105 protein-coding genes, 1 other RNA gene and 5 pseudogenes (1 of these 111 running past the window's edge) are annotated in these 112709 nt (G+C 64.5%); 87 read left to right on the forward strand and 24 right to left on the reverse strand.

The features are described from left to right. Positions 1 to 498: 498 nt before the first annotated feature. Both phhA and hppD read right to left on the reverse strand, forming a co-directional pair. Positions 499 to 1338 (reverse strand): phenylalanine 4-monooxygenase, encoded by an 840-nt coding sequence (gene phhA / locus AC1Q5S_RS07195; RefSeq protein WP_422204448.1) that lies wholly within the window; start codon positions 1336 to 1338, stop codon positions 499 to 501. Positions 1339 to 1351: 13 nt separating this feature from the next. Continuing rightward, positions 1352 to 2494 carry a 4-hydroxyphenylpyruvate dioxygenase gene (gene hppD, locus AC1Q5S_RS07200; RefSeq protein WP_422204450.1) on the reverse strand — a complete coding sequence of 381 codons (1143 nt, stop codon included), beginning with the start codon at positions 2492 to 2494 and terminating at the stop codon, positions 1352 to 1354. A 283-nt stretch (positions 2495 to 2777) separates the two neighbouring features. Here hppD and AC1Q5S_RS07205 point away from each other — a divergent pair, with 283 nt between their 5' ends. The 6 genes from AC1Q5S_RS07205 to fabB all read left to right on the forward strand — a co-directional run bounded on the left by AC1Q5S_RS07205 (position 2778) and on the right by fabB (position 8692). Then, positions 2778 to 3260, forward strand: coding sequence for an Lrp/AsnC family transcriptional regulator (locus tag AC1Q5S_RS07205; protein ID WP_026436747.1), 483 nt, complete (start codon positions 2778 to 2780; stop codon positions 3258 to 3260). Positions 3261 to 3437: 177 nt separating this feature from the next. After that, the gene (locus AC1Q5S_RS07210; RefSeq protein WP_422204453.1) at positions 3438 to 4166 is read left to right on the forward strand and encodes a GNAT family N-acetyltransferase; all 729 of its coding nucleotides are present in this window, start codon (positions 3438 to 3440) and stop codon (positions 4164 to 4166) included. A gap of 91 nt (positions 4167 to 4257) precedes the next feature. Beyond that, a complete protein-coding gene (locus AC1Q5S_RS07215) occupies positions 4258 to 5133 on the forward strand; it encodes a CorC family transporter (protein WP_303835671.1) in 876 nt (291 codons plus the stop codon). Continuing rightward, positions 5133 to 6731, forward strand: coding sequence for an apolipoprotein N-acyltransferase (gene lnt, locus AC1Q5S_RS07220; protein ID WP_422204455.1), 1599 nt, complete (start codon positions 5133 to 5135; stop codon positions 6729 to 6731). The genes AC1Q5S_RS07215 and lnt overlap by 1 nt, the downstream gene beginning before the upstream one ends. A gap of 213 nt (positions 6732 to 6944) precedes the next feature. Next, positions 6945 to 7475 carry a 3-hydroxyacyl-[acyl-carrier-protein] dehydratase FabA gene (gene fabA / locus AC1Q5S_RS07225; RefSeq protein WP_303835667.1) on the forward strand — a complete coding sequence of 177 codons (531 nt, stop codon included), beginning with the start codon at positions 6945 to 6947 and terminating at the stop codon, positions 7473 to 7475. After that, on the forward strand, positions 7472 to 8692 hold the full coding sequence (fabB, locus tag AC1Q5S_RS07230; protein ID WP_422204458.1) for a beta-ketoacyl-ACP synthase I: 1221 nt from the start codon (positions 7472 to 7474) through the stop codon (positions 8690 to 8692). The genes fabA and fabB overlap by 4 nt, the downstream gene beginning before the upstream one ends. A 101-nt stretch (positions 8693 to 8793) precedes the next feature. Here the strand turns inward: fabB and AC1Q5S_RS07235 are convergent, their stop codons facing one another. Further along, positions 8794 to 10038, reverse strand: a complete 1245-nt coding sequence (locus AC1Q5S_RS07235) for a diaminopropionate ammonia-lyase (protein WP_422204460.1) — start codon at positions 10036 to 10038, stop codon at positions 8794 to 8796. A gap of 326 nt (positions 10039 to 10364) precedes the next feature. Here AC1Q5S_RS07235 and glyQ point away from each other — a divergent pair, with 326 nt between their 5' ends. The 7 genes and pseudogenes from glyQ (at position 10365) to AC1Q5S_RS07270 (ending at position 17286) form a co-directional block, all read left to right on the forward strand. Beyond that, positions 10365 to 11321 (forward strand): glycine--tRNA ligase subunit alpha, encoded by a 957-nt coding sequence (gene glyQ, locus AC1Q5S_RS07240; protein ID WP_303835662.1) that lies wholly within the window; start codon positions 10365 to 10367, stop codon positions 11319 to 11321. A 28-nt stretch (positions 11322 to 11349) separates the two neighbouring features. Continuing rightward, positions 11350 to 13467, forward strand: a complete 2118-nt coding sequence (gene glyS / locus AC1Q5S_RS07245) for a glycine--tRNA ligase subunit beta (protein ID WP_303835660.1) — start codon at positions 11350 to 11352, stop codon at positions 13465 to 13467. A 46-nt stretch (positions 13468 to 13513) separates the two neighbouring features. Further along, positions 13514 to 14104 carry a D-glycero-beta-D-manno-heptose 1,7-bisphosphate 7-phosphatase gene (gmhB, locus tag AC1Q5S_RS07250; protein ID WP_422204463.1) on the forward strand — a complete coding sequence of 197 codons (591 nt, stop codon included), beginning with the start codon at positions 13514 to 13516 and terminating at the stop codon, positions 14102 to 14104. Positions 14105 to 14173: 69 nt separating this feature from the next. Then, positions 14174 to 14932 carry a lysophospholipid acyltransferase family protein gene (locus AC1Q5S_RS07255; protein WP_303835655.1) on the forward strand — a complete coding sequence of 253 codons (759 nt, stop codon included), beginning with the start codon at positions 14174 to 14176 and terminating at the stop codon, positions 14930 to 14932. Positions 14933 to 14942: 10 nt separating this feature from the next. Further along, the gene (locus tag AC1Q5S_RS07260) at positions 14943 to 15926 is read left to right on the forward strand and encodes a M48 family metallopeptidase (RefSeq protein ID WP_422204469.1); all 984 of its coding nucleotides are present in this window, start codon (positions 14943 to 14945) and stop codon (positions 15924 to 15926) included. A 247-nt stretch (positions 15927 to 16173) separates the two neighbouring features. Then, a pseudogene (locus AC1Q5S_RS07265) lies at positions 16174 to 16674 on the forward strand (MBL fold metallo-hydrolase); the annotation flags it as partial. A gap of 174 nt (positions 16675 to 16848) precedes the next feature. After that, the gene (locus AC1Q5S_RS07270; protein WP_422204471.1) at positions 16849 to 17286 is read left to right on the forward strand and encodes a rhodanese-like domain-containing protein; all 438 of its coding nucleotides are present in this window, start codon (positions 16849 to 16851) and stop codon (positions 17284 to 17286) included. A 198-nt stretch (positions 17287 to 17484) separates the two neighbouring features. Here AC1Q5S_RS07270 and lysM read toward each other — a convergent pair whose 3' ends face one another. After that, positions 17485 to 17970, reverse strand: a complete 486-nt coding sequence (gene lysM / locus AC1Q5S_RS07275) for a peptidoglycan-binding protein LysM (protein WP_026436734.1) — start codon at positions 17968 to 17970, stop codon at positions 17485 to 17487. Between the two features lie 166 nt (positions 17971 to 18136). On the opposite strand from lysM, the gene AC1Q5S_RS07280 reads away from it, so the two are divergent. Further along, positions 18137 to 18901, forward strand: a complete 765-nt coding sequence (locus AC1Q5S_RS07280; RefSeq protein WP_026436733.1) for a type III pantothenate kinase — start codon at positions 18137 to 18139, stop codon at positions 18899 to 18901. A gap of 28 nt (positions 18902 to 18929) precedes the next feature. On the opposite strand, the gene AC1Q5S_RS07285 is transcribed toward AC1Q5S_RS07280, so the two are convergent. From AC1Q5S_RS07285 to AC1Q5S_RS07295, 3 genes are all read right to left on the reverse strand, one after another. Further along, positions 18930 to 19706 carry a tetratricopeptide repeat protein gene (locus AC1Q5S_RS07285; protein ID WP_026436732.1) on the reverse strand — a complete coding sequence of 259 codons (777 nt, stop codon included), beginning with the start codon at positions 19704 to 19706 and terminating at the stop codon, positions 18930 to 18932. A gap of 36 nt (positions 19707 to 19742) precedes the next feature. After that, positions 19743 to 20405 carry a TetR/AcrR family transcriptional regulator gene (locus tag AC1Q5S_RS07290; protein ID WP_026436731.1) on the reverse strand — a complete coding sequence of 221 codons (663 nt, stop codon included), beginning with the start codon at positions 20403 to 20405 and terminating at the stop codon, positions 19743 to 19745. A 226-nt stretch (positions 20406 to 20631) separates the two neighbouring features. Next, positions 20632 to 21231 carry a phasin family protein gene (locus AC1Q5S_RS07295; RefSeq protein ID WP_492238572.1) on the reverse strand — a complete coding sequence of 200 codons (600 nt, stop codon included), beginning with the start codon at positions 21229 to 21231 and terminating at the stop codon, positions 20632 to 20634. A gap of 147 nt (positions 21232 to 21378) precedes the next feature. Between AC1Q5S_RS07295 and rfbB the strand changes: the two genes are divergently transcribed. From rfbB to AC1Q5S_RS07460, 33 genes and pseudogenes are all read left to right on the forward strand, one after another. Next, positions 21379 to 22449 (forward strand): dTDP-glucose 4,6-dehydratase, encoded by a 1071-nt coding sequence (rfbB, locus tag AC1Q5S_RS07300; protein ID WP_492238573.1) that lies wholly within the window; start codon positions 21379 to 21381, stop codon positions 22447 to 22449. Further along, positions 22446 to 23348 carry a dTDP-4-dehydrorhamnose reductase gene (rfbD, locus tag AC1Q5S_RS07305; protein ID WP_492238574.1) on the forward strand — a complete coding sequence of 301 codons (903 nt, stop codon included), beginning with the start codon at positions 22446 to 22448 and terminating at the stop codon, positions 23346 to 23348. Before rfbB ends, rfbD begins: the two co-directional genes overlap by 4 nt. 43 nt (positions 23349 to 23391) lie before the next feature. After that, the gene (locus AC1Q5S_RS07310; protein WP_492238575.1) at positions 23392 to 23598 is read left to right on the forward strand and encodes a type II toxin-antitoxin system VapB family antitoxin; all 207 of its coding nucleotides are present in this window, start codon (positions 23392 to 23394) and stop codon (positions 23596 to 23598) included. Continuing rightward, on the forward strand, positions 23595 to 23996 hold the full coding sequence (locus AC1Q5S_RS07315) for a type II toxin-antitoxin system VapC family toxin (protein ID WP_492238576.1): 402 nt from the start codon (positions 23595 to 23597) through the stop codon (positions 23994 to 23996). The genes AC1Q5S_RS07310 and AC1Q5S_RS07315 overlap by 4 nt, the downstream gene beginning before the upstream one ends. Beyond that, entirely contained in the window at positions 23993 to 24880 is an 888-nt protein-coding gene (gene rfbA / locus AC1Q5S_RS07320; protein ID WP_492238577.1) for a glucose-1-phosphate thymidylyltransferase RfbA, read from the forward strand. The genes AC1Q5S_RS07315 and rfbA overlap by 4 nt, the downstream gene beginning before the upstream one ends. Then, positions 24877 to 25422, forward strand: coding sequence for a dTDP-4-dehydrorhamnose 3,5-epimerase (gene rfbC, locus AC1Q5S_RS07325; RefSeq protein WP_492238578.1), 546 nt, complete (start codon positions 24877 to 24879; stop codon positions 25420 to 25422). The genes rfbA and rfbC overlap by 4 nt, the downstream gene beginning before the upstream one ends. Before the next feature lie 9 nt (positions 25423 to 25431). Further along, the gene (locus AC1Q5S_RS07330) at positions 25432 to 26700 is read left to right on the forward strand and encodes a flippase (protein WP_492238579.1); all 1269 of its coding nucleotides are present in this window, start codon (positions 25432 to 25434) and stop codon (positions 26698 to 26700) included. A gap of 263 nt (positions 26701 to 26963) precedes the next feature. Beyond that, complete coding sequence (locus tag AC1Q5S_RS07335) at positions 26964 to 28184, forward strand: hypothetical protein (protein WP_492238580.1); 1221 nt, start codon at positions 26964 to 26966, stop codon at positions 28182 to 28184. Between the two features lie 123 nt (positions 28185 to 28307). Continuing rightward, positions 28308 to 29249 (forward strand): glycosyltransferase family protein, encoded by a 942-nt coding sequence (locus AC1Q5S_RS07340; protein WP_492238581.1) that lies wholly within the window; start codon positions 28308 to 28310, stop codon positions 29247 to 29249. Beyond that, positions 29246 to 30025, forward strand: a complete 780-nt coding sequence (locus AC1Q5S_RS07345; RefSeq protein WP_492238582.1) for a glycosyltransferase family 2 protein — start codon at positions 29246 to 29248, stop codon at positions 30023 to 30025. The genes AC1Q5S_RS07340 and AC1Q5S_RS07345 overlap by 4 nt, the downstream gene beginning before the upstream one ends. A 342-nt stretch (positions 30026 to 30367) precedes the next feature. Then, on the forward strand, positions 30368 to 31297 hold the full coding sequence (locus AC1Q5S_RS07350) for a glycosyltransferase (protein WP_492238583.1): 930 nt from the start codon (positions 30368 to 30370) through the stop codon (positions 31295 to 31297). Further along, complete coding sequence (locus AC1Q5S_RS07355; protein WP_492238596.1) at positions 31297 to 32262, forward strand: UDP-glucose 4-epimerase family protein; 966 nt, start codon at positions 31297 to 31299, stop codon at positions 32260 to 32262. Before AC1Q5S_RS07350 ends, AC1Q5S_RS07355 begins: the two co-directional genes overlap by 1 nt. Next, positions 32246 to 32806, forward strand: a complete 561-nt coding sequence (locus tag AC1Q5S_RS07360; RefSeq protein ID WP_492238584.1) for a sugar transferase — start codon at positions 32246 to 32248, stop codon at positions 32804 to 32806. The genes AC1Q5S_RS07355 and AC1Q5S_RS07360 overlap by 17 nt, the downstream gene beginning before the upstream one ends. A gap of 69 nt (positions 32807 to 32875) precedes the next feature. Continuing rightward, positions 32876 to 33103, forward strand: a complete 228-nt coding sequence (locus tag AC1Q5S_RS07365) for a DUF2281 domain-containing protein (RefSeq protein ID WP_492238585.1) — start codon at positions 32876 to 32878, stop codon at positions 33101 to 33103. After that, positions 33090 to 33461 (forward strand): type II toxin-antitoxin system VapC family toxin, encoded by a 372-nt coding sequence (locus AC1Q5S_RS07370; protein ID WP_492238586.1) that lies wholly within the window; start codon positions 33090 to 33092, stop codon positions 33459 to 33461. Before AC1Q5S_RS07365 ends, AC1Q5S_RS07370 begins: the two co-directional genes overlap by 14 nt. Before the next feature lie 20 nt (positions 33462 to 33481). After that, positions 33482 to 34057: an acetyltransferase gene (locus AC1Q5S_RS07375; RefSeq protein WP_492238587.1), complete on the forward strand. Its 576-nt coding sequence runs from the start codon at positions 33482 to 33484 to the stop codon at positions 34055 to 34057. Between the two features lie 29 nt (positions 34058 to 34086). Beyond that, positions 34087 to 36030: a polysaccharide biosynthesis protein gene (locus AC1Q5S_RS07380; protein WP_492238597.1), complete on the forward strand. Its 1944-nt coding sequence runs from the start codon at positions 34087 to 34089 to the stop codon at positions 36028 to 36030. Between the two features lie 57 nt (positions 36031 to 36087). Next, complete coding sequence (locus AC1Q5S_RS07385) at positions 36088 to 37233, forward strand: hypothetical protein (RefSeq protein WP_492238588.1); 1146 nt, start codon at positions 36088 to 36090, stop codon at positions 37231 to 37233. Positions 37234 to 37293: 60 nt separating this feature from the next. Next, on the forward strand, positions 37294 to 38202 hold the full coding sequence (gene argB, locus AC1Q5S_RS07390; RefSeq protein WP_303834592.1) for an acetylglutamate kinase: 909 nt from the start codon (positions 37294 to 37296) through the stop codon (positions 38200 to 38202). 155 nt (positions 38203 to 38357) lie between these two features. Then, the gene (locus AC1Q5S_RS07395) at positions 38358 to 39050 is read left to right on the forward strand and encodes a response regulator transcription factor (protein ID WP_492238589.1); all 693 of its coding nucleotides are present in this window, start codon (positions 38358 to 38360) and stop codon (positions 39048 to 39050) included. A gap of 38 nt (positions 39051 to 39088) precedes the next feature. Then, positions 39089 to 40555 carry a sensor histidine kinase gene (locus tag AC1Q5S_RS07400; RefSeq protein ID WP_492238590.1) on the forward strand — a complete coding sequence of 489 codons (1467 nt, stop codon included), beginning with the start codon at positions 39089 to 39091 and terminating at the stop codon, positions 40553 to 40555. Between the two features lie 161 nt (positions 40556 to 40716). Then, positions 40717 to 41385 (forward strand): nucleoid occlusion factor SlmA, encoded by a 669-nt coding sequence (gene slmA, locus AC1Q5S_RS07405; protein ID WP_303834588.1) that lies wholly within the window; start codon positions 40717 to 40719, stop codon positions 41383 to 41385. Positions 41386 to 41556: 171 nt separating this feature from the next. Then, entirely contained in the window at positions 41557 to 42261 is a 705-nt protein-coding gene (locus tag AC1Q5S_RS07410) for a TetR/AcrR family transcriptional regulator (RefSeq protein WP_303834586.1), read from the forward strand. 4 nt (positions 42262 to 42265) lie between these two features. Further along, positions 42266 to 44062 carry an acyl-CoA dehydrogenase C-terminal domain-containing protein gene (locus AC1Q5S_RS07415; protein ID WP_492238591.1) on the forward strand — a complete coding sequence of 599 codons (1797 nt, stop codon included), beginning with the start codon at positions 42266 to 42268 and terminating at the stop codon, positions 44060 to 44062. Between the two features lie 45 nt (positions 44063 to 44107). Beyond that, entirely contained in the window at positions 44108 to 44542 is a 435-nt protein-coding gene (locus AC1Q5S_RS07420; protein ID WP_303834582.1) for a DUF2147 domain-containing protein, read from the forward strand. Positions 44543 to 44632: 90 nt separating this feature from the next. Then, positions 44633 to 47053 (forward strand): 3-hydroxyacyl-CoA dehydrogenase/enoyl-CoA hydratase family protein, encoded by a 2421-nt coding sequence (locus AC1Q5S_RS07425; protein WP_492238592.1) that lies wholly within the window; start codon positions 44633 to 44635, stop codon positions 47051 to 47053. A gap of 15 nt (positions 47054 to 47068) precedes the next feature. Beyond that, positions 47069 to 47578, forward strand: coding sequence for a DUF4442 domain-containing protein (locus AC1Q5S_RS07430; RefSeq protein ID WP_026436707.1), 510 nt, complete (start codon positions 47069 to 47071; stop codon positions 47576 to 47578). A gap of 12 nt (positions 47579 to 47590) precedes the next feature. Then, positions 47591 to 48790, forward strand: coding sequence for an acetyl-CoA C-acyltransferase (locus tag AC1Q5S_RS07435; protein ID WP_492238593.1), 1200 nt, complete (start codon positions 47591 to 47593; stop codon positions 48788 to 48790). Between the two features lie 259 nt (positions 48791 to 49049). Continuing rightward, positions 49050 to 49962 (forward strand): annotated as a pseudogene (locus AC1Q5S_RS07440) (alpha/beta hydrolase family protein). A 27-nt stretch (positions 49963 to 49989) separates the two neighbouring features. Further along, positions 49990 to 50823 carry an acyl-CoA thioesterase gene (locus tag AC1Q5S_RS07445; protein ID WP_422205298.1) on the forward strand — a complete coding sequence of 278 codons (834 nt, stop codon included), beginning with the start codon at positions 49990 to 49992 and terminating at the stop codon, positions 50821 to 50823. A gap of 51 nt (positions 50824 to 50874) precedes the next feature. Then, the gene (locus AC1Q5S_RS07450; RefSeq protein WP_303834573.1) at positions 50875 to 51651 is read left to right on the forward strand and encodes an enoyl-CoA hydratase; all 777 of its coding nucleotides are present in this window, start codon (positions 50875 to 50877) and stop codon (positions 51649 to 51651) included. Between the two features lie 120 nt (positions 51652 to 51771). Further along, entirely contained in the window at positions 51772 to 52254 is a 483-nt protein-coding gene (locus tag AC1Q5S_RS07455; protein ID WP_303834571.1) for a thioesterase family protein, read from the forward strand. Positions 52255 to 52391: 137 nt separating this feature from the next. Next, the gene (locus AC1Q5S_RS07460) at positions 52392 to 52934 is read left to right on the forward strand and encodes a bactofilin family protein (protein WP_303834569.1); all 543 of its coding nucleotides are present in this window, start codon (positions 52392 to 52394) and stop codon (positions 52932 to 52934) included. A 91-nt stretch (positions 52935 to 53025) separates the two neighbouring features. Here AC1Q5S_RS07460 and AC1Q5S_RS07465 read toward each other — a convergent pair whose 3' ends face one another. Further along, positions 53026 to 53439 carry an acyl-CoA thioesterase gene (locus tag AC1Q5S_RS07465; RefSeq protein ID WP_303834568.1) on the reverse strand — a complete coding sequence of 138 codons (414 nt, stop codon included), beginning with the start codon at positions 53437 to 53439 and terminating at the stop codon, positions 53026 to 53028. A 45-nt stretch (positions 53440 to 53484) separates the two neighbouring features. On the opposite strand from AC1Q5S_RS07465, the gene AC1Q5S_RS07470 reads away from it, so the two are divergent. The 6 genes from AC1Q5S_RS07470 (at position 53485) to AC1Q5S_RS07495 (ending at position 60620) form a co-directional block, all read left to right on the forward strand. Then, positions 53485 to 55299: an ABCB family ABC transporter ATP-binding protein/permease gene (locus AC1Q5S_RS07470; protein ID WP_303834566.1), complete on the forward strand. Its 1815-nt coding sequence runs from the start codon at positions 53485 to 53487 to the stop codon at positions 55297 to 55299. 190 nt (positions 55300 to 55489) lie between these two features. Beyond that, entirely contained in the window at positions 55490 to 57121 is a 1632-nt protein-coding gene (locus tag AC1Q5S_RS07475) for an AMP-binding protein (RefSeq protein WP_422205302.1), read from the forward strand. Next, entirely contained in the window at positions 57118 to 57579 is a 462-nt protein-coding gene (locus tag AC1Q5S_RS07480; protein WP_422205304.1) for a MaoC/PaaZ C-terminal domain-containing protein, read from the forward strand. Before AC1Q5S_RS07475 ends, AC1Q5S_RS07480 begins: the two co-directional genes overlap by 4 nt. A 55-nt stretch (positions 57580 to 57634) precedes the next feature. Next, complete coding sequence (locus AC1Q5S_RS07485) at positions 57635 to 58627, forward strand: Bug family tripartite tricarboxylate transporter substrate binding protein (protein WP_303834561.1); 993 nt, start codon at positions 57635 to 57637, stop codon at positions 58625 to 58627. Positions 58628 to 58674: 47 nt separating this feature from the next. After that, entirely contained in the window at positions 58675 to 59652 is a 978-nt protein-coding gene (locus tag AC1Q5S_RS07490) for an NAD(P)H-dependent flavin oxidoreductase (protein WP_303834559.1), read from the forward strand. A gap of 74 nt (positions 59653 to 59726) precedes the next feature. After that, entirely contained in the window at positions 59727 to 60620 is an 894-nt protein-coding gene (locus AC1Q5S_RS07495; RefSeq protein ID WP_422205306.1) for a LysR family transcriptional regulator, read from the forward strand. Between the two features lie 74 nt (positions 60621 to 60694). On the opposite strand, the gene AC1Q5S_RS07500 is transcribed toward AC1Q5S_RS07495, so the two are convergent. The 3 genes from AC1Q5S_RS07500 to AC1Q5S_RS07510 are packed head-to-tail and all read right to left on the reverse strand — an operon-like array spanning position 60695 to position 63626. Continuing rightward, positions 60695 to 61732 carry a DctP family TRAP transporter solute-binding subunit gene (locus AC1Q5S_RS07500; protein WP_422205308.1) on the reverse strand — a complete coding sequence of 346 codons (1038 nt, stop codon included), beginning with the start codon at positions 61730 to 61732 and terminating at the stop codon, positions 60695 to 60697. Positions 61733 to 61773: 41 nt separating this feature from the next. Then, a complete protein-coding gene (locus AC1Q5S_RS07505; protein WP_422205310.1) occupies positions 61774 to 63072 on the reverse strand; it encodes a TRAP transporter large permease in 1299 nt (432 codons plus the stop codon). Beyond that, complete coding sequence (locus tag AC1Q5S_RS07510; RefSeq protein ID WP_303834552.1) at positions 63069 to 63626, reverse strand: TRAP transporter small permease; 558 nt, start codon at positions 63624 to 63626, stop codon at positions 63069 to 63071. Before AC1Q5S_RS07510 ends, AC1Q5S_RS07505 begins: the two co-directional genes overlap by 4 nt. A gap of 183 nt (positions 63627 to 63809) precedes the next feature. Between AC1Q5S_RS07510 and AC1Q5S_RS07515 the strand changes: the two genes are divergently transcribed. The 9 genes from AC1Q5S_RS07515 (at position 63810) to htpX (ending at position 71733) form a co-directional block, all read left to right on the forward strand. After that, positions 63810 to 64745: a LysR family transcriptional regulator gene (locus AC1Q5S_RS07515; RefSeq protein ID WP_303834549.1), complete on the forward strand. Its 936-nt coding sequence runs from the start codon at positions 63810 to 63812 to the stop codon at positions 64743 to 64745. Positions 64746 to 65113: 368 nt separating this feature from the next. Then, positions 65114 to 66013: a transporter substrate-binding domain-containing protein gene (locus tag AC1Q5S_RS07520; RefSeq protein ID WP_422205313.1), complete on the forward strand. Its 900-nt coding sequence runs from the start codon at positions 65114 to 65116 to the stop codon at positions 66011 to 66013. Positions 66014 to 66121: 108 nt separating this feature from the next. After that, positions 66122 to 66877 carry an amino acid ABC transporter permease gene (locus AC1Q5S_RS07525; RefSeq protein ID WP_303834545.1) on the forward strand — a complete coding sequence of 252 codons (756 nt, stop codon included), beginning with the start codon at positions 66122 to 66124 and terminating at the stop codon, positions 66875 to 66877. Position 66878: 1 nt separating this feature from the next. Beyond that, complete coding sequence (locus AC1Q5S_RS07530; protein WP_303834543.1) at positions 66879 to 67544, forward strand: amino acid ABC transporter permease; 666 nt, start codon at positions 66879 to 66881, stop codon at positions 67542 to 67544. A 26-nt stretch (positions 67545 to 67570) separates the two neighbouring features. Next, positions 67571 to 68308: an amino acid ABC transporter ATP-binding protein gene (locus tag AC1Q5S_RS07535; protein WP_303834542.1), complete on the forward strand. Its 738-nt coding sequence runs from the start codon at positions 67571 to 67573 to the stop codon at positions 68306 to 68308. Positions 68309 to 68467: 159 nt separating this feature from the next. Continuing rightward, on the forward strand, positions 68468 to 68659 hold the full coding sequence (locus AC1Q5S_RS07540; protein WP_026436664.1) for a DUF7706 family protein: 192 nt from the start codon (positions 68468 to 68470) through the stop codon (positions 68657 to 68659). A 72-nt stretch (positions 68660 to 68731) separates the two neighbouring features. Further along, on the forward strand, positions 68732 to 69772 hold the full coding sequence (gene pyrC / locus AC1Q5S_RS07545; protein ID WP_303834539.1) for a dihydroorotase: 1041 nt from the start codon (positions 68732 to 68734) through the stop codon (positions 69770 to 69772). A 5-nt stretch (positions 69773 to 69777) separates the two neighbouring features. Beyond that, complete coding sequence (locus AC1Q5S_RS07550) at positions 69778 to 70518, forward strand: DUF3025 domain-containing protein (protein WP_422205316.1); 741 nt, start codon at positions 69778 to 69780, stop codon at positions 70516 to 70518. 333 nt (positions 70519 to 70851) lie between these two features. Next, positions 70852 to 71733, forward strand: coding sequence for a protease HtpX (gene htpX / locus AC1Q5S_RS07555; RefSeq protein WP_303834535.1), 882 nt, complete (start codon positions 70852 to 70854; stop codon positions 71731 to 71733). A 69-nt stretch (positions 71734 to 71802) separates the two neighbouring features. Here htpX and AC1Q5S_RS07560 read toward each other — a convergent pair whose 3' ends face one another. From AC1Q5S_RS07560 to cysK, 3 genes and pseudogenes are all read right to left on the reverse strand, one after another. After that, positions 71803 to 73518 carry an NAD(P)/FAD-dependent oxidoreductase gene (locus tag AC1Q5S_RS07560; RefSeq protein WP_422205318.1) on the reverse strand — a complete coding sequence of 572 codons (1716 nt, stop codon included), beginning with the start codon at positions 73516 to 73518 and terminating at the stop codon, positions 71803 to 71805. Between the two features lie 88 nt (positions 73519 to 73606). Continuing rightward, a pseudogene (locus AC1Q5S_RS07565) lies at positions 73607 to 73774 on the reverse strand (universal stress protein); the annotation flags it as partial. Positions 73775 to 73929: 155 nt separating this feature from the next. Further along, positions 73930 to 74847 (reverse strand): cysteine synthase A, encoded by a 918-nt coding sequence (gene cysK, locus AC1Q5S_RS07570; protein WP_303834531.1) that lies wholly within the window; start codon positions 74845 to 74847, stop codon positions 73930 to 73932. A 103-nt stretch (positions 74848 to 74950) separates the two neighbouring features. Here cysK and rnpB point away from each other — a divergent pair. Then, positions 74951 to 75403: RNase P RNA component class A (gene rnpB / locus AC1Q5S_RS07575), an RNA gene on the forward strand. A 93-nt stretch (positions 75404 to 75496) separates the two neighbouring features. Here rnpB and AC1Q5S_RS07580 read toward each other — a convergent pair. Both AC1Q5S_RS07580 and AC1Q5S_RS07585 read right to left on the reverse strand, forming a co-directional pair. Next, complete coding sequence (locus AC1Q5S_RS07580) at positions 75497 to 76282, reverse strand: rRNA pseudouridine synthase (RefSeq protein ID WP_303834529.1); 786 nt, start codon at positions 76280 to 76282, stop codon at positions 75497 to 75499. A 30-nt stretch (positions 76283 to 76312) separates the two neighbouring features. Next, complete coding sequence (locus tag AC1Q5S_RS07585; protein WP_422205321.1) at positions 76313 to 77998, reverse strand: MBL fold metallo-hydrolase; 1686 nt, start codon at positions 77996 to 77998, stop codon at positions 76313 to 76315. A gap of 149 nt (positions 77999 to 78147) precedes the next feature. Between AC1Q5S_RS07585 and dapF the strand changes: the two genes are divergently transcribed. The 3 genes from dapF (at position 78148) to AC1Q5S_RS07600 (ending at position 80866) form a co-directional block, all read left to right on the forward strand. Next, positions 78148 to 79026: a diaminopimelate epimerase gene (gene dapF / locus AC1Q5S_RS07590; protein ID WP_422205323.1), complete on the forward strand. Its 879-nt coding sequence runs from the start codon at positions 78148 to 78150 to the stop codon at positions 79024 to 79026. After that, entirely contained in the window at positions 79023 to 79718 is a 696-nt protein-coding gene (locus AC1Q5S_RS07595; RefSeq protein ID WP_422205325.1) for a DUF484 family protein, read from the forward strand. Before dapF ends, AC1Q5S_RS07595 begins: the two co-directional genes overlap by 4 nt. A gap of 164 nt (positions 79719 to 79882) precedes the next feature. Continuing rightward, positions 79883 to 80866: a tyrosine recombinase XerC gene (locus tag AC1Q5S_RS07600; protein WP_422205327.1), complete on the forward strand. Its 984-nt coding sequence runs from the start codon at positions 79883 to 79885 to the stop codon at positions 80864 to 80866. A 43-nt stretch (positions 80867 to 80909) separates the two neighbouring features. Here the strand turns inward: AC1Q5S_RS07600 and AC1Q5S_RS07605 are convergent, their stop codons facing one another. Genes AC1Q5S_RS07605 through AC1Q5S_RS07625 form a run of 5 tightly spaced genes read right to left on the reverse strand, consistent with a single transcriptional unit; the run spans position 80910 to position 86180 of the window. Continuing rightward, positions 80910 to 83189, reverse strand: coding sequence for a two-component system response regulator (locus tag AC1Q5S_RS07605; RefSeq protein ID WP_422205329.1), 2280 nt, complete (start codon positions 83187 to 83189; stop codon positions 80910 to 80912). Beyond that, positions 83186 to 83941: a GGDEF domain-containing protein gene (locus tag AC1Q5S_RS07610; RefSeq protein ID WP_422205331.1), complete on the reverse strand. Its 756-nt coding sequence runs from the start codon at positions 83939 to 83941 to the stop codon at positions 83186 to 83188. Before AC1Q5S_RS07610 ends, AC1Q5S_RS07605 begins: the two co-directional genes overlap by 4 nt. Continuing rightward, entirely contained in the window at positions 83942 to 84331 is a 390-nt protein-coding gene (locus tag AC1Q5S_RS07615; protein ID WP_422205333.1) for a DUF1987 domain-containing protein, read from the reverse strand. Positions 84332 to 84363: 32 nt separating this feature from the next. Next, positions 84364 to 84936: a SiaB family protein kinase gene (locus AC1Q5S_RS07620; RefSeq protein ID WP_422205335.1), complete on the reverse strand. Its 573-nt coding sequence runs from the start codon at positions 84934 to 84936 to the stop codon at positions 84364 to 84366. An 11-nt stretch (positions 84937 to 84947) separates the two neighbouring features. Beyond that, positions 84948 to 86180, reverse strand: a complete 1233-nt coding sequence (locus AC1Q5S_RS07625) for a SpoIIE family protein phosphatase (protein WP_422205337.1) — start codon at positions 86178 to 86180, stop codon at positions 84948 to 84950. 284 nt (positions 86181 to 86464) lie between these two features. Between AC1Q5S_RS07625 and AC1Q5S_RS07630 the strand changes: the two genes are divergently transcribed. Both AC1Q5S_RS07630 and AC1Q5S_RS07635 read left to right on the forward strand, forming a co-directional pair. Then, on the forward strand, positions 86465 to 86761 hold the full coding sequence (locus AC1Q5S_RS07630) for a hypothetical protein (protein WP_422205339.1): 297 nt from the start codon (positions 86465 to 86467) through the stop codon (positions 86759 to 86761). A gap of 10 nt (positions 86762 to 86771) precedes the next feature. Then, a pseudogene (locus AC1Q5S_RS07635) lies at positions 86772 to 87154 on the forward strand (transposase); the annotation flags it as partial. Here AC1Q5S_RS07635 and AC1Q5S_RS07640 read toward each other — a convergent pair. After that, a pseudogene (locus tag AC1Q5S_RS07640) lies at positions 87152 to 87394 on the reverse strand (HD-GYP domain-containing protein); the annotation flags it as partial. The pseudogenes AC1Q5S_RS07635 and AC1Q5S_RS07640 sit on opposite strands and share 3 nt — an antisense overlap. After that, on the reverse strand, positions 87391 to 87777 hold the full coding sequence (locus AC1Q5S_RS07645) for a response regulator transcription factor (protein ID WP_422205341.1): 387 nt from the start codon (positions 87775 to 87777) through the stop codon (positions 87391 to 87393). The gene AC1Q5S_RS07645 and the pseudogene AC1Q5S_RS07640, both read right to left, overlap by 4 nt. Positions 87778 to 87854: 77 nt before the next feature. Between AC1Q5S_RS07645 and AC1Q5S_RS07650 the strand changes: the two genes are divergently transcribed. Beyond that, positions 87855 to 88541, forward strand: a complete 687-nt coding sequence (locus AC1Q5S_RS07650) for a helix-turn-helix domain-containing protein (RefSeq protein WP_422205343.1) — start codon at positions 87855 to 87857, stop codon at positions 88539 to 88541. Positions 88542 to 88565: 24 nt separating this feature from the next. Beyond that, complete coding sequence (locus AC1Q5S_RS07655; RefSeq protein ID WP_303835264.1) at positions 88566 to 89351, forward strand: response regulator; 786 nt, start codon at positions 88566 to 88568, stop codon at positions 89349 to 89351. A gap of 778 nt (positions 89352 to 90129) precedes the next feature. On the opposite strand, the gene cadR is transcribed toward AC1Q5S_RS07655, so the two are convergent. Next, on the reverse strand, positions 90130 to 90609 hold the full coding sequence (cadR, locus tag AC1Q5S_RS07660) for a Cd(II)/Pb(II)-responsive transcriptional regulator (RefSeq protein ID WP_422205377.1): 480 nt from the start codon (positions 90607 to 90609) through the stop codon (positions 90130 to 90132). Between the two features lie 105 nt (positions 90610 to 90714). Here cadR and AC1Q5S_RS07665 point away from each other — a divergent pair, with 105 nt between their 5' ends. The 17 genes from AC1Q5S_RS07665 to murC all read left to right on the forward strand — a co-directional run. Beyond that, complete coding sequence (locus AC1Q5S_RS07665; protein ID WP_422205345.1) at positions 90715 to 92961, forward strand: heavy metal translocating P-type ATPase; 2247 nt, start codon at positions 90715 to 90717, stop codon at positions 92959 to 92961. Positions 92962 to 93384: 423 nt separating this feature from the next. After that, positions 93385 to 94461, forward strand: coding sequence for a CobW family GTP-binding protein (locus tag AC1Q5S_RS07670; RefSeq protein ID WP_422205347.1), 1077 nt, complete (start codon positions 93385 to 93387; stop codon positions 94459 to 94461). A gap of 469 nt (positions 94462 to 94930) precedes the next feature. Continuing rightward, on the forward strand, positions 94931 to 95428 hold the full coding sequence (gene dksA, locus AC1Q5S_RS07675; protein ID WP_422205349.1) for an RNA polymerase-binding protein DksA: 498 nt from the start codon (positions 94931 to 94933) through the stop codon (positions 95426 to 95428). A 46-nt stretch (positions 95429 to 95474) separates the two neighbouring features. Then, entirely contained in the window at positions 95475 to 97181 is a 1707-nt protein-coding gene (locus AC1Q5S_RS07680; protein ID WP_422205351.1) for an STAS domain-containing protein, read from the forward strand. A gap of 70 nt (positions 97182 to 97251) precedes the next feature. Continuing rightward, positions 97252 to 97815 carry an ATP-dependent protease subunit HslV gene (gene hslV, locus AC1Q5S_RS07685; protein WP_026436644.1) on the forward strand — a complete coding sequence of 188 codons (564 nt, stop codon included), beginning with the start codon at positions 97252 to 97254 and terminating at the stop codon, positions 97813 to 97815. Positions 97816 to 97902: 87 nt separating this feature from the next. Then, positions 97903 to 99228, forward strand: coding sequence for an ATP-dependent protease ATPase subunit HslU (hslU, locus tag AC1Q5S_RS07690; protein ID WP_422205353.1), 1326 nt, complete (start codon positions 97903 to 97905; stop codon positions 99226 to 99228). A 328-nt stretch (positions 99229 to 99556) separates the two neighbouring features. Next, entirely contained in the window at positions 99557 to 99985 is a 429-nt protein-coding gene (gene mraZ, locus AC1Q5S_RS07695; RefSeq protein ID WP_026436642.1) for a division/cell wall cluster transcriptional repressor MraZ, read from the forward strand. Between the two features lie 8 nt (positions 99986 to 99993). Then, positions 99994 to 100923 (forward strand): 16S rRNA (cytosine(1402)-N(4))-methyltransferase RsmH, encoded by a 930-nt coding sequence (rsmH, locus tag AC1Q5S_RS07700; protein WP_422205356.1) that lies wholly within the window; start codon positions 99994 to 99996, stop codon positions 100921 to 100923. Continuing rightward, positions 100920 to 101225 (forward strand): cell division protein FtsL, encoded by a 306-nt coding sequence (gene ftsL / locus AC1Q5S_RS07705; protein WP_303835248.1) that lies wholly within the window; start codon positions 100920 to 100922, stop codon positions 101223 to 101225. Before rsmH ends, ftsL begins: the two co-directional genes overlap by 4 nt. Continuing rightward, on the forward strand, positions 101222 to 102967 hold the full coding sequence (locus AC1Q5S_RS07710) for a peptidoglycan D,D-transpeptidase FtsI family protein (RefSeq protein WP_422205358.1): 1746 nt from the start codon (positions 101222 to 101224) through the stop codon (positions 102965 to 102967). The genes ftsL and AC1Q5S_RS07710 overlap by 4 nt, the downstream gene beginning before the upstream one ends. Next, positions 102964 to 104469, forward strand: a complete 1506-nt coding sequence (locus tag AC1Q5S_RS07715; RefSeq protein WP_422205360.1) for a UDP-N-acetylmuramoyl-L-alanyl-D-glutamate--2,6-diaminopimelate ligase — start codon at positions 102964 to 102966, stop codon at positions 104467 to 104469. The genes AC1Q5S_RS07710 and AC1Q5S_RS07715 overlap by 4 nt, the downstream gene beginning before the upstream one ends. Then, entirely contained in the window at positions 104460 to 105887 is a 1428-nt protein-coding gene (locus tag AC1Q5S_RS07720) for a UDP-N-acetylmuramoyl-tripeptide--D-alanyl-D-alanine ligase (RefSeq protein WP_422205362.1), read from the forward strand. Before AC1Q5S_RS07715 ends, AC1Q5S_RS07720 begins: the two co-directional genes overlap by 10 nt. A gap of 30 nt (positions 105888 to 105917) precedes the next feature. Continuing rightward, entirely contained in the window at positions 105918 to 107096 is a 1179-nt protein-coding gene (mraY, locus tag AC1Q5S_RS07725) for a phospho-N-acetylmuramoyl-pentapeptide-transferase (protein ID WP_303835240.1), read from the forward strand. Continuing rightward, positions 107093 to 108907 (forward strand): UDP-N-acetylmuramoyl-L-alanine--D-glutamate ligase, encoded by a 1815-nt coding sequence (gene murD / locus AC1Q5S_RS07730; RefSeq protein ID WP_303835238.1) that lies wholly within the window; start codon positions 107093 to 107095, stop codon positions 108905 to 108907. The genes mraY and murD overlap by 4 nt, the downstream gene beginning before the upstream one ends. Beyond that, positions 108904 to 110169, forward strand: a complete 1266-nt coding sequence (ftsW, locus tag AC1Q5S_RS07735; protein WP_303835236.1) for a putative lipid II flippase FtsW — start codon at positions 108904 to 108906, stop codon at positions 110167 to 110169. Before murD ends, ftsW begins: the two co-directional genes overlap by 4 nt. Before the next feature lie 79 nt (positions 110170 to 110248). Further along, positions 110249 to 111316 (forward strand): undecaprenyldiphospho-muramoylpentapeptide beta-N-acetylglucosaminyltransferase, encoded by a 1068-nt coding sequence (murG, locus tag AC1Q5S_RS07740; protein ID WP_303835232.1) that lies wholly within the window; start codon positions 110249 to 110251, stop codon positions 111314 to 111316. Next, positions 111313 to 112709, forward strand: the 5' portion of a protein-coding gene (gene murC, locus AC1Q5S_RS07745) for a UDP-N-acetylmuramate--L-alanine ligase (RefSeq protein WP_303835231.1). It continues 37 nt past the right edge of the window; only the first 1397 of its 1434 coding nucleotides appear in the window; the start codon lies at positions 111313 to 111315; its stop codon lies off the right edge, out of view. Before murG ends, murC begins: the two co-directional genes overlap by 4 nt.

Here is a 112709-nt window from a genome sequence, read left to right on the forward strand (position 1 = left end):
CCATCGCTGCGCTCGGCCCCATCTCGCGGGCGCAAGCGCCACGCGCTGCGCAGACTGGGCCGAGCGCAGCGATGGCCCGAAGGGATGTTTGTTTGGGTTCCCTTCAGGATGCGCCGAGGAGCGCAGCGGCCAGCGGATCAGGGCTCGCGATTGTCTGAGCGCAACGCAGTGGAGCGAGTTCGAGCGAGACCCCGCTGGACGCGAGCACCGCAGGTTGCCCGCAGCGAAGCGCAGGGACGCAGCCTGTAGGGTCGCCTTTCTTTTGGGTACGTTTCTTTGGCGAAGCAAAGAAAAGTACCTCGCCCGCCGGGGCGAGACCCGGCCTCCGTCCCTAGCAAAAGCACGCAAACAAACCGATGCTCAAGCCCAGGCTTCGACCTTTCGACAAGCTCAGGACAGGCAAGCTCAGCCTGAACGGTCACGGAAAGGCTTGCTATCAAAAGTAATAGCTACCGCCATTTGCTGAATAAGCGCCAGAGCCCAATGAGACTCAAAAAATCAAACCACCACCCCTTCCCTCTCATCCGCCGCAAACTCCCGCAACCCCCGCAGTTGCTCATAAATCGGCGCAAAGTCCCCCGCTGTCATGTCAAACAACTGCTCGAAGCTGTCGATCACAAAGTACGTCTGCTGGTACGTGTCAATCTTGTAGCGCGTGCGCATCGTGCGCTCCAGTTGCAGGGGCAGGCGCTGGGGCTCGGGGCTTTGTACCGCATACGCCAGTTCGCCCGATGAACTGAGAATGCCTGCCCCATACGCCCGCAGCCCACCTGCCTCGCGGATCAGGCCGAACTCTATCGTGTACCAGTACAGGCGGCTGAGCATTTCGCAGGCGCCCAGTTGCTGCGCTTTCAGGCCACCCTGGCCGTAGCGCTGCACGTAGTCGGCAAACACCGGGTTGAACAGGAGCGGCACATGGCCGAACAGGTCGTGAAAGATGTCGGGCTCGACGATGTAGTCGAACTCGGCGGGCGTGCGGATCCAGTCCGTCACCGGGAATTGGCGGTTCGCCAGCAGGGTGAAGAACGGCACTTCGGGAATCAGCCCTGGCACGGCCACGATCTCCCAGCGCGTGGCGCGGTACAGGCGCTCGTTGATTTCCTCGAAGCGCGGGATATGGTCCTTGATGCCCAGCGAGGGCAGGGCCGCCACGAAGGCCTCGCTGGCCAGGCCGGGCAGCAGGGCCGACTGGCGCTCGTACAGGCGCCGGTAGGTGTCGTGGTCGGCGGCGGTATAGGCCGCGAAGTTCTGCGGGCAGGTGTAGTCGGCAGCGGCGCGCGTGTAGTCGCCGCGCGGAGGGCGCGCGCTGGCGCCATAGACGACGGGTTCGGTGGCCATGGCCGGCTCCCGTTCAGTCTTTCCTGCCTTCGAGCACGCCGCGCCGGATCTGGTCGAGCTCGATGCTTTCGAACAGCGCCTTGAAGTTGCCGTTGCCAAAGCCATCGTCGCCCTTGCGCTGGATGAACTCGAAGAAGATCGGGCCCAGCTGGTTCTCGCTGAAGATCTGCAGCAGCAGCTTGCCGGCCACGCCATCGATGAGGATCTTGCGCTGGTGCAGCGCTTCCACCGGCTCGCCGTGGCCGGGGATGCGTTTTTCGACCAGCTCGTAGTAGGTGTCGGGCGTATCGAGCAGGCGCACGCCGCTGGCGCGCAACGCATCGACCGTGTCGTAGAGGTTGTCCGAGCCCATGGCGATGTGCTGGATGCCCTCGCCTTTGTACATGTCCAGGTATTCCTGGATCTGGCCGGCCTTTTCCTTGCCCTCTTCGTTGATCGGGATGCGGATCTTGCCGCAGGGACTGGTCATGGCCCGGCTCTTGACGCCCGTGACCTGGCCCTCGATGTCGAAGTATTTGATTTCTCGGAAGTTGAACACGCGCTCGTAGAAGTCGGCCCATTCGTTCATGCGGCCACGGTGCACGTTGTGCGTGAGGTGGTCGATGTAGGTGAGGCCGTGGCCAACGGGGTTCAGGGCCTCGTTGGCCGACACGCCGGGCAGGGGCTCGAAGTCCACGTCAAAGAAACCGATGTTGCCGATGTCGCCGGGCTGGGCGCCGTTCTTGCCGCGCCAGCGGTCCACCAGGTAGATCAGGCTGTCGCCCACGCCCTTGATGGCGGGGATGTTCAGCTCGCCCGGGCCGGCCACGCCCGCGTAGCCCCAGGCGCCCAGGCCCAGCGCGCGCTCGTAGGCGGCCTTGGTGTCGTGCACGCGAAAGGCAATGGCGCAGACGCTGGGGCCGTGCAGGCGGGCAAAGCGCTGGGCAAAGCTGTCGGGCTCGGCGTTGATGATGAAGTTGATCTCACCCTGGCGGTACAGCAGCACGTTCTTGTGGCGGTGGCGCGCCACCGGCTTGAAGCCCATGCCCTCGAACACCTTGCCCATGGCTTGCGGATCGGGCGCCGCGAATTCGATGAATTCGAACCCGTCCGTGCCCATGGGGTTCTCCCAGGCGGCGGTGTCCTGCGTGGCTTGTTGCGGCAATGCTGCGTTCATGTTGTCTCCGGCCAGAAATGTGGAATGCTGTGCACTGTAGGCGCGCAAGCCCTCATGTTTCTGGCGAATTGAAGACGCAGTGGCGTACTGTTTGCAGGAATCATGCGCAAAATCAATATTTGACGAATGAAGGATGTTGATAATTCCGCGCCGTTTTTTGGAGCTATTCGCCGGCTTTGGCGGCGTGCCGCAGCGGTGGGTTGCAGTCCGCGCAGGGCCGGGGCGTGCGCCGCCTCTTCGCCGCAATGGGCATTGCGGGTGTTCGTTCGTAGAATCCTGCGCAATGAACGATGCCAACGCACTCGACAAGCTGGACAGGGCCATCCTGCGCCGCCTGCAGGACAACGGGCGCGAAACCTACGATGTGATTGGCGAGCAGGTGGGCTTGTCGCCGAGTGCCGTGCTGCGGCGCGTGAAGCGCCTGGAAGACAGCGGCGTGATCGCCCGTTATGTGGCCCTGGTCCGGCCCGAGGCCGTGGGGCTGGGGCTCACGGCCTACCTCAATGTGCGCCTCGAAAAACACACCGAAAGCCACAAGCGCAACCCCATGGACCTGTTCCGCGCCAGCGTGCAGACCTGGCCCGAAGTGGTGGAGTGCGCGGCGCTCACCGGCGAGATGGATTACCTGCTGCGGGTGGTGGTGGCCGATATGGCGCACTACAGCCGTTTCATCATGGACACGCTGCTCAAACACCCCAGCGTGCAGGACTGCAAGACCAGCTTTGTGCTCGACCGGGTCAAGGCCACCACCGCCGTGCCGGTGTGAGTCCCGGGGCGCTCGGGGCGGGTTTTTTTGTAACAGTGGCTATCAATTCAATAGCTTATGGCGCATTGTCTGTGTTGGATATCACGGTTTTTGTCCTGATTGGATGTTCGTCTCTATTTTGTTGCAGCGCAGCAAAAGTGCTGGAATAAATGAGGGAAAACCCTTAAATTCCATACCATGATCGCAACCAAAGATTGGCTCAGGGCTTCGTGGGACGCCAGCAAAGAAATGCTGGCGCCCTTTGCCGGCCCTTCGCTGGATGATGCCCCCGCATCCACTCCGCTGATGGTGCCCATCCGTTCGCTGGGCCCTTCCTACCGCGAGCGCATCACGCAGCATCTGCTGCGGCTGGAGCCGCCCGACCGCTACCTGCGCTTTGGCTATGCCGCCACGGACGAGCAGATCCGCCGCTACACCGAGCGGCTCGATTTCGACCGTGACGAAATCTTTGGCATCTACAACCGCCACCTGGAACTCATCGCCATGGCCCATCTGGCGTTTGCCGAGCACCCCGAGCACAAGCAATGCGCCGAGTTTGGCGTGTCGGTGCTCAAGCAGGCACGGGGCCGGGGGTTTGGTGCACGCCTGTTTGACCGCGCCATCATGCATGCCCGCAACGCAGGGGTGAGCATGGTGTTCATCCATGCGCTGACGGAAAACACCGCCATGCTCAAGATCGCTCGCAATGCGGGCGCCACGGTGCAGCGCGACGGCTCCGAGTCCGAGGCCTACCTGCAGATTCCGCCCGCCAGCCTGGACACGCGCATGACCGAAATCGTCGAGCAGCAATTCGCCGAGATGGACTACCGGCTCAAGCGCCAGGCCAAGCAGTTCTGGAACTTCCTGGCCGGGGTGCAGGAAGTGCGCAAGGGCGTGCAGCACGGACGCCACCAGTCGGCCGAATAGGGCCGTTGCCCGCCTGAGGCGCGGGCGGTGTCATGACAATCCGCTATCCTAGGGGTCTGTTCAACTACCGCACGTCCTGCACTCCAAGACAGTGTCTGACCCGCACCCCCAGCGCCTGCCCGAAAAGGAAGACAAGCGCACTTTCCTGCAAAAGGTGGCCGAGTTCATTCATCCCGGACCGGACTCCACCGAAGAACTCATCGAGACGTTGGCCGAGGCCGAGGACAACGAAGTCATTGGCGCCGACTCCCGCGTGATGCTGGAGCGCGTCATCCGCATGGCCGACATGACGGCCGGCGACGTGATGGTGGCCGCACCACGCATGGACCTCGTCAACATCGAGGCGCCCTTTGACGAGTTGCTGCGCCTGGTCATCAACACCGCGCACTCGCGTTTTCCGGTGTACCAGGGCGAGCGGGAAAACATCATCGGCATCCTCATGGCCAAGGACCTGCTCAAGCTGCAGCGGGCGCCCGAGCTGAACATCCGCGCCCTGCTGCGCCCGGCCGCCTTCGTGCCGGAAAGCAAGGGCCTGAACGACCTGCTGCGCGAGTTCCGCGGCAACCGCAACCATCTGGCCATCGTGATCGACGAGTTCGGCCGGGTGGCGGGCCTGATCACCATCGAGGACGTGCTGGAACAGATCGTGGGCGAGATCGAAGACGAGTTCGATATTCCCGAGGACGAGGGCGACATCTTCGGCCTGGCCGACCATACCTACCGCGTGAGCGGCGACACCCCCATCGAACGCGTGGCCGAGGCCTTTGGCATCACCCTGCAAGGCAGTGATCCCGAGGAAAGCTTTGACACCGTGGGCGGCCTGATCGCCCACGAAATGGGGCATGTGCCCAAGCGGGGCGAACACCTGCAGCTGTGCGGCCTGCACTTTGTGGTGCTGCACACCAAGGGCGGCGCCGTGCGCTGGTTCAAGGTGTCGCGCATCGGCGAAGACAGCACCTCCGGCTGATGGCCCGGCTGCAACGCCTGCCGGTTGCTGCGCTTGCGGGGCAGGCCTGTCTGGCCGCTGCGGCGGGCGTGGCGCAGGCCCTGTCCCTGGCCCTGCCGTGGAGCGGCGAGCCGCAATGGTGGCTGCAGATCCTGTCGCTGGCGGTGCTGGCCTGGCTGGTGCGCGTACCAACGCCCTGGCGCCGGGCGGCGGGCCTGGGCTGGGTGTTTGCCACGGCCTGGATGGCGGCCACCTTCTGGTGGCTGTTCATTTCCATGCACCACTACGGCGGCCTGGCGGCGCCATTGGCGGTGGTGGCCGTGCTGGGGCTGGCGGGCTTTCTGGGGGGCTACTATGCAGCGGTTTTGGCGCTTTTTTCGCGTCTGGCACCCACTCATCGCGCGCTGGCAGCTATTGTTTTCGGAGCGATCTGGATGCTGGCGGAGTTGGCACGCGGCACGCTGTGGACGGGTTTTCCATGGGGCGCCGGCGGCTATGCCCATGTGCAGGGGCCCCTGAGTGCGCTGGCGCGCACCGTGGGCGTGTACGGCGTCGGTTGCGTGGCAGCGGTGCTGGCCATGCTGCTGGCGCAGGCGCGCCCCGGCGATTTCCTGCGCCTGCGTGCCTGGGTGCTGGTAGCGTTGGGTGCGCTGGTGCTGGTGGGTGCGGGCCTGCAGCGCCAATGCGCCATTGAGTTGTGCCACACACCGGCGCTGCCGCCGCCGCCACCGATCAGCCTGGCGCTGCTCCAGGGCAACATCCCGCAGGACGAAAAATTCCAGCCCGGCAGCGGCGTGCCGCTGGCCCTGCGGTGGTATGCCGATGCACTGCGGTCTGCCAAGGCAAGCCTTGTCGTGGCGCCGGAAACCGCCATTCCGCTGCTGCCGCAGCAACTCACGCCGGGTTACCTGGAGGGGCTGGCGGCGCGTTTCGGCCAGGGCCCGCAGGCGGCGCTGGTGGGCATTCCGATGGGCGATGAAGTGCAGGGCTACACCAATTCGGTGCTCGGCCTGAAACCCGCGCAGCCGGCCCCCTACCAGTACGACAAGCACCACCTGGTGCCGTTTGGCGAGTTCATTCCGCCGTTTTTCCGCTGGTTCACGGCCATGATGAACATTCCCCTGGGCGATTTCAACCGGGGCGCCATCGGGCAGCCGTCCTTTGCCTGGGCGGGCCAGCGCATTGCGCCCAACATCTGCTATGAGGACTTGTTTGGCGAAGAGCTGGGCGCGCGTTTTGCCGATCCGGCCAGCGCCCCCACGCTGTTTGTCAATTTCAGCAACATCGGCTGGTTCGGCAACACGGTTGCCATCGACCAGCACCTGCAGATCAGCCGCATGCGCGCGCTGGAGTTCGAGCGCCCCATGGTGCGCGCCACCAACACCGGTGCCACCGCCATCATCGACCACCGGGGCGTGGTCACCCATGCGCTGGAACGCCACACCCGGGGGGTGCTGACCGGCCAGGTGCAGGGGCGCGGGCTCAGCGCGCAAGACGGCTGGGGCATCACGCCCTATGCCTGGTGGGTGGCACGCTGGGGCCTGGCACCCCTGTGGGCGGTAGGCTTTTGCGTGGTCGCAGGGGCTGCGCTTGCGCGGCGCAGGCGCTTGCGGCGCTGAGACGGCAGGCTGGCGTGGGTTGCGGGCCTGCCGCACCTTGATTCAGATCAGGCAACAAAGGGGGCTGTCGCGGTTGGCCAGCGGTTCAATCGGCGGGTATGCGGGCCATGGACCGTGTTGTGCCTTGATAATGGAGCCCTGCAACTGTGAGCAGGGGTTGCGAACGGTGAATTATTGAAGCGGCACGGCCGCTGTTCTGGAGCACGACTGAAAATGGCAGATTCCTTTTCCTACGAACAATTGATTGCCTCGGGCGAGGGCCGACTGTTCGGCGCTGACAGCGGGCGTCTGCCGCTGCCACCCATGCTGATGTTTGACCGCATCACCCACATCGACAGCGATGGCGGAGCGCACGGGCTGGGGAAAATCCGCGCCGAACTCGACGTCAAGCCCGATCTGTGGTTCTTTGCCTGCCATTTCCAGGGCGACCCCGTCATGCCCGGCTGCCTGGGGCTCGACGCCATGTGGCAGCTCATCGGTTTTTACCTGACCTGGCTGCAACTGCCTGGCCGCGGGCGTGCGCTGGGTGCGGGCGAGGTCAAGTTCACCGGCGAGGTGGGCCCTGGTGTGAAGCTCGTCACCTACGAAATCGACATCAAGCGCGTCATCAAGCGCAAGCTGGTCATGGCCATTGGCGACGCCCGCCTGCTGGCCGATGGCAAGGAAATCTACGTGGCCAACGACCTGCGTGTGGGCCTGTTCAAACGCGAGGTAGACGGCGCAGCACAAGGAGCCGCAGCATGACAAAACGGGTGGTCATCACGGGCACGGGCATCGTCTCGTGCATCGGCAACGACATGGAAACGGTCACGCAGTCCCTGCGTGAAAGCCGCTCGGGCATCCGCGCCATGCCGCAGTTCGCTGAGCTGGGCATGCGCAGCCGCGTGGCCGGCGTGCCCCAGATCGATCTGGAAGCGCTGATCGACCGCAAGCAGCTGCGCTTCATGGGCGATGCGGCGGCCTATGCCCACATTGCGCTGGCCAACGCCATTGCCGAATCGGGCCTCACGCCCGAACAGGTGTCGCACCCGCGCACCGGGCTCATCATGGGCTCGGGCGGCGGCTCGCCCGCCAACCAGATCGAGGCGGCCGACATCCTGCGCAGCAAGGGCATACGCCGCGTGGGTCCCTACCAGGTCACGCGCTGCATGAGCTCCACCGTGTCGGCCTGCCTGTCCACCAACTTCGGCATCAAGGGCATCAACTATTCCATCACCTCGGCCTGCAGCACTTCGGCACACTGCATCGGCGCGGCGGCCCAGCAGATCGCCTGGGGCATGCAGGACGTGATGTTCGCCGGCGGCGGCGAAGAAGTCACCTGGGGCATGGGCCTGCTGTTCGACGCCATGGGCGCCATGTCCAGCGCCTACAACGACACACCCGAAAAAGCCTCGCGCGCCTACGACGCCAACCGCGACGGCTTCGTGCTGTCGGGCGGTGGCGGTGCCGTGGTGCTGGAAAGCCTGGACCATGCCCTGGCGCGCGGCGCCACCATCCTGGGCGAAGTCATTGGTTTTGGCGCCACGTCCGATGGCGCCGACATGGTGGCCCCCTCGGGCGACGGTGCCATCGCCTGCATGCGCCAGGCCATTGCCGGCGTGAGCGAGCCCATCGACTACATCAACACCCACGGCACCTCCACGCCCGTGGGCGATGTGCCCGAGCTGCGCGCCATCCGCGAGGTGTTTGGAGACGCCATTCCACGCTTTTCGTCCACCAAGTCGCTCACCGGCCACTCGCTGGGCGCCACGGGTGTGCAGGAGGCGATCTACTGCCTGTTGATGCTGCAGCAGGGCTTCATCGCCGGCTCGGCCAACATCGAGACACTGGAGCCCGCCGCCGAGGGCATGCCCCTGGTGCGCGAGACGGTGGATGCGCCGATTCGCACCGCGCTGTCCAACAGCTTCGGTTTCGGTGGCACCAACGCCAGCCTGGTGCTGCGCCGCTGGGACGGCCAGTAAGACGCCCTGCGGGGGCAGGAATGCGGGCGCCAGGCCCATGAAAAAGAGAGCCTCGGGCTCTCTTTTTCATGCCCGTTGCCTCCACCGTTTCTCTGGGGCCTTCAGGGCACAGCCTGTGCTTGGGCTGCGGCACGGGCCGCCACGGCCTCGGCGCGCTCGCCCACCAGCTGCGCATAGCGCTGGGGGTCGGTTGCGGCTTCGCTGCCAAAGAACAGAAGGCGGCTGCGGGCCGTGAGGCCCAGCGCCTGGCGCGCCGCATCGCTCTGGCAGGCCGCCACGGCCGCCGCCACGCCGGCCACGGCGGATTCGCCCGCCACGATCACCGGGTCGTTGCCGAGCGGGCGGGCCAGCAGGCGCATGGCCTCAATGGCGGCCTGGTCGTTGATCACGCAAAAACCGTCGGTGCCGTGCTCCAGAATCTCCCAGGCCAGGTGCGACACCTCGCCGCAGGCCAGGCCCGCCATCAGCGTGTCGAGGTCGCCGGTGACGGCGGTCAGCCGGCCCGCCTTGGCGCTTTGCGCCAGGCAGTCGGCGCGGTCGGGTTCCACCACCACGAAGACCGGGCGCTCGCTGCCGTCCCGCTCCCAGAAATAGCCGCACACCGCTGCGGCCAGGCCGCCCACGCCGGCCTGCACAAAGAGGTGGGTGGGGCGCTGCGCGAGTTGCTGCGCCGCTTCCTGCACCATCAGCTGGTAGCCCTGCATCACGTCGCGCGGCACGTCCATGTAGCCGGGGTACGAGGTGTCGGAGATGACGAAGCGGCCGTGGAGCTTGGCGTCGGCATCGGCCTGGCGCACGGCATCGTCGTAGTTCCCGGGTGTGCGCACCACCTCGGCGCCGTAGCAGGCAATGGCGGCCTTGCGGCCTTCGCTTACCGTGGCGTGGATGTAGATCACGCAGCGGCAGCCAAACAACTGCGCGCCCCAGGCCACGGACCGGCCGTGGTTGCCGTCGGTGGCGCAGGTGACGGTGATGCCGGCACACAGCGCGCGCAGTTCGGGCGTCCGCAGGTCCTGCGTGGAAAGCGGGCGGCCCAGGCGGGCGCCCAACTCACGGCACAGCAGGCGCGCCACGGCGTAGGCGCCGCCCAGGGCCTTGAAGCTGCCCAGGCCAAAGCGGCTGCCCTCGTCCTTGTAGTGCACGGCGGCCACGCCCAGCGCCTGCGCCAGCGCCGGCAGGCGGTGCAGCGGCGTGACCGCATAGCCCTGCCAGCCGGTCAGTTCACGCTCGGCCTGCACCAGTGCCGGTGCGCCCAGGATGGCGCTGCGGCGTTCGCCATACGGGGCCTGGCGGTTGGCGGCAGGGTTGCGCAGGCATTCAGCGGTGAGGGCGGGAAGTGGGGGCATGGGGGATCTTTCTGTCAAACCGAAGCTAAGGCTCATGGCATTTGGCATCGCCACGCGGCGCGGCCTTGAAGCGGCAGAGCCATTGCAACCCTCCCCATCAAACAGTCCAGCGCGCACGCCGGCGCCGCAATGCCCAGGAGGGCGCTGGAGACGTGTGCCGCATGCGCCATGGTGGTGCCATTCCAGAATTTACAGGGGTTGCAGGGCCGGCGGCGACGGTGGCGGCATATCGCTGTGCTGCACCTTAAAATCACCGTTTGCGCAGCGCGGACTGCCACTCCTTTTCATAGCCGCAGGCCCGGCCTGCGGCAAGCCAGAATCGATCCATGCTGACCTTCCAACAAATCATCCTGAAGCTGCAGACCTACTGGGACGCCCAGGGCTGCGCGCTGTTGCAACCTTATGACATGGAAGTGGGCGCCGGTACATCGCACACCGCTACGTTTTTGCGCGCCATCGGCCCCGAGCCCTGGAAGGCCGCCTACGTGCAGCCCAGCCGCCGCCCCAAGGACGGCCGCTACGGCGAGAACCCCAACCGCCTGCAGCACTACTACCAGTTCCAGGTGGTCCTGAAGCCCGCACCGGCCAACATCCTGGAGCTATACCTCGGGTCACTCGAAGCGCTGGGCTTCGATCTCAAGAAAAACGACATCCGCTTTGTCGAGGACGACTGGGAAAACCCCACGCTCGGCGCCTGGGGCCTGGGCTGGGAGGTCTGGCTCAACGGCATGGAGGTGACCCAGTTCACCTACTTCCAGCAGGTCGGTGGCATTGACTGCAAACCCGCCACCGGCGAGATCACCTACGGCCTGGAGCGCCTGGCCATGTACCTGCAGGGCGTGGACAACGTCTACAACCTGACCTGGACCGAAGGCGCCGACGGCAGCAGGCTGAGCTACGGCGACGTGTACAAGCAAAACGAGATCGAGCAGTCCACCTACAACTTCGAGCACAGCGACGCCGACTTTTTGTTCACCGCCTTCAACGCGCACGAAAAGCAGGCCCAGCACCTCATGGAGCAGCAGCTGGCGCTGCCCGCCTACGAGCAGGTGCTCAAGGGCGCGCACAGCTTCAACCTGCTCGATGCGCGCGGCGCCATCAGCGTGACCGAGCGCGCCGCCTACATCGGCCGCATCCGCAACCTGGCCCGCGCCGTGGCCAAGAGCTATCTGGACAGCCGTGCGCGCCTGGGCTTCCCCATGGCGCCCAAGGAGTGGGCCGCCGAGGTGCTGGCCGACCTGGCCCGGGCCGAGCAGCAACAACAGCACAAGAAGGCCGCCTGAAGGCGCAGCGCGGAGCACTGAAACCACCATGACCCACCCGAATCTTCTCGTCGAACTGTTTGTCGAAGAACTGCCCCCCAAGGCCCTGCAGAAACTGGGCGACGCCTTTGCCGGCGTGCTGCTGGAGCAGCTCCAGGCCCAGGGCCTGGCGGCTGCCGGCTCGCGCCTGACCGCCTATGCCTCGCCGCGCCGCCTGGCCGTGCACATCACCGAAGTGGCCACCAGCGCGGCCGACAAGGCCGTGTCGCAAAAGCTCATGCCCGTGGCCGTGGGGCTGGGCGCCGATGGCCAGGCCACGCCGGCGCTGCTCAAGAAACTGGCGGCGCTGGGCGCCGATGCGTCGGCCGTGGCAAGCCTGGAGCGCGTGCACGACGGCAAGGCCGACGTGCTGTTCTACAACAGCACCGCCAAGGGCGCGACGCTGGCCGAAGGCCTGCAAAAGGCGCTGGACGAGGCCATTGCCAGGCTGCCCATCCCCAAGGTGATGCGCTACCAGCTGCAGGACGGCTGGAGCAGCGTGCACTTCGTGCGCCCCGCGCATGGCCTGGTGGCGCTGCACGGCACCGAGGTGCTGCTGTCGGTGCAGGCGCTGGGCCTGGCCGCGGGCAACACCACGCACGGCCATCGCTTCGAGGCTGCGGTGGACCCGGTGGTCATCACCAGCGCCGATAGCTATGCCCAGCAGCTGGCCAGCCAGGGCGCCGTGATCGCATCGTTTGCCGAGCGCAGGGCCGAGATCGCCCGCCAGCTTGCCGCCGCCGCCGCGAAGGTCGGCAACGGCGCCCGCCCGATTGACGACGACGCGCTGCTCGACGAAGTCACTGCGCTGGTCGAGCGGCCCAACGTGCTCACCTGCTCGTTTGAGAAAGAGTTTCTCGACGTGCCGCAGGAATGCCTCATCCTCACGATGAAGGCCAACCAGAAGTACTTTCCGCTGCTCGACGCCGCTGGCAAGCTCACCCACCAGTTTCTGGTGGTCAGCAACATCACGCCCGCCGATGCCAGCCTGGTCATCGGCGGCAACGAGCGCGTGGTGCGCCCGCGCCTGGCCGATGCCAAGTTCTTCTTCGACCAGGACCGCAAGAAAACCCTGGCTTCGCGCGTGGAGAGCCTGGGCAAGGTCGTGTACCACAACAAGCTCGGCACGCAGGGCGAGCGCGTGGAGCGGGTGCGCTCCATCGCCAAGGCCATCGCAACGCAGCTGGGCGACGCCGCTCTGGTGGCGGATGCCGACCAGGCCGCGCTGCTGGCCAAGACCGACCTCGTGACCGACATGGTCGGCGAGTTCCCCGAGCTGCAGGGCACCATGGGCCGCTATTACGCCCTCAACGACGGTCTGGGCGAAACCATTGCCGACGCCATCGAAGACCACTACAAGCCCCGCTTTGCCGGCGATGCGCTGCCGCGCAACACCGCGGGCGTGGTGGTGGCCCTGGCCGACAAGCTCGAAACCCTGGTCGGCATGTTCGGCATCGGCAACCTGCCCACGGGCGACCGTGACCCGTTCGCGCTGCGCCGCCATGCGCTGGGCGTGATCCGCATGCTGGTTGAAAAAGACCTGCCGCTCGATCTGCATGCCCTGCTGAGCGGCGCCGTGCCTGCCTTTGGCGACAAGATCACCGATGCCTCGGCCGCGCTGGCCGACTTCATCTACGACCGCCTCGCCGGCAGCCTGCGCGAGCAGGGCTACAGCGCACAGGAGGTGGATGCCGTGCTGGCCCTGCGGCCGCAGCGCCTGGCACAGGTGCCCCAGTTCCTGGCGGCCGTGCGCGCCTTTGCCGCGCTGCCCGAAAGCCCGGCCCTGGCCGCGGCCAACAAACGCGTGGGCAACATCCTCAAGAAGGCCGAACTCGAAGGCCCGGTGGACGCCCACGTCAACTCCGCCCTGCTGCAAGAGCAGGCCGAGCAGGACTTGTTCGCCGCTCTGCAGCGCTTTGTGCCCGAAGCCAATGCGCAGTTCGCAGCCGGCGACTACACCGCCAGCCTGCAGACCCTGGCCGTGCTGCGTGCACCGGTGGATGCATTCTTTGACGATGTGATGGTCAATGCCGAGCAGCTCGACCTGCGCCTCAATCGCCAGGGCCTGCTCAAGACGCTGCACGAAGCCATGAACCGCGTGGCCGACCTGTCGCGCCTGGCCGTGTGAGCTTGGTGCTGATAGGCTGGCGGCTCTCACAAGGGAAACCCACCCCATGAAACTCGTCATCCTGGACCGCGACGGCACGCTCAACCCGCAGGGCGATGATTTCATCACCTCGCCCGAAGAGTGGAGCGCTCAGCCGGACGCGCTGGAGGCCGTGGCCCGGCTCAACCATGGCGGCTGGCGGGTGGTGGTGGCCACCAACCAGCCCGGGCTGGGCCGGGGTTTGTTCGACGTGGTGTCGCTCAACGCCATCCACGCCAAGATGCTGCGGCAGGTGGCTGCGGTGGGCGGGCGCATCGACGCGGTGTTTTACTGCCCGCACGCGCCCGATGAGGCCTGCCATTGCCGCGCGCCAGCGCCCGGTTTGCTCGAACAGATCTGCGACCGCTATGGCGTGGAACCGTTCGATGTGCAGGTGGTGGGCAGTTGCGTGGAGCATCTGCAGGCGGGGGCCGCGCTGGGTGCGCAGGTGCATCTGGTGTGCACGGGCCGGTCGGCCCATTGGCAGCCCGGACAGGCCTTGCCCATCGAATTTCCCGCCGCGACGCAGGTGCATGCCAGCCTGGGGGCGTTTGCCGAGCAAATGCTGCCCACGGCGCCTGCGCCGTCCCCAACACCTGCGCCGCCCCTGGTGGTTTGATGCTGCTCATTTGATAGCTTGCAGCGTTTGCCTGGCAAGCGCCATCTTCCGAAAACACTTGAAAAATATATGGCCCTGATCCGTTCCATCCTCCACATGCTCTGGATGGGCATCACCGTGGTGCCCTACACGCTGGCCATCCTGCTGGTGCGCATGCTGGGCGCCAGCAGCCGCACGCGTTACCGCATCGCGCGGGCCTGGCTCAAGCTCAGTGTGGATTCGGCGCGCGTGATCATGGGCATCCGCACCCGCATCACCGGCATGGAGCACCTGCCCACCGCGGAAAACCAGGGCGTGGTGCTGCTGGTCAAGCACCAGTCCACCTATGAGACCTTCCTCATGCCGGCCATCATGCCGCGCCCGCTGGCCTACGTGTTCAAGAAGGAGCTGCTGCGCGTGCCCTTCTTCGGCTGGTCCATCGGCAGCCTGGACATGATCCACATCGACCGCGGCCAGAGTGCGCGTGCCTTCGTCAAGGTGGTGCAGCAGGGCCGGGCGCTGCTGGCCCAGGGCACCTGGGTCATCATGTTTCCCGAGGGCACCCGGATAGAGCGGGGGCAGGCGGGGCAGTACAAGAGCGGCGGCACGCGGCTGGCCATTGATACCGGGGTGCCCGTGGTGCCCGTGGCCGTCACCTCGGCCCGGGTCTGGCCGCGCAAGGCCTTCATCAAGCGCCCCGGGGTGGTGGATGTGTCGATCGGCCAGCCCATCTCCAGCGTGGGCCGCAAGCCCGACGAGCTGATGCAGGAGGTCGAGGCCTGGATCGAAGCCGAAATGCGGCGCCTCGACCCGGAGGCTTACCCCGAGGCCGCTTCCACCAACCCGTGAGGGGGCCATGATGCAGCGGTTGGTGCAGCTGGCGCTCGATCTGTTCGACCCGCCCGGTGCGGATCGCCACGCGGGTGAGGCGCCTGTGGTGCCAGAGCCTTCCGCGCAAGAAAGCAAGCCAAGACGGCCCGTAGCGCCGGTGGGCACAGCGCCAACTGCGCCTGGTAGCGTAGCGATTGACCCGCGTCCGGTACCTCCTGTCGCCGCGGCCCTGCCGTCGCTGCTGTCCCCCGCCGAGTTCCGCCATCCACGGGCCAACCGCGAGGTGCTGCTGGGCGATGCCGTGGTGGCCTATGCGCTGCAGCGCGTACGCCGGCGCAGCATCGGCTTCACGGTGGGGGCCGATGGCCTGGCCGTGCGGGCACCCACCTGGGTCACCTTGCCGGCCGTGGATGCGGCGCTGCGCGAAAAATCGGGCTGGATCCTGCGCAAGCTCGATGAAGCGCGCGCGCGCCAGCAGCGCAGCGAGGGGGGGCGCATCGTCTGGGCCCATGGAGCACAGCTGCCCTACCTGGGCGAACCCCTCACCGTGGTGCTGGACCCCACCCACGGCTTCACCGGCAAGGGCGGTGCCCTGCATGCCGGCAGTGAAGGCGGCGGGGGGGCGAGCCTGCGCATCGGCCTGTCCCACAGCGCCAGCCCGGCACAGATCCGCGATGCGGTGCAGGCCTGGCTGATGCGCGATGCGCGCCGCCATTTCACCACCCGGCTCGACCACTTTGCGCAGCTGCTCGGTGTGCGCTGGACCAGCCTGCGCCTGTCGAGCGCCCAGACCCGCTGGGGCAGCGCCAAGGCCGATGGCTCCATCCGCCTGAACTGGCGCCTGCTGCACTACCGCCCGGCCATCATCGACTATGTGGTGGCGCACGAGTTGGCCCACCTGCGCGTGATGGACCACAGCCCGCGCTTCTGGGGCACCGTGGCCACGGTGGTGCCCGACTACCCGGTGCTGCGCCACGCCCTGCGCGAACAGCCGGCCCCGCTGTGGGAATAAGGGCAACGCTGAACAAGTCCCTCGCGCGCCGCGCATCCCTGTTTTGGGCGGTCTGCGGCGTTGTAAATGCTCGCAATAGCGACGGCTATTGCTGTGCTTTGCGCCTTGCAGCCCATCCCAAATCAGGGCGCGCGCCATCGCTGGGACTTATTCAGCGTCGCCCAATCGCGCAGATACGCAAGGCCCGGGCTGGAAGGCGATGGCCTTGCGCGGCACAATGGCAGTCCATTCTGCCTGGATGCCCACCATGATTCCCCTGCAGCTGTTCGACCCCGCTTCCAGTACCTACACCTACATCCTGCACGACCCCGCCACGCGCGATGCCCTCATCATCGACCCGGTGGACGAGCAGCTCGACCGCGACCTGGCAGTGCTGCAGGCGCACCACCTCACGCTGCGCTGGGCCGTGGAAACCCATGCGCACGCCGACCACATCACCAGTGCCGGCCGCCTGGCCGAGCACACCGGGGCGCACACGGCGGTGCCCGTGGGCTGTGGCATCGGCACGGCAGCGGTGCAGCTGCTCGATGGCGAGACGCTGGCCTTCGGTGGCGAAACCCTGCACGCGCTGCACACGCCCGGCCACACGGCGGGCGGCATGTCGTACCGGTGGCGCAACCATGTCTTTACTGGCGACACCTTGCTCATCAATGGCTGCGGCCGCACGGATTTCCAGTCGGGCAGCGCGGCCGACCTGTATCGCAGCATCACCGGCGTGCTGTTTGCCCTGCCGCCGGAAACCACTGTCTGGCCCGGCCACGATTACCACGGGCGCAGCCACTCCACCATCGGCGCCGAAAAGGCCGGCAATGCCCGCGTGGCCGGCCGCAGCCAGGCCGAGTTTGTGGCGCTGATGGAGTCGCTGCACCTGCCGCGCCCGCGCCGCATCGACGAAGCCGTGCCCGCCAACCTGCATTCGGGCCTGCGGCACGACGCCGATGGCGCCACCCTGCAGGCACCGCGCACGGCCGAGGGCTATGCGGGCGATGTATCGGCCCAGCTGGCCTGGCAATGGGTGCAGAGCGGGCAGGCCGTGCTGATCGATGTGCGCAGCGATGCCGAGCGCGAATGGGTGGGGCAGGTGCCCGGCGCCATCGCCGTGGCCTGGAAGCAATGGCCCGGCATGGCGATGAATGCCGATTTCGACGCCCAGCTGCGCGCCGCCGTGCCCGAGGGCGGCCGCGCCGTGCTGCTGTGTCGCAGTGGGGTGCGCTCCATCGCTGCCGCCCGCCGCGCTACGGAACTGGGCATCACCGCCTACAACATCCTCGAAGGCTTCGAGGGCGACCCCGATGGCCATGCGCAGCGCGGCAAGAAGGGCGGCTGGCGCTTTCAGGGTCTGCCGTGGAAGCAGGGTTGATGCTCCCAAAAAAATAGCCACCAGCGCTGGCATGTGAAGCGCTGCCAGCTGATTTCTCAAATTCGGCTTGCTCCCGTGCCGCATCCATCGGCAGCGCTTGAACCACCACTGCCCACACCAGTGCACCCGTGGAACCGGCTTTGCCGGGCCACCGGGTGCGTCCCCCTCGGGGGAAGGCGCCGCAGGCGACTCAGGGGGCTACTTGACTGCCGGAATGCGCAGCTTCTGCCCGGGGTAGATCTTGTCGGGGTGCGTCAGCATGGGCTTGTTGGCCTCGAAGATCTGGGGGTACTTGCCGGCATCGCCGTAAAACTTCTTGGCGATGGCCGAAAGCGTATCGCCGCGCACCACGTCGTGGTACTGGCCTTCGGGCTCGGGGTTGGTGACGTCCATCTGGTTGTCCACGCTGGTCACGTTGGCCACGTTGCCGCAGCACAGGGTGATCTTTTCCTTGACCGATTGCGTGGGTGCCGTGCCTTTCACGGTGACCTTGCCCTGCGTTCCATCAAAGGCCACCTGCACGTTGCTGGCGCCCAGGTTCTGGGATGCGATGTAGGTTTCGATGGCCTTGGCGGCATTGGCGTTGAGTTCGTCCGTGGCGGCCGGGCTGCCCGGTGCCGCCTGCGCGTCCTTGCCGCCAAAAAGTTTCTCGCCGGCTTCCTTGATGAAACTGAATAAACCCATGTCGATTCTCCTGTGGTTGCAGAGTGGGGGGAGGGGTCACTGTATCCCCGCGACTGCCGTGCGGCATGTCGGACAAATGCCCGATCTCGCGCGCAGTGCCTGCGCAGTGCGGCACCTGCCGTGGCGCCCAAAGGGGCGGGTGAAAAAACTCTGGATAATCCGCCGCATGACATTCTTGGCCATCGACGTCGGCAACACGCGTCTCAAATGGGCGCTGTACGACGCCCACCGTCCGGGTGCTGCCTTGCTGGCGCATGGCGCCGAATTCCTCGACCATATCGACCGCCTGGCAGAAGGCTCGTGGGCGCAGCTGCCCGCACCGGCCAAAATGCTGGGCTGCGTGGTGGCGGGCGACGCCGTCAAGCGCCGCGTGCAGGACCAGATGGAGCTGTGGGATGTGGCGGCGCAATGGGTGGTGTCGTCGGCGCAAGAGGCGGGCGTCACCAATGGCTACGACTACCCCTCGCGCCTGGGCTCGGACCGCTGGGTGGCCATGATCGGGGCGCGACACCATGTGCTCGCGCAAGGCCCGGCGCGCCCCCTCGTGGTGGTGATGGTGGGCACGGCGGTCACCGTGGAATGCATCGACACCGAAGGGCGTTTTCTGGGCGGCCTGATCCTGCCGGGCCACGGCATCATGCTGCGCGCCCTGGAGGCCGGCACCGCCGGGCTGCATGTGCCCACGGGCGACGTGCGCCTTTTCCCTACCAACACCAGCGATGCACTGACCAGCGGCGGCACCTATGCCATTGCCGGGGCGGTCGAGCGCATGGTGCAGCATGTCATGGCCCACTGCGGCGCCGAACCCGCCTGTGTGATGACCGGCGGTGCGGGCTGGAAGATGGCGCCCAGCATGACGCGGCCGTTCGAACTGGTGGACAACCTGATCTTTGACGGCCTGCTGGAGATCGCCGCGCGGCGTTTCGGCTGACCTTGGGCGCAGCCGTGAGGCTGCAAGGTCAGTTTTCCTGCAGCTCAATGCGCGCCATTTCCACGTCCAGGCGCTCTCTGGCATCCAGGGGCTCGGTGGCTGCCGCCTTTTCATAGAGCTGCGTGGCTTCCTGCATTCTGGGGTCGCCTTCCAGCATCACCAGCGCATTGGCATATTCGATCATGCCGATGGCGGAGCCGGGGTGGATCCGCAAGGCTTGCTGAAACAGCTGCAGGCCCACGTCCTTCCTGGCGCCATAGGTCATGCCGCCAATCAGCGGGCCCACCTTGTCGATCACCTCTGCATGGAATGTGCCCAGCGCAATGTGGGCATCGGCATGCCGGGGTGCCAGTGCAATCGCCTTCTCCAGCGCATGCTTGACCCTGCCGCCCAGCCCTTGCGCCAGCGCCTTGGCCACGCTGATGCCCTGGCTGTAGCGGCCCAGGGCGTAGGCCTGCCAGTACCAGGCATTGGCGTTTTCGGGCTCCTGTGCCGCCTGGGCCTCGGCGCGCCCGGCGACCTGCATGAACAGATCGAGGCGGGCTTTTTCCCCGGGCTCCAGGTAGTTGGCATACACCGCGGTGGCCTTGTTGGCGACCGTGATGCCAGCCCCGCCGGCACGCAGGCCCGCCGCCGCGGCCTGCTCGAATTCGCCGTTGTGATAAAGCGCCCAGGCCTGCAGCACGGCGGCATCCTGGGGGCAGGGCTCGGCATCGTCGCAGTGCAGGCGGCTCCACTGCGCTTTGACGCTGGCCGCATCCAGGCGGTAGCCACCAGCATGGGGGAAAGGGGTCCATGGGGCCATGGTGTGTCTCCTCGGGTTGGGGATGGTGTGCGGTGGTCAGCCGGTGGCCGGTGCGTAGGCGCCCACGATCTGCTGCAGATGCGCCCGCTGCGCACTCTCCAGATAGGGCAGGAGCAGGTTCAGCACATGGTGCGCACCCCGCAGCAACGCTGCCTGTGCGCTCTCGGGCTCCAGCGCGCGGCGCGGATCCTGCACGTATTCGAAGCTCAGCCAGTAGGTCAGCACCACCACCATGCTGGTGGCGGTGGCCTGCCGATCGCTGGCATCGATGCGCAAGGCGTCTGCGCGGCCCATGCCATCGAGCATGGCCCGCACCGCGCGGGTCTTTTCTTTCAGGATGGCCTGGAAATGCGTTTCCAGCCGGCGGTTCTTGGACAGCAGGTCGTTGAGGTCGCGGTACAGAAAGCGGTATTGCCAGATGATTTCAAACAACGTGTGCATGAAGAACCAGGCGTCTTCCACATTGCGCACGTTGTCGCTGGCACCCAGCAGGTCGTTCAGCGACTGTTCATACCGGTCAAACAGCGCGTTGATGAGCGCGTCCTTGGCCGGGTAGTGGTAATAAAGGTTGCCGGGGCTGATGCGCAGCTCGGCCGAGATGAGGGTGGTGGACACGTTGGGCTCGCCAAACCGGTTGAACAGCTCCAGGGCCACCTCCAGGATGCGTTCGGCGGTGCGGCGCGGCGCTTTCTTCACCATGGATGCGTGCCCCTTCGTGTCGTTGTTTGTGCCGTGGTTGCTTGCTTTCGCAGGCCTACTCTACCCCAGTCGTTTTGCTGCAATGCAGCACGAAGACGCAGTACCGGTGCGGCTTGCAAAGGCATCCGCATCGTTGGCCTGGCCTGGCGTGCCGTGGCACGGGCAGCGCAAAAAAGAAGCGACCGCATGCGGGGCATGCCGGTCGCTTTCATGGCCGGGGCAAGGCTCAGGAGGCGGCGGGGGTGTCGTCGGCACCCGTCCCGGCCTTGGGCGCCGCCGCTGCGGGGGATTTTGCCGGGGCCTTCCTGGCCGGCGCGGCTTTCAGGGCGGGCCTGGCCGCTGCCTTGCGCGCAGCGGTCTTGGTGGGCGCGGGCTTGGCGGCCCTGGCTGGCGCCTTGGCCGCGGTCGTCGCGGCGGCGGCCTTACCTACAGCCTGCGTCAGCGCCTCGATGCGTGCATTCAGGGCCTCGATGTCGCGGGCCGAGGGCACGCCCAGTCTGGCAAGGGCCTTGGCCACACGCTCTTCAAACAGGTTCTCCAGCTTGTCCCACTGGCCCTGGGCCTTGGAGCCGATGTCGCTGGCCATGGTGGTCATGCGGCTGGTGGCTTCGGTGATCTTTTCCTCGGCCACGGCCTGCGTCTTGCGCTGGATGGTCAGGCCCTCCTTGACCAGGGCTTCAAACACCTTGCCGCCTTCTTCCTGCGCCTTCGAAAAAGCGCCCAGGCCCGCCAGCCAGATCTGCTGCGCCGAATCCTTGACGGTGCTGGACAGCTGGGCATCGCTCTGCTTCTTGTTGCCGCTGGTCTTGGGCGTCTTCTTGGCCATGGAACCTCCAATAAGGGGAAAGAATAAAGTGTAGAGGATGGCGGCACGGACAGCGTCCCGCCCTGTGCAGCACCTGGTTACGTCACAATCCGAAGCGGGTGCGATAATTTTCGGCTTTGCCAGCAGGCAGTATCTTTGGGGCACATCATGATTCTCGTTACCGGCGCCGCCGGCTTCATCGGCGCCAATTTCGTTCTCGACTGGCTGGCGCAATCACAGGAACCCGTCGTCAACCTCGACAAACTGACCTACGCCGGCAACCTCGAAACCCTGGCCTCGGTGCAAGACGATGAACGGCACACTTTTGTGCAGGGCGACATCGGCGACACCGCCCTGGTGGCCCGCCTGCTGGCCCAGCACCAGCCGCGCGCCGTCATCAACTTTGCCGCCGAAAGCCATGTGGACCGCTCCATCCACAGCCCCGAAGACTTCATCCAGACCAATGTGGTCGGTACCTTTCGCCTGCTCGAAGCCGTGCGCGCCTACTGGGGCAACCTCCCGGCTGGTGATAAAGCGGCCTTTCGCCTGCTGCATGTCTCCACCGACGAGGTCTATGGCTCGCTGGGCGCAGGCGATGCGGCCTTTACCGAGCAGCACCGCTACGAGCCCAACAGCCCCTACAGCGCCAGCAAGGCCGCCAGCGACCACCTGGTGCGCGCCTACCACCACACCTATGGCCTGCCGGTGCTCACCACCAACTGCAGCAACAACTACGGCCCCTACCACTTCCCCGAAAAGCTCATCCCGCTGATGATCGTCAACGCCCTGGCCGGCAAGCCGCTGCCGGTGTATGGCGACGGCATGCAGGTGCGCGACTGGCTCTACGTCAAAGACCATTGCAGCGCCATCCGCCGCGTGCTCGAAGCAGGCCAGCTGGGCGAGGTCTACAACATCGGCGGCTGGAACGAAAAGCCCAACATCGAGATCGTTAACACGGTGTGCGCCCTGCTCGACGAACTGCGCCCCAAGGCCGACGGCAGCAGCTACCGCACGCAAATCAGCTACGTCAAAGACCGGCCCGGCCACGACCGGCGCTACGCCATCGACGCCAGCAAGATCGAACGCGAGCTCGGCTGGAAGCCCGCCGAGACCTTTGACACCGGCATCCGCAAGACCGTGCAGTGGTACCTGGCCCACCCCGAGTGGGTGGCCAACGTGCAAAGCGGCGCCTACCGCGACTGGCTGCAAACCCAATACGCGGGCACGGTTGCGGCATGAAAATTCTTCTGCTCGGCAAAAACGGCCAGGTCGGCTGGGAGCTGCAGCGCAGCTTGGCCCCGCTGGGCGAGGTGACCGCACTGGACCGGCACAGCACCGACTTCTGCGGCGATCTGGGCAACCTGGCCGGGCTGCGTGAGACCGTGCAGCGCCTGCGGCCCCAGGTCATCGTCAACGCCGCCGCCCACACCGCCGTGGACAAGGCCGAGAGCGAGCCCGAGCTGGCACGCCTCATCAATGCCACCGCCCCCGGCGTGCTGGCGCAAGAGGCGCACCAACTGGGCGCCTGGCTGGTGCATTACTCCACCGACTATGTATTTGACGGCAGCGGCAGCCAGCCCTGGGTGGAGATCGACACGCCCGCACCGCTCAACGTGTATGGCCAGACCAAGCTGGAAGGCGAGCAACTGATCGCCCAGCACTGCCAAAAACACCTGATCTTTCGAACCAGCTGGGTCTACGCCGCACGCGGCGGCAACTTTGCCAAAACCATGCTGCGCCTGGCGCGCGAACGCGAGCGCCTGACCGTCATCGACGACCAATGGGGCGCGCCCACCGGCGCCGAGCTGATTGCCGATGTCACGGCCCACGCCATCCGCCAGGTGCTGCAGCGCCCAGCCGGGCAGCAGGGCACAGCGGGCATCTACCATCTGGCCGCCAGCGGCCACGCCACCTGGAATGGTTATGCCAAACATGTTCTGGCCCTGGCAGTGCAGGCACAACCAGCTATTGAGTTGGTAGCAAAAGAAGTGGCCCCCGTGCCCACCAGCGCCTTCCCCACGCCCGCCAGGCGCCCGCACAACTCGCGCCTGAACACCGAAAAGCTGCAAACGGCGTTTGGCCTCACGCTGCCCGATTGGCGCACCGGCGTAGCCCGCATGCTGCGCGAAATTCTGTGATGTGATAATTGATGTAATATTTCATCAATTGAGGTGCTTATTTATGCGAACCACTGTCACCATCGACGATGCGCTCTACCAGCAGGCGCTGGACATGATCGACCCGGGTATGGACAAGGCGGAGCTGTTCCGTGCGGCCATTCAGACCTTTATCCGTGTGCAGGCGGCCAAGCGCCTGGCGGCTCTGGGTGGCACGGCGCCCGACATGCAAGATGTGCCACGCCGCCGCGAAGCGCTGCCCACGCAATGAATGTACTGGTCGATACCTCGGTATGGGTGGCCCATTTCAGGTGCCGCAACGACGCCTTGGTCGATTTGGTGGCATTAGATTTGTCGCTCACCCACCCGATGGTGATTGGCGAACTTGCCTGCGGCACACCACCGGCGCCCCGAAGCCGAACCTTGCACGACATCGGGCTGTTGCGCTCGGCCGCCCTTCCTACCCAGGCAGAGGTCTTGGCGTTCATCGAAGACAAACAGCTCTATGGCCTTGGCTGCGGCCTCATCGACATCCATCTTCTGGCATCAACACTCATCACCCCCGGTGCCACGCTGTGGACCCTGGACCGACGGCTGGCTGGGCTGGCCGCAAGGTTCGGCGTGGCCCATTCACCCACCTCCCACGCCCAAGAGGGCAAACCTTCATGACCCAACGCAAAGGCATCATCCTCGCCGGCGGCTCCGGCACCCGCCTGCACCCGGCCACCCTGGCCATCAGCAAGCAGCTGCTGCCGGTGTACGACAAGCCCATGATCTATTACCCGCTCAGCACCCTGATGCTGGCCGGCATCCGCGACGTGCTCATCATCAGCACCCCGCAAGACACCCCCCGCTTTGAGCAACTGCTGGGCGACGGCAGCCAGTGGGGCATGAACCTGCAATACGCCGTGCAGCCCAGCCCCGATGGCCTGGCCCAGGCCTTCATCATTGGCGACAAGTTTGTGGGCAACCACCCCAGCGCTTTAGTGCTGGGCGACAACATCTTTCATGGCCACGACTTCGCCCCCTTGCTGGCCCAGGCCGACGCCCAAACCAGCGGCGCCACCGTGTTTGCCTACCATGTGCAAGACCCCGAGCGCTACGGCGTGGTGGCCTTCGATGCCAATGGCAAGGCCAGCAGCATCGAAGAAAAGCCTGCTAAACCCAAGAGCAACTACGCCGTTACTGGCCTGTATTTTTACGACAACCAGGTGGTGGACATCGCCAAGGCCGTCCAACCCAGTGCCCGCGGCGAGCTGGAGATCACCGCCGTCAACCAGGCTTATCTTGACCGGGGTCAGCTCAACGTGCAGATGATGCAGCGCGGCTACGCCTGGCTCGACACCGGCACGCACGACAGCCTGCTCGAAGCCGGCCAGTTCATTGCCACGCTGGAGCACCGCCAGGGCCTGAAGATTGCCTGCCCCGAAGAGATTGCCTGGCGCAATGGCTTCATCACTTCGGAGCAACTCGAAAAACTGGCCAAACCCCTGGCCAAGAATGGCTACGGCCAGTACCTGCAGCGCATGCTGGCAGAAGGAGGCCAGTCATGAAAGTCACGCCCACAGCCATCCCCGACGTGTTGATCATCGAACCCAAGGTGTTTGGCGACGCGCGCGGTTTCTTTTATGAAAGCTTTAACCAGAAAGCTTTCAACGAAGCCACTGGCACCGCCTACCAGTTTGTGCAGGACAACCACAGCCGTAGCGGGAAAGGCGTGTTGCGCGGCCTGCATTATCAAATCCAGAAGCCCCAGGGCAAGCTGGTGCGCGTGGTACGTGGGGCGGTGTTTGATGTGGCGGTGGATATTCGCAAGAATTCGCCAACCTTCGGTCAGTGGGTGGGTATAGAACTGAATGAAGAAAATCATAGGCAGTTCTGGGTGCCGCCCGGCTTTGCGCATGGCTTTGTGGTGCTCAGCGAGTCGGTGGACTTCCTTTACAAGACGACGGATTACTATGCTCCGGAGCATGAGCGTTGCCTAGCTTGGAATGATCCGGTCATTGGTATTGACTGGCCGCTGGCGCAGCACCGTATCGCAACTCCGCTGCTGTCTTCCAAGGATATTCAGGGCAAATGCCTGAGCGAAGTCTGAGTCGGTTTCATGTCGCTCAGACGCAATACGCTTTGGAACCTAGCAGGGACCGGATTACCTTTTTTGTTGGGTGCTGTCACCATTCCGTACCTGCTGAAAAAAATCGGCGTGGAAGCGTTTGGTGTTCTCACGCTTGTTTGGGCATTGATTGGCTATTTCAGCTTGTTCGACTTTGGTCTGGGTCGCGCCCTGACCCAGCAGGTTGCCAAGGCGCGAGCGGAAGGCCGGCATGATCAACTTCCGAGTCTAGTTAAGACTGGTTTGTGGTTCACTGCGGCTACAGGCGCTGTGGGCGGTATCATTCTCGCTGCTCTGGCTAATGACTTAGCTTTGCGCTGGCTTAACGTCGGCGTTCCGCTGCAATCCAGCACCGTTCAGGCGCTATTTATTGCAGCCATCGGTATCCCGCTGACAACGGTGACAACCGGGCTACGCGGAATTTTGGAGGCTTACGAAGACTTCAAGGTGGTTAATCTACTGCGCATGGGCCTTGGTGCGGCCAATTTTGGCCTGCCGGCGATCTCCGTCATGTTTGTCGGTGATTCTTTGGCCTGGATTGTCGGAAGTCTGATACTGGCGCGTGTTGCAGTGCTGATGGTGCATGCCTGGCTGGTCCACCGCAAATTGCCTGTTGACTGGGCATCGGCACGATTGAACAATGAAAACATTCGCGACCTGCTTTCCTTCGGTGTCTGGATGACAGTGACGAATGTTGTAAGTCCGCTCATGGTTACCGCGGATCGCTTCGTCATTTCGGGCGTGTTGGGCGCAGCTGTCGTGGCTTATTACACCGTGCCGTTTGAGGTGTTGATCCGGGTGCTTGTCGTGCCTGGGGCGCTAACGGCTGTTCTGTTTCCAAGGCTGGCCACCGTCATGACAACGGATCGAATCGAGGCCAGGCGACTATACAGAAAGTGCATCAAGATCGTCACGGCTGTGCTCTTGCCGGTTTGTCTAATCATTGCTTTGGGCTCTAAATGGGGGCTCACCCTATGGCTGGGCGAAGCATTTGCTGAGCAGTCGTGGGCCATTGTTTGTGTGATGGCTCTCGGCTTGCTGCTGAATGGCGTCGCTCACGTGCCATTCGCTGCTATTCAGGCGACAGGTGATGCACGTAAAACCGCATACTTGCATATGTTTGAGCTCGCCATTTATGTCCCGGTTCTTTACGCCAGTATGGAATTCTTTGGACTGATCGGTGCAGCAATTGCTTGGATGATTAGAGTGGCAATAGACTTAGTTTTCTTGCTTGTTTATGCAAAAAGCAAAGGATTCTGAGTGAGTTGTTTTATTGGTTGTGAATTTGAATTTATTGTTAAGGTAATGGTGATTTGGCTGCTTTTTTGAAGTGCATATCGTGGGCTCATGTTAGTCTCTATTGAATAGTTTCTGGGTAGGTAAAAGTAATGAGTGATGTGTGAATTTAATTGTTGAAGTCGCTTGTATTTAATCGATTTCCTCAAGCTTTAGGGGCGCAACCAGTATTGCAGCAGTCTGGTAATCTTTTTTAGAAAATTTGAATTTTTCGAAGCCAACTATCTGTGATTAAATTTCTCTATACACTCATCGCGCTGGAGCTCTTTGCTGGTGGGGGCGGTCGCATGCTTGAGCTGGGTCCGATCACCGTGCGGATGGTGTTATTTGCAGCCGGTTTGATCGCTACTGTGTTTTTGCTCCTGAGAAAAGCCACTGTTCGTGGAGCAGTTTCATTGGCAATGATGTTGGTAGCAGGGTTCATTGTTACTCACTTTCCCTCATTGTTTATTGGTTTGTTCAAGGGCTCTGCGCCCGAGGATATTTTTACTGATCTATCGCCGCTCCTGTACTGGTTGGTTGCACCTTTCTTTGCCATCGTCTTGGAGCGCGAGCAGATGGTGCTTCGAACAGCGCAGTTGATACAAATGGCTGCAATCGTGATGGCACTGAGTTATTTGGTGGTTATTGCAGGGCTTGCGACTGAGCAAATCAACTTCGGTGATTTCTATGAATGGGCCGATATGAGTGGTGAAATTTTATTTCGTAACGAGAGTCTGTTTTTCTACAAGGGCTTCCTTTATCTCGGGATCGGTGCGATCTTCCTTGCTGCGCTTGGCGGGCGCTGGCGTGGTTTATGGCTCATCGTCGTACTCACTGCTTTGATTTTGACTCTTACTCGCGGGTTCATCTTGGCCACAGGTGTGGCTGGTATTCTGTTGCTGTGTACGATGGGTAGGTGGCGTGCAGTCTTCGTAGCCGTTTGTTTGGCAGCTATCGCTCTGTTTGCCGTCTGGGTATATTTGCCCTCGTTGGATGAGGGGTATCTGCTTGAGCAGCGTGGAATATCGAACTCGATTCGTCTTGATGATCTCGCCTTTATGGCTGAAAACGTCAGCGTGGGTGTGTTGTCGTTCGGTGAAGGTTTTGGTACCTATATTAATGGACGTCTGGCGATTGAAAACAGCTATCTTATGATTTTTTGGAAGATGGGGCCGGCCGCGCTAGTTTTCTGGCTGGTGCCGTTTGGCATTGCGCTGTACTACTTCCGTTGCATAGAATCCCATGCTCAATATTACCGGCTGGCCTGTGCGTTTTTCTTTGGTGTACTACTGGTCTATGTGCAAACCGGCACTAATCCGTACCTGAATAACCCAATCGGGCTATCGTTTGTGATGATGGCTATATTTTCGTTGCGAACGATATCGAGGATGGAGTCTGCGTCCGAGATGGGCTCTGCTGCTGCGGTGTCGCCGTTGCCAGGGTCAGTAGCGTTTTCTGAGATTTGAATGATGTCGTTGGCTTTTTAATAATAAAAAATAAATATTTTTCATTGCCAGCAAAGTAGTACACCTATTTTTTTGCGTGGTTTTTCGTGTGTAGTATGAATCCGGGGGGGCTGATCGAATCATATGTCTTGTTCTTCTCGTGAAATTATTAAATCTGAGGCGTATGGTTCTATAGCGCGCGCGGATCCTGTTCGTGTGGATGGCGTGTTGGCGGTGATCGTCCTATACAACAGAGCCTTTAAGGATGTGCCGTGTGCGCCGCGCCTCATGCAATGGCTGACCGCGCCAATAAAGGCATCTGCTCGTCTGAATCTGGCTCACTGCCTTATCTATGACAACAGTCCTGTTCCGCAGTTGCTCGATTGTGGTGGGCACGAACGGATAGACTTGTTTCATGATGCTTCCAATGGCGGCACCCGGGCGGCTTATTTGTATGCGCTGAAAATTGCAAGGGCAAAAGGGTATCCGTGGATACTCTTCCTCGATCACGATACCGATCTTCCTCATGATTTTTTCCTGGATGCGGAGCGTGCATTGGATACTACTGCGCATGAAACGCCTGTCTGTGCTGTCGTACCTCGTGTGTTTGACGGTTCCGCCTTAATTTCGCCATCCTGGATCACCTCCTATGGGCGCGTTTATGCTCATGAAGATACGCAAACCGTAGCCGACGACCGCGTTGGGTTAACTGCAATCGCATCGGCTTCAATCGTCCGGACAGAATCTCTGGCTGCGGTATTGCCGATCCCTGCAGCGTTCTCTCTTGACTACCTTGATCACTGGTTGTTTCGTGAGTTGCAGCGGCGTGGGGAATTTATTGCAGTATCGTCCGCTCGAGTTGAACATTCACTTTCAGTTCAATCAATGAAGTCAATGGGCGTTGATCGGTATTGTTCAATTCTTGCCGCCGAACTTGAGTTCTTGAAAAGCGGGCCGCAATATTCGTCGATTCTGCATTTGCTTTGGCATATGGGTCGGACGATCAAATTATTGCTTTCCACGCGGCGACCCGCGCTAGTTTGTGTATGCGTTCGTGCCGCCATAAAAATTCTTCGTACCAAATGAAATCGATCAGTAACCCATCCGTGTCAGTCATCATGGCGACTTATAACGGTCGAACATACTTGGCTGAGCAACTGAAGTCAGTGCTTGATGAGTTGCTGCCGGATGATGAGTTGATAATCATTGACGATGGCTCTCAAGACGGAACTCTTGAGTTGCTTGACTCCTTGAAATCTCCGGTGGTAAGCGTTGTACGAAATTTGACTAACGTTGGCGTCTTTGCAACGTTTGAGCGTGGACTCTTGATGTCTAGTAAAGAAATCATTTTCCTGTGTGACCAGGATGACATTTGGTTACCGGGTAAAAGAGCTGCCTTTGTTGCCGCATTCGAGCGCGATCCACGAACATTGGTGGTCGTCTCCGACGCCCAACTCATCGACGCAAATGGTAGTGTGATCGCGCCCTCGTTCATGGCGACTCGTGGTGGCTTTCGCGGCAACATATTGAGCACCTTGGTGCGCAATCGATACCTCGGCTGCGCTATGGCGCTGCGCCGCGAACTGATGGTTGCTGCGCTACCTATTCCGCGCTCTGTGCCGATGCATGACATGTGGCTAGGGGTGCTCGGTAGCATTCTTGGTCGAGTTCATTACATCTCAGCGCCGTTGATGCAATATAGACGCCATGGCGGCAACGTAAGTCCATCCCGGCGACAAGGCTGGTTACGCATGTTGCGGTGGCGTTTGTCGCTGCTTTTAATCATTGCTGGCCGCCTAGGTAAATTAATCCTTGGTCGCCACACACCGACTACAAACCCAGCCGGAGCCCGCAGACCATGAGCATGAAAATCAGTGTTATTGCCGTTTCCAACAACAGTGCACTTACCATTAGAGATACACTGGAATCAGTGGCGTTGCAATGCTACAAGGATTTGAACATCTGATTATTGATGGCGATTCTAAGTTTGGAATATTATAAATTGCCCGTGCATGGAGGGGTGATTCGTTATCTTGAGATTTTTGCGACTTCGAAGAAGCGGAATAAATATTGAAGCATTGATAGATTGAGATTTATTTTCATGTAAATGATTAAATTCAGTTGCACAGATATCTGTTTATTTGCAAAAAATTATATTTTTCTGTAACTACCATATTAATATAAAAAGAGCGTTGAGGTAGCCTTTGTCTGATGATGATTCACCAATTCCACGTGTAGCTGTGTTGCTTGCTGCTTATAACGGAATTAAATGGATTGAACAACAGTTGAATTCAATTTTTGAGCAACATGGAGTTTCTTTAATGATTTTCATCAGTGTTGATCGATCAACGGATGACACATTGGATTTCTGTGAAAGATTGGCACTGAAACATCCGTCTGTTGTGGTGCTAAGATATGGCGAGCATTTCGGAGGTGCTGCAAGAAATTTTTTCAGAATTCTGAACGAAATTGATATTTCGGAATTCGACTATGTTTGTTTTTCGGATCAGGATGACATTTGGCTCCCTGATAAGCTCTCTCGTGCGCATGAGGTGATTTCTCGCACTGAAGCAGATGCTTACTCAAGTAACGTTTTGGCATTTTGGCCGGATGGTCGTCAGCACTTGATTGAAAAATCTCAAAAACAGGTTCGTTGGGATTTTTTGTTTGAAGCAGCTGGACCTGGATGCACCTATGTCATGCGAAGAAACCTGGCATTCGCAATTCAAGGTCTATTGAAACGGCGTTGGATTGATATTCAACAGGTAGGTCTGCATGACTGGTTTATATATGCGTATGCACGCGCCAACGGCTATCGATGGGTGATTGATTCCTATGCAGGAATGCTGTACAGGCAGCATGAAAAAAATCAGGTCGGAGTGAACAAGGGCTGGCAGGCTTCTCTTCATCGCGCACGAAAAATTTTAAGTGGGTGGGGCTTGGGTCAGTCCACATTGATCGCTGACTTGATTGGATTGGGAAACGATCGTTTCGTTAGACGGTGGTCTGGTAGTGGCAGGGCTGGCATGTTGTTTCTTGCCTTCCATGCATGGGAGTGCCGCAGGCGATTTCGCGAAAAAATATTATTCGCCCTGTCGTGTGTGGTTTTATTTTTTGCAGGAAACCATTCTTGATGAATTTGCAAAAAGTGCTGGTCACCGGTGCGAATGGTTTTGTGGGTCAAGCCGTTTGTGGTGAGGCAGCTGCTCGTGGTTTTTTCGTTTACGGCATGACCCGCTCTTCCTGCGATTTCCGCGATGGAATAGAAAACGTCGTGGTTGGAAGTATTGACGACAGTACCTCTTGGCAAGGTTTGCTTCCGGTTTGTCAAATTGTCGTCCATGTTGCTGCCCGCGTGCATGTGATGGCCGATAAGGTTGAAAATCCACTGGATGAATTTCGCCGGGTCAATGTTCATGGCACCTTGAATTTAGCCCGACAGGCCGCAGCAGTCGGTGTCCGGCGATTTGTCTTTATCAGTTCCATCAAGGTTAATGGGGAAACCACGAGGTTGGGGTTTCCTTTTTTTGCGGACGAAATTCCCGCGCCCCTTGATCCCTACGGCATTTCCAAAATGGAGGCCGAGCAAGGACTGCGTGACATTGCCGCGCAAACGGGCATGGAGGTGGTCATCATTCGTCCCCCTTTGGTGTACGGACCTGGTGTGAAGGCCAATTTCCAGATCATGATGCGCTGGTTGGCTCGTGGCGTGCCCTTGCCGCTGGGTGCTATTCACAACCGCCGTAGCATGGTGGCGCTGGGCAACCTGGTTGATTTGATCGTGACCTGCATCGATCATCCGGCGGCCGCAAACCAGACGTTTCTGGTTTCGGACGGGGAGGACTTGTCCACGACGCAATTGCTGCAGCGCTTGGGGCGGGCCTTGGGCAAGCCGGCGCGGTTGGTTCCTGTACCCGCCATGTTGCTAAAAGCAGGGGCTGCATTGGTGGGCAAGCCTGCGATTGCGCAGCGCTTGTGTGGGTCTTTGCAGGTTGACATATCGAAGACGCAGCAGTTGCTGGGGTGGGTGCCGCCCTTGTCTATCGATGAGGGGTTAAAAAGAGCGGCGGAAGGATATTTGCGTGAAGCGTCTGTTTGATTTGCTACTCGCCTTGTGCGCGGCGCTGGTTTTGGCTCTCCCTGTTGCGGTGGTCGCGGTGGCGGTGCGCCTTACCTCTGCAGGGCCTGCCCTGTACTGGTCTGACCGGATGGGGCGCAACAACAAGATTTTCAAAATGCCCAAGTTCCGCAGCATGCGGGTGGGCACGCCCGCCGTGGCCACGCACCTGCTGGCGGATGCCAAGTCGCACCTCACGCCGATTGGCAGCTTTTTGCGCAAGAGTAGCCTGGACGAACTGCCGCAACTGTGGAGCATCCTGGTCGGAGACATGAGCTTTGTCGGCCCCCGGCCTGCGCTGTTCAATCAGCAGGACCTGATTGCACTGCGCACCCAGCAGGGCGTACATGAACTGGTGCCTGGTCTGACGGGCTGGGCGCAGGTCAATGGGCGTGATGAGTTGCCGATTCCTGACAAGGTGAAGCTGGATGTGGAATACCTGCAGCGGCAATCACTCTGGTTTGATATTCGAATTCTCTGGTTGACCTTTGTGAAGGTGCTGCGCCGCGATGGAGTGTCGCATTAATGTTTGCCATGCATTGTCAATAGGCAAAAAATTAAACTAATCAGGTTAATGTCAAAAAGGGTGAACATGATGTCAACAACTTCAGAGCGGCTACTTGAAACGGTCCAGAACTTGCCGGAACCTTTGCTGGCTGAGGTTCTTGACTTTGCTGATTTTTTGCGAGCCAGACAATTGAACATGCTCAGCCAACCAGCCAATAGGAGTCTTGCAAGCTTGTGCGGTGGGTTGGAGAACACAAAGACTTTTACCGGTTCACCCTTGGCTATACAACAGCAGTTGCGCAATGAGTGGCGTTAAGTATTTGCTCGACACCAATGTCATTCTGGGGATGCTGAAATCAACGCCAGAAATATTGGCAATGCTGGGCAGCATGAGCTTGATGGTGCAGCAATGCGCTTTCAGTGCGGTAACGCGCATGGAGTTGTTGGGCTACCCTGGTATCACGGCAGAAGAAGATGCATTGATCCGACAGCGGCTGGCGCAGTTAACCTACCTTGCAATTTCCTCTGCCGTCGAAGACAAGGCGATTGAGTTGCGACAATCTCGCCGGGTAAGGCTGCCGGATGCGCTGATTGCAGCCACGGCCTTGTGCCATGGGTTGGAGCTTTTGACGCTGGATGTCGGTCTGGAGTCGGTTATGCACAGTGCTACATGAGTAGTTGGGGTTTTCCACTGATGAAACGCTTGCTGATTGTGGGCGCGGGTGGCCACGGGCGCTCGGTCGCAGAGGCTGTGCTGGCCGCTGGCAAATACGAATTGGCGGGCTTTGTGGACGATGCGGCGCCAGGCCTGCAGCAGGTCTGGGACTTGCCGGTATTTGGCGCTACGGCTGATCTGGACAGATACCGTGACTGTGCCGATGCGGCCATCGTGGCCATTGGAAACAACCGGCTGCGCGAGGCGCTGCAGCACAGGCTCTATGCTGCAGGTTTTGAGCTGGCCACGGTTGTTCACCCCCAGGCCATGGTTTCACCCCGGGCCGTTATCGGCGTGGGGTGCGCCGTCATGGCTGGTGCTGTCGTTGGCACAGAGGCTCAGTTAGGGGTAGGCGTTATCGTTAATTGCGGTGCGGTGGTAGATCACGATTGCCGGGTGGACGATTTTGGCCATCTGGGCGTGAATGCGGCCATGGCGGGGGGCTCGGTGCTGGGGCGCGGCGCCTGGATGCAGGCGGGGTCTGTTCTGGGTTACGGGGTAACGGTGGTGGCCGGAATGGTGCTGCAACCCGGTCAGGCTGTGGCCGCGAAATAAGAAGTCGAGAAATGCCAATTCATAAATTCATGGTGATTCCATTGCTGGCGCTGCCGCGCCCTATTAAACGCCTGGTGGTGGTAGCGCTCGATCTGGTGCTGTCGTTGCTTTCGGTTTGGGTCGCTTTTTATTTGCGCGTCGACCAGACGGGTCTGCCGCAATTGCAGCAAAAGTATGTCTACCTGCTGGCGCCCTTGCTGGCGTTTCCCCTGTTTGTGCGTTTTGGGCTGTACCGCGCCATTTTTCGTTACACCGGCATGGCGGCGCTGTTCACCACAGCCAGGGCCGTGGGGGTCTATGCGGTACTGTTTTTTATCGCCCTGCTGGTGTTGAAGTGGGACGGGGTACCGCGCAGCGTGGGCCTGATTCAGCCGCTGCTCTTTTTGCTGCTGGTAGGGGGCAGTCGGGCGATTGCACGCTATTGGCTGGCGGGTGGCACCCGCAAGGCGCGCCATGCCCAGGGCCGCTTGCTGATTTACGGGGCCGGCGATGCGGGGGTCCAGACAGCGTACGCGTTGGGCCTGGCGCACCAGTTTGTGCTGCTGGGTTTTATCGACGATGACAAGGCCAAGGCGGGGCGCAGTATCAACGGCGTTGACGTCATCGCGCCCGGCGAGGTGGCAGATGCCGTGGAGCGCATGGGTGTTACCGATATTTTGCTGGCCATGCCGTCGCTCGACCGCACGCGCCGCAATGAAATTGTTGCGATGTTGCGTGGGCTGCACGTGCACGTGCGCAGCCTGCCCGGCATGGGCGACTTGGCATCGGGCCGGGTGACGATGCAGGATTTTCAGGAGCTCGATGTCGAGGACCTTCTGGGGCGCCCACCCGTGCCGCCCGATTCGTCGTTGCTGGCCAAGAACCTGGCTGGCAAGGTCGTGCTGGTGACCGGCGCCGGCGGCAGCATAGGCAGCGAGCTGTGCCGCCAGATCATTCAAGAGAAACCGCGCCAGCTGGTGCTGGTGGAGCACAACGAGTTTGGCCTTTACTCCATCCACCGCGAGCTGGAAGGTTTGTGCACCGAGCATGCGTTGCCGGTGGACCTGGTTCCGCTGCTCGCCAGCGTCGGCAATTTTGGGCGCCTGAAGGAAATTTGCCACCTGTACCGGCCCGCCACCGTTTACCACGCGGCCGCATACAAGCATGTGCCGCTGGTGGAGAGCAATCCATCCGAGGGGGTATTGAACAATGTGTTCGGCACCTTGAACATGGCCCGTGCGGCCATGGAAAGCGAAGTGGCCCACTTTGTGCTGGTGTCCACCGACAAGGCCGTGCGCCCCACCAACGTGATGGGGGCCACCAAGCGCATGGCCGAACTGGTGCTGCAGGCGTTGTCGGACAGCGCCTCGGTGGTTTTTCATCTGCCCGACGGATCGCAAAGCCCCGAGGTTCGCAACCGCACTCTGTTTTCCATGGTGCGCTTTGGCAATGTGCTGGGCAGCAGCGGCAGCGTGGTGCCCCTGTTTCGCAAACAATTGCGCGATGGTGGCCCGTTGACGGTGACGCACGCGGAAGTCACCCGTTACTTCATGACCATTCCCGAGGCCGCCCAGCTGGTGCTGCAGGCCGGCGCCATGGCGCGCGGCGGTGATGTGTTTTTGCTGGACATGGGGCAGCCGGTCAAGATCATGGACTTGGCGCGGCGCATGGTGGAGCTGTCGGGCATGACGGTGTGCGACGAAGACCATCCTGGTGGCGATATCGAAATCCGCATCACTGGCCTGCGGCCCGGAGAGAAGCTCTATGAGGAACTGCTCATTAGCGATAATCCCGAAGGCACCGCCCACGCGCGCATCATGAAGGCGCACGAAGACTTCCTGCCCTGGCCGCAACTGGCACCGATACTGGTGGAAATGCGGCACGCCGCCATACAGAGCGATCAGGAAACCATGAGAAGCATCCTGCTGCAACTGGTGCATGGATACAGTCCCGAATCTTTGCGTGCATCCACCACTGAGAAAGAGAACGGGTAGGCCCCGCAACGGTGCATGCCCTGTACATCGGGTCAACTGAAAATTTTGGAGTGAAGAATGCGTAAAAAAGTCGCGACCGTGTTGGTTGCCATGGTGGTTGGTGCGGGTGTTGGGGCGGCTCTGGGCTATGGCCCGCTGCTGCGCTACAAATCCGAGGGCGTGCTCAGCATGGAAATCGGTACGGCGGAATACAAGCGATTTGCGGAATTGGCCGTGGACGGGCACACGGTGCAGCAGTATGTTGGCGTGGTGCCGCCGCCGGGGCTGGAGCCGTCCCAGGTCGAAAAACTGGTGCGTGACATGCCGCGCGGCGAATGGCTTATGCCCGTGCCCAAGGTCAGCAAGGTGGATGCCAAGCAATTGCCGGATATTTTGCTGCAGATCGAACAAGAGCGTGAAAAGCTGCTTCTCAGCAAGGAAGGCAAGGAGGGCAAGGCCTCGGTCTACCTGGGTGTGCAGCTGAGCTATTCGGCACCCGACCCCCACCAGGCCGCCGGTGTGGCGGGCTGGCTGGGGGCGTATTTCAAGGACGTGGCCACGCGCGAGACGGTACGCGACCAGGTATCCCGCTGGGCGGCGGACAACCGCCAGTTCTCCGACCGCGCGCTGGAGCGCAAGCTCAAGTACCAGTTTGACATCGAGCAGGCGCAGAACCGCGTGGCGGCGTTGAAGAAGGTCATGTCCAGTTATCCCGACGTTGCGCGGCGTGAAAGCCAGCAGGTGGTGGATGTGCGCAAGGACAACGAGAAGTTCATGTCGCCCGTGGCGCAGCTGGTGGGCGCAGAGTCTGAAATGATCGATATTCGCGAAAAACTCCAGCGACTCGACCGCGAAATGGAGCAGCAGGCGTTTGCCAAGGCGCTCATCGCAGACGCACAGGCAGCGCTGGTCCAGGCGCGCAGTGGCAGCGAGAGCGTACTCAAGCTGGCCGATGTGATCGTGCGGTTTTCCAAGGAGACCAACACCGAGGCACAGCGGGAAAAACTGTCCTCGCTGGCGGCAGACATGTCGTCCATCAGCGCGCGTTTTCTGTCGCAAGCGCAGTTCATCGCCCAGCCGTCCGTGCCCAACCGGCCGGAGCGTCCGCGCCCGCTGATGGTGATTGGGCTGGTGGCCGTGCTGGCAGGTGTGCTGGCTGCCTTGTTGGCGTGGCGCGATGCGCTGGTGCAGATGCTGCGGGAGCCCCATGGCCCCAAGGCCTGACTGGCCCCATGGATGCGGCACAATTTGCGCCTCATTGTTTTCACCGAATGGCCCGCTTCCATGACCGACCCTTCCCCCGACCCCGACCTGTCCCACATCGGCCCGCGCGACAAGGCTGAAATCCTGGCGCAGGCGCTGCCCTATATCCGCAAGTTCCATGGCAAGACCATGGTCATTAAGTATGGCGGCAACGCCATGACCGACCCCGACCTGCAGGCCGACTTTGCCGAAGACGTGGTGCTGCTCAAGCTGGTGGGCATGAACCCGGTGGTGGTGCACGGGGGTGGCCCGCAGATCGAGACGGCGCTCAACCGCCTGGGCAAGAAGGGCCATTTCATCCAGGGCATGCGCGTGACGGACGCCGAAACCATGGAAGTGGTGGAGTGGGTGCTGGCCGGCGAGGTGCAGCAGGATATCGTGGGCCTGATCAACCAGGCCGGCGGCAAGGCCGTGGGCCTGACCGGGCGCGATGGCGGCATGATCCGCGCGCAAAAGCTCAAGATGGTGGACAGCAAGGACCCGAGCGTCGAGCACGACGTGGGCCAGGTGGGCGACATCGTGTCCATCGACCCCAGCGTGGTCAAGGCCTTGCAGGACGACGCCTTCATCCCCGTCATCAGCCCGATCGGCTTTGGCGAAAACAACGAGAGCTACAACATCAACGCCGACGTGGTGGCCAGCAAGCTGGCCACGGTGCTGCAGGCGGAAAAGCTGATGCTGCTGACCAACACCCCCGGTGTGCTGGACAAGGCGGGCCAGCTGCTGACCGACCTCACCGCGCGCGAGATCGATGCCCTGTTTGCCGACGGCACCATTTCGGGTGGCATGCTGCCCAAGATTGCGGGGGCGCTCGATGCTGCCCGGGCTGGTGTGAATGCCGTGCACATCATCGACGGCCGTGTGCCGCACGCCATGCTGCTGGAAATCCTGACCGATCAGGCCTACGGCACCATGATCCGCAGCCATTGAAATGCTCCCCCTGAGTCGCCTTTGGCGCCTTCCCCCTCTCCTTCGGGAGGGGGACGCACCCGGTGGCCTGGCAAAGCCAGTTCCACGGGTGCACTGGCCTTGGCCGCGCCAGTTGCTTGGACCGGGAGCCGTGCGCGGCGCGGTGGGGCATTGACATGCGGCTTTTGCTTGTCGAAGACGATGTCATGGTGGCCAGCGGCATCAAGCTGGGGCTCACCGACGCGGGCTATGCGGTCGACTGGGTGGGCAGTGGCGAGCGCGCCGAAGAGGTGCTGCGCACCGAGTCGTTCGACGCCGCCATCATCGACATCGGCCTGCCCGCCATGGATGGGCTGGAGCTGACCCGCCGCCTGCGCCGCCCCGGCATGGCCAGCCCGGCCATGCCGGTGCTGATTCTCACGGCCCGCGATGCCTTGCACGACCGGGTGCAGGGGCTGGATTGGGGGGCCGACGACTACATGGTCAAACCGTTTGAGTTGCCCGAGCTGCTGGCGCGTTTGCGGGCGCTGTTGCGCCGCTCGCAGGCCGCCACCACGGCGGTGCTGAGCTTTGGCCCGCTGGAGCTGGACACGGCCGGGCGCCGCGCCAGCATCCGGACAGACGATGCCGAACAGGTGATCGATCTCGGCCCGCGGGAATGGACGGTGCTGGAATACCTGCTCATCCACGCCCCCAAGCCGGCCAGCAAGGACAAGCTGCTGCAGGCGCTGACCGGCTGGGACAAGGAAATCACACCCAACGCCGTCGAGGTCTATGTGTCGCGGCTGCGCGGCAAGCTGGAGCCGCATGGCGTGGCCCTGCGCTCGATTCGTGGCTTTGGCTACCGGCTGGAATTGCACGCGCAGTAATCCCGGGCTCCACCATGCAGCGGCCCCGACTTCGCGCGATGACTTCCGATCTGCGCAACCGGCTGCTGCTGCTGCTGGTGCTGCCCCTGCTGGCGCTGGCGCTGGTGGGTGTCTGGCTCGACTACCGCTCGGCGGACGAGGCCGCAGAACGGCACGACCAGCGCCTGCTGCGCCTGCTGCCGGCGCTGGCCGATTCCGTGCTGGCCCCGCCCATCCGCGACAGCGAACCGCCCTTGCTGCTGCTGGCGCCGCCGGTGGAGGACTTTTTGCGCCAGCACCCAGGCTACGCGGCCTACAGCGTGCGCGACACCTCCGGCCGCCTGTTGCTGGGCGATGCCTGGGTGCAGGCGGCCGTGCCCTCCACGCAGGCGCCCGAGTTCCACAGCGTGGAATATGGCGGCGTCACCTACCGCGTGGCGGTGCAGCGCGGGCGCACGGGGGCGGGCGAGCTGGTGGTGGCGCTGGCCGATGGGTCCGACCCGCGCCAGCAATGGGCGCAGCAGCTGCTGCTGCGGGTGTTGCTGCCCAATCTGGTGCTGGTGGCGGCGGCGGGGCTGGCCATTCACTGGGCGGTGCGGCGGGCCTTCAAGCCGCTGGTGGACCTGGCCGACGCAGTGGAGCGCCGTTCGCCGCGCGACCTGAGCCCGATCGACGAAGCCGCATCGCCCGCCGAGGTGCGGCCCCTGGTGCACTCGCTGAATCGCCTGTTTGCCTTGGTGAACGCGCAGGCCGAAGGACAGCGCCGCTTTGTGGCCGATGCGGCCCACCAGCTGCGCACTCCGCTGGCCGGTTTGCAGGCCCAGGTGGAGGCATGGGCCATGATGGCCCGCGCCTCCGTGCCGGCACCCCTGCCGTTGAATTTTGATAAAAAGCACCCGCCAGCGCAGGATGGGCAGGCGCCAGGCGCTATTGTTCTAGGCGTTGAGCAGATCGAAAAGCTGCGCCACGCAACGCGCCGCACCTCGCAGCTGGCGCACCAGTTGCTGGCCCTGTCGCGGGCCGATGCGCGCAGCCTGGATGCCCAGCCGTCCCAGCGCGTGGACCTGAAGGACCTGTGCGAAGCCCTGCTCGAATCCTTTCTTGATGCCGCCACCGGCAAGGGGCTGGATTTGGGGCTCGATGTGCAGTCTGCGCATGTCGCCGGCCATGACTGGTTGCTGCGCGAGCTGCTCTCCAATCTGGTGGACAACGCCATCAAGTACACGCCGGCTGGCGGTGTGGTCACCATTCGCTGCGGCGTGCGCCATGCCATGGGGCTGCACCGGGTGTTCCTGCAGGTGGAAGACGATGGCCCCGGTGTCCCCGAGGCCGAGCGCGGGCGCGTGATGCAGCGCTTTTACCGCGTGCCCGGCACGGTGGGCGAGGGCACCGGCCTGGGGCTCGCCATTGCCGATGAGATTGCCCGCGTGCACCACGCGGCGCTGGCCCTGGGAACTGGCGCGCAAGGGCGTGGGCTGGTGGTCACGGTGGTGTTTCCGCCCCAGCCGCCGGTCGTTGGCGCCTGAATGGCCACGTTGCCGGGCTTGCCGGCACCGTGGAATGCCTGTGCGAGAATCATTTCCATACATGATTTACGCACTTGCCCACCCCATGGATTGCCTGCCTTGCGCGCCCCGGTGCGTGGGCTGCGTGCCCGGGACTGGTGCCCCCACTTCTCATTTACTGCATGTCTGAACTTTCGCCCACCCCCGAGCCAGTCAGCACTGCCGATGCCGGCGACGGCCCTGCTGCGCGCAAGCGGCCCAAGCCCGGCGAGCGCCGGGCGCAGATCCTGCAGGCACTGGCCGGGATGCTGGAGCAGCCCGGGGCCGAGCGCATCACCACGGCGGCGCTGGCGGCGCGCCTGTCGGTCAGCGAGGCGGCCCTTTACCGCCACTTCGCCAGCAAGGCGCAGATGTTCGAGGGCCTGATCGATTTCATCGAGCAGACCGTGTTCACGCGGGTGACGCAGATCGTCGGGCGCGACCTGGCCGATGGTGGGCAACCCGTTGAAGGCGGTGCCCACCAGGCGGCGCGCGTGGTGGCGCTGCTGCTGCAGTTTGGCGAGCGCAATCCGGGCCTGGTGCGGGTGATGGTGGGCGATGCGCTGGTGCTGGAGCACGAGCGCCTGCAGCAGCGCATGAACCAGTTCTTCGAGCGCATCGAATCCTCGCTGCGCCAGTGCCTGCGCGCGGCAGCGGGCACGGCGGGCTCCACCACGCCCACGGTGGATGCCCAGGTGGCGGCCAGTGTGCTGACTGCCTTCACGCTGGGCCGCTTGCAGCGCTATGCCCGTTCGGGTTTCCGGCGATTGCCAACCGAACATCTGGACGCTAGTCTTGCGCTGATGCTGTGACGGCATAGGCCGGCAGCTGCACCTTGGCCACCTCTGGCGGCCACATCGGGCAGTGGCGGCCGGTGGCGTGCGAACAACGGCCGCAGAAATAAGCCCCAATTCTTTTGGGGGGCTTTGGGTTCGCCCTCAAAAATGCTGCAAAATAGCACGAACGTTCGTTTTATTTTGCATATGCCTTCACCTACCAATTCCCGTCAGGTCACCCGTATCCCGCGCGCTGCCAGCGGCACGGGCCGCGCCTTGCAAAAAGGCCAGCAAACCAAGGCCATCATCGTGGAGGCCGCCCTGGGCCTGGCCACCCACATTGGCCTGGAAGGGCTGTCGATCGGTGCGCTGGCGGATATCACCGGCATGAGCAAGTCGGGTGTCTTTGCCCATTTCGGCTCGCGCGAAGAGTTGCAGATCTCGGTCATCCGCGAATACCACACCCGCTTCGAGCAAGAGGTTTTCTATCCGGCCATGACCGCACCGCGCGGCGTGCCACGCCTGCGGGCCCTGTTCGACAACTGGATGAAGCGCACCTCGATCGAGATCGATTCGGGCTGCATCTACATCAGCGGCGCCATCGAGTTTGGCGACCGTACCGGGCTGGTGCGCGATGCGCTGGTCAATTCGGTGCTCACCTGGCTGGCCGCCATGCAGCGCGCCATCGAATACTGCAAGGAGCTGGGCCAGTTGCGCGACGAGGTGAGCCCCGAGCAGATGCTGTTTGAAATCCACGGCCTCATCCTGGCGCTGCACTACGAGGCGCGTTTTCTGCAAACCCCGGGGGCCATCGATCGCGCCATCACGGGGTTCAACAACATTCTGGCCCGCTGCAGCCAACCGGCTGTTGCCACGGGTCGCTCCGTTTCCACCCAAACCACCAAGGAGTAAACCCATGCCTACCTACACGCCGCCCCTGCGCGACATGCAATTCGTCATGCACGAAGTGCTCAAGGTCAGTGATGAATTGAAGGCGCTGCCGCCGCATGCCGACGTGGATGTGGACACCATCAACGCCGTGCTCGAAGAAGGCGGCAAGTTTGCCGCCGAGGTGGCTTTCCCGATCAACATCAGCGGCGACACCGAAGGCTGCACGCTCGACAAGACCACCCATGAAGTGACCACGCCCCAGGGCTTCAAGGAAGCCTACGCCAAGTACGTCGAAGGCGGCTGGGCGGCACTCTCCTGCGACCCCGCGTACGGCGGACAGGGCCTGCCGTTCGTGGTGAACCAGTGCTTCTATGAAATGCTGAACTCGGCCAACCAGGCCTGGACCATGTACCCCGGCCTCTCGCACGGCGCGTATGAGTGCCTGCACGCCCACGGCACCGAAGCGCAAAAGAAGATCTACCTGCCCAAGCTCACCAGCGGCGAGTGGACCGGCACCATGTGCCTGACCGAACCCCACTGCGGCACCGACCTGGGCCTGCTGCGCACCAAGGCCGAACCCCAGCCCGACGGCACCTACAAGATCACCGGCGCCAAGATCTTCATCTCGGCCGGCGAGCACGACATGGCCCGCAACATCGTGCACCTGGTGCTGGCCCGCCTGCCCGATGCGCCCGCGGGCAGCAAGGGCATCAGCCTGTTCGTGGTGCCCAAGTTCCAGGTGAATGCCGATGGCAGCCTGGGCGAGCGCAACGCGATTTACTGCGGCGGCCTGGAGCACAAGATGGGCATCCACGGCAACGCCACGGCGCAGATCGTGATCGACGGCGCCACCGGCACCCTGGTGGGCCAGCCGCACAAGGGCCTGGCCGCCATGTTCGTGATGATGAACGCCGCCCGCCTGGGCGTGGGCAACCAGTCGCTGGGCCTGACCGAAGTAGCCTTTCAGAACGCGCTGGCCTACGCCAAGGACCGCATCCAGATGCGCAGCCTGTCGGGCACCAAGGCCAAGGACAAGCCGGCCGACCCCATCATCGTGCACCCCGACGTGCGCAAGATGCTGCTCACCGCCAAGGCCTACGCCGAAGGCGCCCGTGCGCTGCAGTGCTTTTGCGCCGTGCTGCTGGACAAGGAACTGAGCCACCCCGATGAGAAGGTGCGCAAGGACTCCGGCGAAATGCTGGCCCTGCTGACCCCCATCGTCAAGGCCTTCATCACCGACAACGGCTTTGAAGCCACCGTGATGTGCCAGCAGGTTTTTGGCGGCCACGGCTACATCAAGGAATGGGGCATGGAGCAGCATGTGCGCGACGCGCGCATCAACATGATCTACGAAGGCACCAACACCATCCAGTCACTGGACCTGCTGGGCCGCAAGATCCTGGGCAACAACGGCGCCTCGCTCAAGAAGTTTGGCAAGCTGGTGGGCCAGCTGGTGGAAGAAGAGGGCGTCAACGAAAAGATGGCCGAGTTCATCAACCCCATCGCCTACCTCGGCGACCAGATGACCAAGTTCACCACCGAGATCGGTTTCAAGGGCCTGCAGAACCCCGACGAAGTGGGCGCCGCCGCCGTGGACTACCTGCGCGTGGCCGGCCACCTGGTGTTTGGCTACTTCTTCGCCCGCATGGCCCAGGTGGCACTGCGCGAGATAGCCGCCGGCAGCAACGACCCGTTCTACCCGGCCAAGCTGCAGACGGCACGCTTTTACTTCGCCAAGCTGTTCCCCGAGACCGCCACGCTCATGCGCACGGCGCGTGCGGGCAGCCAGGTGCTGATGGACACCGATCTGGCCCTGGCCTGACCGGCAGGCAGGGCGGATTTCAAGTCTTTTGGCACTGGAGCCTCTATGTATAAAGCGGTAGCAGCTATTGTGTTGGTAGCGTCTGCGGTGCCCGCATGGGCGCAGATGACGCCCGAGGGCCTGTGGCGCAACATCGACGACAAGACCGGTGAGGCCAAGGCGGAAATCCGCATCCGTGACAACGGTGGCGCACTGTCTGGCGTGCTCGAAAAGCGCCTGGCCAAGGACGCCAGGCCCGACGACCTGTGCAAGGAATGCAGCGACGACCGCAAGGACAAGCCGCTGCTGGGCCTGGAGATCATCCGCAACGCCAAAAAGGCCGAGGGCAAGGATGTGTGGGAGGGCGGCAAGATTCTCGACCCCGAGAACGGCCGCAACTACACGCTGCGCCTGACGCCCATCGAGGGCGGCAAAAAGCTCGAAGTGCGCGGCTCCATCGGCCCCTTTGGTCGCACGCAGACCTGGATCCGGGTGCCGTAAAGACGACAACACCGTGTGCACCGTGCCCTGGTGCGGTGCACACAAAAACGAGGGCAGGGCGCCAGCCGCCGCCCTTCTGGAGAAATACCGATGTCAAGATTCCAAGTCAAGAAAGTCGCCGTCCTCGGCGCGGGCGTGATGGGTGCGCAGATCGCGGCCCACCTCGTCAATGTGAAGGTGCCGGTGGTGCTGTTTGACCTTCCCGCCAAGGAAGGCGCCAAGAACGGCATCGTCACCCGCGCCATCGACAACCTCCAGAAGCTCAAGCCCGCGCCGCTGGGCGTGGCCGACGACGCCGCCCTGATCGGCCAGGCCAACTACGAAGAGCACCTGGAGCAATTGCGTGGCTGCGACCTCATCATCGAGGCCATCGCCGAGCGCATGGACTGGAAGCTCGACCTGTACAAGAAGATCGCGCCGTTCGTGGCACCGCACGCCATCGTGGCGTCCAACACTTCGGGCCTGTCGATCACCAGGCTGTCCGAGGCACTGCCCGAGAACATCCAGCCGCGTTTTTGCGGCATCCACTTCTTCAACCCACCGCGCTACATGACGCTGGTGGAGCTGATCGACACCCCCACCACCGCCCCCGAAGTGCTCGACCAGCTCGAAGCCTTTGTGACCAGCGGCCTGGGCAAGGGTGTGGTGCGCGCGCACGACACGCCCAATTTCATCGCCAACCGCGTGGGCATCGCCGGCATGCTGGCCACCATGAAGGAAGTCGAGAATTTCGGCCTGACCTTTGACGTGGTGGACGACCTCACGGGCAAGAAGCTGGGCCGCGCCAGCAGCGGGACCTTCCGCACCGCCGACGTGGTGGGCCTGGACACCATGGCCCACGTCATCAAGACGCTGCAGGACAACCTGGACGAGCAGAGCGACCCGTTCTACGCCAGCTTTGAAACGCCCGCCGTGCTGAAAAAGCTGCTGGAGCTGGGTCACCTGGGCCAGAAAACCCAGGCCGGTTTCTACAAGAAGGTGGGCCGTGACGTGCTGCGCTTCGATCTGGAGGCGGAAGACTACGTGCCCGGCGGTCAGAAGGCCGACGAGGTGTATGGACGCATGCTCAAGAAGCCTGCCGCACAGCGCCTGAAGCTGTTGCGCAATGCCGAAGGCGCGCAGGGCCAGTTCCTCTGGGCCATTCTGCGCAACAGCTTTCACTACGCTGCGGTGCACCTGGGCACCATTGCCGACAACGCCCGCGATGTGGACTTGTGCCTGCGCTGGGGCTTTGGCATGCAGCAGGGCCCGTTCGAGCTGTGGCAGGAAGCCGGTTGGCTCGATGTGGCGAAGATGATCCAGGAAGATATCGATGCAGGCAAAGCGCTCAGCAAGGTGCCGCTGCCCGAGTGGGTGTTCAAGGGCCCCGTGGCCGAGGCCGGCGGCGTGCATACCGCGCAGGGTTCGTGGAGTGCATCTGCTTCCAAATTCGTAGCGCGTCGCGCTTTGCCCATGTACACCAGGCAGCATTTTCCTGAAAAACTGCTGGGCGAAGCCTTGCCCGACTACAAGACCGCTGGCAAGACGCTGCACGAAGACGACGCCATCCGCCTGTGGACGCTGGACGGCGATGACCGCCCCTCCGGTAGCGGGGTGCTCATCGCCAGCATCAAGACCAAGATGCACGCCATCAGCCCCGACGTGTGCGAGGGCCTGAACCTGGCGGTCGAGATGGCCGAGAAGGACTTCCAGGGCGTGGTGATCTGGTCGGGCGACGAGCCCTTCAGCGTGGGCGCCGACCTGCAGGCCATGCTGCCCGCCTTCATGATCGCCGGCGTGAGCGCGGTCGAAGGGGCCGAGCACGAAATGCAGCAGACCATGCTGCGCCTGCGTTACGCCAACGTGCCCGTGGTCTCTGCCGTGCGCGGCATGGCGCTGGGCGGTGGCTGCGAGCTGGCCGTGCACTCGGCCCGCCGCGTGGTGCACATGGAAAGCTACATCGGCCTGGTCGAAGTGGGTGTGGGCCTGGTGCCCGGCGCTGGCGGCCTGACCTACATCGCCCGCCGTGCGGCCGAGAATGCCGAGGCCTCGACCGGCAAGGACTTGCTGCCCTTCCTGACCGAAGGCTTCACCGCCGCCGCCATGGCCAAGGTGGGCACCAGCGCGCTCGAATCGCGCAAGCTGGGCTATGTGTTGCACAGCGACGTGATCGTGCCGCACAAGGACGAGCTGCTGTTCGTGGCCATCAACGAGGCCAAGGCCCTGGCCAACGGCGGCTGGCGCGCCCCGCACAAGCGCCTGTTCCCCGTGGCGGGCCGCAGCGGCATCGCCACCATCAAGGGCTCGCTGGTCAACATGCGTGACGGCGGCTTCATCAGCCAGCACGACTTCCACATCGCCAGCCTGATCGCCGAAGTGGTCTGCGGCGGCGACGTGGATGCGGGCACGCTGGTGAGCGAGGAGTACCTGATGGCGCTGGAGCGCAAGGCCTTCTGCGCGCTCATCGAGCACCCCAAGACGCAGGAGCGCATCCTGGGCATGCTCTCGACGGGCAAACCGGTGAGAAATTGATTGGCCACCATCACCATGAGCGAACACGCCCCCAACCAACTGCAGCGCTCGCTGATGCGCCTGGACGAGGCACCCGCCTTCCTGCGCGGCTTCGTGCAGAACATCATCCTGCGCCGCGCCGTGCCCTTCACCGGAACGGCCGGGGTGCAGTTCGTGTCGCTGACGCCCGAGCGGGTGGAGGTGCGCCTGGCCAACACGCACCGCGTGCAAAACCACATTGGAGGGGTGCATGCCTCGGCCATGAACCTGCTGGCCGAAACGGCCACTGGCATGGTGGTGGGCATGAATGTGCGCGATGACTGCACGCCGCTGGCCAAGGAGTTCAGCATGGCGTTCAGGAAGCGCGCCACGGGTGGCCTCAAGGCCGTGGCCACGCTCACGCCCGCGCAGCGTGCTGCCCTGCAGGCCAGCGACAAGGGTGAGGTGGAGGTTGCGGTCACCGTGACCGACGAAGCCGGCGTGGAGCCGGTCGAATGTGTTTTTACGTGGGCCTGGGTTCCAGCCAGCCGCCCCGCCAAGAATTGAAGGAGTTATCCCATGGCCCAACCCATCCAGGAAGCCTACATCGTCGCGGCCACGCGCACGCCCATCGGGCGCTCGCACCGCGGCTTCTTTCGCAACATGCGCCCCGATGATCTGCTGGCCACCACCCTCAAGGCCGCGCTGGCGGCTGCGCCGGGCCTGGACCCTGCAGCGATTGAAGACATCATCTGTGGCTGCGCCATTCCGGAAGCGCAGCAGGGCCTGAACGTGGCGCGCATTGGCGCCGTGCTGGCCGGCCTGCCCACCAGCGTGGGCGGCATCACCGTCAACCGTTTCTGCGCATCGGGCCTGTCGGCCGTGCAGATGGCCGCCGACCGCATCCGCGTGGGCGAGGCCGAGGTGATGATCGCCGCCGGGGTAGAAAGCATGAGCATGGTGCCCATGATGGGCAACAGCCCCAGCCTGTCGCCCAGCATTTTCGAGCGCGAAGGCGATGTGGGCATTGCCTACGGCATGGGCCTCACGGCCGAGAAGGTGGCGCAGCAGTGGAAGGTGAGCCGCGAAGCGCAGGACGCGTTTGCGCTGCAGTCGCACCTGAAGGCCCTGGCTGCGCAAAAGGCCGGCTACTTTGCCGACGAGATCACGCCCATCGAGGTGACCGACCGCACGGCCAACCTCGAAACCGGCGAGTCGATGGCCACCACACGCACCGTGGGCCTGGACGAAGGCGCGCGCGCTGACACGTCGCTCGAAGGCCTGGCCAAGCTGCGCACGGTGTTTGCCGCGCGCGGCTCGGTCACGGCGGGCAACAGCTCGCAGACCAGCGATGGCGCCGGTGCGCTGATCCTGGCCAGCGAGTCGGCAGTGAAGCGGTTTGGCCTCACGCCCCTGGCGCGTTTCGTGAGCTACGCCGCCAAGGGCGTGCCTCCGCACATCATGGGGATCGGCCCTATCGAAGCCATTCCCGCCGCGCTGCGCTACGCGGGGCTGAACCAGCAGGACATTGACTGGTTCGAGTTGAACGAAGCGTTTGCGGCGCAGTCGCTGGCGGTGATGAACACGCTGGGGCTGGACCCTTCCAAGGTGAACCCGATGGGGGGCGCGATTGCGCTGGGGCATCCGCTGGGGGCGACGGGAGCGATCCGGTCGGCGACGGTGGTGCATGCGCTGAAGCGCAACAAGCTCAAGTACGGCATGGTGACCATGTGTGTAGGCATGGGCCAAGGCGCCGCCGGCATTTTTGAATCGGTGTGAGTTGGCTGGCTACCGAGCGGGCCATCTGCGTCGTTGGGCGGTGCGCGGAATCCTCACGTACAGCAAGTACGTTCCGGTTCCTGTGCTCCGTCCGCCTAGCAGCTGATCCCGCTCGCTACGCCCTTGAGGGTGGGGTATGAAGACAGATGCCTCTGAGCACAGTTTTTCATCGCCGTTCGGGCTGAGCCTGTCGAAGCCGGGTACGGGGAGCGTTTTCTTTTCCAACCGGTGCAGACCGGTTCGATGCCAGGAGACACAGATGAACCAGCAGACCTTGCAGGTCACGGACGCAGTGCCCCTGGCGCTGCGTGTGTACGAGCCCGAGGGCGCGGCCCGTGCCAGCGTCGTCATCGGCGGCGCCATGGGGGTGCGGCAGTCGTTCTACGAGGCCTTTGCCCTGTGGATGGCCCAGCAGGGGTATCGGGTCACCACCTTTGATTACCGGGGCCATGGCGATTCTCTGCAGGGGGCCCTGCGCGATGTGAAGGCCGATCTGTTTGACTGGGCGCAGGATTACGAGGCCGTGATCTCAGATCGTGAACACGTTCTCAAAGGCCAAGGCGGCGCTGCCCTCGCAGCCGCTGTTTCTGCTGGGGCACAGCCTGGGGGCCCAGCTGCCAGGCCTGCTCCAGAAACCCGAGCAGGTCGATGGCCTGCTGAGCGTGGCCGCTGGCAGTGGCTACTGGCGCGACAACGCACCCAGGCTCAGGCGCGTCGTTCCGTATTTCTGGTGGGTGCTGGTGCCGCTGGCCACGCGGCTGTGCGGCTACTTTCCGGGGCGTGCGCTCAGGAAGGTGGGCGACTTGCCGGCAGGGGTGATCCTGCAGTGGCGCCGCTGGTGCCTGAACCCTCGCTACAGCGTGGGCGCGGAAGGCCCGGCCGTGGCGCAAAGCTATGGGGCGGTGCGGTTTCCGGTGCTGGCGCTGTCCATGGCCGATGACGAGCTCATGACCTTGCGCGGCACGCACAACCTGCTCAATCTGTACGCCAACACCGAGCGCCGGGTGGAGCGCATCACCCCGGCCGAGCTGCAGGTGCGGCGCATCGGGCATTTCGGGTTTTTTCGCGCGCAGTTTCAGTCCAGCCTCTGGCCGCGTGCGGCAGCATTGCTGGCGAGTCTCCCGCGCGCCACAGCGCCATCGGCTGCGGCAGTCACCGGTACGACCGCATAGCCATCCATTTGGCGGCACACTCGCAGCATGACTTCTTCCCAAATCCATCCCCTGGACGAAGCGCTGACGCTGGCGCCGTCTTCTACCCCGGGTCTGTACCAGGGCCAGACCCATGCGGGCTACTGGAACATGGTGGGCCCCTTTGGCGGCATCACCGCAGCCACGTTGCTGCAGGCCGTCATGCAGCACCCGGCGCGGCTGGGCGACCCGTTGTCGCTCACCGTCAACTACGCCGGTGCCCTGGTGGCGGGGCCTTTCACCGTGCAGGCCACGCCGGTGCGCACCAACCGCTCTACCCAGCACTGGACGCTGTCGATCCTGCAGGCCGATGCCGAGGGTGCCCAGGTGGTCACCACCACCGCCACCGCCGTGACGGCCGTGCGCCGCGAGACCTGGAGCGCGGGCGATGTGCCCATGCCCGACGTGCCGCAGCCGGCGGACCTGCCCGCCATTCCACCGGGCTTTGGTTCGGAGTGGCTCAGCCGCTATGAGATGCGACCCGTGACCGGAACGCTGCCGCGCGCCTGGGATGGCAGCGGCGACCACAGCCTGACCCAGCTGTGGATGCGCGATGCACCCCCGCGTCCGCTCGACTTTTGCGCGCTGGCGGCGCTGGCCGATGTGTTCTTTCCCCGTGTCTGGTTGCGCCGTGCGCGCCGCGTGCCTGCGGGCACCGTGTCCATCACGGTGTACTTTCACGCCAGCGCCGAGCAGTTGCTGCAAACCGGCATGGGCTACCTGCTGGGCCAGGCGCGCGGGCAGGAGTTTCGCAACGGCTTTTTTGACCAGACCGTGCAGCTGTGGAACGAGGCGGGCACCATGCTGGCCACCAGCCACCAGATCGTTTACTACAAGGAATAAGCAGCGGGCACTGTGTCGCCCCCATTTCCCTTCACAACCCCCAGACCCACCATGACCGAAGCCACCCAAGACATCCTCGTGCACACCGAAGCGGGCGTGACCACCATCACCTTCAACCGCGTGGACAAGAAAAACTCCATCACCACCACCATGTATGCCGCCATGGCCGATGCGCTGGTTGCTGCCGAGGCGGACGCCAGCGTGCGCGCGGTGGTGTTCCAGGGCGACGTGGCGGTATTCAGCGCCGGCAATGACATTGGTGATTTTCTGCAGCAGCCGCCCGCCACCCAGGATTCGCCCGTGTTCCGCTTCCTGCGCGGCCTGGCCGCTTTTCCCAAGCCCGTGATTGCAGCGGTCTGCGGCCCGGCGGTGGGCATCGGTACCACCTTGCTGTTCCACTGCGATCTGGTCTATGCGGGCGACAACGCCGCGTTCTCCATGCCGTTCGTCAACCTGGGCCTGTGCCCCGAGGCCGCATCGAGCCTGCTGGTGCCGCAGATGCTGGGCTACCACCGCGCCGCCGAAGCGCTGCTGCTGGGCGAACCCTTCATGGCCGAGGCGGCGCTCGAAGTGGGCCTGGTCAACCGCGTGGTGCCCCCCACGGAATGCAATGGCGTGGCGCAGGCACAGGCGCGCAAGCTGGCCGCCAAGCCGCTGTCGGCGCTGATCGAGACCAAGCGCCTCATGAAAAAAGGCCAGGCCCCCCAGGTGCTGGCCGTGATGGCCGAAGAAGGCGCCAGCTTTGGCCGCATGCTGCGCGAGCCCGCAGCGCGCGAAGCCTTTGGCGCTTTCATGGAAAAACGCAAGCCAGACTTCAGCAAGTGCTGAGGTCTGGTGTCGCCACAGGCGACCGGGATGCGTGGCAGCCCGAGTGTTTTCGTTAAAAACGCAAGCCAGACTTCAGCCATTGCTGAAACCAGTGCTGCGCCCGCCGCCCCAGGGACACCGATGACAGAAACCATAGCAACACCCGTCGGGTTCGAGCCCGAGTTCATTGCTGGCGTGAAAACCATTTTTGAGGAAAAGATTGTCTTCAACCAGGTGCTGGGCCTCCAGGTGGTCAGTCTCGCGCCCGAGTGTGTGGTGGCCCGCATCGACATGAAACCCGAGCTGGTCGGGCACTTCGCCTACAACCGCATCCACGGCGGCGTGATCAGCGCGGGCCTCGATGCCATGGGGGGGCTGGCCGTGATGGCCGCCATTGGCGCCAAGCACATGGACGAAACGCCCGAACAGCGCCTGCACCGCTTTGCCCGGCTGGGCACCATTGATCTGCGCGTGGACTATCTGCGGCCGGGCATCGGCAGCCATTTCGAGTTGCGCGCCGAGGTGCTGCGCCTTGGCTCGCGCGTGGCCACCACGCGCATGGAATTTTTGGGGCCCGATGGCGTGCTCATGTCCGCGGCCGCCGCCGCCTATATCGTGTCCTGAACGCGCCCGATCTGGTGTGTCCATGCAAGTGATGCAAGTGCATGCAACCAGCGAACGATTTGGTTACCGATCTTGCGCAAGACGCCAAGGTGCAATGTCCCTGCACTCCTACGATGCCTTCTTTTCAAGGAGATCCGATGGCTGTGCAGAACCCCTTTTTTGGCAAGCGCGAAACTGAAACCTTCCAGCCCCGCCACAACACGGTCACCCCCAGCACCGTGAACAGCGTGGCACCCAGTGCCAGCGCAGCGGTTGCAGCCGCTGCCGCCAAGGCGCCGGCAGAAAGCAGTGGCAGCAAGCTCACCGTGGGCCCCAACATCAAGCTCAAGGGGGTAGAGATCACCGATTGCGACACCCTGGTGGTGGAAGGCACGGTGGAAGCCACCATGGATTCGCGGGTCATCCAGATTGCCGAGCAGGGCGCGTTCCGTGGCTCGGCCGACATCGACATCGCCGAAATCCGCGGCGAGTTCAATGGCACGCTCACCGTGCGCGACAAGCTCGTCGTCTTTGCCACCGGCAAGGTCAGCGGAAAAATCCGCTATGGCAAGCTGGTGGTGGAAGAGGGCGGCCAGCTGTCGGGCGAAATCGAGGTGGGCGTGGGCACCGCCACCAGTGCCCGCCCCGCGGCCGGAGCGCGGCCCATGGAAGCGCCGGTGTCGGCTGTGGCGCTGGCCTGAAGCGCAGCTGAAACGGGATCTCGTCTGCCTGGCCATGGCCCGCAGGCACAGGAGGGGCATGGCCATTGCGCCGGTGGCCTGATCGCCGTGCTCAGGCAGGCACCGGCACCGGGCGCGGCCGGCCTTCGGCGTCGATGGCCACATAGGTCAGGCGCGCTTCGGTCACCTTCAGGTATCGGCCCTGGTCCGAGAAGCGTTCGGCATACACCTCCACCTCCACCGTGATGGAGGTGCGGCCAATGCGCGTGACGGCGGCGAAGAAGGACAGGATGTCGCCCACCCGCACCGGTTGCTTGAAGATGAACTCGTTCACCGCCACGGTCGCCATGCGGCCCTGGATATAGCGCGCGGGCAGCACCGAACCGGCCAGATCGACCTGCGCCATCACCCAGCCGCCGAAGATATCGCCGTTGGCGTTGCTGTCGGCGGGCATGGGAATGACCTTCAGTACCAGTTCATGGCTGGAGGGCAAGGCGGGTGCGGGGAGGTGGGGCACATCAGGCATGGGCACAATCGGGGTGAAAACAAGCAACCCCCGGAATTGTCCCCTATGCGCCACCACGGCGATTCTTCTCCCCCTCCTTCTCCGAACGACCCCGCGCACAAACGCTCTGACTGGGCCACGCTCTCACGCCTTCTGCCGTATCTGTGGCAGTACAAGGGGCGTGTCGTTCTGGCCATCGTGTTCATGGTGGGCGCCAAGGTTGCCAACGTGGGCGTGCCGGTGCTGCTCAAGAACCTGGTCGATGCCATGGCGCTCAGGCCCGGCGATCCGGCCGCCGTGCTGGTGGTGCCGGCCGGGCTGCTGCTGGCCTACGGGCTGCTGCGCCTGTCCACCTCGCTGTTCACCGAGTTGCGCGAACTGGTGTTTGCCAAGGCCACGCAGGGCGCGGCGCGCTCGATTGCCTTGCAGACCTTCGAGCACCTGCACGCGCTGAGCCTGCGCTTTCACCTGGAGCGCCAGACCGGCGGCATGACACGCGACATCGAACGCGGCGTGCGCGGCATCGAGTCGCTGATCTCGTTCACGCTGTTCAACATCGGCGCCACGCTGATCGAGGTGGCCATGGTGCTCACGGTGCTGGCCGTCAAGTTCGACGCCTGGTTTGCCTGGATCACGCTGGCCGCGCTGGCCTGCTACATCGCCTTCACGGTGCTGCTGACCGAGTGGCGCACCCAGTTCCGCCGCCAGGCCAACGAGTTCGATTCGGCCGCGCACAGCAAGGCGGTGGATTCGCTGCTCAACTACGAAACCGTCAAATACTTCAACAACGAAAGTTTTGAGGCCCGCCGCTACGACGAAAGCCTGCAGCGCCTGCGCGCCGCGCGCCTGAAGGCGCAAAGCTCGCTCTCGCTGCTCAACACCGGCCAGCAGCTCATCATCGCCACCGGCTTGGTGGCCATGCTCTGGCGCGCCACGCAGGGCGTGGTCGATGGCCGCATGACGCTGGGCGACCTGGTCATGGTCAACGCCTTCATGATCCAGCTCTACATCCCGCTGAACTTCCTGGGCGTGATCTACCGCGAGATCAAGCAGAGCCTGACCGACCTGGACAAGATGTTCACCCTCATGGACCGTGAGCGTGAGGTGGCCGACGCCCCCGGCGCGCAGCCGCTCGTGGGGCTGGCGCAGCCCACGGTGCGCTTTGAGAACGTGCAGTTTGCCTACGACCCGGCCCGGCCCATCCTCAAGGGCATCAGCTTCGAGATTCCGGCGGGCAAGACGGTGGCAGTGGTCGGCCCTTCGGGCTCGGGCAAGTCCACGCTGGCGCGGCTGCTGTTTCGCTTCTACGACATCCAGCAGGGCCGCATCACCATGGCCGGGCAGGAAATCCGCGACGTGACGCAGGCCAGCCTGCGCCAGGCCATCGGCATCGTGCCGCAGGACACCGTGCTGTTCAACGACACCGTGGCCTACAACATCGGCTACGGCCGCCCCGGCGCCAGCCAGGCCGAGATCGAGGAAGCCGCCCGCGCGGCACGCATCCACGACTTCATCACCGCCACGCCCAAGGGCTACGCCACCCAAGTGGGCGAGCGCGGCCTGAAGCTGTCGGGCGGTGAGAAACAGCGCGTGGCCATTGCGCGCACCTTGCTGAAGAACCCGCCGGTGCTGATCTTCGATGAAGCTACCAGTGCGCTGGATTCGGCCAACGAGCGCGCCATCCAGGCCGAACTGCAAAGCGCCGCGCGCAACCGCACCACGCTGCTCATTGCCCACCGTCTCTCTACCGTGGTCGATGCGCACCAGATCCTGGTGATGGACGCCGGCCAGATCGTCGAGCGCGGCACGCACGGCGAGCTGCTGGCACTGGACGGGCGCTATGCCAGCATGTGGGCGCTGCAGCAAAGCGGGATGGAGTGATGGGGATGGTTGGTGCAAACCCGAATGATTGATGTGAATTAAGCACCAATCCATTGTGATCCGACCGTCTTCCTGACGGGACGCTCTACTGAAACAATCGAGCAGAATCGCGATCGATGCTCTCCTTGCACCAAAAAGCACGGAAGCGTGATTGCCCACGAAGCCCGTTGTTCCCGGAGGAGCCCAGACCGTGTCGGATTTACGTTTTTCTGCGCTGATGCAGACCCGCCTGGCGGCCGACCCGCAGGCTCCGGCCTTTGTGCACGGCGAGGGCGTCACCACGGTGGCGGCGCTGGCGCAGCAGGTGCAGTGCATGACGGCCTGGTTGCGTGCCGCGGGTATCGGGCCCGGGGACCGGGTGGCCGTCTGGCTGGTGAACCGGGTTGAATGGCTGGCGCTGCTGATGGCGGCCGCACGCATCGGCGCCACGGTGGCGGCGGTCAACACCCGTTACCGCCGGGAAGAGGTGGCCCACATCCTGCGCACCAGTGGCGCCCGTCTGCTGGTGACGCAGCGGCCCCACCAGCGGCTGGACTTTCTGGCCATCCTGGCAGACCTGGACCCCGTGCAAGTGCCCGATTTGCAGCAGGTGGCCGTGTTGGGCAGCGGCAGCGCCGCGCCTGCTGGCGTGGCCGACCTTGTCGTCGGCCTGGCCTGGCCGCTGGTTCCATTGGACTGGCAGCAATGTGCGCCCGATACCGGGCCGGACGACTCGGACCCCGACGCCACGGTGGTGCTGTTCTCCACCTCGGGCACGACCAAGGCGCCCAAGCTGGTGATGCACCCGCAGCGCACCCTGGTGGACCATGCCTTGCGTTGCGTGGCTGCCTACCGCCTGCATGCGCCCGGCGCCTGCCTGCTGACCCTGCTGCCGCTGTGCGGCGCTTTTGGCTTGAACAGCACCCTGGCCGCGTTCGCCGCGGGCGCGCCGGTGGTCTTGCCGGCATTGTTTGAAGCCGGCGAGGCCGCAGCCTTGCTGGCAGGCCATGCGGTGACGCATTGCTTTGGCAGCGACGAGATGGTGCGCCGCCTGGCGGAAAGCTCGGAGGCGGCGCAGCCTTTTCCATCGCTGCGCTTCTTTGGCTTTGGCGCCTTCACGTCGAATTTCACCGAAATCGCCCAGGCCTGTTGTGCGCGGGGTATCCCGCTGCATGGCCTGTATGGTTCCAGCGAGGTGCTGGCGGTTTTCTCCGCCCAGGCCGGCGACCTGCCCTTGGCGCAGCGCCTGGAAGGCGGCGGCATGCCCGTGGCCGGGGCGCAGGCGCGCATTCGCATCCGCGACGAGGCCACGGGCCAGTTGCTGCCACAGGGGCAGTCGGGACAGATCGAAATTCAGGCGCCCAGCCTGTTTCAGGGCTACTTCGGCAATCCGGCGGCCACGGAAGAAGCCATGTGCGAGGGTTATTTCAAGACCGGCGACCTGGGCCATCTGCGGCCCGATGGCAGCCTGGTGTTCGAGACCCGCCTGGGCGATGCCGTGCGTCTGGGCGGCAACCTGGTCAACCCGGCGGAAATCGAAGAGCTGCTGCAGCGTGACCCGTCGGTGCGTGAGGCCCAGGTGGTGGCGGTGCCTATCCAGGGCCAGGATCGGCCTGTGGCCTTCATCGTGCCCGAGGCGGGGGCGGCGCCCGACACGGCGGCCTTGCTGGCCCCGCTGCGCCAGTCGATTGCCGGCTACAAGGTGCCCCAGCGGGTGTGGATGTTGGCGGCCTTTCCGCTGACCCAGGGCGCCAACGGCAACAAGATTTCCCGTGCGCAGTTGCGCCAGATGGCGCAGGAACGCCTGGCCGCCGAAGTCACCCCGTCCCAGGAACCCGCATGAACCCCCGTTACTTTGAAGACTTCACCGTGGGCGAGCAGTTCACCAGCTCGGGCCGCACCGTCACCGAAGCCGACCTGACCCTGTTCAACATGATCTCGGGCGACTGGAACCCCATCCACGCCGACGCCGAGTTTGCCGCTGGCACCCGCTTCGGCCAGCGCATCGTCCACGGCGCCTTTGGCGTGGCCTTGCTGACGGGCTTCATGCACCAGATGGGAATTTTCGAGGGCACGGCGGTGGCCATGCTGTCGCTCAAGGAGTGGAGCTTCAAGGCCCCCATCCTGATAGGCCAGACCCTGCGCCTGCAGCTCACCGTGACCGAGCTGGACCCCGGCAGCAGCGCCCGCGTGGGCCGCCTGGGCCGGCATTTGCAGCTGCGTGACCAGCACGGCCAGGTCGTGCAGGAAGGCAGCAGCGATCTGCTCATCCTCAAGCGACCGCCCACAAGTCACGCCTGATCCCGTCTGATTTCCCAGCCTTGCCCGCTTCCCTTCCCCATCCTCAGGAGACAACATGAAAAAACGCCTTTCCACCCTTGCCGCAGTGACCCTGGCCCTGTGCTCCGCCACGGCGGTGACCCAGGCCCACGCCCAGGCCTATCCCAGCAAGCCTGTGACCATCGTGGTGCCGTATTCCGCGGGTGGGCCGGTGGACAACTTCATCCGCGCCCTGAGTCAGCAGCTGTCCGACAGCTGGAAGCAGCCGGTGGTGGTGCTCAACAAGCCGGGCGCCAACGAAATCATTGGCGCCGACCAGGTCGCCAAGAGCGCGCCCGACGGCTACACCCTGTTCGCTGGCACCGAGGCCTCGCTCACCATGAGCCCGCATCTCTACAAGAAGCTGCCCTACAACGTGGAGACCGACCTGGTACCCATCAGCCAGCTGATCAGCCTGCCGCTGATGCTTTTCACCCACAAGAACACCCCGGCCAACACGGTGACCGAGTTTGTCGAGCTGGCCCGCAAGGCCAAGGCCCAGGGCAAGCCGCTGAGCTATGGATCGTCCGGCGCGGGCGGCATTGCCCACCTGCCCATGGTGACCTTTGAAAAGCAGGAAGGCATCTCCATGACCCATGTGCCCTACCGGGGCGCGGCCAACCTGATTCCCGACGTGATCGCTGGCCAGGTGGATGCCGCGGTGCTGGCCGTGTCGGTGATCGAGCAGCACGTGAAGACCGGCGCGCTCAAGCCCCTGGCGGTGTCGTCCGAGACCCGCAGCGCGGCCTTGCCCCAGGTGCCCACCTTCAAGGAGGCGGGCGTCAAGGACATCCATGCCATCTTCAGCATTGGCCTGCTGGCACCCAAGGGCACGCCGGCGGCAGTGGTAGACAAGCTGGCCGCCAGCACCCGGAGCATCATCGCGGCGCCAGACTTCCGCCAGAAGAACATCGATGCCTTCAGCTATGTGCCCGTGGCCTCGACCCCGGTGGAGTTCAAGACCTATCTGAGCAGCAACAGCAAGCTGCAGGCCGAGCGGGTCAAGGCCTCGGGCGTGACGCTGGACTGAGCCCCATCTGTCTTCCCTTCGTTTCCCGACCTCCTGAACGAGTGACCATGAACGCCATCACGTCCCGAATCCCCGCCGCGCTGCAGAACCTGGCGCTGCCCATCATCGCCTCGCCGATGTTCACCGTCAGCTACCCCGAGCTGGTGCTGGCGCAGTGCAAGGCCGGCATCGTGGGCTCGTTCCCGGCGCTCAATGCCCGCCAGCCCGAGCTGCTGGGCGAGTGGCTGCACCGGATGAAGTCCGACCTGGACGCCTACCGCAGCGCCCACCCCGGCCAGCCGGTGGGCCCCATCGCGGTCAACCAGATTGCGCACAGCTCCAACGTGCGCCTGATGCAGGACATGGAAACCTGCATCCAGCACCAGGTGCCCGTCATCATCACGTCGCTGCGCGCGCCCGCGCGCGAAGTCGTGGATGCCGTGCACGGCTACGGCGGCGTGATCTTTCATGACGTGGTCAATGTGCGCCATGCGCAAAAGGCGCTGGAGGCGGGGGTGGATGGCCTGATCGTCGTGGCCGCGGGTGCTGGCGGCCATGCGGGCACCCAGTCGCCCTTTGCCTTGGTGGGCGAGGTGCGGCGCATTTTTGACGGCCCCCTGGCCCTGTCTGGCGCCATGGCCACCGGCGGCGCCGTGCTGGCTGCCCGTGCCATGGGTGCGGACTTTGCCTACATGGGCACGCGCTTTATCGCCAGCAAGGAAGCCAACGCCAGCGAGGAATACAAGCAGGCCATCGTGAAGGCGGGTGCGTCGGACATCATCTACAGCAACTGGTTCTCGGGCGTGCATGGCAACTACCTGCGCGAGAGCATCGAGCGCGTGGGCCTGGACCCGGAAAACCTGCCGGTGGGCGACAAGGCCAACATGAGCTTTGCCGATGGCCGGTCCAAGGCCAAGGCCTGGAAAGACATCTGGGGTGCGGGCCAGGGCGTGGGCCAGATTCACGACCTGCCCGAAGTGCGGGAGATCGTGGCCAGGCTGCGCGCCGAATACGACCTGGCCCGCGCACGCATTTGCACGGGTTGACGTCTGGCGCTTTCCAGGTCCAGATCGGCGTCACGATGGCGAAGCCTTATGCTCGCGGTTCGAAGGAGGGGCCGGTGGATCAGTCGCCGTATTTGTTTTTTGCGGAAGTGGTGGAGGCCGGCAGTTTTGCGATGGCGGCCCGGCGTCTGGGCATGGACCGCTCCAACGTCAGCCGCCGTATCAAGGAGCTGGAACACACCGCTGGCGTGCAGTTGATGCGCCGCACCACCCGAAAAATGGTGCTGACCGATCTGGGCGCCGCGTTCTACGAGCAATGCCTGGCGGTGCGCAGCGAAATCGAGCAGGCCAAGAACCTTCTGCTGTCGCATGGCGATGGAGTGCGAGGGCCCCTGCATGTCAGTTGCCCGCCGGCAATTGGCCGGCTGTACCTGGTGTCTGTGTTCGAGGCGTTCTGTCGCCGTTACCCTGCGGTGTCCCTGCAGATCACCTTGAAGTCGGGCGCGGTGGATTTGATCGATGAGCGGATCGATGTGGCGATCCGTTTCACCAACGAGCCATCGCCACACCAGGTGGCCAGGGTCTTGGGGCAGACGCACTGGATTTTTTGTGCCAGCCCGGACTACCTGGCCGAGCATGGCACCCCGCAGTTTCCCGAGGACCTTGCGCACCATGCATGGCTGGGCATGCGCACCCGCATGGAACTGCAGTTGCGCAAGGAGGCCGCCCTGCACCGCGTGGTGCTGCGCTCGCGCGTCGCCTGCCCCGATTACGCCCTGCTGGGGCAGATGGCCCGCGATGGGCTGGGCGTGTGCCTGCTGCCCGTCTATGTCGCGTCTCGCGGCCTGCCCCAGGGCGGTTTGGCCCAGGTGTTGGCCGACTACCAGGTCGAGCCCACGCCTGGCAGCACCTTGTACGCCATGACCCTGCCAGGCATCCATTCACCGCCGCAGGTCAAAGCCTTTGTCCAGTTCCTGGCCGAGACCGTGCAGGCGGAATTCATCCATTGAAATTTTAAGAAAATACAGCCAATACCCCTTTCAATGCAGCGGTAGAAGCTATATTTTTAGGCGCAAATTGGGGCTTACTTCTTGCGCGCGGCGATGGTTTTCTCGGCAGCGGCCACCAGGTCGGCACCGATCTGGCCCTTCCACTTCTCGACCACGGGGCGCGTGGCCTTCACGAAGGCTTCACGCTCGGCGGGGGTGAGCTGCGTCACGGTGACGCCATGGCTGGCGATCTCTTTCAGCAGCGGCTTGTCGGCCTCGATCACGCCCTTGCGCGCAATGGCGATCTGCTCTTTGCCCGCGTCGATGGCGGCCTGTTTGACGATCTCGCGGTCGGCCGGCGTCCAGCTGTTCCAGATGTCCTTGTTCACCACGAAGATGAGCGGATCATTCATGTAGCCCCACAGCGTCAGGTGCTTTTGCGCCACGGTGTACAGCTTGGCGGCCATGTAGACCGACAGGGGGTTTTCCTGCCCGTCCACTGCGCTGCTGGCCATGGCCGGCTGGGCGTCGGCCCAGCTCATCTGCGTGGGGTTGGCGCCCAGGGCGGTGAAGGTGTCCAGGAACAGGGGCGAGCCCACCACGCGGATCTTCATGCCCTTGAGGTCTTCGGGCGACTTGATGGCCTTCTTGGAGTTGGAGATTTCGCGGTAGCCGTTCTCGCCCCAGGCCAGCGGCACCACGCCGGCTTTTTCCAGCGTCTGGAACAGGCTCTTGCCCACTTCACCCTGCGTGAGCGCGTCGGCGGCGGCGTAGTCGGGCATCAAAAAGGGCAGCGAGAACAGGTTGAGCTGCTTGACCTGGGGCGACCAGTTGATGGTCGAGCCCACGGCCATGTCGATCACGCCCTGGCGCAGTGCGCTGAATTCACGCGTCTGGTCGCCCTGGATCAGCGAGACGCCGGGGTAGAGCTTGATGTTGATGCGGCCGTTGGTGCGCTCGCGCACCTTGTTGGCCCACAGCTCGCCGCCCTTGCCCCAGGGGAAGGCCGTGCCCAGCACCAGCGACATGCGGTATTCGCTTTTGTAGGCGGTTTGCGCGATGGCGGCAGGGGCGGTGAATGCCAGGGTGGCCGCAGCGGCCACGGCCGAGGTGAGGAACGTACGCAGTTTCATTTTTCAGTCTCCTTCAGTTTGGACAAGGTTGCACAGCGAAATCAGTAGCCCAGGCGGGCGGGCAGCCACAGCGCCAGTGGCGGAAAGGCAATCACCAGCACCATGACGAGGAACATGGCGAACAGCATCCAGCCGACCCAGCGCACGGTGGACTCCATGCGCACGCCGGCGATGCGGCACGACACCATCAGGTTGACGGCCAGGGGCGGGGTGAACTGGCCCAGGGCCACCTTGAGGGTCAGGATCACGCCGAACCATACCGGGTCCCAGTGGTAGTGGTTCATGATGGGCAGCAAGAGCGGCACGAAGATCAAAAAGATCGAGATGCCGTCGAGGAACATGCCCACGGTGATCAGCAGCACGATCAGCAGCGCCAGCACGCCGTATTCGCCCAGGCCCGAGTGCACGATGGCATTGGCCACCGGGTCGATCACGCCCAGCGTGGACAGCGAGAAGGCAAAGATGCCCGCCAGCGACACCACGATGAGGATCACGGCCGACAGCTCGCCCGATTCGCGCAGGATGGGGAACAGGTCACGCACTGTGATGGTGCGGTGGATCACCATGCCCACGAACAGGCCGTAGAACACCGCCACCACGGCGGCCTCGGTGGGGGTGAACCAGCCCGCGCGCATGCCGCCCAGGATGAGCACCGGCGCGGCCAGGCCCCACAGGGCTTCGCGCAGGCTCTTCCAGAAGGGTGGGCGGGGCAGGGTGGCTTCGAGCGCGCCCATCTTGTGTTGGCGCGCCATCCACACGGCCGGAACGATCAGCGCAATGCCGGCCAGCACGCCCGGCACCATGCCGGCCGCAAACAGCGCCGGCACCGAGGCGCCGGGCACCAGCACCGAGTAGATGATGAAAGCCACCGAGGGCGGGATCAGGATGTCGGTGGCGGCCGCAGCGCCCACGACACTGGCCGAGAACGAGGGCGGGTAGCCCGCGCGCGACATGGCGGCAATCATCACGCCGCCCACGGCGGCGGCGTTGGCCGGGCCCGAGCCCGAGATGCCGCCCAGGAACATGGCCACGGCAATGGCCACCAGCGGCAGCATGCCGGGGCCGCGCCCGACGATGGCCACGGCAAAATTCACCAGGCGCAGCGCCACGCCCGAGCGGTCGAAGATCGAGCCCACCAGCACGAACATCGGAATGGCCAGCAGCGGGTATTTGCCCAGGCCGGCGTAGAAGTTCTGCGGCACGGCCAGCAGGCCGAACCACTGGCTGTCGGCATTGGCCAGCGCAATGGCGGCGGCACCGGCCAGGCCCAGGGCGGCACCAATCGGCACGCCCACGAACATCATGGCCAGGAAGGCCACGAACAAGAGCGTAGCGATCATGCCTGGAAGTCTCCGTGGTGGTCTGCGGGCGGCGCCTGGCGGCCGCGCCGGATGAACAGGCCGATGGCGCGCGCGGCAATCAGCGCCGAGATCAGGGGCAGCCAGATCGAATACCACCACTGGGGCACGCCGATGCCCGGCGAGGTTTCGCCAAAGCGGTAGTCGTCCCACACCACGCGCACGCTCAGCACGGCAATCAGGCCAAACAGCAGTGCCACCATGAGCGCGCCAAACCGTGCCAGCAGCTGGCGGCGGGCAACGGAGCCGCCTTCGGCAAAGTATTCGATGCGGATGTGCTGGTCGCGTGCCACCGCAGCCGAGCCGGCCACCAGCGCCAGCACGATCATCAGGAAGACGGAAATCTCCTCGGTCCAGGCAAACGAGGAATTGGTGAAGTAGCGCACCAGCACGTTGGCGAAGGTGATGAGGGCCAGGGTGGCCATCACGATCACCGTGAGCCAGTCTTCGATGCGCAGCGAGCGGGGGGCGTTGTCTTCAGGTGCCGGGGGAGCCGAGGCGAAAGCCGTCGGTCCGTGGGGGGAGGAGGGTGGCATGGGGCAGAGTCTCGGGGAAACAAACAGGGCGAATGCTGTCGCTCTGCCCGGCAGTGTTGTGCACCTGGGGCCTTGGACGGGGCGGGCGCTGTGTGCGCCGCCGCATATTATGGGGCGTGTTGTGGGGGCCACTCGCCTTCGGGCAGGCCGGCGGCAGCGCCCGTGCGCGCGGATAATGCGGCGATGGAAACCAAGTGGCTTGAGGATTTTGTCAGCCTGGCCGAGACGCGCAGCTTCAGCCGGTCTGCCCAGCTGAGGCATGTGACGCAACCGGCCTTTTCGCGCCGTATCCAGGCGCTGGAAGCGTGGGCCGGAACCGATCTGGTCGATCGCAGTTCCTATCCCACCCGACTGACATCGGCGGGCAAGACGCTGTACGACCAGGCGCTGGAGATGCTGCAGGCCATGCAGAACACGCGTGCCATGCTGCGCGCGCACACCAGCGCCAGCCGCGACATGATCGAGTTTGCGGTGCCGCACACGCTGGCCTTCACTTTTTTCCCGGCGTGGGTGTCAAGCCTGCACGGGAAATTCGGCCCCTTCAAGAGCCGCCTGATTGCGCTCAATGTGCACGATGCGGTGATGCGCCTGGTGGAAGGGGGCTGCGATCTGATGATCGCCTACCACCACGCTTCGCAACCTTTCCAGCTGGACACCGACCGCTACGAGATGGTCAACCTGGGGCAAGAGGTGCTGTCGCCCTACAGCAAGGCCGACGCCGATGGGCAGCCGCTGTTTCGCCTGCCTGGCCGCGCCGGCCAGCCGCTGCCCTACCTGGGTTACGCGCCTGGCGCCTACCTGGGGCGCATGACCGAGCTCATCCTCAAGGAGTCGGGCACCGCCATTCATCTGGAGCGGGTCTATGAAACCGACATGGCCGAAGGCCTCAAGGCCATGGCGCTGGAGGGGCATGGCGTGGCGTTTCTGCCGCACAGTGCCGTCAGGAAGGATGTGCGTGGGCGCAAACTGGTGAGCGCGGTACCTGAAGGCCAGGCGGGCTTGCAGATCGTGATGGACGTGCGCGCCTACCGCGAGAAACCTGGCGCAAAGGAAGCTCCGAAAGGCACAGCCCAGGCCTTGTGGGCGTATTTGCAGGCGCAAGGTTCCATGCGGATATAGACTGCTCGGCTGGTTTTCCGGGCTTTCGGCCGTGGAAATTCACACGACTGTCACCAACAGTCCAGGGCGGGTCGGAACAGACCGCAGAGCTTGCAGCAACACATCGCTGTGGCACAAAGATTGCTGGTTCGCATGGCAAGTATTCACAAGGGCATCACGGCATGAAGGCTGGGCAATGGGTGGGGGCATGGTGCTTGGCCGCCGAGGGCCCGGCCTTTCGCGCGATTTCTGAAAATACCCTGCCGACCCGGTGCCGTTCTGAACGGCACGGCAGGTAAACCCCCTGTTCTGGACTGTGCCGCCCGCACACAATGCGGGTGGACGCAAGTCTCTAGAATTCCTTTTTTACATGACACTAGGAGATTGAAATGAAGAAGCACATTTTCGCGATGGCCGTGGTCACACTCGCGGCCGGTAGCGCCTTTGCGCAGGCTGGTGATACGCTGGCCAAGATCAAGTCTTCGGGCAGCGTGACGCTGGGCGTGCGTGAGTCCTCGGGTCTGTCCTACACGCTGGGCAACGGCAAGTACGTGGGCTTCCATACCGAGATGGCCGAAGTCATCATCTCCGACATCCGCAAGAAGCTGGGTCTGTCCGCGCTGGAAACCAAGTACCAGCCTGTCACCTCGCAAAACCGTATCCCGCTGGTGACCAATGGCACGGTGGATCTGGAGTGCGGTTCCACCACCAACAATGCGGCCCGCCAGAAGGACGTGGCCTTTGCCGTGACCACCTATGTGGAAGAGGTGCGCATGGTCGTCAAGGCCAATTCGGGCATCACGTCGATCAAGGACCTGAACGGCAAGAGCGTGGCCACCACCACCGGCACCACCTCGGTGCAGACCCTGCGCAAGAACGAGCGCGCCGGCGGCATCGACTTCAAGGAAGTCTATGGCAAGGACCATGCCGACAGCTTCCTGCTGCTGGAAACCGGCCGTGCCGATGCGTTCGTGATGGACGGCTCCATCCTGGCCGCCAACATCTCCAAGTCCAAGAACCCGGCCGATTTCAAGATCGTCGGGGAAGTGCTGTCGGTCGAGCCGATTGCCTGCATGTTGCGCAAGAACGACCCGGCCTTCAAGAAGGCCGTGGACGACAGCATCAAACGCCAGATCGCCGACGGTTCGCTGGCCAAGCTGTACGACAAGTGGTTCCTGCAACCCGTGCCACCCACCAACACCAAGATCGGCCTGCCCCTGTCTGACGCCACCAAGGCGGCTTGGGCCAACCCCAACGACAAACCCATGGAAGACTACGCCAAGAAGTAATCGGCGCTCGGCAACGCCCCTTCGAGCCATGCGTGTTCGGGGGGGCTTTTTTTGTTGGGCGCGCGCCATGCGCTGTCCGGCTTCATGCAGAAATTGGGGGGTACTCCTATGAGTTGGGATTGGCAGGTGTTCTGCCAGGACACCTTGGATAAAGTGGCGGTGCAAGGCTGCTTCGGCAAGGGCGGTGACATCACTTATCTGGACTGGATGCTGTCGGCCTGGGGCTGGACCGTGTCGGTTTCGCTGTTGGCACTGTTGCTGGCGCTGGTGCTGGGGTCGTGCATCGGCACGCTGCGCACCTTGCAGGGGCGGCCGGTGGTCGTGCGTCTGGGCAACGCCTGGGTGGAACTGTTCCGCAACATCCCGTTGCTGGTACAGATTTTCCTGTGGTACCACGTGGTGCCGACGCTGTTTCCTGTGATGCAGGGCGTGCCCGGCTTCGTGCTGGTGGTGCTGGCGCTGGGTTTTTTCACGTCGGCGCGCATTGCCGAGCAGGTGCGCTCGGGCATTCAGGCCCTGCCGCGCGGCCAGCGCTATGCGGGTCTGGCCATGGGCTTCACGACCTTCCAGACCTACCGCTACGTGCTGTTGCCCATGGCGTTTCGCATCATCATTCCGCCGCTGACCAGCGAGACGATGAACATCTTCAAGAACTCGTCGGTGGCGTTTGCCGTGTCGGTGGCCGAACTCACGATGTTCGCCATGCAGGCGCAGGAAGAAACCTCGCGCGGCATCGAGGTCTACCTGGCCGTCACGGCCTGCTACATCGTCTCGGCATTTGCCATCAACCGCATCATGGCTTTCATCGAAAAACGCGCGCGCGTGCCGGGCATGGTCGTGGCCGGCGGATCGGGAGGGCACTGACATGAATCTTGACTTCTCCTTCTACAACTGGGACCTGATCTCCAACTTCGTGCTCAAGGGGCTGTATTTCAGTCTCATGCTCACGCTGGTGGCCACGGTTGGCGGCGTGCTGTTCGGCACCATGCTGGCGCTGATGCGCCTGTCGGGCAAGAAGTGGCTCGATATTCCCGCCACCATCTATGTCAACGGCATGCGCAGCATTCCGCTGGTGATGGTGATCCTGTGGTTCTTCCTGCTGGTGCCCGCCATCATTGGCCGCCCCATCGGCGCCGAGGTGTCGGCGGTGGTGACCTTCATCGCCTTTGAAGCCGCGTATTTCAGCGAAATCATGCGCGCGGGCATCCAGTCGGTGCCGCGGGGGCAGGTGTATGCGGGCCAGGCGATGGGCATGACCTACAGCCAGAACATGAAGCTGGTGATCCTGCCGCAGGCGTTTCGCAACATGCTGCCGGTGCTGCTGACGCAGACCATCATCCTGTTCCAGGACACCTCGCTGGTCTATGCCATTGGCGCCTACGACATGCTCAAGGGCTTTGAAGTGGCCGGCAAGAACTTTGGCCGCCCCATCGAGGCCTACCTGGCTGCGGCGGTGCTGTACTTTGTGATGTGCTATGCCTTGTCCTGGATGGTCAAGCGCCTGCACCAGAAGATCGCCATCATTCGTTGAGGCGCAAGAGATTGAGGAACAAGTAAATGATCGAACTCAAAAACGTATCCAAGTGGTATGGCCCCGTGCAGGTGCTGACCGATTGCTCCACCACCATCCAGAAAGGCGAGGTGGTGGTGGTGTGCGGTCCTTCGGGTTCCGGCAAGTCCACGCTGATCAAGACCATCAATGCACTGGAGCCCTTCCAGAAGGGCGAGATCTACGTGGATGGCGTGGCCGTGCACGACCCCAAGACCGACCTGCCCAAGCTGCGCAGCCGCGTGGGCATGGTGTTCCAGCACTTCGAGCTGTTTCCGCACCTGTCGGTGACGGACAACCTGACCATCGCCCAGGTCAAGGTGCTGGGCCGCAGCGCCGACGAAGCCAGGAAGCGCGGCCTCAGGATGCTCGAGCGCGTGGGCCTGATGGCGCACAAGGACAAGTTCCCGGGCCAGCTCTCGGGTGGCCAGCAGCAGCGCGTGGCCATTGCGCGGGCGCTGAGCATGGACCCCATCGTGATGCTGTTCGACGAGCCCACCTCGGCCCTCGATCCCGAAATGGTCGGTGAGGTGCTGGATGTGATGGTGGGCCTGGCCCACGAAGGCATGACCATGATGTGCGTGACCCACGAAATGGGCTTCGCGCGCAAGGTCGCCAGCCGCGTGATCTTCATGGACGTGGGCGGCAAGATCCTGGAGGACTGCTCCAGGGACGAGTTCTTCGGCCACCCCGAGAACCGCCAGCCACGCACCAAGGATTTCCTCAACAAGATCCTGCAGCACTGAGGGCACTGCACGTCCCACCGCCCAGCGGCACCTTCGGGTGCCGTTGGCATTTTCAGGCCGGGGGGCGGGCTGTGCCATGCGTGTCCCTTTCGCCGGTAAGATGCCCTGGGCCGGAATCCCCCGGCATGTGGCCGCCATGGCCTGAGCGAGATACTGACAATGAAACAACCCGTGGTCATCACCGCTGAGCTGACACCCGAAAACGCCCAGGCACTGGCGCGCTTCGTCAAGAACATCGGCCATGAGGGCATCCGGGCGTGTTCCCGGGACGATGCGGAAACCTTCCTCGTGCGCGATGCGCTCGATTCGCTGCGTGAGGCGCTGGATCTGGCCGGTTACGACCCGGAATAAACCCATGGCTGCCGCCATCCGGGACGCGATGGCCAATTCCCGATAGCGGGCAGGAATGGGACAATGGCGGCCATGACTGCCGCCACTGACACCCTCACCCTCACCCGCCCCGACGACTGGCACCTGCATGTGCGCGACGGCGAGCCCCTGCGCACCGTGGTGCCGCACACCGCCGCCCAGTTCGGCCGCGCGATCATCATGCCCAACCTGCGCCCGCCCGTGACCACGGCCGCGCAGGCGCTCGATTACCAGCAGCGCATCCTGGCGGCCGTGCCCGCCGGTATGCAGTTCGAGCCGCTGATGACGCTGTACCTCACCGACAACCTGCCACCCGAAGAAATCGTGCGTGCCAAGGCGGCGGGCGTGGTGGCCTGCAAGCTCTACCCCGCGGGCGCCACCACCAACAGCGACGCGGGCGTGACCGACCTGCGCAAGACCTACCCCACGCTCGAAGCCATGCAAAAGGCCGGCATGCTGCTTCTGGTGCATGGCGAAGTCACCAGCAGCGACATCGACCTGTTCGACCGCGAGGCCGCGTTCATCGAGCAGCAGCTCATCCCGCTGCGCCGCGATTTCCCCGAGCTGAAAATCGTCTTCGAGCACATCACCACCCAGGACGCCGCCGACTACGTGGCAGGCGCCGACCGCTTCACCGCCGCCACCATCACGGCGCACCACCTGCTCTACAACCGCAACGCCATCTTCACGGGCGGCATCCGCCCGCACTACTACTGCCTGCCCGTGCTCAAGCGCGAAACCCACCGCGTGGCCCTGGTGCAGGCCGCCACCAGCGGCAGCGCCAAGTTCTTCCTGGGCACCGACAGCGCACCGCACCCCGCGCACCTCAAGGAGCACGCCACCGGCTGCGCGGGCTGCTACACCGCGCACGCCGCCATCGAGATGTATGCCGAGGCGTTTGACAACGCGGGCGCGCTCGACAAGCTCGAAGGCTTTGCCAGCTTCCACGGCCCGGATTTTTACAGCCTGCCGCGCAACACCGGCACCATCACCCTGCGCCGCGAGTCGTGGACCCCGCCTGACAGCTTTGCGTTTGGCGAGGCCGAGCTCAAGCCTTTGCGCGCGGGTGACGCGCTGCCGTGGCGGCTGGTGTAGCCGCCATGGATTGGGGCGCCGCCTGGCTTGCACCCTGGCGGGCCACGGGAGAACCGGTGGCGCAGCAGATTGTGCGGGGCGATAGCGTGCACAGTGCGCTCCAGACGGTGCTGGGCGCGGGCCGGGGGGCCGTGCGTTTTGTCCCCCAGTCCGATCTGCCCGATGGCACCGCCTACGAACAGTTCATCTTCGACACCCGCCGCGTGCCCACGCGCGACAACCTGCACGACTTCTTCAACGGCCTGGCGTGGCTGCAGTTTCCGCAGACCAAGCGCCGGCTGAACCAGTTGCAGGCCCAGGCCATTGCTGCTGATGGCATACAGGCCGTACGCGGGCCGCTGCGCGATGCGCTCACGGTGTTCGATGAAAACGGCGCGGTGCTGCAGGCCCCCGAGGCGCTGTGGGATGCGCTGCGGGCGCGGGACTGGCAGGTGTTGTTTGTGGATCTGCGGCCGCTGTGGCGCGAAGCCCGGCTGGTGCTGTTCGGCCACGCACTGCTCGAAAAGCTGGTTTCACCCCGAAAACCCATGGTGGCGCACGTTTATCAAGCGCCTGCGGCTATTCATTCAATAGCTGATATGGATGCCTGGCTTGCGCAGGCACTGCAGCCCGGGCATTGGGCCACCAAGCCCTTCGCGCCGTTGCCCGTGCTCGGCGTGCCCGGCTGGTGGCCGGCCAACGAGGTGCCAGGCTTCTATGCCGACGCGCAGGTGTTCCGGCCCCTGCGGGTGGCGTCCGTTGCCTGAGGCAACGCCGAACAAGTCCCTCGCGTGCCGCGCATCCCTGCTTTGGGCGGTTGGGGGTGTTGCAAATGCTCGCAACAGCCATGGCTGTGCTTTGCGCCTTGCCGCCCATCCCAAACCCGGGCGCGCGCCATCGCGGGGATTGATGCAGCGTCGCCCTAATTCCCGTCAAGGTTTGTGTGATAAAGCCGGCCAGCGGGTTTGCACCTACCATTGCGCGATGCAATCGCGGCCAGAGACGATGAGGCCCTTGGAGAGGCGCTTGAAGCGCAGCCACCGGCCCCCATCTGAGCCAGCAAACACTCGTTGTTGTTCACCCCACGGAGAAACCATTCCATGAAGCGGATCCTTTTGTTTGTGATGACCAACCTGGCCGTCGTTGTCGTGCTGGGGGTGGTGGCCAGCCTGCTGGGCGTCAACCGCTACCTCACGGCCAACGGCCTGAACCTGGGCGCGCTGCTCGGCTTCGCGCTGGTGATGGGCTTTGGTGGCGCCATCATCTCGCTGCTCATCAGCAAGCCGATGGCCAAGTGGACCTCGGGCGTGCGCGTGATCGACGGCTCCGGCTCGCCCGACGAGCGCTGGATCGTCGAGACCGTGCGCAAGTTCGCCGATCAGGCCCAGATCGGTATGCCCGAGGTCGGCATCTTCGAGGGTGATCCCAACGCCTTTGCCACGGGTGCGTTCAAGAACTCGGCGCTGGTGGCGGTGTCCACCGGCCTGCTGCAGGGCATGACGCGCGAAGAAGTTGAGGCCGTGATCGGCCACGAAGTGGCCCACGTTGCCAACGGGGATATGGTCACCATGACGCTGATCCAGGGCGTGATGAACACCTTCGTGGTGTTCCTGTCGCGCGTGATCGGCTACGCGGTGGACAGCTTCTTGCGCAAGAACGATGAAAACAGCGCGGGCCCCGGCATCGGCTACATGGTCACCACCGTGGTGCTCGACATCGTGCTGGGTTTCCTGGCCGCCATCATCGTGGCCTGGTTCTCACGCCAGCGCGAGTTCCGCGCCGACGCGGGCGCCGCACAGCTCATGGGCCGCCGCCAGCCCATGATCAACGCCCTGGCCCGCCTGGGCGGCATGCACCCGGCCGAACTGCCGAAAAGCATGGCGGCCATGGGCATTGCCGGTGGCATCGGCAAGTTGTTCAGCACCCACCCACCGATCGAAGAGCGCATCGCTGCGCTGCAGAACAGCCAGCCCAACAGCTGATTGCGGCCGCTTCTTTCCCGAACCGCCAGTGGGCCCAGGTCCCTGGCGGTTTTTTCATGGCGGTGCGTATCAGCCCAGCCCCAGCAGGCTGCGCGCCACGGCCTCGCCGACCTTGATGCCGTCCACGCCCGCCGAAAGAATGCCCCCGGCGTAGCCCGCCCCTTCGCCGGCCGGGTACAGGCCGGGGGTGTTGGGGCTTTGCAGGTGGTCACCGCGGTCGATGCGCAGCGGTGCGGATGTGCGTGTTTCCACGCCGGTGAGCACGGCGTCATGCATGTCAAAGCCCTTGATCTTGCGGCCGAAGGCGGGTAGTGCTTCGCGCATGGCTTCGATGGCGTAGCCGGGCAGGGCGGCGTGCAAATCGCCCAGCGCCACGCCGGGCTGGTAGGACGGCTGCACGCTGCCCAGGTCCTTGGAGGGCCTGCCTGCGATGAAATCGCCCACCAGCTGGCCTGGCGCGCTGTAATTGCTGCCGCCCAGCACATAGGCGGCCGATTCCAGCTGGCGCTGCAGCACGATGCCCGCCAGCGGATGGTGCCGGTCGGCGGCCAGGGTCTCGACGCCGTGGGTCGCGCCCAGCGCGGCCGGGTAGGCATCGGGGTTGCGTGGATAGTCGCGCGGATCGATGCCCACCACCATGCCGGCATTGGCATTGCGCTCGTTGCGCGAATACTGGCTCATGCCGTTGGTGACCACGCGGCCCGGCTCGCTGGTGGCGGCCACCACGGTGCCGCCAGGGCACATGCAGAAGCTGTACACCGCGCGGCCGTTGGCAGCGTGGTGCACCAGCTTGTAGTCGGCCGCACCCAGCAGCGGGTGGCCCGCGTGGCGGCCCCAGCGCGCGCGGTCGATCACGCCCTGCGGGTGCTCGATGCGAAAGCCGATGGAAAACGGCTTGGCCTCCATCTGCACGCCACGCTCGTACAGCATGGCAAAGGTGTCGCGCGAACTGTGGCCCAGCGCCATCACCACATGGTCGGCGCGCAGCTCGGTGGTAGCGCCCGTCGCCTGGTTCAGCACCTTCAGGCCGCGCACATGGCGGCCTTGCGGGCCCTTTTCCACGATCAGGTCGGTCACGCGCTGTTCAAAGCGAATCTCGCCGCCCAGCGCAATGATCTGCGCGCGCAGGCTCTCCACCACCTTCACCAGCTTGAAGGTGCCGATGTGCGGGTGCGCCACGTACAGAATTTCCTCGGGTGCGCCGGCCTGGACGAATTCGGCCATCACCTTGCGGCCCAGGTGGCGCGGGTCCTTGATCTGGCTGTAGAGCTTGCCGTCGCTGAAGGTGCCCGCGCCGCCTTCGCCGAACTGCACATTGCTTTCGGGGTTCAGCTCGCGCTTGCGCCACAGGCCCCAGGTGTCCTGGGTGCGTTCGCGCACGTTCTTGCCGCGTTCCAGCACGATGGGCCTGAAACCCATCTGCGCCAGCACCAGCGCCGCAAAGATGCCGCAGGGGCCAAAGCCCACCACCACGGGGCGCACGGGTAGGTCGGCCGGCGCCTGGCCCACGGGGCGCCAGGCCATGTCGGGGGTGGGCTGGATATGCGGGTTGCCCGCGCATCGTTCGAGCAGGGCGGCTTCCTGCGCGGGATCGGCCAGCGTGGTATCGACGATGTACACCGCCAGCAGATCGGCCTTGCGTGCATCGAAGCTGCGTTTGAAGACCTGCAGCTGGGCGATATCGGCGTCTGCCAGGCCCAGGATGCGGGCGGCGGCGGCGCGCAGGGGCGCCTCGGGGGCTTCGGCCACCGTGAAGGGCAGCCGGATTTCAGAAAGGCGGATCATGGTCTTGCGGGCCCGTGGTTATCGGGCGAAGGGCAATGCAGGGGAGGCGGATTTTACCGGCCACGCCGGATTCATTCCCACCTTCTCGTCGGTACACCCGCACCGGCATCTTCGAATGCGCCAGCCCCTTCTGTGTCTCGCTGCCCAGCAGCAGTGCGTTGACGCCCGAGCGCCCATGCGATGCCATGAAGATCGGGTCGCAGCCGTGCTCGTCGGCCGCCGCGATGATGAGCTCATACGGCTTGCTGCCCACCCGCGCCACGCGCTGGCGCGCTGGGCATCGGCCTCGCGCGCGGTGGCCGCGTCCATGGCGGCCCATGGACCGATTGCAGGCGTAAAAAAAGGAGCTATATGCTCCTTTTTTTATGGCTTCTGGCGCCTTGTGCATAAGCGCTAGAGTTCTCTTTTGCTTCAAGTTGGCAAGAAACCTTCCACCGAGAGGTAGCGTTCGCCCGTGTCGTAGTTGAAGCCCAGTACGCGGCTGCCGGCGGGCAGCTCAGGCAGCTTTTGCGCAATGGCCGCCAGCGTGGCGCCGCTGGAGATGCCCACCAGCATGCCTTCCTCGCGGGCGCTGCGGCGCGCGTATTCACGCGCCGGTTCGGCATCGACCTGGATCACGCCGTCGAGCACGCTGGTGTCCAGGTTCTTGGGGATGAAGCCCGCACCAATGCCCTGGATGGGATGGGGCGCAGGTGCGCCGCCGCTGATGACGGGTGATAGCGTGGGCTCCACGGCGAACACCTTGAGTTGGGGAAACTTCGCTTTCAGCACGCGCGCCACGCCGGTGAGGTGGCCACCCGTGCCCACGCCGGTGATGAGCGCGTCCAGCCCGTCGGGGAAGTCGGCCAGGATCTCCTGCGCCGTGGTGCGCACATGCACTTCGATGTTGGCCGGGTTCTCGAACTGCTGCGGGATCCATGAGTTGGGCGTCTGGGCCTGCAGCTCCTGCGCGCGGGCGATCGAGCCCTTCATGCCCTTTTCGCGCGGCGTCAGGTCAAAGCTGGCGCCATAGGCCAGCATGAGGCGGCGGCGCTCGATGCTCATGCTGTCGGGCATCACCAGGATGAGCTTGTAGCCCTTGACGGCCGCCACCATGGCCAGGCCCACGCCGGTGTTGCCGCTGGTGGGCTCGATGATGGTGCCGCCGGGCTTCAGCGCACCGGATTTTTCGGCGTCTTCCACCATGGCCAGTGCGATCCGGTCCTTGATGGAGCCGCCGGGGTTGCTGCGCTCGGACTTGATCCACACGTTGGCACCCGAACCAAACAGGCGGTGGATGCGCACATGCGGGGTGTTGCCAATGGTTTGCAGGATGTTGTCGGTTTTCATGGGAAGTCTCCTGGGAAAAGAGGGGTTGCCCACGCATTCTGGCCCAGTTCATCGTGGGTGTGCAGCATATGGATATGCCGATCGGGGCGATAATCACCCCCGTGAAGCGCGCCAGACCGCCGCTGGTGCAATCTGGGAAACCAGGCACTGGAGGAACGTCCGGACTGCACAGGACAGCGTAGCAGCTAACGGCTGCCCACCGTGAGGTGAGGATCAGAGCAACAGAGACGAGTCGGAGCAGGTTGCAAGCCACCGAAGGTGTTCTATCGGTTGCCCGCACAAGCGGGCGCGGCTGGCGCAAGCCAGACGGCTGGAGGCGCAAGCCGCCAGCACCATAGCCACCCGAAGCGGGCGGCGCCCGCTTCGGGTGAAACGGGCAATCTCTACGCGCAGCAATACCAAGTAGGCCAGCGTTGATGTGGTTCCGCAGAGCTGGCGGGTAGGTAGCATCGAGCCGTGGTGGCGACACCCGGCCCAGAGTAATGGCGGTCACGCTGCGGGTCTTCGCAAGAGGGCCGGCGGTGCACAGAATCCGGCTTATCGGTGCGCTTCACACTTTTGATCAAATCAGGCGCTGGCGCCCGCCAGTCAAGCGCAAGCAGCTATCTTGCATGCTGTCAGTTGCGCCCGACCGGGCCGCAATCTGCGCTCAGAACTTTTCCCACGGCTGCAGATAGCGCCACTGCCCCTCGGGCACCTTGGCCAGCGGAACGCGGCCAATGCGGATGCGCTTGAGGGCGACCACCGTCAGGCCCACGGCCGCGCACATGGCCGGAATCTGCCCGGGGCGGATGCCCTTCAGGGCAAAGCGCAGCCGGGTCTCGTTTTGCCAGCTCACCTTGATGGGTGGCAGTGGGCGGCCATTGAACGTGAGGCCGTGGCACAGGCGCTGCAGGCCGTTGGGGGCGATCTCGCCCTTCACCTCGACGATGCACTCCTGCTCCAGCGATTCGATGTCTTCGGCCAGCTTGCGCGCGATGCGCTTGTCCTGCGTGTAGACCACCAAGCCGCTGGCTTCCGTGGGCAGCGGCGTGAAGCATTCGAGCTGCTTGAAGTGGCGCTGCAGCATGCGGATGCCCGAGGCATCTTCGGCCAGGTGCGAGGTGGCACTGAGCAGCGTGGTGGCCTGCGGCGCGCCCTGGCTGCGGCTGGCGTGGGCCGCTGGCCCGGCGGGCAGGCCCAGGCCGGCTTCAAACCCTGCCGGCTTGTGCAGCAGCAGCGTGACCGGCGTGAGCTCCAGCAGGCTGGCGTCTGGCGCCACGGTCACGGTCTGGTCGGGGCGCACGCGGGCGCCGGGGGCTTCCACCACCTGGCCGTCCACGCGCACAAAGCCGCCCTCAATGAATTGCTCGGCCGTGCTGCGCGAGCAGTTCAGTTGATCGGCCACGCGTTTGGCCAGGCGGATGTGGGTGGGATCGGGGTTCTTGTCGGTCATTGAATGGGTGGTGTGAGGTGTTTTTGTCGTTCAGTTGTTGCCAGGCTGCAGCGAACGGATGCGCTCGACATGGGCCAGCAGCGAGCGCTGGGCCACGGGCCACAGCCGTGGCGGTACGTCGTCGTAGGCGTGCTGTACCCAGTCTTCCATGCTGCCGTCGGGCAGCGCCTGCATGGCAGCCAGCACCTTGGCCTCGCGCGCCAGGCGGTGGGCCTTGAGCCGGGCAATCGCGCTGCGCGCCCCATGGATCGGACCGCCCAGCACGTAGCCGTGGGCGGGCAGGATGAATTCCACGCCGTGTTCGGCGCACGCCGCATCCAACCGGTCGAGCGAATCGAGGTAGTCGGCCATGTTGCCGTCGGGTGGGTCGATCACCGTGGTGCTGCCGTTCAGGATGTGGTCGCCGCTGAACAGCAGGCCGTCTTCCTGCAGCAGCAGGCACAGGTGGTTGGCGGCATGGCCGGGGGTGTGGATGATCTGAAGGGTGTGGGTAATTTTACCCTCTGGTGATTGTCCAGTAAGCGCTAGCAGCTCATTATTTTGTAGCGAACGGTCGGGCGTGAACTGGCTGGCGGCGCGGGCCGTGGGCGCCGATGGCAGGCCCAGAATGGGCGGCCTGGCCTGGCCCGCCTGCACGCACAGCGCCTGCAGCGGCGCGGCGCCGGGCGAGTGGTCGGCATGCGAGTGGGTGCACACGATCATGCGGATATCGCCCCCGGCGGCACGCCAGAGCTTGTCCAGGTGCTCGGCATCGGCCGGGCCGGGGTCGATGGCGATGAAGCCCGTGGCCGGGTCGCCCACCAGGTAGCTGTTGGTGCCGGGGCCGGTCATCACGCCGGGGTTGGGGGCCGTGAGGCGCATCACGTTGCGCAGCAGCGGCACGGGGCGCTCGGCCTGCCAGTCGAGCGGGTGCACGATCTGCCCGTCGGGGCAGACCAGGGCCAGTTCGCCAAACGGCGCCTCGTCTTCCATGTAGCGCGCTTCCTTGCCCGCAAGCATGCCGGCGCGCGGGCAGCTCACCCACAGCGGCTGCTCGTGCGCCACGGCGTCGAGCACCGCCTGGGTGCTGGCGAACTTTGCCAGCCGCTGCAGCGTGCGGATGGTGGGAAAGATCATGAAGAACTGCCCGGCCTCGTGCCGCGCCAGGGCATCGGCGGGGCGCACCCACACGGGCTCGAACTGCTCGGCCTCGTCGGCCACGGGCTCCTGGCCTTCGGGCATGCGGGCCACGAGAAACGGCACGTCAAAGCGCCGGGGCAGGTCCCGGTCACCGGTCCAGTGGGCCAGCAGGTACACGCTGTTGGCCGCCAGGCGCAGGCCGCGGGCCTGGCACTGTGCGGCAAAGGGCTGGTGGCGGTCGATGGCGGCGATGTCGTGTGCATCGGCCATGCGGCCGTCGGCATGGCGCGCCAGCAGCACACCCAGCTCTTCAAAACTCTCGCGAATGGCGGCGATGGCCTGGGTGAGGTGCAGGTCGCTCTGCGCGGGGCGGCGGTCGACGGCGGCGTGCGTGGCAGGGGCGGCATCGAGCGCGTCGATGCCGCCGCCGGGGAACACATAGGCGCCAGGCGCAAAGCTGGCCGTGCCCGAGCGCCGGGTCATGAGGATTTCGAACCCGCCGTTGTCCGGTGCATCGCGCAGCAACAGCACGGTGGCGGCAGGGCGGGTGGCAACGGGTTCGCGGTGGAGGTGCAGTTGTTGGGTGGTGCGGGGCATGCTTGAATTATGGGCAGGGCGCGGGTTGCTTTTCGGCCGTACATATCCGGATGGCGCCGATTGGCAAAAATCTTGCCAATCGGGCCGTGGGGGCTGGGAGTGTCGGGGATCTTGTGGATGGGTTGAGCCCACCGACGATAATCCAGCCCATGAAGATTCGCTTCACCAAAATGCAGGGCGCGGGCAACGATTTCGTGGTGCTCGACGAAACGCGGGGCCGCCTGGGGCTGACTCCGGCGCACTACCGCTGGCTGGCCGACCGCCACTTTGGCGTGGGCGCCGACCAGATCCTCACCGTGCGGCCCTCGCCGGGCGAGGGCATCGATTTCGAATACGTGATCCACAATGCCGACGGCGGCGAAGTGGAGCAGTGCGGCAACGGCGCGCGCTGCTTTGCGCGTTATGTGCGCGACAAGGGCCTGACCACCCAGGACACCATCCGCGTGCAGACGCTGGCCGGCGTGATCGCCCCCCGGCTCACGCCCGATGGCCGCGTGACGGTGGACATGGGCCGCCCGGTGTTTGAAGCGGCGCTGGTGCCTTTTGACGCGACCGGCCTCACGCCGGTGGTGCAGGGGATGGGGCAAAAATGGCCTCTGGCGCTTTCTGGACAAGCGCAAGATGCTCCTGTTATGGTAGCGGTGGTGTCCATGGGCAACCCGCATGCCGTGCAGTTGGTGGAGGATGCGGACACCGCGTCCGTGGCCGAAACCGGCCCGCTGATCGAATCGCACCCGCGCTTTCCTCGGCGGGTGAACGCCGGTTACCTGCAGATCGTGGACCGCAGCCATGTGCGCCTGCGCGTGTTCGAGCGTGGCGCGGGCGAAACCCTGGCCTGCGGCACCGGCGCCTGCGCCGCCGTGGCAGCGGGTATCCGGCTGGGGCTGCTCGACGCCCAGGTGGACGTGCAGACCCGCGGCGGTCTGCTCACCATCGCCTGGAGCGGCCAGGAGACCGACTCCGTTTTCATGACCGGTCCGGCCACCTCTGTTTTTGAAGGCCAGATCGAACTCCCTGACATGCCATGACCACCAGCTCCCACATTCCTCCGATCACCGAAGACGACATCGCCCAGTTCCTCACCCAGACGCCCGGTTTTTTCGAGCGCCACGCCGAGGTGCTGGCCAGCGTGCAGATCTCCAGCCCGCATGGCACCCGCGCCGTGAGCCTGCAAGAGCGCCAGGCCGAAATGCTGCGCGAGAAGATCAAGGGCCTGGAGCAGCGCATCATGGAAATGGTGCGCCACGGCAACGAGAACGCCGCCATCTCCGCCAAGGTGGACCACTGGACCAGCGCCCTGCTGCAGGTACGCGACCCCATGGACCTGCCCCAGGCCGTGGTGGACGGGTTGCGCACGCTGTTCGATGTGCCGCAGGCTGCCGTGCGCGTGTGGGGTGTGGCGGGGCCTTATATCGATGCCGACTTCACCCAGGGCGCCAGCGAAGACGCCCAGGCCTTCGCCTCCTCGCTGACCATGCCGTTTTGCGGCCCCAACCTGGGTTTTGAGCCCGCGGCCTGGCTGGCCAGCGAGGCGGGCGAACCACCCCAGTCCCTGGCCCTGCTGCCGCTGCGCGAAGGCGCCATCGACAGCGCCACCCCCGCTTTTGGCCTGCTGGTGCTGGGTTCACCCGACCCGCAGCGCTTTGACGCCACCCTGGGCACCGAATTCCTGGTGCGCATGGCCGAACTGGCCAGCGCGGCGCTGATGCGCCTCCGATGATCTCCCCCCTGAGACGCTTCGCGTCATCCCTCCGAGGGGGGACGCCACCCCCGGCCCGGCAAAGCCGGTTCCGCGGTGGCGCCGGTATGGCGGCGCGCCAGTTGCAGGCCGTGTGTGTGGGGCTTGCGGCGCTGGCGTCTTCACCGTGATTGTCTTGAATCGCCATGCCTGACGCGCCGAGCGATCCGTTGCCTGCCGATCCCCATGTGCTGCGGTATCTGGAGCATGTGCGGGTCGAAAAACGCCTGGCCGCGCGCACGCTCACGCTCTACACCCTGGATCTGGAAAAGCTGGCGCAGCTGGCGGCGGGCGTGCAGCTGCCCCTGCTGCAACTGACCAGCGCCCACATCCGCCGTTTCGTGGCCCAGATGCACAGTGCGGGGCGCAGCGGCCGGGGCATTGCGCTCATCCTGTCGGGCTGGCGCGGTTTTTTCACCTGGGCCGGGCGGCAGGGCCTGATAGGGCACAACCCCGTGCAGGACGTGCGCGCACCCAAGGCCCCCAAACCCTTGCCCAAGGCGCTGGGCGTGGACGACGCCGTGCGCCTGGCCGAGTTCGACCATGCCGGCGCCGACCCCTGGCTGGAAGCGCGGGATGCGGCCATGGTGGAGCTGCTGTATGGCTGCGGCCTGCGTGTGGGCGAGCTGGTGGGGCTGGATGCCGTGCCCGGCCCCGACACGCAGCGCCAGGGCCGTGGCTGGATCGACCTGCAGGCTGGCGAGGCCCATGTGTTCGGCAAGGGCGGCAAGCGCCGCAGCGTGCCTGTGGGCCGCACCGCCATGGCCGCACTGCAGGCCTGGCTGGCGCTGCGCGCCGGGCCGTTGGGTGGTGATGGCTCTGCGCGGCTCGATGCGGCGCTGTTCGTGGGCCAGCGGGGTGCGCGGCTCACGGCCCAGTCGGTCTGGCTGCGCCTGCGCCAGCGCAGCCAGCAGGCGGGGCTGACCACGCCGGTGCACCCGCACATGCTGCGCCACTCGTTCGCCAGCCACCTGCTGCAAAGCAGCGGCGACCTGCGCGCCGTGCAGGAGCTGCTGGGCCACGCCAACATCACCACCACGCAGGTCTATACGCGGCTGGATTTCCAGCACCTGGCCAAGGTGTACGACGCGGCGCACCCGCGCGCGCGCAGGAAACCTGGGGCCGAGTGACTCCCAGGCAACTGCAGTCGCTCGCCGCCGGCCAGCGATTTTTTCAGGCTTGCGCGAGCCAGAGCAAAAGTGCGGCCTTTTCCATGGGGTGGGCGATGTGGTAGCCCTGCCCGCCCTGGCAGCCCATGGCCTGCAGTGCTTGCCATGCCGCGGCATTTTCGATGCCCTCGGCCAGCACCTGAAGCCCCAGCTTTCGCCCCAGCTGCACCACCATTTCGGCGACACGCCCTCCTTGGGGCGCATCGAGCTGCTGCACGAAAGTGCGGTCGATCTTGATGCGGTCCAACGGCAGCTGCTCCAGGTAACTCAGCGATGAGTAGCCCGTGCCGAAGTCGTCAATGGCGATGGTGACGCCCTGGGCGCGCAGGGTATTCAGCGTGGACTGCAGCAACTGTGTGGGCAGGACCACCACGGATTCGGTGACCTCCAGCTCCAGGTGGTGTCCCGCCAGACCGTTGTCCGACAGCGCTGCACAGACCATGCCGAAAAAGCCAGGGTCGCGCAGCTGCACCACGGAGACGTTGACCGCCATGCGCTGAGGCGCCAATCCGGCTGTTTGCAGTTCACGCAGTGTCTGGCAGGCCATCTGGAGAGCCCATTGACCCAGGGGCAGGATCAGGCCCGAATGTTCGGCCACGGGGATGAATTGGTCCGGTGGCACCAGGCGGCCATCGGCGGTGCGCCAGCGCAACAAGGCTTCCAGGCCGATGAGATCGCCGGTTTCGAGGTGGACCTGCGGCTGGTAAACCAGAAACAGCTCCGCGCTTTCAATGGCTGCACGCAGATTGGAGAGCAGCACCGCGCGGTCCCTTGCCTCCGTTCCCATGTGGACCGCATATTGCAGTTGTTGTCCGCGGTGGTCGCGTTTGGCACGCTTGAGTGCGATGGTTGCGTCCTTGACGAGGTCGTCGCCCGTCCGGGCGTCTTCGGGCAGCAGTACATATCCGCAGGTCATCGATACCTGGTGGGGCATGCCGTTGATGGTCAGTGGGTCGTGCACGCAGTCCAGCAGCTGTTGTGGTGACACCTTGTGCGCCGATCCCAGGACACCAAAGGTGTCCGACCCCACGCGGGCCAGCATCACCCCGGCGGGCAGGATTTCGGCCAGGCGTTGCGCTACGGCATCGAGCAGGCGATCGCCAAAGCGGTGTCCCATCATCTCATTGGTGGCGCTGAAGTCGTCAATGTCGACCAGGGCCAGCATCAGCCCGTCCATGCCGCGCTGCACGCATTCGCCCACCTTCTCGATAAAGTAGGCCCGGTTGGGCAGCGAGACCAGTGGGTCGGAATAGGCAGACCGGCGCAGGCGCTCCAGCAGCCCCCGGTTGCGCAGCAAGGTGCTGAAGCCGGCACAAAAGAAATCAAGCAACTGCCGGTCGGGCGCGATAGGTGAGCCCTCAAGCTCGATGTACACCACCATGTCCTGGTCGTCCGTGCGTCCCATGTAAAGGGCCAGTGCGCGGTCATCGCCAAAGACATTGTCACCGCAACAGCGGGGTGGTGGCTGCACGCTGGGCGCAGCGGACGGCAAGGGTTGGTTGCCCAAGACGTTGCCGCGTGCGCTGAGAGCCCGGTGTAGCAAGCGCAGCATGCCCGACGCGGGAAGCGCACCCATGGGCAAGTCCAGCAAGCCGGCGAAACGTCCCGTGGCAGCTCGCACGCGGTAGTTGCCGTACAGGACCGCAGTGGTGTCTTGAACACAGACCAGGCCTTCGCCGGCAACACCCAGCAAGGCCGCGAGCTGGGTGATGACGCCGGTGGCGAAGGCGTGCAGGTCCGTTTCTTCCAGCAGCGCTGCACTGGAGCACATGATCGTCTCCATGCTGCGGCGACTGGCTTCGAAGGCACGCAGCCGCTGGAAGCCTTGCAACGACCGGGCCGAGATGGCCTGCCAGCGATCCGGCGTCAAATCAGACTTGGTGTGGTAGTCGCTGATGTCATAGCGCAAAAGAGTGTCCAGATCGGGCGCGCCATGCGGCGCTCCCGTGCGCAGCACGATGCGCGTACTGCGCAGGCCTGCGGCGCGGCGAATGAAGTCGAGCAGAACCAGCCCACCGCTCGCGTCCTGGGAAACCAGGTCCACGATGACCATTGCCAAGTCGTGTTCGCCCAGCAGCCGCGCGCGGGTGTCATCACCATGCGTGCAATGCAAGAGTTCCAGCGGACCGTCGAACAGCGTCAATCCTCCGAGCGCGCCGCGAATGCAGTCATGCACCTCGGGATCGTCATCGATCACCAGCACCCGCCATGCTGGCCGTCGCTGGCTTGCGCCACGCAAAACGCTTGCGGTGGCGGTCGATGTGACATTTTCAGCAGGGCTCATTGGCTGCATGCGACATGGCTGCGCACAGGGTCGGCGGCACGCACCACATGGTTGCGCCCGCTGCGTTTTGCGACGTACAGGGCTTCGTCGGCAAACCCGTAGGCATCATCGAAGCAGCCGCCGCGCAACAAATGGCTTACGCCAAAGCTGGCCGTGATGCGGCTGCTGTCGGGCAGATGGAATTCGCGGGTTGCAATGGCCTTGCGCATCGTCTGCGCAATCTGCTCCGAAGCGTTCGCTTCGTGCAACGGCAAGAGCACGGTGAATTCCTCCCCGCCGACGCGGCCGATGTGGGCGCTGGGGGGAATGGTGGTCTTGAGGCAATCAACCACGCCCAAAATGACGGTGTCCCCCACAGGGTGGCCAAAACTGTCATTGATGCGTTTGAAATGGTCGATGTCCAGCACGATCAGGGCCAGGTCGTGCTGTTGGGCGTGCTGATTGACGCGTTCAATAATGGCGGCGCGGTTGAGCACGCCCGTCAACGGGTCGTGCGTGGCGCGGTATTCGAGCTCTCTGGCGAGGTCCTGCAGGCGCTGGTTGAGCAGGGTCATCTCCAGCTCGGCGCGGTCGCTGCGCCGGACCAGGCGGCGCGTCTCGCGCAGCAGGCGCTCATAGGCGGCCAGGAGGTCGCCCAGCGCCTGGTGGCATGCGCCACTCCCCTGGAGGTCCGCATCGTAGGCGGCACGGGCCGCCAGCATCGACCGGTGTTCGGCCTCGAAAAGATCTGGCGCTGGATTGGCTAGGTCCATTCAGACGGGTCTCACCGGGTGGCTGACGAAATCGATGGCCGGAAAGTCCTCGCAGAGTTCCTGCCCGAACTCGAAGATGGTGTCGTCTTCTTCGTCGTGGTACCAGTTGAGGGCAATGTGGTTGCCTGCCTCCGCCGCCTCGTCGAGCACCGCGATCAGATTGAACAACATCTTGGTGCTGGAACTGTTGAAGTACGCCAGAGCAATATTCACTTCAATCTTGCTTTTCTGCAGGGTGCCAAGGTACTCCTTGAGGCGCTCGATGACCTGGCCATAAAAGGCGGCGGCATTCTCGGGGTAGGACTCGCCGCGCAGGCTCAGTGTGCTGCTGTCAAATCGAAAATCCACTTCCGGGGAACTGGGGGTGGGGGCAATGTAGAGGTTGTCCATGCGTGATCTCTGTTCGTTAGCGGGCCAGCGTTTCAGATCGCTGCCTTCAGATAGAAAACCGCGGATCCGTTGGCGCTCTCGGCCGGGGCAAAATCAAATTCCAGTGGTTCCCGCGCATCCCGGGCCATGGTGAGCAAGCCCATGCCGGCACCTTTGCTGCCCTCGGGCGTTTCCTCGCGCAGCGTCATACGGTAGACCCGTTTTATTTCTTCGGGTGTCATGCTGCTCAGAGTTTCCAGCTTGGTGCGCAACTCGTCGCCAGTTTCGGGATGAACGGGATTTGCACACAGCAACAGAAAGCTGCCATCGTCCTCGCGCCGGATGCAGACCGAGCCGTGGCGAAGCTCGCCATTATCCTGGCTGGGGGGGGTGAGTGCATCGGACGAGTAGTGGATGATGTTCTGCGCCATTTCGACGAAGGACGAGAACAGCTTGCGTCGCGTCGGGCCCGCCACGCCCGCACTCTCCAGCTGTAGTTTCACCGCTTCGGCCATGGCGGCGACGATGTTTTGTGAGAAGTAGCCCACGTAGTAAAAAATGACCTGGTGCTGTCGCGCCAGATGAAAGAAGAGGCCATATTCCTTGGCAATGGCAGAGCGGATCATTCGAGGTCTCTTCAGGTACGAAAGCAAAAAAACGTCACGTCGTCGCGGCGATGGTGCTCGCCCTGCCACTCCTGCAGCGCGGCGAGCACATCATGATTGAGCTGTGCAGGGGTGCTGCTTGCAAGGGACAGCAACAAATCGCACAGACGGCGCTTGCCAAAAGCGATGGCACGCGGGCCGCCCACCTGGTCCACCAGCCCGTCGGTGGTGACGAACACCAGGCTGCCAGCGGGCAGGTTCACCGTTACGTTCCGCCACGCATAGTCCAGTTCGCTGTCCACATAGCCCACGCCCTTGCGCTGGCCTTCCACCACATCCACTTTGTACGCGCCAGGGCGCAGCACGAACAGTGAAAGGCGGGCTCCGGAAAAAACCATCTGGCGGGTGCCGGGCTCGTACCAGAAGCAAGCCGCATCCATGCCATCGTCGGAACCCGGTGTGCTGTCCTGGCCACCGACCTGGCCCAGCATCTGCTTGATGCTGCGATTGACGATCGCAAGCAACGAGGCTGGATCGCGCAGCCCCTTTTCCTTGATTGCCTGGCTCAGGCCGCTGGAGGCGATCAGGGTCATGAAGGCACCGGGAACACCGTGCCCTGTGCAATCTGCCACGGTGCCAAACCAGCCGCCGTCATCAATGCTAAATTGGTAGAAATCGCCGCCCACGACATCGCGAGGCTCCCAGACCAGATCGGCCTCGGGGCAGGCGAGTGAGAGAATTTCACGCGAACTGCGCAGGGCAGACTGCTGAATCACGCTCGCATATTCGATGCTGTGCATGATCTGGCGATTGCGCGAGGCCTGAAGGTTGGCCACTGCGCGCATGAGCTGCAGGCCGCTGCCCACGCCAGCAAACTCGTTGTTGCGCGTGATGATGAAACCGTCGGACAAGGCTTTTTCGCCGAACTCGACGGCCTTGAAGGTCAGCGTTTCAATGTCCATCGATGCATCAACAATCAGTGGCTCCTTGTCCATGAAGGCGATGCAGCTCTTGCGACCGTATAGCTCGAGGCGGAACGGTTTGCTGATTTGCGAGAGAAAGATGTCGCGATTGATCAGCCCGATGGGCTTGTGGCCCTCCACCACCGGCAGGCTGATCAGTTCGCGGTGCTGCGTGAAGGTCTCCAGTACCTTTTCGTTGTTTGACTCGGTGGTCATGCAGGGGGCCAGGGTGCACAAGTCTGCCGCGCTGGGCTGGCGGAAGCGCGGCCGGAAGTCGCTCAGATATGTGGAAGTCTCAGACATGAGGGTGGTGCCAAGAAAGGTGTAGGAAAATGTTACTACTTGTGCATGACTGAGTCGTGACGGTCATGTAACGGCGGGGCGTGCAGCCACCCTGGAAAAAGCTCCAGACCGTGGGCGCATCGTTGGTTGCCCACCTGGTGGGCCGGTGGCGGTGTTTCAGGGGGAGGGGTCGTTTAGGCCGCGCGTCGGCTTGGGGCAAGGGAAAGGGGGCGCTTGACGCTTGGCCAAGGCTGCTGCTGCACCAGGCATGCGGCAAAGCCAGGCGCAGCGCACACAATCCTGGTATGAAAACGATTCGGCTCAAACTTGGCAAAGAGCGCTCGCTGCAGCGCCGCCACCCCTGGGTCTTTGACAGCGCCATCGCCAAAGGCAGCGGAGACAGCGGCGGGACGGTGCGCGTGGAGTCGTACGAAGGGCAGTTTCTGGCTGGGCGGCAATCAACCCCGCGCTGGAGCGTGGCGCGTGCGCATGTGGCGTTCAATGGCGTCGATGAGAATCGTGCCAGTTTTCTCGATGCCGATGTGAATGCCTCCCTGTGCCAGTTTCTCAGAACGTGTTCACAATCTCGCCGCCAAGGGTGAGAAGATAGGGGTGAGAAAGAAATGCGCCAGCGACATAAGTCGAGAGAAGTTTGAAGAGATTGTGCCGCTGCTGCAAAACGTGCGGTGACGCCCCAAGCCGACGACAGTTGATCTGTATGAGGTGTTTTGTGCGGTGCTGTATCTGTTGCGCACGGGCTGCCAGTGGCGCTTGTTGCACAGTGACTTTCCAAAGGGGCGCGAGCCGGGCGTAAAAATCAGGTTGGCGCGGCCCGAGAGAGACTGGGGCGCAGCGCACAGTCCACGCTGCTGATCGTGGACGCGCAGAGCGTGAAGAACACGGACACGGCGGGCCACAAAGGTGATGACGCGGGCAAGAAGGTTTCGGGCATCAAGCGTCGCGTGGATACGCAAGGCTTGCCGCACGCGGTGGCCCAAGAACTTTGCCAGGGCCCCGGCCAGGAAGCCGATGCGCACGATGTGCACGCCGCTATCGGCGTCCTTGTATTCCGCCGCGATGGTCAGCCGACAGAGTGCCTCTTGGTGGGCGCGTGCCACCTCCTGCAAAGCTTTGTTGCGCTCCTGGTACATGCGGCCCAGGTCGGAGATGATTTCCTCCATCTGGCGGGCCGCAGCCGGATCGAACTGGGTGGCTTCGTGGGCTGGCAGGGTCATGGTGTCTCGGGCGGGTGGTTGCCCAGGCCGTCGATGGTCTCGATCAGCTTGAGGGGGCTGAAGGGCTTGAGGAGATAGGCGTCCGCGCCGGCATTCATGCCCGCCTCGATGTCCTTGCTCTGGCCGCGCGCGGTCAGCAGCACCACCCATGGAGCGCCCAGAGAGGGGTCGCTCTTGACCTGGCGGCACAGGTCCAGCCCGTCCATCTTGCCCGGCATCATGATGTCCAGCAGCAGCAGGTGAGGGCGCAGACGCCGCACGGCCTCCAGGCCGTCATCGGCGTTGGCCGTCTCATGAATTTCGTGGTTCTCGAACTCCAGGGTCATGCGGATCAGTCGACGGATGTCCGCGTGGTCTTCGACGATCAGTATGCGTTGGGTCATTGGGTGTTATGGCATTTGATTTCTAATTTATCAAATTTATCATATGACTGTCTTTTGAAGTGATAAAATCCACACCCATGGAAACAAGCCTGGTGAAGTCCCTGCCCGAAGACTGCAGCACGCGCGATGTGGCGCGCGTGCTGGGTTTGGCCGTGCGCTCCGTGCAGCTCATGGTGGACCGGGGCGAACTGGAGGCCTGGAAGACGCCCGGGGGGCACCGGCGTATCGCGCGGGCATCGGTCGAGCGCTGGATCAACCAGCGCCATGGGCATGCTGCCATGCCATTGGTCGAAACCGTTGCCCCGGCGGCCGTCGTGGTGCCGGATGGGCGCCCCACCCAGCGCGCCGCGCGGGATGTTGCCCGCGAAGGCACGGCGCGGGCGCAACGCCAGCGCGTGCTGCTGATTGAAGACTCCGTGCATTTCCAGACGCTGTTCAAGCTGCTGATGGCGCACGATTTTCCCCAGGTCGACCTGCATGTGGCCGACGACGGAATCGTGGGCCTGGCGATGGCGGGCGAGTTGCAGCCCGATGTGCTCATCGTGGACATTCTGTTGCCGGGCATCGACGGCGCCGCCCTGATTGCTCGCCTGCGCTCGCACCCCCAGTTTCAGCGCAGCCGCCTGATCGTGGTGACCTCGCTGGATGAAGAGCAGCGCGAGCCCTATGCCTTTGCGCTGGCCGGGCTGCCGGTGGTGCACAAGCCGCGTCTGGTACAGGAGCTGCCGGTCCTCCTGGCGCGGTGTTTGAACCCGGTGGGCTGAAAGGGTGTTGTGCAATTACCGCGTGTGCTGTTGCTGGAGGACGATCCAGCGGTGCGTCTGTTCGTGCAGATGGCGCTCGAACCCCTGGCCCTGGAGGTCGTGCCGTGTTCCACGCTGGCCGAGGCGCGGCAGGCGCTGGCCGATTGCGATATACGGCTGGTGTTCACGGACCTGAGGCTTCCTGATGGTTCCGGCCTGGACCTGCTGCAATGGCTGCAGGACCGCGCGCGATCAACGGGCGTGGCGTGCCGCATCGTGGTGTTCAGTGGCGGCATCGACCCGGCCATGGAGTGCAGGCTCCAGGCCCTGCAGGTCTGGCGCGTGCTGCGCAAGCCCGCCTCGGTGGCCAGTCTCATCGCCTGTGTCTCGGATGCACTGGCCGCCGATACGCAGGCCGGACCCGCTGTCGCCGAGCCGCCCGGGCCTGATCCAGTGGCCGATTTTTTTGGTGGCAACCGCCCGCTCTACGACGCCTACCGTTCGGCATGTCTGGCACAGTTTCCGAAGGACTTGAACGCGGGCGATATCGCGGTTCGTGTGGGGGACGCCCAGGCGCTGCGGCGCGTGGCACACAATCTCACGTCCGTGCTGGCAATCCTCGGTAGCGAACCCGCCGCGTTGGTGGCGCGACAGACTGAAGATGCGGCGGAAAAAGGTGACATGGCGCAGATGCGGAGCAACTGGTTGCTGCTTCGCGAGCATCTGTTGCAGTTGAAATTCACCACCGATCCGCGCGAGGTTCTCCATCCGTTGCGGTGGACCGCTTGCGTTCTGGCGTCGAAGGCTTCCGGATTGGCCGCAGGGGAATAGTGCCGCCAGCCAACCGCTGGTTTCAGCGTCGGGCTGGTCTTGCCGTGCGATGTGCTGCCGCACGATCCCCAGCGGAGCACCGCCACAAGACAGCACCTCGTCGCTGCGCGACCAGAGCACCGGATTGGCGTGGCTACCTGCCAGGGGCTGGGCACACAGGTTGCGCAGCCTGTGCCTGGTTCCCGTCCTGAGCGTTCCCAAAGTCTGCCCGCGCTGCGGAGGGCGGCAGCGCGATCGGCATGCGCACAAGGTCATGCGCGCCGTTGGCTCCGATGGGCCTGCCGCCTGGGAGGCTGTCAGACTCCGCGCAGATGCACGACACCCGCTAGGTCGGCGTGGGAATGGGCCAGCGCGTCAGGCCTTTCGTGCGAATGGATTTTCTGCTGGCTCAAGATGGGCCGTCCGCATTCCTCGCTGCCGAGCTGGAAGGCCGGTAACTCACCTGGGCGCGGGTTTTCGCTGGCCATGGGGCGCTGCGAGGTCCCGGGCGGCGGGGTGGTCGGAGAGGGGGTGGTTGGTGGTGAAAATTGATAAATTGCGATTTTGTCAATTTTATTAATTTTCTGGCAAATCCCCTTGTTTGGCGTCAGGGGGGTTGTGCTCCCCGGCCCCGCTGCCGTAGCCCCAGATGCCGCACATGAATGCTGCGTTTTTTATAGCTACTTGCGCAATGCTTGTAAGTGCTGGAGACTGATTTTTCCGAATTTTCAATCTGCCTCGGACGGAACCGTTCGCCCGGAGGTTCCAGGGGGTCCGTCCCGCGTCTGGTGGTAACGCGCTAACTGCCTGATTTTTTGGACACCGGCGTGGTCGTTCGGGCATGTGTGCCGTGCACATGGCCCGCATGCGGCCGGCCCGGCCGGCGGGCAATGTCGGTCAGCCCATTGAGGATGCCGCAGTGGGCGGCATCCTGGGCCTCGTGGCACTGTTCACGCAGGTTCTTGAGCTGCTTTTCGAGTTGGCGCAGTTCGCGGATGCGCGCCGCGACGTGGCCGATGTGTGCATCCAGCAGGGCGTTGACATCGCCGCAGTTGCGCGCAGGCGCGTCCTTGAAGCGCAGCAGGGTGCGAATTTCGTCCAGCGTCATGTCCAGGCCCCGGCAGTGCCGTATGAACGACAGGCGCGTGGCCTGGGCTTCGTCGTAGATGCGGTAGTTGCTCCCGGTGCGGGCGGCCTCGGGCAGCAGGCCTTCGCGTTCGTAATACCGGATGGTTTCGACCGGGGTGTGGGCCAGGGTGGCCAGCTCGCCGATTTTCATGGGGGTGCGCTGCTCGTGGGGTGGTGTGGCCATGGTACGCCGGGTGCATGCTTGACTCTGAAGTGGCATCAGGGTTTCCAATAGGGTCAAGCAAGGAAAGTCCGCATGAGCACACCCCTACACACTTCTCCCGCCCCGGCGGATGCCTGCGGCCATTGTTCCTGCACGCCGGCCCTTGAGGCCGCCGCCGTGCAGGGCGCTGAAGGCGTCGCCCGCGGGGCGGTTTTTCGCATCGCCACCATGGACTGTGCGGCCGAGGAAAGCGAGATCCGCCACGCCCTGGCGGGCATTTCAGGCCTGCACGGCCTGCGCTTTCAGCTGGCGGCCCGCACGCTGACCATTGATGCAGCGCCCGCGGCGCTGCCGCAAATTCTGGCGGCCCTCCGGCAGGCCGGGTTTGATCCGCAGCCTGCGGCGCAGGCGCATGCTTACCTGCCGGGCGTGCAGGGATTGTGGCGTCTGGGGTGGGCGCTGGGGCTGGCCGTGGCCGCCGAGCTGCTGGCCTTTCTGGCGCCAGACACGCGGGTGTCGCAGGCGGCCGGCATGGCACTGGCCGCCGCCGCCATCGGGCTGGCCGGCTTTTCCACCTACCGCAAGGGCCTGGCTGCACTGGGACGCGGGCGGCTCAACATCAATGCGCTGATGACCGTGGCCGTGACCGGGGCATTTGCCATCGGCCAGTGGCCCGAGGCTGCCATGGTCATGGCGCTGTATGCCATTGCCGAGCTGATCGAGGCGCGTTCGGTGGACCGTGCCCGCAACGCCATCAAAAGCCTGCTCGATCTGGCACCCGATACGGCCGAGGTGCGCCAGCCCGACGGTACCTGGCAACCGGTTGCCGCAGCCGCCGTGGCGCTGGATGCGGTGGTGCGCATCCGGCCGGGCGCGCGCGTGCCGCTCGATGGCGTGGTCATCGCGGGCACCAGCGCGGTCAACCAGGCCTCGGTGACGGGCGAAAGCCTGCCCGTGGACAAGGCTGCGGGCGACACCCTGTTTGCCGGGACGATCAACGACACCGGCACCCTGGAAATGCGGGTGACGGCCACGGCCAGCCACACCACGCTGGCCCGCATCATCCATGCGGTGGAGCAGGCGCAGGGCAGCCGCGCGCCCACGCAGCAGCTGGTGGACCGGTTGGCCGCCATCTACACGCCGGTGGTGTTTGCGCTGGCCGTGGCGGTGGCGCTGCTCATGCCCTGGCTGATGGATGTGGCCTGGACGCACGCGTTGTACAAGGCCTTGGTGCTGCTCGTGATTGCCTGCCCTTGCGCGCTGGTCATTGCCACGCCCGTCACTGTGGTGAGCGGGCTGGCCGCCGCTGCGCGGCGCGGCATTCTCATCAAGGGCGGGGTCTATCTGGAGACCGCCCACCAGATCCAGGCGATAGCGCTCGACAAAACCGGCACCATCACCGAAGGCCGGCCCCGGCTGGTGGCGACCGAGGTACTGCCGTTGCCCGAGGGGCTTGCCCCGGTGGCGCCAGCGCAGGTGCTGCGCTGGGCGGCTGGTCTGGCGGGGCATTCCGACCACCCGGTGTCGCGGGCCATCGCGCAGGGGCTGGATGCGGCCCAGGGTGTGCCAACGGGCGTGGCGCTGGAGGCCTTCACGGCCTTGCCCGGGCGCGGTGTGCGGGCCCGCATCGCCGGGCAGGCGCTGGTGCTGGGCAACCACCGCCTGATCGAAGAGCGCGGCCTGTGCCATGCCGACATCGAGGCGCGGCTGGCCGCCCATGAGGCCCAGGGCCGCACCGTGACGCTGCTGGCAACGGATGCCACCGTGCTGGCCATTTTTGCGGTGGCCGACACGATCAGGGCCAGCTCCCGCCAGGCGCTGGCCGCGCTGCGCGCCATGGGCGTGGCCCCGGTGATGCTGACGGGCGACAACCAGGCGACGGCGGTCACCATCGCCGCCCAGGCGGGCGTGGAGGAGGTGCGGGGCAACCTGCTGCCACAAGACAAGCTGGCGGCCATCGAAGCCCTGCAGGCGCGCCACGGCCTCACCGCCATGGTGGGGGATGGCATCAACGATGCCCCCGCGCTGGCCCGCGCGGACATCGGCATTGCCATGGGGGCGGCAGGCACCGACACGGCCATGGAGGCGGCCGATGTGGTCATCATGAACGACGACCTGCGGCGCATTCCAGAGCTCATGCGGCTGTCGCGCCGCACGCGCGCCGTGCTGTGGCAGAACATTGCCTTGGCGCTGGGCATCAAGGTCGTCTTTCTGTTCCTGGCGCTGTTCAATGGCGCCTCGATGTGGATGGCGGTGTTTGCCGACATGGGGGCCAGCCTGATCGTGGTGTTCAACGGCCTGCGCATGCTGCGCGCGGTGGACGAGAAACCGGTGGCCTAGGAAGGGCTGCCTTTTCCGCTGGTGGCCCGGTTTCGCCGCATCCGGCGCGGGCTTTTGTCCCCCGCTAAACTCATCCCCTTTGCGGTCTGGCGCTTAGAACCTGTTCAATGTCTTTTTGGAGATCACATTGGAGTGCAATCGGGATGAGTGGATGCTTCGGATGCGCAGCATGGGCTCGTGCCCATGCAAGCACCCGGGGCTTCCAATCACCCGATTTCACTCCAACCCTTCGGGCAAGTGCCTTGCCGGGCGGTCTGCGGCGTTGCGGCGCTTGCCAATAGCCTAGCTATTGGCCGCGCACCGCGCCTTGCATTCCATCCCGGCAAGGCACTTGTGTGACTCCAAAAAGACATTGAACAGGTTCTTACCGGCGCACCGTCCAGCGGGCCGCACGGCCCATTGCATCTCCCAAGGCTATTCCCCATGTCCCTCATTCCTGTCACCATCCTCACCGGTTTTCTGGGTTCCGGAAAAACCACGCTGCTCAAGCGCCTGCTGAGCGAGGCCCATGGCCAGAAGATCGCCGTGATCGAGAACGAATTCGGCGAAGAGAACATCGACAACGACATCCTGGTGACCGACTCCCAGGAGCAGATCGTGCAGATGAGCAATGGCTGCATCTGCTGCACCATCCGCGAAGACCTGCGCGAAACCCTGCAGCTGCTGGCCGCGAAAAAGCGCAAGGGTCTGCTGGCGTTCGACCGCATCGTCATCGAGACCACCGGCGTGGCCGACCCCGGTCCCGTGGCGCAGACCTTCTTCATGGACGAGGAGATCGCCGAAACCTACCTGATCGACTCCATCATCACGCTGGTCGATGCCAAGCACGCGGCCCAGCAGCTCAACGACCGCCAGGAGGCACGCCGCCAGGTGGGCTTTGCGGACCAGATCTTCCTGTCCAAGACCGACCTCGTGAGCGCCGAGGACACCGAGGCGCTGATCCATCGCTTGAAGCACATGAACCCGCGCGCGCCCATCAAGGCCGTGCACTTTGGCGAGGTGCCGCTCAAGGAGGTGCTGGACCTGCGGGGCTTCAACCTCAATGCCAAGCTGGATATCGACCCCGACTTCCTCAAGGAAGAGGAGGAGCACGACCACCACGGCCATGGGCATGGGCACCACGACCATGTGCACGGCGAGCACTGCAACCACCCTTCGCACCAGCACGGACACGAGGGCCATGGGCACCATCACCACCATGACGACGATGTCAAGAGCTTCGTCTACCGTTCGGACCGCCCGTTCGATCCGGCCAAGCTGGAGGATTTCCTGGGTGCCATCGTCAACATCTATGGTCCGCGCATGCTGCGCTACAAGGGCGTGCTGAACATGAAGGGCACCGATCGCAAGGTGATCTTCCAGGGTGTGCACCAGCTCATGGGCAGCGACCTGGGTCCTCAGTGGGCTGAAGGGGAGGCGCGCACCAGCAAGATGGTCTTCATCGGCATCGACCTGCCCAAGGACATCTTTTTGCAGGGGCTGGAGCAGAGTCTCGGTTGAACGGTTTGCACAGGAACGGGCAGGGATGGCCCCACATCCTTTTGTGTTGTATCTGCAACGTTCCCGTTTGCATCCGCGCAGGTCGATACAATCGCGCCCCGGCAAAACCCCGGAAGGCTTGCCACCCGACCTTGGCTGCCCGCGCAGCCCGGGCCAGCCCGTTACGCGAGGAGTTCTGTCAGTGAAAGCCGAAACCAGCAAACCCAAGGCGGCCGCAAAAGCGGCCCCAACCGCGGCAAAAACTGCCGCCGCCCCAGCGGCAAGCAAGGCTGCTGCAAAGGCTACTACCCAGGTCGCCCCCAAAGCCGCCAGCCCTGCCGTCGCAGAGGCCCCCGAGCAGGCTTTGCGGGCCGGCAGCCAAGTACCCGTGCGCAGCACCCGGCCTTCTTCCCGGCTGGCCCAATTGACCGTACCATCCATGGCCCAGGCAGTGGCTTCCACCGCTGCCAAAGCCAGTTATCTACACACCATGCCCACGACCGCGCAAGCGCACCCTGTTTACACGGCTGCCAAGAAAGACCCCAAACTGGCGAACAACTGGAAAGACAAGGCCGCCGAAGAGCTGACCGACGCCGAAGTGATGGCGATGCCCGACAGCGAGTACATGAACGACAAGCAGATGGCGTTTTTCCGCCTCAAGCTCGTCCAGCTCAAGCAGGACATCCACAACAGTGCCGGTGAAACCACCGAGCACCTGCGCGAAGACACCGTGGTGGTGCCCGATCCTGCCGACCGCGCCACCATTGAAGAAGAGCATGCGCTGGAATTGCGTACCCGCGACCGCGAACGCAAGCTGCTCAAGAAAATCGAGCAATCCATTGCCCGCATCGACTCGGGTGACTATGGGTATTGCGATGAAACCGGCGAACCCATCGGGGTGGGGCGCCTGATCGCCCGTCCCACCGCCACGCTGTCGCTGGAAGCGCAGCAACGCCGTGAACTCAAGCAGAAGATGTTTGGCGACTGAAGGCGAGCGGGCCTGAACTCTTTATGCGCACCCGACCTGACGGCCTATGAGCAAGGAAGACACCACACTCGGCGGTCTGCTGTCCAAGGTGGTGCGGTTTGTGCGCAACCCCACGGTCAACTGGACAGAGCTCGACTCGATCCAGGCCGATCGGGAGAGCCATTACAGCAAGCAGATGCTCAAGGAGATGATCGAACGCAAGCGGCGCAACGATTTCGTTCGCCGCCGCGAGTTCGATCAGCTGCGCAAACTGCGCCAGCGCGAGGTGCTGCAGGGCCATGGCGCCGAAGATCCTGCGGGTCGTCCGTCTTTCTTCCAGAGCAGCATGACCTCGCCCGACGGGCGTGCGGTCACGCTCAAGAAAATCGACGAGATCGAAGCGCAGATGTCGCAGCAGTGGTGGAAGGGCAAGCAGCATGCAGATGCGCCCACCCAGCCTGCGGATATGCAGCCCCGGGGGGATGAAAACGCCACCGCGCGTGCGTATGCGCTCACCAGGCCGGGCACCTTGCAGGTACCGCTGGAGGCCAAACCCTCGATAGCGCCCTTGTTTGCAGATGACAGCATGGTCATTGCAGGGGCTGGTGGCACGGATGCCTCCATGCGTGCCCATGCACCCGCGGCGTCCTTCAGCCCGGCGGCGCCCGCCGCCGAACCTGACTATGCCGTCGAACCGGAGGAATTCGTGCACGAACCCGATCTAGAAGAAGCCGCCATCCGGTTTGCCAATGGCGACCATGCTGGCGCCGAGTCAGGTTTGCGGGAGGTGCTCGCACAGCACCAGCAGGACGACCCGCAGCAGCAACTGGAAATCTGGATGACGCTGTTTGACCTGTACCGCGCGGCAGGCCTGCAGGACCGTTTTGAGACGCTGGCGATTGATTTTGCCGCGCGCTTCAACCGCTCGGCGCCGCTGTGGTTCTCGATCCCGGAGCAGCTGGGGCTGGCATTTTCTGCGGCGCCCGCCGAGGCGCCGGTGGCTGCACGGCGCGATTTCAGCTGGACTGCACCTTCGACCGTGGCGGTGTCGTCCGTGGCCGCGTTGCAGGCCGCGCTGGGGCGTGCCGCCTCGCCCTGGACCCTGGCCTGGGGGCGGCTGACGGCCATCGACGATGCGGCCGTGCCGCTGCTGGCCGACCAGTTCACGCAGTGGGCGGAGCGCAGCGGGCAGTTTGTGTTTTCCGGCGTGTCTGCGCTCAATGCGCTGCTGGAGAGCAAGACCCCATCGGGTGACCGGTCCAGCAGCCCCGAGTGGTGGCGCCTGCGCATGGCGGCCCTGCGGCTCATGGCCAGCCCGGATGAGTTCGAACTGGTCGCACTGGATTACTGCGTGACCTATGAAGTGTCGCCCCCTTCGTGGGTGGTACCGCGCTGCAGCTACGCGGACAGCGAAAACGCTGCGGCGCATGCCGTGGAGGCCGCCGGCCAGGATCTGCTGGCCCCCGAGGCTGCCGTGCCTGCGGCGCTCGAATCGGCGCCCACGGCGACGCTGAGCGGCCACATTGACGGCGATGCCACGCCACAGCTGGAGCCTTTCCAGGCGCTGATGCGGCCCGGAGAACCCCTGGTCATCGCCTGCGATCGTCTGATCCGCATCGATTTTGGCGCTGCCGGATCGGTGCTCAACTGGGCCGCCGAACAGCAGTCCCGCGGCCATGTGGTGCAGTTCCACAATCTGCACCGCCTGGTGGCGATTTTCTTCAATGTGATTGGCGTCAACGAGCACGCCTGGGTCGTCCCGCGCAAGAACTGAACGGGCGCAAGGGGCGATAGTGGCAGGCGGTGCCTTGCAAAATACCGCGTCGCCCCCAGCTGGGACGGCTATGGATTCATCTAGTCAAAACCCTGTTTTTCACGGCACCACCATCCTGAGCGTGCGCCGCCAGACGCCCCAGGGCGTGCAGGTCGCCATCGGCGGCGACGGCCAGGTGACTCTGGGCAATATCGTCGTCAAGGGCACGGCACGCAAGGTGCGCAAGCTCTACCACGGCAAGGTGCTGGCGGGTTTCGCCGGCGCCACGGCTGATGCCTTCACGCTGTTCGAGCGTTTCGAGGCCAAGCTGGAAAAGCACCAGGGCCACCTCACCCGCGCCGCCATCGAACTCACCAAGGACTGGCGCACCGACCGCGTGCTGCGCCGCCTGGAGGCCATGCTGGCCGTGGCCGATGCGAGTGCTTCGCTCATCATCACGGGCAATGGCGATGTGCTGGAGCCCGAGCAGGGCATCGTGGCGATCGGCTCGGGCGGTGCGTATGCGCATTCGGCTGCCAAGGCATTGCTGAACCACACCGACCTGTCGGCCCAGGACATTGTGAAGCGGTCGCTGGAAATCGCCGGCGAGCTGTGCATTTACACCAACATGAACCACACCATCGAGACGCTCTGACGGTCGGTGTGTGATTGCTATTTTGTTTATAGCTGTTTGCGCTTTGTGGATAAGCGTTACAGCCATTTTTGACAGTGGATTAGCCCTATGTCGTCCATGACCCCCCAGGAAATCGTCTCTGAACTCGACCGCCACATCGTCGGCCAAGCCAGCGCCAAGCGCGCCGTGGCCATTGCGCTGCGCAACCGCTGGCGCCGCCAGCAGGTCGAAGGCAGTCTGCGCCACGAGATCACACCCAAGAACATCCTCATGATCGGCCCCACCGGCGTGGGCAAGACCGAGATCGCCCGGCGCCTGGCGCGCCTGGCCGATGCGCCTTTCATCAAGGTCGAGGCCACCAAGTTCACCGAGGTGGGCTATGTGGGCAAGGATGTGGACGCCATCATCCGCGATCTGGCCGAGATGGCCGTCAAGCAGACGCGCGAGTCTGAAACGAAGAAGGTGCGCGCCCGCGCCGAGGACGCGGCCGAAGAGCGCATCCTGGATGTGCTGATTCCACCGGCCCGTGCCGCGACGGGCGCCGAACCGGCTGCGGACAGTACGGCGCGCCAGGTGTTTCGCAAGAAGCTGCGCGAAGGCAGCCTGGACGACAAGGAGATCGAGATCGATCTGGCCGAGAGCCGCCCCCAGGTGGAGCTCATGGGCCCGGCCGGCATGGAGGAAATGACCGAGCAGCTGCGCGGCATGTTCAGCCAGATGGGGCAGGGCAAGCGCCACACCCGCAAGCTCAGGATTGCCGAAGCGCTCAAGCTGCTCACCGAAGAAGAGGCGGGCAAGCTGGTGAACGAGGAAGAGATCCGTGCCCGCGCCATCCAGAACGCCGAGCAGAACGGCATCGTCTTCATCGACGAGATCGACAAGGTCGCGGCGCGCCAGGAAACCAGCGGCGCCGATGTGTCGCGCCAGGGTGTGCAGCGCGATCTGCTGCCGCTGGTGGAAGGCACTACGGTGTCCACCAAATACGGCATGGTCAAGACGGACCACATCCTGTTCATCGCCTCCGGCGCATTCCACCTGTCCAAGCCCAGCGACCTGATTCCCGAGCTGCAGGGGCGCTTCCCGATCCGGGTGGAACTGGAATCCCTGTCGGTGCAGGACTTTGAAGCCATCCTCACGCAAACCCATGCCTCGCTGGTCAAGCAATACCAGGCGCTGCTGGCCACCGAAGGGGTGGCGCTCGACTTTCAGTCCGAGGGCATCACGCGCCTGGCGCACATTGCCTTTGACGTGAACGAGCGCACGGAAAACATCGGTGCGCGCCGCCTGTCCACCGTGATGGAGCGGCTGCTGGACGATGTCAGCTTCGACGCAGCGCGCCTGGCTGGCCAGACGGTCACCGTGGACGCGGCCTATGTCGACACGCGGCTGCAAACCCTGAGCCAGGACGAAGACCTGTCGCGCTACATCCTCTGAGGCGGGAATTCGCGCTCCCAACGAGAACGGCGTTGCCGCGCCCTGTTCCCGCTGGCAGGGCCAAACCGGATGCTCCCGTTCTGCCTTCAGGTATCACTTGCATAGGCAGTTCTAAGTGCTTGCTGAGCAACGGATTTTAGGGTTTCGAATCCTTCAAAAACGCTGCTAAGTCCTTGATTCCATTGCAAAAGTTTGTTGCAAGCACCCTTGCATGGAATGCTTTTCCTGCTACAGTGCAAAAAAGTGCAATTAAGTGGTGAAAAGTGCCCTTGAAACCCGCCGTGCGGCATTTCAAGGGGTTCCTGGATTGAGTGGGGGAATCATTTCCGTGTTTCAAGGTGCCTCGTCGCTGAGTCTCGATGCGAAAGGTCGGCTGTCCGTGCCGACCCGGCATCGTGACGTCCTGAGCGCGACCGCGGCCGGCCAGCTCACGATCACCAAGCACCCCCACGGCTGCCTCATGGTGTTTCCCCGTCCCGAATGGGAGAAGTTCCGCGAGCGCATCGGCCAGCTGCCGATGTCTGCCCAGTGGTGGAAGCGCATCTTCCTGGGCAATGCGATGGATGTGGAAATGGATGCCACCGGCCGGGTGCTGGTGTCGCCCGAGCTGCGCGAGGCGGCCGGCATCGCCAAGGACGCCATCCTGCTGGGCATGGGCAACCATTTCGAGCTGTGGGACAAGGCCACCTACGACGCGCAGGAAGCGCAGGCCATGCAGGGCGAAATGCCCGATGTGTTCAAGGATTTTTCTTTCTAAGGCCCGTGGTGACCACTGATCTGCAACACACCACGGTCCTGCTCGATGAAGCGGTGGACGCGCTGCTGGGTGGCGCGGGCCCCGAGCCTGCCGGAACCTGGGTGGACGCCACCTTTGGTCGCGGGGGGCACTCGCGGCACATCCTGCTGCGGCTGGGGCCGCAAGGGCGTCTTGTGGCGTTCGACAAGGACCCGCAAGCCATCCAGGAGGCAACGCGCATCACCGATGCGCGTTTTTCCATTCGGCATGAAGGTTTTCGCCATCTGGCGGATTTGCCGCCGGGCAGTGCGGCCGGAGTGCTGATGGACCTGGGGGTGAGCTCGCCCCAGATCGACAGCCCCGAACGGGGTTTCAGTTTCCGTTTCGATGGCCCGCTGGACATGCGCATGGACACCACGCGGGGGGCCAGTGTGGCCCAGTGGCTGGCCACTGCCGAGGTGCAACAGATTGCGGAGGTGATACGTGACTACGGTGAAGAACGGTTTGCTGGCCCCATTGCAAAGGCGATTGTTGCTCGGCGCGAGGAACGGGGGCCTCTTGCAACCACCGCCGAACTGGCCGATCTCGTGGCTGGTGCGGTCAAAACCCGCGAGTCGGGCCAGAACCCTGCAACGCGCACATTTCAGGCTTTACGGATTTTCATCAACGCTGAACTTGAAGAGCTGCAGCAGGCGCTAGAAGCCAGCCTGTCGGTGCTCCAGCCGGGCGGGCGGCTGGTGGTGATCAGCTTTCATTCGCTCGAAGATCGCATCGTCAAGCAGTTCATCGCGCAGCATTCCAAGGAGGTGTACGACCGCCGTGCGCCGTTTGCACCGCCCAAGGTCATGAAGCTGGTCGCGCTGGACCGCATCAAGCCCAGCGCCGCCGAAGTGGCGGCCAATCCCCGTTCGCGCAGCGCCATCATGCGCGTGGCCGAGCGCACGGAGGCGCCCGCATGACCCGGCTCAGCCTCGTCCTGCTGGTGGCGGTGATGGCCAGTGCCCTGTATCTGGTGCACACGCAGTATGAGTCGCGCCGCCTGTTCACCCAGCTGGACCGGGCCCATTCCGAGTCGCGCCGGCTGGAGACCGAGCACCAGCGCCTGCAGGTGGAGAAACGCGCGCAGGCGACCCCCCTGCGGGTGGAGAAAATCGCACGGGCGCAGTTGCAGATGCGCACGGCCACTCCGGCCATCACCCAGTATGTGGCCGACCCTGCCGGAGCCAGGGCCTCGGCTGCCGCACCGGAGGTGCAGCCGTGAGCCGCAGCGTTCTCTACACCTCCAGCCCGCTGCTGGCCAGCAAGACACCCGTGTGGCGCAGCAAGTTCATCGTTGCGATGATTGCGCTGGGATTCGTGGGGCTGGGCGCGCGCGCGGCCTATGTGCAGGTGTTCGGCAACGACTTTTTTCAGCGCCAGGGCGAGGTGCGCTTTGCGCGCACCCTCGAATTGCCCGCCAACCGGGGCAAGATTCTCGATCGCAACGGGCTCATCCTGGCCTCCAGCGTGCCAGCGGCCAGCATCTGGGCCATCCCCGAAGATGTGGAGCAGGACAAGCCCGAGGTGCGCGCCAAGCTCAAGCAGCTGGCACGGCTGCTTGACATGCCGGCATCGGAGCTGAATGCCAAGCTGGCCGACGAAGACAAGACTTTCGTCTGGATCAAGCGCCAGCTGGACTGGGACCTGGGCCAGCAGATCGCCGCCCTCGACATCAAAGGCATCTACCAGCGCAAGGAATACAAGCGTCAGTATCCCGAAGGCGAATCGGCCGCGCATGTGGTGGGTTTCACCAACGTGGAAGACAAGGGCCAGGAGGGCATGGAGCTGGCCTTCGACAGCGAGCTGGCCGGGCGTGCCGGCTCGCGCCGCGTCATCAAGGACCGCCTGGGCCGCGTGGTCGAAGGCGTGGGCGAAACCGTGCCACCGGTGGATGGCCGCGACATGCAGCTGTCCATCGACAGCAAGGTGCAGTTCTTCGCCTACCAGAAGCTGCGTGACCAGGTCGCAGCCCATAAGGCCAAGGCGGGCAGCGTGGTGGTGCTCGATGCGCACACCGGCGAGCTGCTGGCCCTGGCCAACTACCCCAGCTACGTGCCCGACAAACGCCAGAACCTCACCGGCGAGCAGCTGCGCAACCGTGCGCTCACCGACGTGTTCGAGCCCGGTTCGACCATGAAACCCTTCACCATCGGGTTGGCGCTTGAATCAGGTCGCGTGCGCCCCGAGACCGTTGTGGACACGAGCCCCGGGCGCATCACCATCACGGGTTCCACCATTTCGGACACGCACAACTACGGTGCGCTCACCGTGGAAGGTGTGATCCAGAAATCCAGCAACGTTGGCACGACCAAGCTGGCCATGCAGATGCCGGCACGCGAGATGTGGGAAACCTTTTCGGCGGCCGGCTTCGGACAAAAGCCGCAGCTGCATTTTCCCGGCGTGGTCACCGGCCGTTTGCGTCCCTACAAGAGCTGGCGCCCGGTGGAGCAGGCCACCATGTCCTACGGCTACGGGCTGTCGGCCAGCCTGTTCCAGATGGCGCGCTCGTATACCGTGTTTGCCAATGGTGGTCGCGTGATTCCTGCCACCATGCTCAAGACCGACACGGCGGCGGTGGGCGTGCCCGTGTTCTCCGAGCGCACGGCCGACCAGGTGCGCAAGATGCTGCAGATGGCCGCAGGCCCCGGCGGCACGGGGCAGAAAGCGCAGACCGTGGGCTACTCGGTGGGCGGCAAGTCGGGCACGGCGCGCAAGCAGGTCGGAAAAAACTATGCCGCCGGCAAGTACCGCGCCTGGTTCACCGGCATGGCGCCCATCGACAAGCCGCGCATCATCGTGGCCGTGATGATCGACGAGCCCAGCAATGGCCAGGTGTACGGCGGCCTCGTGGCCGCGCCGGTGTTCAGCGAGGTGGTGCAGCAGACCCTGCGCATGATGGGCGTGCAGCCGGACATGGCCGTCAAGCCGCAGATCGTCACCAACGGGGTGGAGGAGTCGCTGTGACGCATGTGCTGACCTCCGCCCATGATGCCGTGCAATGGCTGCGCGCGCGCGTCACCGGTACCTTGCAGACCGACAGCCGCCTGGTGGCGCCGGGCGATGGCTTCATTGCCTGGCCCGGAGCCGCGACCGACGGGCGCGCCCATGTGGCCGATGCCATGGTGCGGGGCGCCACGGCCTGCCTCGTGGAACAGGCGGGTGTGGAGGCGTTTGGGTTCACGGGCGACCACATGGCGGCATTGCACGGCCTCAAGGCCGCCACGGGGCCGATCGCCGCGCAGTGGTTCGACCACCCCGCACGGCAACTCGCTGTGCTGGCCGTGACGGGCACCAATGGCAAGACCAGCACCGCCTGGTGGCTGGCGGACGCCTGGAATGCGCTATCGAATCAAGCACCGCATGGGCGTGCCGGGTGTGCGCTGGTGGGCACTTTGGGCATGGGTGTTCCGCCCGAGCTCGAAGCCACGGGCATGACCACCCCCGACCCCGTGCGCCTGCAGCGCGCGTTTCGACGGTATGCCGACCAGGGGCTGGGCGCTTGCGCCATCGAGGCTTCTTCCATCGGGCTGGCCGAGGCGCGCCTGGATGGCACGCAGATCCGCGTGGCCGTCTTCACCAATTTCACCCAGGACCACCTCGATTACCACGGCAGCATGGCCGACTACTGGCTGGCCAAGCGGGCCCTGTTCGACTGGCCCGGTTTGCAGACCGCCGTCGTCAACGTGGACGACCCCGCCGGTGCGCAGCTGCACGCCGAACTCTCGGGTGGCGCGCTCGACCTGTGGAGCATTTCCGCCCAGGGCACGGCTCGGCTGGTGGCGCAGGACATTGCCCTGGGCGACCAGGGCCTGCGCTTCACCGTGGTGGAGGGGGCGCAGCGGCTGCCGCTGCAGACCCGCGTGATCGGCCGCTACAACGTGCTGAACCTGCTGGGCGTGCTGGCCACGCTGCGCAGCCAGGGCGTGCCGCTGCTGGATGCCGTGCACGCCTGCGCCGGCCTGCAACCCGTGCCTGGCCGCATGCAGCGGCTGGTGGCACCGGGGCAGCCGCTGGTGGCGGTGGATTACGCCCACACCCCCGACGCGCTGGACAAGGCCTTGCAGGCGCTGCGTCCGCTGGCGGTCGAACGCGGCGGCCAGCTCTGGTGCGTGTTCGGCTGCGGTGGCGACCGCGATGCCGGCAAGCGTCCGCTGATGGGCGCCGTGGCCCAGCAGCATGCCGACTGGGTGGTGGTGACCAGTGACAACCCGCGCAGCGAAGCACCGGTGGCCATCCTGCACCAGATCCTGCAGGGCACGATTGCCGGCGAAACCGTCCGCGCCGAACCGGATCGGGCGGCCGCCATTGCGCTGGCCATCGGCGAGGCCGATGCGGCCGATGTGGTGCTGGTTGCCGGCAAGGGCCACGAGGACTACCAGGAAACCGCCGGCGTGCGCCGGCCGTTCGATGACATGGCGCAGGCGCGGGCAGCGCTGGCCGCCCGGGGAGCCAGCACATGGGCATGATGAACCTGCAGCAGGCGCTCGACTGGATTCGCCCCGGCATTCCCCAGGCGCGCCTGGTGGGCGATGGGGCAACGCCGCTGGCACGGGTGCACACGGACACCCGCACCCTGCAGGCGGGCGACCTGTTCGTGGCGCTCAAGGGCGAGCGCTTCGATGCCAACGCCTTCCTGGCCGATGCCCGTGCGGGCGGTGCCGTGGCCGCCATCGCCCATGGCGGGCTGGACGCCGCAGGGTTGCCCGGCATCGAGGTGCCCGACAGCCTGGCGGCGCTGGGCGCGCTGGCGGCCGGGTGGCGCGGCCAGTTCGGCCTGCCGCTGATCGGCATCACGGGCAGCAATGGCAAGACGACGGTGACGCAGATGGTGGCGTCCATCCTGCGTGCCTGGAAGGGCGAGGCCGCGTTTGCGACGCAGGGCAATTTCAACAACGACATCGGCGTGCCCTTGATGCTGCTGCGCCTGCGCGCCGGGCATGCCGCCGCGGTGATCGAGATGGGCATGAACCATCCCGGCGAGATCGCCACCCTGGCGGCCATGGCGCGGCCCACGGTGGCGCTGGTCAACAACGCCCAGCGCGAACATCTTGAATTCATGCACACCGTGCAGGCCGTGGCGGAAGAAAACGGCTCGGTGCTGGCGGCGCTGCCGGCCAGTGGCGTGGCCGTTTTTCCCGCAGGCGATGCCTACACTGCCCTGTGGAGCCGGCTGGCCGCGCCGCGCCGCTGCATCACGTTCGGAGAGGGCGGTGACGTGCAATGTCTGCACGCCCGCTGGCAGCAGGGCGCCTGGGCGGTGGAGGTGGCCACGCCCGCGGGCGCGCTGTCGTGCACCCTGCAGATCGCTGGCCAGCACAACGTCACCAACGCGCTGGCTGCTGCGGCCTGCGCCCTGGCGGCAGGGGTTCCGCTGGACGCGATAGCACGCGGCCTGAGCGCATTCGTCCCCGTCAAGGGGCGCTCGCGCGCGCTCAATCTGCCGCTGGCGGGCCGTGACATCACCGTGGTGGACGACACCTACAACGCCAACCCTGACTCCATGCGCGCCGCCATCGACGTGCTGGCCGCGCTGCCCGCGCCGCAGCTGCTGGTGATGGGCGACATGGGCGAGGTGGGCGACCAGGGCCCGCAGTTCCACGCCGAGGCCGGCGAACACGCGCGTGCGGCGGGTATTGCACACCTGTATGCGCTGGGTGCGCAGTCGGCGAATGCGGCCCGCGCCTTCGGGGCTGCGCGGCATTTTGACAACATGGCACCGCTGCAGGCGGCGGTGCTGGAGATGCTGCCCCAGGTGGGCAGTGTGCTGGTGAAGGGATCGCGGTTCATGAAGATGGAACAGGTGGTGGAGGCGATGGTTGCCACCGCAGAACAACAAGCAAAGCCAACCGCTCACCCGGAGGGACACCCTGATGCAAGCCATTGATGCCCGCCGCCCACCGCACGGAGGTGCCGCATGCTGCTGATGCTGTCGCAATGGCTGCAGGGCCTGTCGCCCGAGTTCGGCTTCTTCCGGGTGTTCCAGTACCTCACGTTCCGTGCGGTGATGGCGGCCCTGACGGCGCTGCTGATCGGCCTGGTGGCGGGGCCCAGGGTGATCCGCATCCTTGCCTCGCTCAAGATCGGCCAGCCGATCCGGGGCTATGCGATGCAATCGCACCTGTCCAAGAGCGGAACGCCCACCATGGGCGGCGTGCTCATCCTGCTGTCGATCGCGATCTCGACGCTGCTGTGGTTCGATCTGTCGAACCGCTTTGTCTGGATCGTGCTGCTGGTCACGCTGGGCTTTGGCGCCATCGGCTGGGTGGACGACTGGCGCAAGGTGGTCAACAAGGACCCCGAAGGCATGCGCTCGCGCGAGAAATATTTCTGGCAATCGGTGATCGGCCTGGTGGCCGCGCTGTACCTGGTGTTCAGCATTTCCGAGAGTTCCAACGCCCGGGTGCTGGAGCTGTTCATCAGCTGGGTGCGGTCGGGTTTCTCGCTCGATCTGCCCCCCAAGGCCGGCCTGCAACTGCCGTTCTTCAAAGAAATCAGCTACCCGCTCGGTGTGCTGGGTTTCGTCATCCTGACCTACCTCGTGATCGTGGGTTCCAGCAACGCCGTCAACCTGACCGATGGACTCGATGGCCTGGCCATCATGCCGGTGGTGATGGTGGGCTCGGCGCTGGGGGTGTTTGCCTATGTCACCGGCAGCTCGGTGTATTCCAAGTACCTGTTCTTTCCGCACATTCCCGGCTCGGGCGAGCTGCTGATCTTCTGCGCCGCGATGGCGGGCGCGGGCCTGGCCTTCCTGTGGTTCAACGCGCACCCGGCCCAGGTGTTCATGGGCGATGTGGGTGCGTTGGCCCTGGGCGCGGCACTGGGCACCATCGCCGTCATCGTGCGCCAGGAGATCGTGCTGGCCATCATGGGCGGCATCTTCGTGGTCGAGGCGCTGTCGGTGATGCTGCAGGTGACCTGGTTCAAGTACACCAAGCGCCGCTACGGCGAAGGCCGGCGCCTGCTGAAGATGGCGCCGCTGCACCACCATTTCGAAAAGAGCGGCTGGAAGGAAACGCAGGTGGTCGTGCGCTTCTGGATCATCACCATGCTGTTGTGCCTTGTCGGCCTGTCGACGCTGAAATTGCGATGAACCCGGACGATCCCCCCATCCCCGCAGCCGTCGAGTCACCGGCGGTCATGCCGCCCGAGGTGGAGGCAGACCCAGGCCTGCCGGCCGCGGGCAAGCGCGCGGCCGCACCCGCATGGGACCCCGAAGCGCCGCCTGCGGTCTCTGCCGCCCAGGCGGCGGCCGACTTTGTGGCACAGATTTTTGCGGACGTGACCACGTCCGAGGCCGTGCTCGCCCCCGTCCCGCAGGCCGTGGATGCCACCGAAAAGGTGTCTGCCGACGAACCCGCCGAGCCACTGGGCCGGCCCGGCGACGGCATGGCGCCGCTGCAGGGCCAGAACATCCTCATTCTCGGCCTGGGCGCCTCCGGCCTGGCGATGGCGCGCTGGTGCGTGCGCTGTGGCGCGCAGGTCACCGTGGCCGATACGCGGCAAGCCCCGCCCCAGCTGGCTGCCTTGCAGCAGGAGCTGCCGCAGGTGCGTTTCGTGGCGGGCGAGTTCGGCGCCCATCTGGTCGAAGAGGGCCTGCACGCGGTGTACCGCTCGCCGGGCCTGAGTCCTGCATCGATTGCTGCTGTATTTGCAGCTGCCGGCGCAATGGGCATCAGCACTGGAGGCGAACTGAGCCTCTATTCCATGGCGCTGGATACGCTGCGCACCGCGCACGGCTATGCGCCGGCGGTGCTGGCCATCACCGGCACCAATGGCAAGACCACGGTCACCTCGCTCACGGGCCAGCTGGTCGAACGGGCCGGCAAGACAGTGGCCGTGGCGGGCAATATCGGCCCGACGCTGCTCGACACGCTGGCGGCCCGCATCGACGCGGGCACGCTGCCCCAGGTGTGGGTGCTGGAGCTGTCGAGCTTCCAGCTCGACGGCGTGGCGGGTTTCGCGCCCACGGCCGCTGCGGTGCTCAACATCACGCAGGACCACCTGGACTGGCATGGCGACATGCAGGCCTATGCCGGCGCCAAGGCCCGCATCTTCGGGCAGCACGGCGTGATGGTGCTCAACCGCGAAGACCCGGCCGTGATGGCCATGCTGCCGGAGCCGGTGCGCGTGAAGCTGCAAAAGCCGCAGCAGCGCGCGCATACCACCTTTGGCGGCGACATGCCCAGGCGCCCGGGCGATTTCGGCATCGAGATGGTCAGTGGCATGGCCTGGCTGGTGCGCGCCCACGCATCGGACGAAACCCGCAAGCGCGGCCGCAGCGAAGAGCCAGAGCTGCACATCCAGCGCCTGATGCCGGCCGATGCGCTGCGCATCCGGGGGCGCCACAACGCTATCAACGCCCTGGCCGCCCTGGCGCTGGCCTGCGAGGCTGGCTGCGCGCTGTCGCCCATGCTGTATGGCCTGCGCGAATACCGCGGCGAGCCGCACCGCGTGGAACCCATCGGCATGGTGTCGGGCGTGGAGTATTTCGACGACAGCAAGGGCACGAATGTGGGCGCCACGGTGGCGGCCCTGACCGGCTTGGGTGCCGACCGGCGCCTTGTGGTCATCCTGGGAGGCGAAGGCAAGGGTCAGGATTTTTCGCCGCTGGCAGCGCCAGTGGCACGGTATGCCCGCGCCGTGGTGCTGATGGGGCGCGATGCACCGCTGATCCATGCGGCCCTGGACGGCGCGGGTGTGCCGCTGATCGATGCGCAGACCCTGCCGCAGGCCGTGCAACTGGCGGCGCAGCGCGCCCACGCGGGCGATGCGGTGCTGATGTCGCCCGCCTGCGCCAGCTTTGACATGTTCCGCGACTACGCCCACCGCGCCCAGGTGTTCTGCGACGCCGTGCGCGACATGGCGCACGACGCCGGGCAGGAACTGGAGGGCATGCAATGACCCCCGCCATAGGTGCATGGTCGCGCTTCACGGCCTGGCTGAAAGGGCTGTCGGGCAAGGCCGCCGATGTGCTGCCGGTGCGCGTGGGCGGTACCGAATATCGCCAGACCCACAGCACGCCCGCCACGGTGTTGGGCTTTGACCAGGCCCTGCTGTGGGTGGTGGTGGCGCTGCTGGCCTGGGGGCTGGTGATGGTGTACTCGGCGTCCATCGCCATGCCGGACAACCCCCGTTTCGGCAAGATTGCCTCCACCCATTTTCTGACGCGCCATGTGTTTGCCCTGATCGTCGGCTTCGTGGTGGCGTTGCTGGCGTTCCAGGTGTCCATGGCCACCTGGGAGCGCGTGGCGCCCTGGCTGTTCGTGGTGTCCATCGTGCTGCTGGTGGCGGTGCTGATTCCGCATGTGGGCACGGTGGTCAATGGTGCGCGGCGTTGGTTGTCCCTGGGCGTCATGAACTTCCAGCCCTCGGAACTGGCGAAGTTTGCCGTGCTGGTGTATGCATCCGACTACATGGTGCGCAAGATGGAGGTGAAAGAGCGCTTCTTTCGCGCGGTGCTGCCCATGGGCGCGGCCGTGGCCATCGTGGGCGTGCTGCTGCTGGCCGAGCCGGACATGGGGGCCTTCATGGTGGTGGCCGTGATCGCCATGGGCATCCTGTTCCTGGGCGGCGTCAATGCCCGCATGTTCTTCCTGATCGCGGGCGTGCTGGTGGCGGCCTTCGCCCTCATGATCGCCACCTCGCCGTGGCGCCGCGAACGCGTTTTTGCCTACCTCGACCCCTTCAGCGAGCAGCATGCGCTGGGCAAGGGCTACCAGCTCTCGCACTCGCTCATTGCCATCGGGCGCGGCGAGATCTTTGGCGTGGGGCTGGGTGGCAGCGTCGAAAAGCTGCACTGGCTGCCCGAAGCCCACACCGACTTCCTGCTGGCGGTCATCGGCGAGGAGTTCGGCCTGGTGGGCGTGCTCACGCTGATCCTGCTGTTTGTCTGGATGACGCGCCGCATCATGCACATCGGCCGCCAGGCCATTGCGCTCGATCGCGTGTTCGCAGGCCTGGTGGCGCAGGGCGTGGCGATCTGGATCGGCTTTCAGGCCTTCATCAACATGGGGGTGAACCTGGGCGCGCTGCCCACCAAGGGGCTCACGCTACCGCTGATGAGCTTTGGCGGCTCGGCGATCCTGATGAATCTGGTGGCACTGGCCGTTGTGCTGCGCGTGGACTATGAAAACAAACTGCTCATGCGCGGAGGCCGCGTATGAGCAGTTTGTTTCATCAAAAAAAATTCAGCATTGCGCATGCAATGCCAGGCGCACAGCGCCTGATGAGAGGAGGCCGCGTATGAAGCAGAAGACGGCCCTCATCATGGCCGGCGGCACTGGTGGCCACATCTTCCCGGGCCTCGCCGTGGCCGAAGAGTTGCGTGCGCGCGGCTGGCGCGTGCACTGGCTGGGCGCACCGGGCAGCATGGAGTCGCGCATCGTGCCCACGCACGGTTTCGCGCTGGAGCTGATCGATTTTTCGGGCGTGCGCGGCAAGGGGCTGGTCACGCTGGCCTTGCTGCCGCTGCGCCTGCTGCGTGCCTTCTGGCAAGCCCTGCAGGTGGTGCGTCGCGTGAAGCCCGATGTGGTGGTGGGCCTGGGCGGCTACATCACCTTTCCGGGCGGCATGATGGGGGTGCTGGCGGGCAAGCCGCTGGTGCTGCACGAGCAGAACTCGGTGGCTGGCATGGCCAACAAGGTGCTGGCCGGCGTGGCCGACCGGGTGTTCACCGCATTCCCCAACGTGTTCAGGAAGGGGCAGTGGGTGGGCAACCCGCTGCGCGCGGCGTTCACGCGCCAGCCCGCCCCCGCCGAGCGCTTCGCCGGGCGCACGGGCCCTCTGCGCCTGCTGGTGGTGGGTGGCAGTCTGGGCGCACGGGCGCTCAACGACATCGTGCCCCAGGCCGTTGCGCTGATGCCGGCCGAAAAGCGGCCCGTGGTCACACACCAGAGCGGTGCCACGCAGATCGATGCACTGCGCGCCAACTATGCGGCCGCCGCTGTCGATGCCGAACTCACCCCCTTCATCGACGACACCGCCAGCGCTTTTGCGGCGGCCGATGTCATCGTCTGCCGCGCGGGCGCCAGCACCGTGACCGAAATCGCCGCGGTGGGCGCTGCCGCCCTCTTTGTGCCGTTTCCCTATGCGGTGGACGACCACCAGACCACCAACGCCCGTTTCCTGGTGGATGCCGGTGGCGGCTGGTTGGTGCCGCAAAGCGATCTGACCCCCGAGGGGTTGGCAAAAATGCTATCGAATATGGAGCGATCAGCGCTTGTGGATATTGCGATAAAGGCCAAAAACATGCAAAAAATCAACGCCACGCGTGAAGTGGTGACAGCCTGCGAGGAGCTCGCCGGATCATGAAACACGCGATTCGCCACATCCATTTCGTTGGCCTGGGCGGCGCCGGCATGAGCGGCATCGCCGAGGTGCTGTTCAATCTGGGCTACCGCATCTCGGGCTCCGACCTGGCCGACAGCGCCACGCTGCGCCGCCTGCAGGCGCTGGGCATCCGGACCTGCCTGGGCCATGCGGCCGCCCACATCGAGGGCGCGGACGCCGTGGTCACCTCCACCGCCGTCACGGCCGACAACCCCGAGGTGCTGGCCGCGCGCGAGAAGAAGATTCCCGTGGTGCCCCGCGCGCTCATGCTGGCCGAGCTCATGCGCCTCAAGCAGGGCATCGCCATTGCCGGCACGCACGGCAAGACCACCACCACCAGCCTGGTGACCAGCGTGCTGGCCGAGGCGGGGCTCGATCCCACCTTCGTGATCGGCGGGCGCCTGAACAGCGCGGGCGCCAATGCCAAGCTGGGCAGCGGCGACTACATCGTGGTCGAGGCCGACGAGTCCGATGCGTCCTTCCTCAACCTGCTGCCCGTGATGGCGGTGGTGACCAACATCGATGCCGACCACATGGAGACCTACGGGCACGACTTCGGCCGACTCAAGAAGGCGTTCGTCGATTTCCTGCACCGCATGCCGTTCTACGGCACCGCGATCCTGTGCGTGGACAGCCCGGCGGTGCGCGACATCCTGCCCAGCGTGACCTGCCCCGTCACAAGCTACGGTTTTTCCGAGGATGCCCAGGTGCGCGCCATCAACGTGCGGGCCGACGCGGGCCAGATGCGCTTCACGGTGCAGCGGCGCAACGGCGTCACGCTGCCCGACATGGAAGTGGTGCTCAACCTGGCGGGCGAGCACAACGTGCTCAACGCCCTGTCGGCCATTGCGGTGGCCGTGGAGCTGAACATCTCCGACGACGCCGTGCAGCGCGCACTGGCCGGCTTCAAGGGCGTGGGGCGGCGCTTCCAGCGCTATGGCGACCTGCCCTCCAAGGGCGGCGGCCAGTTCACCGTGATCGACGACTATGGCCACCACCCCGTCGAGATGGCCGCCACGCTGGCGGCGGCGCGCGGGGCCTTCCCCGGGCGGCGCCTGGTGCTGGCCTTCCAGCCGCACCGCTACAGCCGCACGCGCGACTGCTTCGAGGATTTCGTCAAGGTCATCGGTACGGCCGATGCCGTGCTGCTCACCGAGGTGTACGCCGCCGGCGAAGCACCCGTGGTGGCGGCCGACGGCCGCTCGCTGGCGCGCGCGCTGCGGGTGGCGGGCCGGGTGGAGCCGCTGTTTGTCGACAGCGTGGCCGACATGCCCCAGGTCATTGCCGAGAACGCCAGGGATGGCGACGTGGTGATGTGCATGGGCGCGGGGACCATTGGTGCCGTGTCCGGAAAAATCGTTGAAATGCTACAAAA

The sequence above is a fragment of the Acidovorax sp. GW835-FHT14B10 genome (assembly GCF_058793725.1).

Coding starts and splice junctions, on each gene's coding strand:
- AC1Q5S_RS07385 (WP_492238588.1), top strand. CDS start 36,088: ATGCGTAAAAAAGTCGCGACCGTGTTGGTTGCCATGGTGGTTGGTGCG.
- slmA (WP_303834588.1), top strand. CDS start 40,717: ATGTCTGAACTTTCGCCCACCCCCGAGCCAGTCAGCACTGCCGATGCC.
- AC1Q5S_RS07235 (WP_422204460.1), bottom strand. CDS start 10,038: ATGCCCCCACTTCCCGCCCTCACCGCTGAATGCCTGCGCAACCCTGCC.
- AC1Q5S_RS07285 (WP_026436732.1), bottom strand. CDS start 19,706: ATGGCCCCATGGACCCCTTTCCCCCATGCTGGTGGCTACCGCCTGGAT.
- phhA (WP_422204448.1), bottom strand. CDS start 1,338: ATGGCCACCGAACCCGTCGTCTATGGCGCCAGCGCGCGCCCTCCGCGC.
- AC1Q5S_RS07355 (WP_492238596.1), top strand. CDS start 31,297: ATGAATTTGCAAAAAGTGCTGGTCACCGGTGCGAATGGTTTTGTGGGT.
- AC1Q5S_RS07370 (WP_492238586.1), top strand. CDS start 33,090: ATGAGTGGCGTTAAGTATTTGCTCGACACCAATGTCATTCTGGGGATG.
- AC1Q5S_RS07340 (WP_492238581.1), top strand. CDS start 28,308: ATGTCTTGTTCTTCTCGTGAAATTATTAAATCTGAGGCGTATGGTTCT.
- AC1Q5S_RS07480 (WP_422205304.1), top strand. CDS start 57,118: ATGAACCCCCGTTACTTTGAAGACTTCACCGTGGGCGAGCAGTTCACC.
- AC1Q5S_RS07535 (WP_303834542.1), top strand. CDS start 67,571: ATGATCGAACTCAAAAACGTATCCAAGTGGTATGGCCCCGTGCAGGTG.
- AC1Q5S_RS07330 (WP_492238579.1), top strand. CDS start 25,432: ATGTCGCTCAGACGCAATACGCTTTGGAACCTAGCAGGGACCGGATTA.
- AC1Q5S_RS07315 (WP_492238576.1), top strand. CDS start 23,595: ATGAATGTACTGGTCGATACCTCGGTATGGGTGGCCCATTTCAGGTGC.
- AC1Q5S_RS07415 (WP_492238591.1), top strand. CDS start 42,266: ATGCCTACCTACACGCCGCCCCTGCGCGACATGCAATTCGTCATGCAC.
- AC1Q5S_RS07255 (WP_303835655.1), top strand. CDS start 14,174: ATGGCCCTGATCCGTTCCATCCTCCACATGCTCTGGATGGGCATCACC.
- AC1Q5S_RS07670 (WP_422205347.1), top strand. CDS start 93,385: ATGTCCCTCATTCCTGTCACCATCCTCACCGGTTTTCTGGGTTCCGGA.
- dksA (WP_422205349.1), top strand. CDS start 94,931: ATGCCCACGACCGCGCAAGCGCACCCTGTTTACACGGCTGCCAAGAAA.
- AC1Q5S_RS07645 (WP_422205341.1), bottom strand. CDS start 87,777: ATGACCCAACGCATACTGATCGTCGAAGACCACGCGGACATCCGTCGA.
- glyS (WP_303835660.1), top strand. CDS start 11,350: ATGACCCACCCGAATCTTCTCGTCGAACTGTTTGTCGAAGAACTGCCC.
- lnt (WP_422204455.1), top strand. CDS start 5,133: ATGGCCCGGCTGCAACGCCTGCCGGTTGCTGCGCTTGCGGGGCAGGCC.
- rfbB (WP_492238573.1), top strand. CDS start 21,379: ATGATTCTCGTTACCGGCGCCGCCGGCTTCATCGGCGCCAATTTCGTT.
- AC1Q5S_RS07380 (WP_492238597.1), top strand. CDS start 34,087: ATGGTGATTCCATTGCTGGCGCTGCCGCGCCCTATTAAACGCCTGGTG.
- AC1Q5S_RS07465 (WP_303834568.1), bottom strand. CDS start 53,439: ATGCCTGATGTGCCCCACCTCCCCGCACCCGCCTTGCCCTCCAGCCAT.
- AC1Q5S_RS07630 (WP_422205339.1), top strand. CDS start 86,465: ATGAAAACGATTCGGCTCAAACTTGGCAAAGAGCGCTCGCTGCAGCGC.
- fabB (WP_422204458.1), top strand. CDS start 7,472: ATGACAAAACGGGTGGTCATCACGGGCACGGGCATCGTCTCGTGCATC.
- hslV (WP_026436644.1), top strand. CDS start 97,252: ATGGATTCATCTAGTCAAAACCCTGTTTTTCACGGCACCACCATCCTG.
- AC1Q5S_RS07665 (WP_422205345.1), top strand. CDS start 90,715: ATGAGCACACCCCTACACACTTCTCCCGCCCCGGCGGATGCCTGCGGC.
- AC1Q5S_RS07445 (WP_422205298.1), top strand. CDS start 49,990: ATGACTTCTTCCCAAATCCATCCCCTGGACGAAGCGCTGACGCTGGCG.
- AC1Q5S_RS07365 (WP_492238585.1), top strand. CDS start 32,876: ATGTCAACAACTTCAGAGCGGCTACTTGAAACGGTCCAGAACTTGCCG.
- dapF (WP_422205323.1), top strand. CDS start 78,148: ATGAAGATTCGCTTCACCAAAATGCAGGGCGCGGGCAACGATTTCGTG.
- AC1Q5S_RS07375 (WP_492238587.1), top strand. CDS start 33,482: ATGAAACGCTTGCTGATTGTGGGCGCGGGTGGCCACGGGCGCTCGGTC.
- AC1Q5S_RS07650 (WP_422205343.1), top strand. CDS start 87,855: ATGGAAACAAGCCTGGTGAAGTCCCTGCCCGAAGACTGCAGCACGCGC.
- AC1Q5S_RS07420 (WP_303834582.1), top strand. CDS start 44,108: ATGTATAAAGCGGTAGCAGCTATTGTGTTGGTAGCGTCTGCGGTGCCC.
- rfbC (WP_492238578.1), top strand. CDS start 24,877: ATGAAAGTCACGCCCACAGCCATCCCCGACGTGTTGATCATCGAACCC.
- cysK (WP_303834531.1), bottom strand. CDS start 74,847: ATGAAAACCGACAACATCCTGCAAACCATTGGCAACACCCCGCATGTG.
- AC1Q5S_RS07310 (WP_492238575.1), top strand. CDS start 23,392: ATGCGAACCACTGTCACCATCGACGATGCGCTCTACCAGCAGGCGCTG.
- AC1Q5S_RS07525 (WP_303834545.1), top strand. CDS start 66,122: ATGAGTTGGGATTGGCAGGTGTTCTGCCAGGACACCTTGGATAAAGTG.
- rfbD (WP_492238574.1), top strand. CDS start 22,446: ATGAAAATTCTTCTGCTCGGCAAAAACGGCCAGGTCGGCTGGGAGCTG.
- AC1Q5S_RS07600 (WP_422205327.1), top strand. CDS start 79,883: ATGCCTGACGCGCCGAGCGATCCGTTGCCTGCCGATCCCCATGTGCTG.
- AC1Q5S_RS07610 (WP_422205331.1), bottom strand. CDS start 83,941: ATGGACCTAGCCAATCCAGCGCCAGATCTTTTCGAGGCCGAACACCGG.
- murG (WP_303835232.1), top strand. CDS start 110,249: ATGAAGCAGAAGACGGCCCTCATCATGGCCGGCGGCACTGGTGGCCAC.
- AC1Q5S_RS07425 (WP_492238592.1), top strand. CDS start 44,633: ATGTCAAGATTCCAAGTCAAGAAAGTCGCCGTCCTCGGCGCGGGCGTG.
- AC1Q5S_RS07460 (WP_303834569.1), top strand. CDS start 52,392: ATGGCTGTGCAGAACCCCTTTTTTGGCAAGCGCGAAACTGAAACCTTC.
- AC1Q5S_RS07605 (WP_422205329.1), bottom strand. CDS start 83,189: ATGAGCCCTGCTGAAAATGTCACATCGACCGCCACCGCAAGCGTTTTG.
- AC1Q5S_RS07410 (WP_303834586.1), top strand. CDS start 41,557: ATGCCTTCACCTACCAATTCCCGTCAGGTCACCCGTATCCCGCGCGCT.
- AC1Q5S_RS07280 (WP_026436733.1), top strand. CDS start 18,137: ATGACATTCTTGGCCATCGACGTCGGCAACACGCGTCTCAAATGGGCG.
- AC1Q5S_RS07490 (WP_303834559.1), top strand. CDS start 58,675: ATGAACGCCATCACGTCCCGAATCCCCGCCGCGCTGCAGAACCTGGCG.
- AC1Q5S_RS07615 (WP_422205333.1), bottom strand. CDS start 84,331: ATGGACAACCTCTACATTGCCCCCACCCCCAGTTCCCCGGAAGTGGAT.
- hslU (WP_422205353.1), top strand. CDS start 97,903: ATGTCGTCCATGACCCCCCAGGAAATCGTCTCTGAACTCGACCGCCAC.
- AC1Q5S_RS07585 (WP_422205321.1), bottom strand. CDS start 77,998: ATGCCCCGCACCACCCAACAACTGCACCTCCACCGCGAACCCGTTGCC.
- argB (WP_303834592.1), top strand. CDS start 37,294: ATGACCGACCCTTCCCCCGACCCCGACCTGTCCCACATCGGCCCGCGC.
- AC1Q5S_RS07505 (WP_422205310.1), bottom strand. CDS start 63,072: ATGATCGCTACGCTCTTGTTCGTGGCCTTCCTGGCCATGATGTTCGTG.
- lysM (WP_026436734.1), bottom strand. CDS start 17,970: ATGGGTTTATTCAGTTTCATCAAGGAAGCCGGCGAGAAACTTTTTGGC.
- AC1Q5S_RS07345 (WP_492238582.1), top strand. CDS start 29,246: ATGAAATCGATCAGTAACCCATCCGTGTCAGTCATCATGGCGACTTAT.
- AC1Q5S_RS07530 (WP_303834543.1), top strand. CDS start 66,879: ATGAATCTTGACTTCTCCTTCTACAACTGGGACCTGATCTCCAACTTC.
- AC1Q5S_RS07435 (WP_492238593.1), top strand. CDS start 47,591: ATGGCCCAACCCATCCAGGAAGCCTACATCGTCGCGGCCACGCGCACG.
- AC1Q5S_RS07395 (WP_492238589.1), top strand. CDS start 38,358: ATGCGGCTTTTGCTTGTCGAAGACGATGTCATGGTGGCCAGCGGCATC.
- AC1Q5S_RS07450 (WP_303834573.1), top strand. CDS start 50,875: ATGACCGAAGCCACCCAAGACATCCTCGTGCACACCGAAGCGGGCGTG.
- AC1Q5S_RS07720 (WP_422205362.1), top strand. CDS start 104,460: ATGGGCATGATGAACCTGCAGCAGGCGCTCGACTGGATTCGCCCCGGC.
- AC1Q5S_RS07260 (WP_422204469.1), top strand. CDS start 14,943: ATGCAGCGGTTGGTGCAGCTGGCGCTCGATCTGTTCGACCCGCCCGGT.
- AC1Q5S_RS07430 (WP_026436707.1), top strand. CDS start 47,069: ATGAGCGAACACGCCCCCAACCAACTGCAGCGCTCGCTGATGCGCCTG.
- AC1Q5S_RS07580 (WP_303834529.1), bottom strand. CDS start 76,282: ATGACCGACAAGAACCCCGATCCCACCCACATCCGCCTGGCCAAACGC.
- AC1Q5S_RS07485 (WP_303834561.1), top strand. CDS start 57,635: ATGAAAAAACGCCTTTCCACCCTTGCCGCAGTGACCCTGGCCCTGTGC.
- AC1Q5S_RS07205 (WP_026436747.1), top strand. CDS start 2,778: ATGAACGATGCCAACGCACTCGACAAGCTGGACAGGGCCATCCTGCGC.
- ftsW (WP_303835236.1), top strand. CDS start 108,904: ATGACCCCCGCCATAGGTGCATGGTCGCGCTTCACGGCCTGGCTGAAA.
- AC1Q5S_RS07625 (WP_422205337.1), bottom strand. CDS start 86,180: ATGTCTGAGACTTCCACATATCTGAGCGACTTCCGGCCGCGCTTCCGC.
- AC1Q5S_RS07620 (WP_422205335.1), bottom strand. CDS start 84,936: ATGATCCGCTCTGCCATTGCCAAGGAATATGGCCTCTTCTTTCATCTG.
- AC1Q5S_RS07455 (WP_303834571.1), top strand. CDS start 51,772: ATGACAGAAACCATAGCAACACCCGTCGGGTTCGAGCCCGAGTTCATT.
- AC1Q5S_RS07500 (WP_422205308.1), bottom strand. CDS start 61,732: ATGAAACTGCGTACGTTCCTCACCTCGGCCGTGGCCGCTGCGGCCACC.
- gmhB (WP_422204463.1), top strand. CDS start 13,514: ATGAAACTCGTCATCCTGGACCGCGACGGCACGCTCAACCCGCAGGGC.
- AC1Q5S_RS07680 (WP_422205351.1), top strand. CDS start 95,475: ATGAGCAAGGAAGACACCACACTCGGCGGTCTGCTGTCCAAGGTGGTG.
- ftsL (WP_303835248.1), top strand. CDS start 100,920: ATGACCCGGCTCAGCCTCGTCCTGCTGGTGGCGGTGATGGCCAGTGCC.
- glyQ (WP_303835662.1), top strand. CDS start 10,365: ATGCTGACCTTCCAACAAATCATCCTGAAGCTGCAGACCTACTGGGAC.
- hppD (WP_422204450.1), bottom strand. CDS start 2,494: ATGAACGCAGCATTGCCGCAACAAGCCACGCAGGACACCGCCGCCTGG.
- pyrC (WP_303834539.1), top strand. CDS start 68,732: ATGACTGCCGCCACTGACACCCTCACCCTCACCCGCCCCGACGACTGG.
- AC1Q5S_RS07470 (WP_303834566.1), top strand. CDS start 53,485: ATGCGCCACCACGGCGATTCTTCTCCCCCTCCTTCTCCGAACGACCCC.
- AC1Q5S_RS07210 (WP_422204453.1), top strand. CDS start 3,438: ATGATCGCAACCAAAGATTGGCTCAGGGCTTCGTGGGACGCCAGCAAA.
- AC1Q5S_RS07540 (WP_026436664.1), top strand. CDS start 68,468: ATGAAACAACCCGTGGTCATCACCGCTGAGCTGACACCCGAAAACGCC.
- AC1Q5S_RS07295 (WP_492238572.1), bottom strand. CDS start 21,231: ATGGCCAAGAAGACGCCCAAGACCAGCGGCAACAAGAAGCAGAGCGAT.
- AC1Q5S_RS07520 (WP_422205313.1), top strand. CDS start 65,114: ATGAAGAAGCACATTTTCGCGATGGCCGTGGTCACACTCGCGGCCGGT.
- AC1Q5S_RS07510 (WP_303834552.1), bottom strand. CDS start 63,626: ATGCCACCCTCCTCCCCCCACGGACCGACGGCTTTCGCCTCGGCTCCC.
- fabA (WP_303835667.1), top strand. CDS start 6,945: ATGGCAGATTCCTTTTCCTACGAACAATTGATTGCCTCGGGCGAGGGC.
- rfbA (WP_492238577.1), top strand. CDS start 23,993: ATGACCCAACGCAAAGGCATCATCCTCGCCGGCGGCTCCGGCACCCGC.
- AC1Q5S_RS07550 (WP_422205316.1), top strand. CDS start 69,778: ATGGATTGGGGCGCCGCCTGGCTTGCACCCTGGCGGGCCACGGGAGAA.
- AC1Q5S_RS07290 (WP_026436731.1), bottom strand. CDS start 20,405: ATGGTGAAGAAAGCGCCGCGCCGCACCGCCGAACGCATCCTGGAGGTG.
- AC1Q5S_RS07595 (WP_422205325.1), top strand. CDS start 79,023: ATGACCACCAGCTCCCACATTCCTCCGATCACCGAAGACGACATCGCC.
- AC1Q5S_RS07400 (WP_492238590.1), top strand. CDS start 39,089: ATGACTTCCGATCTGCGCAACCGGCTGCTGCTGCTGCTGGTGCTGCCC.
- AC1Q5S_RS07560 (WP_422205318.1), bottom strand. CDS start 73,518: ATGATCCGCCTTTCTGAAATCCGGCTGCCCTTCACGGTGGCCGAAGCC.
- murD (WP_303835238.1), top strand. CDS start 107,093: ATGAACCCGGACGATCCCCCCATCCCCGCAGCCGTCGAGTCACCGGCG.
- AC1Q5S_RS07515 (WP_303834549.1), top strand. CDS start 63,810: ATGGAAACCAAGTGGCTTGAGGATTTTGTCAGCCTGGCCGAGACGCGC.
- htpX (WP_303834535.1), top strand. CDS start 70,852: ATGAAGCGGATCCTTTTGTTTGTGATGACCAACCTGGCCGTCGTTGTC.
- mraY (WP_303835240.1), top strand. CDS start 105,918: ATGCTGCTGATGCTGTCGCAATGGCTGCAGGGCCTGTCGCCCGAGTTC.
- cadR (WP_422205377.1), bottom strand. CDS start 90,609: ATGAAAATCGGCGAGCTGGCCACCCTGGCCCACACCCCGGTCGAAACC.